We start from the raw sequence: 103835 nt of genomic DNA, 5'->3' as shown, positions 1-103835 counted from the left end.
TTAGTTAACCGCTTGATTCCTCCCCTTCCCTCTTCACTAATCAAGCCTCCTGTAATGCATTTGAGCATTTAGTTCCCATGCGGTTTTTAGCGATTTGTTATCTGCAAAGGTCAAAGCCACCGGAAGCTGAGCAAGTGGTTACATTTCATGGGGGAGTGATAATGAATGGTCAAAAAAGCTGTCTTCTGCATGTCGACAGCAAAGCCAAAAATCACAGCTCGCCGTACTGATGAACAACGTTCTGGCTGCCACTTAGAGCAATGCTTTGGTGGGGCCTGGCAGAGCATGGCGAGAAGTTTCACGCAGACATTAAATGTTTAAGGTTAACGAGGCCTAAGTGGTAATTGATGAAGAACGTCGCCATTTAAATGAATATTAGTGCAGGCATGGGCTCACAACTCGCTCCACCACATCGTAGGCTTGGTTAAGCTCGCTGTATAGAACGGCTCCTTTGGATTTCAAAAGTTTCCTCTGAAATTCGGGATCTTTTCAAGCTGCCGTATACAAAATCCCTTAGGCAAATCCACCCCTTCTGGCTTCACGTTGTCATTGAAGAACCTGGGTTATATGGGGTCTTAATAGCCAAGGAGTACCCAATTTTTTCATAAGATGCCGAATCTAATTAACCCTACTGTTTTAGTGTGCTATACATGCGCTTTAATTAATTTTTGAACAACTTTGCATATTTTCATTTTGTTTGCGTTTTTGGTGTTGCTTTGCAAGATTTTCCAAGATTTAATATAATCATGCAAAGTTGATTATAAGGAACATACTATGGGATTAATGGATACTCTTGATCAATGCATAGCAGCTGGCCATGAAATGACAAAAGCTATTGCTATTGCTCAATTTAATGATGATAGCCCTGAAGCAAGAAAAATAACTCGCCGCTGGCGTGTTGGTGAGGCAGCAGATTTGATTGGTGTTTCTTCCCAGGCAATCCGTGATGCTGAAAAAGCGGGCCGCCTCCCACACCCTGATATGGAGATGAGAGGTCGGGTTGAACAGCGAGTCGGTTATACAATCGAACAAATCAACCATATGCGAGATGTTTTCGGCACTCGCCTTCGCCGTCCTGGTGAAAGTGTTCCCCCAGTTATTGGTGTTGCGGCACATAAAGGTGGCGTTTATAAAACTTCCGTTTCAGTCCATCTGGCTCAAGACCTTGCTTTGAAAGGACTTCGCGTTCTGCTTGTAGAAGGTAATGATCCACAAGGTACAGCTTCTATGTACCATGGATGGGTTCCTGATTTACATATTCACGCCGAAGATACTTTGCTCCCCTTCTACCTGGGTGAGCGTGACGATGCTTCATACGCTATCAAGCCAACATGCTGGCCTGGCCTGGACATTATCCCTTCCTGTCTGGCATTGCATAGAATCGAAACTGAGCTTATGGGGCGTTACGATGAGGGTAAATTACCAACAGAACCTCATATGATGCTTCGTCTGGCAATAGAGACTGTTGCCCAGGATTACGATGTGATTGTAATTGATAGTGCACCTAACCTTGGTATCGGAACTATCAATGTTGTCTGCGCTGCGGATGTATTGATTGTTCCAACTCCGGCTGAGCTTTTTGACTATACATCTGCTTTGCAGTTTTTCGATATGCTGCGTGATTTATTGAAAAACGTTGACCTGCAAGGTTTCGAGCCAGACGTCAGAATTCTCCTGACAAAATATAGTAATAACAACGGTTCGCAGTCTCCATGGATGGAAGAGCAGATTCGTGATGCCTGGGGCAGTATGGTTCTTAAGAACGTTGTGCGTGAGACTGACGAGGTAGGTAAAGGTCAGATACGTATGCGTACTGTATTTGAACAAGCAATCGATCAGCGCTCTTCGACCGGAGCCTGGCGAAATGCCCTCGCGATTTGGGAGCCAGTTTGTAATGAAATATTTGACCGTCTGATCAAGCCTCGTTGGGAGATCCGTTAATGAAACGCGCGCCAATTATTGCCAAAACAACACCGGCGAGTGTAACACCATCTGCGTCCGTTGCACCTGCAGCTCCAATGGTCGATTCCCTTATTGCACGTGTTGGTGCTATGGCGAAGGGAAACTCAATCACGCTTCCAGTTTGCGGTCGTGACGTTAAGTTTGTCCTGGAAACAATTCCTGGAAACGCCGTTGAAAATGCAACGCAAGTTTGGTCCGGAAACGAACGTGATCAGGAGTTTTTAACAGAAGAATCGTTGGATGATCTAATCCCTTCTTTTCTACTGACTGGTCAGCAAAATCCGGCTTTCGGCAGGAAGCTTGCAGACATAATTGAAGTTGCTGACGGAAGTCGGAGACGTAAAACAGCCATACTTACTTCAAGTGAATATCGTATTTTGGTAGGCGATCTTGATGATGAGCAAATGGATGCTTTATGTAAGCTTGGAAATGATTACAGGCCAACCAGCGCCTATGAAAGAGGAAGACGCTATTCTTCCAGGCTGCAATCGGAGTTTAATGGAAATATATCTGCTTTAGCAGATGCGGAGAATATCTCTCGAAAAATCATAACGAGATGCATCAGCACGGCAAAGCTTCCACGTGAGGTAATCGCCCTCTTCTCTCATCCTGGTGATCTGTCAGCCAGGGCTGGAGACAATCTGCAAAAGTTATTTTCTTCGCAAGAAGATATTTTGCTTAAGGGTGCAAAAGAATTAGCTGAAAAGAAAAAAGCAGGCGTTCTGCTTGAATCTGAAGAAATAATTCAATCACTTACCGATCTTCTAAAAGACTCTCAGCGTAAGTCTATTCAGACTCCTGTAAAGCGTGAATTCATTCCTGGCGCAACGGCCCAATACAAAGGGAATAAAGTTATCATCAGTTTGGATCGCACAAAGATTTCTGAAGAAGAAATAGAGAAATTTGAGGAGATTCTCGAACTCTTGGCAAAGAAGAATAAAAGCTAGCTTCCTCCCACATGTTCTACGTGCTTACGTCTTAAGTTCGCTGTCCCAACCACTCAACTGGGACCGTGGTCCCAACCACTCAACTGGGACCGTGGTCCCAACCACTCAACTGGGACCGTGGTCCCAACCACTCAACTGGGACCGTGGTCCCAACCACTCAACTGGGACCGTGGTCCCAACCACTCAACTGGGACCGTGGTCCCAACCACTCAACTGGGACCGTGGTCCCAACCACTCAACTGGGACCGTGGTCCCAACCACTCAACTGGGACCGTGGTCCCAACCACTCAACTGGGACCGTGGTCCCAACCACTCAACTGGGACCGTGGTCCCAACCACTCAACTGGGACCGTGGTCCCAACCACTCAACTGGGACCGTGGTCCCAACCACTCAACTGGGACCGTGGTCCCAACCACTCAACTGGGACCGTGGTCCCAACCACTCAACTGGGACCGTGGTCCCAACCGCTCAACTGGGACCGTGGTCCCACCGCTCAACTGGGACCGTGGTCCCACCACTTAATTGGTGACCTGCTCCCCGTTGATTAATACACCGCGATGCTACTAATGTCTTCATAAGCCACAGGAGAAAATCCCTTTGAAGAAGCGTTATCCGACAAACAGATCATCATTATCCTCAGTGAGGCTAAAGTCGGGGTTTCGGACCGGGGACTCTGCCGCAAGAATACCATTTCAGACGCCACCTTCTACACCTGGCGTAAGAAGTTCGGCGGCATGGAAGTGTCCGAAGTGAAGCGGCTCAAGTCACTTGAAGAGGAGAACGCTCGTCTCAAGAAGCTGCTTGCTGATGCTATGCTGGATAAGAAGGCGCTTCAGGTAGCTCTGGGCCGATAGTTCTTAAAACAGACCAGAAACGGAAAGTCGTGGAAGTTATGTGAGAGACAATGGATCTGTCACAACCCCGTGCCTGCAGGCTGGCCGGTCTGTCACTTTCAACCTGCTGTTATTCGGCTCAGCGTCCGTCTGCTGACGCATAACTGACTCTACGCATCACAGAGCTGGAACTCGAACGCCGCCGATTTAGTTACCGGCGCATCTGGCAGTTATTGCGTCAGGAGGGCCTTCACGTCAGCCACAAGCGGATTTACCGAAACTATCACCTTAACGGACTGGGTGTAACATAGGGGGCGCCGTTAGGGTCTGGTGACTGAACTGATTCCGCTTCTTCGCCCGGATGCGCAGAACCTGACATGGTCGATGGATATTGTCATGGATGCACTTGCCAGCGGCCGGAGGATCAAGTGCCTGACCGGTGTGAATGATTTCACGAAAGAGTGTCTGACGATCACCGCTGCTTTCGGGATTTCAGGCGTTCAGGTCACGCGTATTCTGGACAGCATTGCGCTGTTTCGTGGATATCCTGCGACGATAAGAACCGTTCAGGGCCCGGAATTTAACTGTCGCACGCTGGATCAATGAGCCTCTGAACATAGTGTTGAGTTGCGCATAATCCAGCCGGATAAGCCAACTCAGAACGGATTTATTGAGAGTTTCAACGGTCGCTTTCGGGATGAATGCCTGAGTTAGCACTGGTTCAGCGATGTTCTTCATGCCCGGAAAATCATTAATGACTGTCGGCAGGACTATAACGAGTCCAGACTTCATTCATTGCTGAATTACCAGACGCCATCTGAATTTGCAGCAGGCTGGCGTAACGGGAAACATGAAGAAAAATCAACCGGCATTACTAACTGAAGGTTGTATCTAATACTGGGGGCAGGTCAGATGATCTGGAGATTCGAAGTATCACTAATGGCGCAGTGGTCAATTTCAGGCTTTACGCCGAAACGGGCGGATCCTATACCCAGTATTAAATGTCTATTTTCGATGGGAATGCCAAGCCTAAGTAGCCAATGGCTTCCAGCTGATGGTAATCCACGTAGGGCCGCTGATGTGACCAACTGCAGCTTCATTAATTCTGCTAAAGGGAAAATGCCGCGCACGAAATCAACACTGGAGAAGATACGTGCCGGGGGATTGGATTGAGGTCTTTCTAGAACGCTAGAAAGCACAAACCCCGCTTGGATGGCGGGGTTCATTTCTGGAACTTACTGATTGGAAGCCAGTAAGTAGCAGCGTGGAAAACTTATCTTCTTAGCAAGAACAAGTATATTACAGTATTTTTTTTGTATCAAACACATTGTCCACATTAAGATTTATCCATATAATTCCTGCGCTAAAGAATGATAAGCCATTAACCGACCGTTAAGTAGAGAAGCTAAAGTTCTTTTTTTTCTGAAGAGAAAACTGAAGATTTTGGCTCATAAAATTTGAATATATTCTCCTTAGTTTATTCAATTTTAGTAGCAATCAGCGTCCTATCGGTGGCTACGCCGTAAGTTGTTAGGATGTTAGTCCTTGTTCGGGCTGGAAACCCGAATTCCTCGGCCGGTAGCGTGGAAAACTTATCTTCTTAGCAAAAGAGAAGGGCAGACCTGTTGGACGCATCAAAAAGGTAGGGAATGCTTAGATCCACGCACCACAGAGAGATGGAGGTGCGGGCTATGTTTGAGCTTATTACAGCGATAATTAGTCTAGTTGCAGCAGTTATGCAACTTATCAACTGGTTCCTTTAACAGGGGTCTGGATCCGGGAAACCGGTAAAACTGCAAAGTTTCTAGCCGTCCTTAGGGGCGGCTTTTTTATGCATCACCCAAACAAAAAAACCACCGTAATGAAGTGAACCCCATATATTGGACACTTTCTTAACTGGCGGCTGACATAGCCTGAGTTCGGTATTGTACTGGACTCAGGCCGTTTAGTTTTAGCTTGATTCGTTCGTTGTTGTAATAATGGATGTACTCTTCCACTACTTTTCGTAGATGGTCCGTATTTTCATACTCTTCGTGGTACCAACATTCTGTCTTCAACAGACCAAAAAAGTTTTCTATCACTGCATTGTCCAGACAGTTTCCTTTGCGCGACATGCTTTGCTCTATACCTTTAACCTTAAGCTTTTCCTGATACCGTGCCATCTGATATTGCCAGCCCTGATCAGAGTGCAGTATCGGTCTTTCATCTGGCTTTAGCCGCTGTATGGCCTTGCTGAGCATGTTGTCGACCAGGTTCATTCCCGGATGCGTCGTCATATGCCAGGCTATTATCTCGCTGTTATACAGATCCAGCACTGGTGACAAATATAGCTTTGTCCCTTTTACGTTGAACTCGGTCACGTCTGTAACCCATTTCTGGTTTGGACTGCTGGCCTTAAAATTACGAGACAGGATGTTTGGTGCGATTTTACCGTAGGTACCTTTGTATGACTGATACTTCTTGCTTCTCAGGCATGAGGCCAGCCCCATCTTACGCATCAGTTTTCGTACTGTTTTATGATTTATGCCGTAGCCTTCATTGCGCAACGCCAGGGTAATGCGGCGGTAACCATATCGTCCTTTATGATAATGAAACAGTGCGGCTATTCTTTGCTGTTCGCCCTCATAGCGCTCTCCACTGTCCTCCGCCCTAACGTGCCAGTAGTAAGTGCTGCGAGGCAATCCTGCTATATGAAGCAGCATCCTCAGTTTATGGTTTTGCCTCAATTCGGTAATTATTTTTGCTTTGTCTTCTGCTTTTCCCGAATCAAGGCCTGAAGCTTTTTTAGGTAGGCATTTTCCGCCCTCAAGTATTCAAGCTCTTCTTCAACGCTCTGAAACGCTGGAGGGGAATTTTTAAGTTTTTTATCTGACGTTTCGTTCTTACCAGACTTCACCGGACGCCCCCTGGGTTTATCTTGTAAGGCAATAACACCGCCTTCACGGTAAAGGCGCTCCCACTTGCTGACAGTATAAGCGGTTGCGATGCAAAACTCCGCCGCAGCTTTCCGGGATGACTTGTTGTGTTGCTGCATCCAGAGCACAACAGACTCTTTGAACTCAGCAGAGTAAGCTCTGGTAGGAATGGAAAAACCGTTCACCCCGTTCACTTTCCAGTGTTCAGTCCAGCGTCTGACCGCTCCGTGATCGACGCCGAACAGCCTGGCCGTTTTCTTTGCACCGTCACCACTGTTCAGATAGTGGAGAACAACTTGTTGCTTGAATTCAGATGAATATTTTTTTCTGCCCATTGAAACGCAAAACCCCTAATCGTTGGATGTCCAACTTTCGGGGTTCACTTCACAAGGGCGGTTTTTTATGCTGATAAGAGCTACTTTTTGCTTCCTGCAGGATGCAGGTCCGCGAAGTAGTCACGAATAGTTTTGCCTACCTTACGCTCATGAGTCCTTCTTCTAAAGACAACCCGAGCACCAGCAGAACCAGAAGCATCATCTTCTACCGTACGAGTACGCGTTAACCCTGTTTCAGGGTCCTGATATTTAATCGCGATAGAAATCGAACGACTATCGACTCCCTCATCGAGCAACTTCTGAAGCTGATCAGCGGCTGAATCAACAGCTCTTTTAACTACAAGCCCACCCCTGGAATGAGTAGGGGTTATAGTCGGGCGTCGCTGCATTGAAGGGTCGTTGAGCATCTGAAAAATGACATGTTGTACGTTTTCTGACTGCTTTCGTGAAGCAGCAATGTCATATCCAATTTTTTTAAGCCTTGAACCCAAATCTGCTGTTGATTGTTTTTCTTCAAAGCATGCTAGTAAAGAGAGCATTTCAGACGTATCAAGAGCGAAACTCGATTTGGTTTCAAATTTGACTTTAGATGTCGTCTTCGAAGCTGAATCCTGGAGACCCATAACCTTAACCATATCATCCATAGAAAGCTCTGCAGCTCTATGGTTGATAGCTTTAACTTCCTCACTAACGTTCGGTCCGAATGCATCGAACAGCGTAATTGCGGGAGTTGGTTTAGTGGTTTCAGTTTTAGCAGACATATGCACTCCTCAAATCGGACATTTATTATACACCTATGTGCGCAAGATCGCTAATGTCTGCATATGGGCAATGATGGGATGTGGGCCAGTCTTTCAGAGACACGTTGTAAACCTCGTTCACCACATAGTGCCCTTCGTTTTCAGGGTCTACCTGGCGATGATATACATTGAGTGTGAAACGTCCTTCGTACTTCGCAAGCATATGTTCAATAGTAGCTCGGCTCTTAAAGAAATTTTCCTTTAGTATCTCTAACGGAACCTTGCGTGACCTGGCTTGAGCAAAAGTCCATGCGTGTTCCGGGTCAAAATAGACATAATTCAACATCACTTTGTATCCCATACTCAAGGCCAGATCAAAATTCTGCTCAGCGTTCCTTATGCTTGAAAACGTGGAGTCCATAACGATTTGATAACCTTTTTCAAGGGCTTCCTTATAAATATAATCTACCATCCTTGACGCCGGTCGCTGGTATTCAAAAGCGTTCGCTTCGTTGTAGTAAGGGAACCACCAGCGAAAATCATCGGCATCAATTCTAACCAGGTTGTCGAATTGGTTCTCTTCGATAAGCCTGTTTAAGAGTTCGGTTTTTCCTGCCGCAGGTGATCCAGCCATGAATAAGACATGCTTTGCATTTGCTACTTTTTTTGTTGTTACATGCTTGAAAACAAGAGGGCGTATTGCTTTACCAAAATCAGGTAAAAGTTTCTCTAAGCTTTTATCCATTAGTAATCCATACCATGATTTTTTGCTATGTCTGACAGTAACATACCTCATTTATCAATTTAATCTACAGTCCCTAAGTTGAATTTCACGAATTTTGCGACAGCCTTAACTTTAGTGCATCAATAGCGTCCTTCAACCGTCCGGTACGCGGTTCGTTGCTGAAGTCACTAATCCCCGGCAAATCGTTATCCCTCCTGTATTGCAGGTAGGCGTATTTACGCGCCTGGCTCCCGATGGCATCACGTTGCTGGTGGCGTTCCTGTATGGCCAGCTGCGAGCGCTTGTTAGCCGCGGCTGCTTTTGCTGTTGCGATTGTGTGCGCCAGCTGCTGAGCGCCAATAACCGGCGATTGCATTTCCGGCTTACCCGGAAGATCTCTTCTTGTTGTTCTTGAGGAAGTTCTCTTATTCTTAGCTACGTCATTTTGACCGGGGGAGGGCCTATTAATTTGACCGGGGGGAGACAGGGCGAAAACCTGATCCATCAGCTGCTTCAACTTTCGCACCGGCGACGTGATTTTAAGATCTGCACCAACCAGTTTCTCTTTTACCCGCGCCACGAACGCCAGATATCCAGGCGTAAACCGGTATAGGTTCGCCTTCCTAGCGTTGGTTCGCTCATCTGCAACGGCAGTGCAGCTTAACAGACCGCGAGCAACCGCCTCCTGAAATGCCCGGAACACCGTCGAAACGCTGTAGCCGGTTTCCTCGGCGATCGTACGGTGAGATTTGTGAATAAAGTATTCGCTGGTGGAAGCGGTCAGGTTCGCGCACTATGCGAGGATATGGCCAGCACTGCGCGACAGTCGAGAATGCCCGACGACAAACGCCAGCTCGTAGCCGTTAAAGGCTGCTGGTTTAGTAGCTTTGCTCATGTAAAACCCATTCTTCAAACGCACTGAAGCCCCCACCAAAGGGCAGGGGCACGTCTCTTACTGCACGGAGATAACGATCCAATCGCTGCTGCAGTAGTCGTCTGGAGCAGGTTCGAAGATGCAAATGGCCATGTCGCTGACAAGAAACAGCTCTACATAGTCATCTGCGTTGACTTCGCACCAGACAAAAAGGTTTTCTGGCCAAGCGGCGCGGCGAAGAACCGCGTCGATATCAACCACGATGACAAAAGCATTGAAGAGGGTATGTCCTGAAGAGACAACCTGGAGGCGGTTGAGATCAATCATGCGGAGGCCCCCTGGGTGATCCAGTAGTTGACTGGCGGGCGCTCAGTGGAGAAGCGAGACGAGAAGATACACGGAGAGTCAGGAAGCTGTGAACGGGCTTCAGATTCGGTCTGGGCAATGACAAGGTGATAACGGCGTTTCTGGCAAGAGTAGAAGCGCCAGATGAATTCTGGGTGAGTTTTGGTGGTGGTAGTAGCCATGGCGGCAGTCCCCTTTAACATTTAAGGAGTCACCGCCTGAGTTCTCACGCTCAAAATGGCGGTGACGCTGATGGGGGTGAGAAACCGGCTGTTAAAGGATAAAGACCGGCCCGACCGAAGTCGGCCCCACCAGCGCCACCATAGATTTTATACGGTTATTACCGATATGGGTGCGCGATGGCTTGACACAAGAAAAGACGCTATGGCGTCTGTGTCGCCTTTAACAGTTCATCCGGGTTCTCACGCCCGTCCGTAGATTTTGCTACGGCCAAAAAATCATAAACGCTACAAACAGTTAGATTCAAGTAGTTTTTTTCTTCCTTCTTTCGAGCTTCAGACAGGTTTGAGTCATTAGCCAGCGCTTTGCTTCATCGAGAGCACCGGTAAACGTCTTCTTGCCAAACTGTACCGACCAGTCGTAGCAACCGCCTGTGGTATTAGATATCTTGGTGTTTAGGTATTTAACGTCCATTCGTCACTCCGTTTATTGCTGGAGCCGCCTGGAAAAGATGGCGGCGGCACTAACAGAGCTGGAACTTCGGAAATAGTGAATCACCGATGGACTAAGTAGCCTCTCTGTTAGTGCCGCCATTATGATGTGACACTGCTGTACTGCTATTCACTTTGTCGGGGTTCCACGCCCGGTGGCATCATTGCCACGGAGCGAATATAAAACACACCAGACTTAAATGGGACTAAAAATGTTTAGTTTTTGAATCTATGGCTGCGCTTTTCTCTTATTCAATCACTCCTCACTCCCCGTCGTTCCTGCAATTGTGCAAGACCGAAAAATGATAGATAATCGGGACTTACAGCATGCACAAACCAGAAAAAAATAAAGCTATAAGGGGATTCCGTGGAGTTCAATTTCGATTCACTTGACCCAACTCAATTTGAAGAGTTTTGTTATGAAGTGCTTTTAAGCCTGGAGCCTGCACATCTTGACTGGAGGAAGGGTACACCACTGGGTTCAAGTCCTTCTGACCAAGGACGCGACCTGGAAGCTATTTTCCACAAGACGGATATTGATGGTTCAAAGTTTAACGAAAGGTGGAATATTGAATGCAAACACTATAACAAGGGCGTACCTCCAGAAAAGCTGCAGGGTGCGTTATCATGGGCTCATTCAACACGACCTGACGTATTGCTCATCATAGCTTCCGGATACCTTTCTAACGCATGTAAGAATTACCTTGAACAATATGTAGAGAATAACAAACCTCCATTCAGAATAGTTATCTGGGAAAGACAGAAGTTAGAAACTTTAACCTCAGGACATAAAGTTCTTAGAGCGAAATATGGTTTAGTTAAAGAACTATCTTTCATGAAGCTAATCAATAACTACCATGCTGAATATAGCCTAAAATCCACTTACAATACTCTGCCGTTCTTTATAGAAGCATTGGATGAGTTAGATCCTGAGTTAAGGGATGAAGTATTTTACGAAGCTTATTTCACAACGATAGGACCTCGTTTTCGAGAGCCTAAAAATGGTCAAGAAAGCCTTCGTGACTGTATGATTGATAACGTTGATTACTATACTTTTAAAAAAAAATTATCGTCGATGAGGTATGTCCCATCTGGCTTTGTAGTCGCAATTGTAACCCAGGCCCTTGCTTCGATGTTTACGGGAAGTGATATTACAAACATTAAAAAAATCCAAGATAATTGGGACGCATTTCTTAAGGATTTATCCTTGGTTAGGAAGGAAGAGAATCTCGAATACATGCGAGCTAAAAGGTATGCCGTAGAAGAAGAAGTGAAGGGCCGATATGAACGCTACAACCACTTCTGTAATACGTTTGTGAGAAAATTACTTTCTGAAACGCGTGCTATCTGATATTTAGAGCTCAATCCAAGCAACTGGCCTAAACTTCACGGCCAGTTCGCATTACTCAATTTGGCTTAGAGCAAGCTTCAAAAGTTCCTCCTGCGTCCCGTTCAACCGCTCAAACTCCGCCTTACCGCCTATCTTCCCATCGGCATGAACTGGCACAAGCCAGGGGTAAATCTTCCTGACTTCGGGCGGAGCCGCAAGCTGGTGGAGCCAGCAGCACAACGGGAGCTGTTTTTTATGTGCGTCTGGCGCCGAACGACCGTCGATGTGGTGGAGGCTGATCACCGGCTGAATCTTGCCATGCACCCAGCAAGCGATGCAGGTGAGTTTTCCGAGCGCGTCCATAACGCGTTTTTCGTCTGCAGTCGGCGTCCGCCCCTTTAATCCCCTGGTGCTCTTTTTTGGTTTTGCAGCTTGCCTCTCTTTCGCGCAGCTGAGCGCGATACTCTGGTGACGCTAACTTTTCCCGCTGCCGTTCCAGCTGGCGCTGGGCGCTCTGCTTTTTCTTCTCGTACTGTGCCGCTCTCCATGCCGGGTCTGCCTGCTTGCGTCGCTGGCGTTCTATAGCCTTCTCCTTGGCCAACTTCCTTGCATCTTCCATTTCACTAACCGTCCAAAACTTTGCATGGATCAATAATCTAACGATATTTTATTTTTGTTTGGCAGCACCTGTGCATGGGCAATCAGCCAGCTTGTCAAGCGTAGAACTCGGGTGATGAAAATTTTCTGAGAGTGCTACGGAGAACCTATGAACTGCCATCCAAACTGAAGTAAACGGAGCGTTTTCACCAACCTAGTGAGACGGAGTAGACCGCCATGACAAGCCTTAAAGCCAGTGACTTAAACCTGAATGCCCGAACAAAGTTTGTTGATGCGATTTTGACAGCTACAACTACCGCTACGTGATGGAGACCTTTGGTGTTGCCAATGCCTGTACAACCCGTGATATGGCCAAGCTTCGTAAAGAATTGCCGGGCATTGTTTACAACCATCACAGCAAAAGCTTTGAGACAAACGCTGACTATCAACCCATGCCAGAACTGGAAGCCGTTAAGTTTCTTCGCGCTGTAAGCGTCGTGTTTGATTCTACGGACTACTCCGTACCTGGTTCTGTCATGGCCATCAGCTCCGGAGGAAAAGAGTGAGCAAGGAAGATTTTGGATCGAAATTGTACGTCGCTGGGGGATGGGAAAATGAAAGCTGAGCCTGTAGCTAGAACTGACGAACAGGAGTTACGGAGCGTGCAGAAAGACGGGTGCGGCTATTTATTCAAAGCCAACCCTGTTTCTCCTCACGCCGATCCACGTCGTGTAATCTTGGTTTACACCACACCACCAGCCCAGGGGGTAACCGAATCAGCTGGAGGCGTTAAGGAACATTTCCTTGCCGGGTATGACGCTGGCCATTCACGAGGTCTCACCTGCGGACGCTTATATGGCTCAGACGGGCAAGTTAACGCTCATAGAGTAGCAGCAGCTGAAACCTACCTGACTGAAATTACGCTAAGTGAATAACGGATAGCCCCGTTTGGGGCTTTTCCTGATCCTGCGGTAATATCCCTACAGCTATCACTTTCCACACAGAAAAATCATGACCGAAGAACGAGACCCACGCGCCCTAAATTCAATGAAGGACGACGAACCGGCAACGGCGATGATCCGAATGCGTGTTACACCAAAGCGCAAAAACCAGTACGTCACTCAGGCGAACGCTGAAGGCTTGACTCTAAGTGAGTGGATTCAGAAGCACATGGATGCCGTATGCGAAGCAGCTGGCACTCCATCAGCAGCCAAATAATCGGTATTTACTTAATCTGGGGGCCCACTTGGTTGAGTCTGTTACTCAAGAGATTTTTGAAGTAGCCAGCAAGACCCGGCGTATTTTTTCGGAGATGCTGGCTGATTGCGATGCGGCTGGCGAAACGAAAGGCACCTGTGCCTATGCCACGTTTCTTGCAATGATGACGGTAAATCAATTTACGGATTACCGAGCGATACCTCGGGGCGGTGACGGCGAAACCGATGGCGGATATTTCGATCACGCTGGTGGGCATGGGCACTACTGGCTTGAAGTCCAAACCCCTGTGGGCGCATTTATTTTGGATATTACCGCCGATCAGTTTGGTGGCAACGAGGTTGTTGTTTTACCTGCAGCTGGTAACAAACAATACCTGCCGGGCGATCAAGAGCTGGTGGACGCACAATTCGTTGAATTCACTGCCAGTATCACTCAATGACTGACTGTTAAGGAGGCTGTATGTCAGATTGGAACATTGCAGCAAAGTCTCAGGAAGAGCGCGACAAAGTTAACGTCGATCTTGCCGCCTCAGGCGTTGCCTACAAAGAGCGTAGAATATACCCGTCATCGCGGAGCAGGTGGCCAGAGAACAACCTGAGCAGTACCGAGAGTATTTTATGGAGCGTCTACGGTATTATCGGGAACGTTCTGTAGCTTTACCTAAGGGTAACGATCCTGTTTATTCAAAGAATGAGGAGGCTAAGTAATGGACATACCATCTAATGAGATCCCTCGTGAGAATTTTAATGCGTTAAAGAATGCGTTAGTAAGTGCAGCGAATGCAAACAGTAAAGAAGCCGCTGCCAGCCATATCTCTATCGCTGAGTATCAACGCCACATAATACGCCGATTTATCACCGACTATGTCGATGAACAATTGACTGGTGCTATTGAATTCGCGCGAAAGGCTGCGGGTAGAGTAAAGAACAAAGACCAGTTAATGAGTAATGCTTCCTACTTCCGAATGAAGTTCGAAGGTATGGTCACCGTCGTAGATTGAAGAAAAGGCCCATTACACCGGGCCTTTTTCAAAACCAGGCTTAAGGGCGCTGGTTTACGTACTCGATGATCGCGTCAATGATCACGAACATCGGCGGTACGATTTTCAACAGCAATGCAACCATAATAGCCTCCTGGGCTTAGGGTTAGCGGTCTTTGAAGTATCCCAGCAGGGCCGTAATGATGGCCGTCACCGGGTGCGCGAGTTTTAAGAACAACAGAAGCAATGCCATGCATCTTCCTCTTTGTTCATCGCGCCTCGCCGCAAACACCCTTGGGCTTGCCTTTGCAGTTGCTGTATCTAGCCGCCAGATACATTCAGCACGATTTCTGGTTTGGGTGGGGCCTTCTAATCACCAAAAATACTGGGCTGAAATTTCGCTTTTAAATCATGCTTTAAAACTCTTCCAGGTGCTTCTAGGGCGTTCCAGGTGTTATTAGGATGCCTTAGCTTGCTTGAAGAATGCAGTGCATTTGTTTAAGCTAACTTCAGTCGCCAGATACATTTGGCACGGTAACCGGAGGTGCGAACTCCGTATACCGATTGAAAGACCCGGTCTAAACAGCCGGGTTTTTTCATTTCCGTCTGTTATTCACAACCTTTGTTTTTTGTCACATACTCAGTAGATAAGCACTATATGTAGGATCTTATGACTACTCCAAACGCCATATATCGCTTTAAAGATTATTCTAGTGATGAATATTTTTAGCACAAGGGTTGATTTTATAGTTAAATTGACTCCTGAAATGTTAAAAAAAGCTAAGTCCACGCACCGTAAGGCCTGGACGATATGTCAACAAATAAGAAAAAAAAATCAAAATTTGATCGAGTGCTGATTTCTTCAACGGGAGGTCAGAATTGCGCAACATGATGTCGCGCAATCTTGAAAAAAAGATTAGTACAGTCAGTCTTTTTTAGCGGTTGTGTGCAACATATAGCCAACGTCAATCCCTCTCTTTTAGTCCATTTCTTCTGCTATTTTATGATTACGTAATCATATGATTCTGTAATCTCAGCAGCTTCGCTTTCAACATCTGCATCATAACGTAGATCTAAATTGCTGTGTTTTTGTGCTGTGTATGCATACAGTATATTTGCGTGGGTCAGTATGATGACCATCATTAAGGGAGGCGGCTATGTTCGCTCTCGTTGACGTAAACTCCTTCTATGCCAGCTGCGAAACCGTGTTTAGACCAGACCTGCGCGGCAAGCCTGTTGTTGTACTCTCAAATAACGATGGCAGCGTAATAGCCAGGTCGGCAGAGGCCAAAAAGCTTGGCGTAAAGATGGGGGATCCGTACTTCAAGTGTAAGGACTACTTCCGCCAACAGGGGGGATGAATCGCCACGGGTTTAACAGACACCTCAGAGCTATTTATGGACTGACCCCGCCCCGGTAGACGATCCTGCCTTATAGTTTGAGCATAGGAGGAGCGTATGGGCACACCACGATTTACACCTGAATTTAAGGAAGAAGCCGTCCGTCAAATAACGGAACGCGGTTATTCCGTTGCCGAAGTATCTGACCGCCTGGGCGTGTCTGCACACAGCCTCTATCAGTGGCTACGGGCTATTAAACCCGATAACAGCGAACAGCATGCCCGGGATTTACTGGAAGCCAAAAGCGAGATCCTGAAACTACGGGCGCAGCTAAAACGCACCGAAGAAGAACGGGATATCCTGAAAAAGGCCGCGCGGTACTTTGCAAGGGAGCCCGACTGAAGTACGGCTTTATCAATGAGCACCGCACTGTATGGGGTGTGATGACAATGTGTCGGGTACTGAATGTCGCCCGGGCCGGGTTCTACGCGTGGCTGCATAACCCGCGTTCTCGGCACGCGATAAAGATAACCAGCGCCTGCTAACGCTTATCCGTGACTCATATTCACTGAGCGGAGGCGTATACGGTTACCGGCGGGTTCATGGCGACCTGAACGAAATCGGGGAGACCTGCGGCAAAAACCGGGTGGGTCGTATTATGCAACTGAACCGGATCAAAGCCGTGCGCGGCTATAAAGCGCCGCGTCGTATCGCCAGCCGACCTTCAGTGGTTGCCCCTAATCGCGTGCAGCGGCAGTTTACTGTTGTCCGGGCCAATCAGGTCTGGGTCACAGATATTACTTATATCCGCACCTGGCAGGGCTGGCTGTATCTGGCAGTGGTTATCGATCTCTTCGCCCGTAATGTGGTCGGCTGGTCGATGAAGCCCACTCTCTCACGCGAACTGGCACTCGACGCGCTGATGATGGCCGTCTGGCGGCGAAAACCGGACGGCGAGGTCATCGTACACTCAGACCAGGGCAGCCAGTACGGCAGCGACGACTGGCAGCGCTTCTGTCGGGCCACTAATCTGGCCCGAGTATGAGCCGGCGTGGTAACTGCTGGGATAATGCAGTGGCCGAATCGTTCTTCAGTTCACTGAAAAAAGAACGGATCAGAAGACGTATCTATAAAACCCGGGATCTGGCCCGGGCCGATATCGTCGATTACATTGAAGTGTTCTACAACCGGGCCCGGCGCCACAGCCACCTCGGCGGCGTCAGTCCGGAGGCCTTTGAACAGGCCTCGTCGTGAGGACAGAATTTGTCTAGCGGGGTGGGGTCAGTCCACACCGATACTCACCTCACGTTAAACCACCAGCTGAGCGACCTTGCGGAAACTTTCTAAGCCGCTATCTATACTCATTCCGTGTGGCGTACCGCCACCAGTAAAAACTACACAACAGCAATGCCGAACTTCTCTTGGTTCGGTACCAATAACTACAATTTCATTGTCGAGGCCAATATGGTTGGAATTGATGATTTATTGATAGCGTTTGCAACTGCCGCTGGTAAGTCAGCCGGTGAAACGATAGTTAAGGAGCTACTAAAAGGAATTACAGGCTCATTAGCAACAAAGGAAGATCTCGCTAATGCCGTAGCCCAAATTGAAAACTATGTGCATCAGGAGTTAATGGCAGTTGAGGCAAGAGCCATAGTTATCGATGTCGACACTGCCATAAGAAATCTTAAGCAATACAAAAACTCTGGTCGTTATGATGACCTACTGGAGCAGAATACTCAGCAGTTGCTTAACAGAACAGCTTCTGAAATACAGGCCGCCATTAACTCTGATGCCAGATATCTTTGGAATGAATTTGTCGTCATATCCCGTTTTGTCGCAGTCTATACAACATTCTGGTCTGTGAAGGCATTGGATCTAAAACAACCAAACCAAATCCCTAATTTGGTAGACGCTGTAGTTGAAGGTCTGCAATTACTCAACGGTTGCTTGTCAAAACTCCACGAGATGGAAGACGAGACCATAAGCGATCTTAAGGTCGAGAAAGTACGCGTGAGGGATGAGATAGGCCCTAAAGTCCATCTAGAGATCAACTTCGCTATCAATACCAGAGCTTCGTTCTCGGAATATCGTGGCCGTTATGGCGGAATGCGAGGATTTGATACTGGTTGGATAATCCGGCACGACGATGAGAATGAGGCCGAGAATAGAATGAGGCCTGTATATAACGCCCATGTGGCTCGTATTCAGAGCGAGAGCCAGTCTAGGCAGGAAAAAATCTATCAGCCTTTGGTTAATGCTATCAACGCATTAGAAGGGCTCCTGTATCGCTTGAAAGGCCCAATCGCATCCATCGAAGCTTCGTTCAAGTAAGAGTTATGCATTGGCCGCTGTTAAGGATGATGGTGGCTCCTGCCGGGTTCGAACCGGCGACCTATCAATTATGAGTCGACAGCTCTAACCACTGAGCTAAGGGGCCTTATAAGAAGATGGCAAAACTCCCTTTGTCTGGGGATCTACTTCATTTCTGTTTCGACAGGGCCGACGACAGAAGGCAAACCACGCTGACATGCTCCCCGTTGATTAACACACGCCGATGTTAGTAATGTCTTCATAAGCTACATGAGGACATCCCCATGAAGAATCGTTTTTCCGACGAACAGATCATCAGTATTCTCCGCGAAGCGGAAGCCGGGGTTTCTGCCCGGGAGCTCTGTCGTAAGCATGCCATTTCCGATGCCACTTTCTACACCTGGCGCAAGAAGTTTGGTGGCATGGAACTTCCTGAGGTAAAGCGACTTAAGTCGCTTGAAGAGGAGAACTCCCGCCTCAAGAAGCTGCTTGCCGAAGCCATGCTGGATAAGGAGGCGCTTTAGGTGGCTCTTGGGCGAAAATACTGACGACAGGCCAAAAGCGGGAAGCCGTGGTGTTGATGTGTGATGCGACCGGTCTGTCGCAACGTCGTGCCTGCAGACTTACAGGTTTGTCCCTGTCGACCTGCCGTTATGACGCTCAGCGTCCATCTGCTGATGCACATTTATCAGGGCGTATCACTGAACTGGCGCTTGAACGCAGACGTTTTGGTTACCGGCGCATCTGGCAGCTACTGCGTCGGGAGGGCCTTCACGTCAATCACAAGCGGGTATACCGCATTTACCACCTTAATGGACTGAGCGTAAAACGCAGACGACGCCGTAAAGGGCTGGCGACCGAACGGTTTCCGCTTCTACGTCCGGATGCGCCGAACCTGACATGGTCGATGGATTTCGTTATGGACGCACTGGCAAACGGTCTCAGGCTCAAGTGCCTTACCTGTGTGGATGATTTCACGAAGGAGTGTCTGACGATCACCGCTGCTTTCGGTATTTCAGGCGTTCAGGTCACGCGTATTCTGGACAGTATCGCGTTGTTTCGCGGTTATCCGGCTACGATATGAACCGATCAGGGCCCGGAATTTACCTGCCGCGCGCTCGATCAATGGGCTTTTGAGCATGGAGTGGAACTACGGCTTATCCAGCCGGGCAAGCCGACACAGAACGGATTTATTGAGAGCTTTAACGGCCGATTCAGAGATGAATGCCTGAACGAGCACTGGTTCAGCGATATCGTTCACGCCAGGAAAATCATTAACGACTGGCGGCAGGATTATCACGAGTGCCGTCCACATTCATCGCTGGATTGCCAGACGCCAGCTGAATTTGCAGCGGACTGGCGAAACGGGAAATATGAAGAAAAACCAACTGACATTACTAACAGAAGGTTGTATCTAATCTTGGGGGCAGGTCAGGGAGTATGTGATTTGAGGGGGTAGAAACAAAAATGGCCCCCATTGTGGGAGCCACTTATTCAAAGCCAGCGACGAGTTAAGCTGCTACCGCGTTGCTTTTATTGCGGGACTCAGCAACGAGCACTACGCCGTGCTTACTGATGTCTGGGTGTTCACTCCAGATCTCAGACTCTGGGATGCTCTTGCCATCATACTCAATACGGTCGCCGTCAAATGGCAGATATCGCGCAGAGTCAGTATCAAGGATGAAGACTACCAGGTCTTTAGATTGGCGAGCAATGTGTTGCCAAAGGGCTTTACCGCCAGCATATTGCTCATTATCGCTAAGCAGGGTCATATCTGCTTCAATGGCGACAGTCTCGTAAACGAACGTGGCCAAGCCGACGTCTCGCATTGCACCATCTACTACAACGCCTTCAATCTGGGCCACATCGCAATCTTCCCAGAACTTTTTAACCAGAACGCCTTCAAGCTGTGGACGGCGCTGAAGTTCTAAGGTAGCTACGACTTTGTGACGCAATTCATCGTTAACGATAGAAGGAGTTGCTTCGATAACTGCTGCGAATGGAGTTTTTCTGTCAAACAGTACCTGGTACAGGGTATCCTGTATGGTTACTTCTTTCAGAACTTCAAACCTACGTGCAACAGCGCTAGGAGAAAACGTCATAGGCATTACTGGCATATTTGAGTCCCCCCTTAACAGTACAGGCATGAATGCGTCCTTGTATAATAGTAGTAGTAAATTATGAATCTTTATCTATGTGCTAAAAATAGTACCATATTCTTCGAATAAACAATACTTAACTACATCAATAAGCATCATCAGACATCATCTAGCCTCAAGTTGCCACAACATTCGTGGATGCAGCTGACAGGAGGCCCCGGATGGGGCCTATCTTCAAAGCGCGAAACCACTATCCTCAATCCAGTTCTCGGATTGTTCCTTAACTTCATCCAAGGTAAGGAATTGCCCCACAAACTCCGACAAGTTTCGTAACGTCTCCAGGAACGCGGAATGTGACTGCTTGATAAAGGCTCCAGCCAAAAAGTCGGTGACGATTTGAGGAACAACAGCTGGTGAATCAGGTACCGGTTCTACTGCCGCTGCGCCATACCCTAATAGCTCCATCACCTGTTCTATTTCGTCGTTTAGATCAAGCAGAGCCAGGCCATTTGCGGACGTCGCGCTGACAATCAGCTCATCCAGCTTATCGGTAAGGTCAAGGCGTTCAAGTGCGCTTAATCTCACGCTACACCTCCGTTCCTCTGGATCGCTACCAGCAGATCAGATAGATGCCGTGCAGCGGAATTAACCAGACTTTCATTTTCTTCGAACCGACCAGCATTCTGCAGTGAAGAAACCGCGCTACGTACCTGGCAGCGGGCTTCGGGGAGTTGTCCCATATCACTGGACTCCAGAGCCAAGATGGATTTCAGTAACTGAATGGCCTGGTTAGCTTCATTGTCTGCCTCTGATGGTCCAGGTGCTGGCTCCGGCTCAGGTACAGGTTCGCTTACAGTTTTTTCTGCCAATGCATTTACGATTTTCTTCATCATCAACGCTTCGGCTGCGCCTTTAGGGAACGCTATCATCTCCATCTCTTTTCTGAACCTTGAGCGCGCCGTTTTTTCAAATGTACCCTTGTTTTCTTCCGACATCTGAAGGTATTCAGCGGCATATGTATATAAATCTTTGTCCACGAACTCCCAGGCTATATCAGGGTATTCGCTTTCAGCTGGAAGATACTTGAGCTCAAACTGACGTTTCTCCTCATCGTTAAGCTGGCAATTATAGGTAATGACACCGTGACGTGCGTAGTCATGATATGGAGTGCCTTCATCATGCCGTGGCAGTACAGCTGACCCTCTGGTACCGCACTAATGCCAGCTGGGCGATTAACAAGCGCATATTTATACCCACCTACTTCTACATCTGGGTCCGGTTCAGTAGGTTCAACCAGTTGCGGTTCAGATGAAGGTTTCCGCAACGAACTCACCGGGAGATGGAAACATCACCAGAAAAGGAGAAAACCAGAATGCACACACCAGACAATAAAACCGCCGCTGCTGAATCTGCCAAAAGATGCGATGAAAACACGGAAGCAATAACGCCGGTTCAGTTTGCCGATTTGGTTTGCTATATCCTCGCCTGTGCTGAAAATCAGACGCAGCCTGAATATTTCACGCTTCCTGAAAGTGCAGAGTCTTTTAGCATGAGCAGTGAAACTGATAATTCATCAGTAAAAGTCTGGACGGTAAAAGGCTTGCCGCTGGCAATTCAGGATAACACTGGCCAGTTTATCTGTGTGCTGTCAGGTGAGCCTGCCAGTAAAAAACCAGAACTGCGCCTTATCGTGCCGGATGAAAACCGGTTGCGTTATATCCCTGAACTGTTTTTTTCTCCGGTGGGTGAAAGTATGATCATGGACTGGCTGACCCGACACTCAGATTATGAGGGTGGTTACTGGAATTATTTTGTTATACCTGAAGGGAGTGAGGGTGAAACTTCACTTCATAAAGCCGTCAGGTTGAAAACGACCGGGTACATTGCGCCTGATTTTGACGACACATACAAGATTTGTGTGCTGGGTAATTATTTTGAAGGGGAGGTCAGTGCTGATGCTGCCGGAATAATAGCGACTCTGATGATACTGAATTCACTTTCATGGAAAGCCTCAGCGATGGGAGAGAAATATGCCAGAACATGCCAGTTACTGGTCGAACGTCAGGATGCGCTGAAGGATTATATCAGCATCATAAAACATCCTGAGGCTCTTCTGATTTTTCGCGCTATCGATTAAATACCATTACGCCACGTTGGTGGCGTTTTCACATTTCATGGAGGAGCATCACAATGATGATGAAACTGATTTTCTGTTCAACGGCACATCTAGAAAAACAGGATGCGTTCACCCTGAAAGATATTGCGTCAGGAGGGGAAAGTATTCCGTGGGTGTTCGATGCGACATACGGTTATATTCCGGATATCGGCAGTATGCATCATCCGCTTCTGAGAATGAAACAGGCCGGACTGTCGAAATCTCTGCGGAAATTTGTGTATCACATGCAGCGAAAATATAACGCGATGTATATTCATTTTGACTGTGATACAAATCCGGTGGAGGGAGAGGAAACCTTCGACTGGTGATCTGACTGGCACGACAATCTGGCTGATACGGTCAGCCAGATTGTTAAGATGATGCATTACTCCGCTTTATCCCGTCATACATCTGCCTGACTTCTTCAGCATATTCAAGCCGCTTAGCTTCCTGCGTCGGATCATCTTTAAACCCGGCATTGTATGCGCCAACGGCCCGCCATGAGTAACCCCAGCGTTTAAACGCGATCGCCAGATAGTACGCGCCCGTATAAATATTCATACATACATCATTTTTTAAATGCTCCGGCGTGATCCCGAACTGCGACAGGTGATTAAAGTTCTGAGAATGGATCTGCATTCTGCCTATTGCGTAACTGTCTGGCGAAACGTAGTTGAGGGCGTTATCCCGCCATGATGATTCCCGGAATGAAATCGCACGCAGCAGGTCCGGTTCAATTTTATAATCCCGTCCTGCCAGGTCGTAACAGTCAGCAACAGCCCAGAACGGCAACACCAAAACCAGCAGTAAAATAGCCCTGACAGTCATCCCTGATATTCTCCATTTTATCCAGAAACTCGCCTGTCGGCCATGTTACCCAAAAACAGGTCAGCCCGAAATACCCCTAGCCGAATGATGACCGCTATTACCACTAGCCTGCTCTTTAGCCCCCAAACCCCACACCCGTCGCAAGATTTCATCTTGCATGATACGCGTTTAACTTCATTTACTTATGTGAAATTTGTGCGTGTTTATATTTGAGTTCTAAGCGGGATAGATTCTCCAACGACTCCTGATGGAGTCCCGTTAGGGTCGCCATGGATTCGTAAACGACTCTTTATTTTCAGTCAGTTAGTTAGAAAGATTGGGGTCTGGAATAGAATCCTAAAATTGAAAAAAATGGATTCCTTTTGACCTGTGTCACGACTCCATCTTTAGAAACCTGGAATCTATAGTGACTCTCCAGGTTTTTATTTTCCTGAGATATTTATTTCGTTAATTTCGAACCGTCAATAAGGAATTTCATATGCCAAAAATTCAGGTTTACGTCAATAACGCCGCACTGGATAAGATAAATGACATTGTGGAAGAAAAGCGCCAGGGTGGGGCGAGCATACAGGATGCGAGTATATCCAGTACGGCCTCAATGCTGATTGAACTGGGAATTCGGGTGTACTGTATTCAGCTTGAACGGGGCAAGGGCGGATTCAATCAGGCTGAATTTAACCGAACCATGCTGGAATATATGGTTAAAACTAACAGTATATCAAACGAGTTACTGAAGCTGTCGGTGAAAGGGAATCTGACAGTGGAGGAACTTCAGCAGATGAAATTACGAATTCGTGACCATGCGGCAACGGAAGTAGAGCGGTTTTATCCGCGTCTGGAAGACGATGCTGAGTGACAGGGTGTTATTTGAAGCTGGAATATGTCACTTTTTGTGATTTGAAATATTTTAACTTAGAATTCCTTGATGCATTAAGTTTAAGAAATTAGTTCTTCATATCTTTTGATTGTTTAGGTGTTGTTGATGTTGGTGATGAGCGAAAATGAATGAGGTGATGAACATCAAGTTTTGGATGAGTGGTATTGTAAAGGCAGGTGATATTTCGTTTTGAAATATAGCAATCACGTACGTGTTTAGTATAATGCATTTGACTTTAGTGAAACCAAAAGGAGAGTAATATTAAAGGGAAACATAAAGTATGATATTTAATATCTAAGAAGACGCGGTAGTAAGGGCGGCAACCCTCACTACCGCTGACCACCAATAACCTATCGGATAAAATAGTGAGGTTAAGATGGCTATCATCGATCCTAGCGAGCTAGTAGTTTTAAGCAAGTACTTTCCTGGCTTAACTGACAACAAGTTAGCAATTTTCCTTTTGTTTGGTTATGGGTTAACCAAAAAGGAGATAGCAGCAGACCTTGAGATCAACGAGCGTACTGTGACCAGGGCGTTGAATGACATGGTTGAGCAGTACGGCATATCTAACCCTGATATGCTACGAGTCATCGCCGGGAACAAACTTAAACTTATCCTTCTGACGTATTTGATAAGGCGATAAAACGGAAGTTATAGCAAGCCCCATTCACAAGAATGGGGCTTTTTTGTATGTGACCTAGGTCACTAACTTTTCTTGATAAAAGTCAAATGACTGTCCAAAGGTTTTACTAATAATCTAGGGTTTATTTCTATATATCATCGAGTTACGGTCTTTACAATTTGTCCAAACATGGACAGGTCAGCTCCATTTTTTTAGTGCATAATATTCATAAAATCAATGAGATGAAGGAGCTACAGTGATAGATCTTGAAGCTTTAAAGAAAATCCCTAGAGGCAAACGTATTTCTGTCTATCTTGAGGGGTATGTATATAACGATCTGAAGTCAAGAGCGGCTAAATCCGGAAGGCGAATAGGAAAAGAATTAGCATTGCGTATTGAAGATCATTTAGATATGAAGGCAACTATGATTGATCCAAATGTATATGTTCGTAATGAAAGTGATTGATAAAATCTTTAATTAGCAATGAGGATAAAGGCAAATCTACAGCTTCAGAATTCTGTTTAGGTTTCTGAGTCGGTATGACTTTGTCTGCCGCTTTTGAAAATTTAAAATCCGTTAAAGAGGAATTATCATGAAATTGGCTTCAATGTCCAAAGGGATTCGTGCGTCTTCAAATAAGGCAATGGATTATCTGAAGGCAGCGTTTCGTCGTCATAAAGCATCCATTGCGATGATGGCAATCATGGCTGCTGCGCCGTCTGTTGCGAATGCCGCTGGTAGCGATTTACTGGCTGGAGGCAAAGATGATGTTGTTGCTACCTTCGGCGCCGATTCGCTTGTGCTGATGTGCGTTATTATTGCTGAGATTATTGTCAGTATCGGTATGTACATTAAGACCAAGAACCTGATGGTTCTGATGGGTCTCGCGGTTGTCATTATTTTCACCACCGTTGGCTTCTCTTATGTGAGTTAAACAATGGAGGGGAACCATTTAGATAAATACCGTTTCCCTAAAACACTGTCTGAGCAGACCCGTATTCTGGGTCTGCCTCTTGATGAATTTATTCCCGCAGCTGTCTTTGGCGGGATTTTAATGCTCAACAAGAGCTACATGTTCGGCATGGTTGTCGCCGTCGTGTTGTGGCAGTTAATTCGAACAGCGAAACGCGGAAAGAGCAGTAAATGGCTTTATAACTGGTGCTACTGGTATTTGCCCATCGAGCTGCTGCGCGTCGTTTACAAACTTATTCCTGATTCGAGTTACCGGAAATGGATTAAATAGCGGCAGGGACCCTTATGCATATTACGGCCCGTAATAACACCACCCGACTGGTGTCCTTCATTATCGGCGGTCTTATCCTCCTCATCTTTATTCTGGCTGTGGCCGTGGCGCGTCTGGCGTTCACCAATATCGATCTTGTTCACAAGCGTCCGGTGATTGTGACGCCGATGCAGTACAACGCGCCGTTCTCTGTCTCAGAAAATCAGGCTGATGCGGACTACCTTCGCATGATGACCCTGTCATTCCTGGCTCTGCGCCTTAACGTGTCCCCGGAAACCGTGGACATGAACCACGCGTTTCTTCTCTCCTACGTCAAAACGGAAACCCTTCAGAACTTCACCAGCGTTCTGGATGATGAGTCAAAGCGTATCAAGGACAACAGCGTTAACTCCGCGTTCTACCAGACCGACATTACCGTTTATCCGGCAAGTGGTCGCGTGGATATTCGCGGCGTGCTGAAAACATGGATTGGTACCGCGCGGCCTGACACAGAAATCAAGCAGTTCCGTCTTGACCTGGAATACCACAACGGGCTGACCCGCATTGCCCGCTTCGTGGAGGTCGACAATGAAAAATAACCTGATGGCGGTCTGTGTCGCCACCGCACTGAGCGTTGCCCTGCCTGTGCAGGCCAGCGCCAGCGCGGTACCGGCCGGCACGCTGACCCTACCTCAGAACGGACAGTTCACGCTGTCCGTCAGTTCCACCAACCCCAACATGATCCACATCCCGGGGGACGTCGTGTCGGCTATTTCTGGTCCGGCAGGTTCGCTATCTGATAAGCGTCTTACCTCATCCGGTGCCGTGGTCTTCACGGCAGTAGCCGATAAGCCCTTCACCTTCTACGTCGAGACCCGCAAGGGACAGACCTTCCCCGTTGCCGCCACGCCGGTGAAAGGGCAGGGGAAAGTCTATCGCCTGATTGGGGATATGCCTGTCAGTACGCCTGAGGCGAAAGTCTGGGAAACTGCCCAGCCATACGAATCGCTGCTGCTGTCGCTGAACAACCAGGCGATGAAGTCAGTCCTGCCTGACGGGTATACCCCCGTGAAGCCCGATGCTTCCGGTATCGCCGTACCGGCCCGCCTGCAGGCCGTTGCCGAACAGGCATGGACGGGCCACGCGCTGCGTATTGACCGCATTCGCATCACCAATCCCCACAGCTACGGCGTGAAGCTGCGTGAGCAGGACTTCTGGAAGCCGGGCGTACGCTCCGTGATGTTTGACAGCCAGGCCAGCACGCTGATGGCGGGAGCCACGTTGCGCGTCTTCATCATTCGTGACGCGGGGGGACAGTCCTGATGGCCAACGTGAATAAGGCTGTGCGCAAAAAGCAGGTGGCGCTCCTGGTGGCGATTGCGCTGGGGATGGGCGCCAGCGGTGCCGGGGCCTGGTACCTGTCCACGATGAGTGCGAAAAAAACGAAGGCGGTACAGGCTCCGCGCGAGCCTGCGCCGGACATGACCGGCGTGGTGAACCACACCTTTGACGGTAAGGTGCAGAAGTCTGCCATCGCTGAGGCGCAGAACCTCAACAAGCAAACGCAGAAGGAGCTGAAAAGTCTGCGCGCGGAGATGCAGACCCTGTCGAAGGACCTCAAAAGCAGCCAGGCACGCATCGGGGAACTGGAGGGCGACAACAAGCTGCTGCAGACCCAACTTGAGGAGTACGGCAAAACGTCGGAACAGGGCATTAACGGCGAGCCGTTCCCTGGCGGCACGCGCGCCGGCATGCAGTCCGGCAGTGGTGCAGTTCCACCACCTACAACGTTCTGGCCAGCCGGTAATCACTCAACGGGACAGCCCGGCGCACCTGTCTATACGCCTGTTATACGCGAGGGCGCGATGGACATCACTGCATTTGACAGCCCCGAAGACCTGATCGCTAAGCCTAAGTTTCCTTGGATACATTCCGGCAGCTTCGCGGAAGCCATCGTCATTGAAGGAGCAGATGCCAACGCGTCCGTGACCGGTAACAAAAACACCGTCCCGATGCAAATCCGCCTGACCGGCAAGGTGCAGATGCCGAACGACGGGGAGTACGACCTGCGAGGGTGCTTTGTCACGCTCGAAGCCTACGGCGACGTCTCCAGCGAGCGTGCTGAAGTGCGCACCCGCTCCATCAGCTGCCAGATGGGTGAGGACACCATTGACCAGAAGATTGCTGGACACGTCGGCTTTATGGGCAAGAACGGCATCAAGGGGGAGGTGGTGATGCGTAACGGCCAGATCCTGCTTTATGCCGGTGGGGCGGGCTTTATCGACGGTATCGGGAAGGGGATCGAAAGCGCCTCGTCCACCTCCGTGGGCATCGGGGCGACCGCCAGTCCGGGCGTGGGCGACATTATCGGGGCCGGGGTCGGTGGGGGAACCGGCTCCGCCGCCAAAACCCTGTCTGACTACTACATCAAACGCGCCGAGCAGTATCACCCGGTCATTCCTATTGGCGCAGGTAATGAAGTGACGCTCGTGTTCCAGGACGGTTTCCAGCTGGAGAGCGTACAGGAACTGGCGGCGAAGAAGGCTAAACGCTCTTCTTCTCAGCAGACCGCGCAACCGGCTGCACCACGTCAGCCGGCTCTGCAGTCATCCACCACTGAAATGCTGAAAAGCCTCGGCGACTTCCGCCTGGGGGACGCCGTTGCGCCCGTTCCCGGCGCTGAAGAGCAGTAAACCCTCACCCGGCTGCGGGTTGCAGCCACCACAATCCGGAGCGGTCGGTGCCCTGAAAGACGTGAAAGGGATGGGCGGTAGCGTGTCCGGACGCATCAGAAGGAAGAGAGTATGTCGGATGTACTGGACAAGATGCAGGAGCGCATGGCGCTCCTCGACGAAATACAGGCGCAGGCGTTACTGGCATCTGCGCAGAAGCGTACCGGCGAGAGCGCCCGCGAATGCGGGTGCGGTAATGCCATCCCGGAAAAGCGCCGCCTGGCGCTGCCGGGCGTGACCACCTGTGTGGACTGTCAGGCCGCGCGGGAGAAGGGGCTGAAATGCATGGGGTTCAGCCTGACCCGGCGACTGGCTGGTTTTACCGGAGGGCAGTGATGAAAGCCTCTCTGGTTCGTCATATTGAGTCTTATGGGCACGAAGATTTGCTTAACCTGCGCCGTAATCTTGAACAACTTCGGGCTGAACTGCTGTATCGCATCAGCCATCGACATATGCCGCTGCCGCGTCAGCAGCTGGCGCTGCAGTGCGGTGCGTTCGCCGGGATTGTCACCGTTGCCGTCAGTGCGCCATTGCTGGTTTGCGTGGGCGCCACTCTGGCGGCTGTCGGGCTGGTACTGCGTTACTCCTCCCGTCCGGCAAACCGCCTGGACTGGATGCTGGCGCTGATAACCTCTATGGATATCCCCGTTGGCGGCTATATGGAAATCTATCGCGACCCGGCCATGCTGGCTCACCCTTATCCCGAAGAAGCCCTGGCGCACTGTATCGTCCAGGAGCTGATGCTCATTCAGGACCTGCTTGAGAAAAAGAGCGCTCCGACTGCCTTTACGGCATAAGCGCACCCTTATCTTTCCGGCTTCACATTATGACTGATCAGAGCAAACCACCATTTAACCGACAGGAGGAAAATCAGAGTGTCACGTGAAAGCGAGCTGAGGCTCATCGAAAGGGATCTGGTGCGATGGCAGGCCGGTAAAAAACCATTCCGGCGTGGACTGGTGTACTTCTTGATTGTCAGCTTCATCTGTTTATTTGCAGTGACGTTATATCTGTCAGATGTCTTTTCCTCAGAGGAGGCGTTGATCATTTCGGCTGTCTGTAGCGTTGCCGGCAGTGTGGTAGCCCGGTGCGTAATGTCAGGGATACCAGCGACATGGGCGGGACGAATCAACGCCAGGCTTAAGGGGTATCAGCCACATGACAAGGGTGCATTCGAAACGCTTTGCAGGACAGTGAACGGAAAGAAAGTTATAGAGCCGGTTGACGTTGCGGTATGGCTTGACGCTGAAAAGGAAGCGCTGGCCATTTTCCGGTGCCAACAGGCTGAACGTGAACGTTACAGCTTTACAAGACGGCTGGACGACCCTGAAAAATCCCGTGAAAACTGACGTTCCGGTTTATCCCTCGTCAGTTCTTTACTCGCCATGACCACCCCTCATTCAGGATTTAAAACATGATTAAACCTTACTTAATACTGGCAGGCTGCATCCTGCTTCTGAGCGGCTGCGCGGGCGTTAAAAGTGACTTTGACTGCGATGCCACCACCTCCGACCGCTGTATGACCATGAGCAAGGCCAACCAGCTGGCACGGGATAAAACCGGCAGCGACGCGCCGGGAAAGCCGGCTGCGGGCGCAACGCTTTCCCTGGCTGAACTGCCGCGCACCTTGCCGGTAGTGTCATCCCATAATGTTCCCGCGCAGTCGGTACCCACGACCACGCCACCCGCCATCAAACCGGCGTCATCCGCACCTGTGTATTCCGTGTTACCCGCCTCATCTGCCGGAACGGTTCGCGCGCAGCGGGCCGGTGAGCATATCGCCACCGTCTGGGTGGCACCCTGGGTCGACAGCAGCGATGCCTTTCATCAGCCCGGGCGTATCTCGTTCGTGACCAGTGGTCCGGCGTGGGTCATGCCCGTGCGCATTAACTGAGGTTTACGATGAAAGAGATATTCAACATTCTGAGCAGGCTGGCCTCGGCGGCAAAGGAGAAAGACGGCGCGGCGCAGATGCAGCAGAGCCTGGCCAACATGGACTTCCCGCAGCTGACCAGCGTGCTGCCGTACCGCGACTATGACAAAGAGTCCGGCCTGTTTATTAACCGTAAGACGATCGGGTTCCTGCTGGAGGCCACGCCGCTTATCGGGGCGAACGAGCAGATTGTGCAGGTGCTGGAAGACATGGTGAAAAGCAAGCTCCCGCGCAAAACGCCGATTGCGTTTCACCTTGTATCGTCCAAGGTAATTGGCGAGCAGATGGATGAGGGCCTCTCGCAGTTCCGCTGGGAGGGGGAGCACGCGGAGAAGTTTAACCATATCACCCGCGCCTACTATCAGCGGGCCGCGCAGAAGTCCTTTAACAACCCGCCACGTCTGCCGCTGACGCTGCGCGACTATCGCTTGTATATCTCATACGCGGTTAAGGCGAAGAAAAACAGCGCGTCGGCGATGACCGAAATCACCCACACCATGAAAGTGCTGCGCGCCTCCCTCGATGCGGCGAAAATCTCCACCCAGCCCGCCGACCCGCAGGGCCTGGTTAATCTCGTCAGCTCGATGATCAACCACCGTCACGATCAGCTGTACGCGAAGCCGGTGAAGGTGGGTGAATACGATGAGTTTCACCAGCGCTGTGTTGAGCAGTCGATAGACCTGCAGGTGAAACCAGATCACGTGCTGATTAACCTGAGCAAGCCGGGCGAGAAAGCGCAGACGTCCACCCGGGCCATGAACTTCATGATGGAGCATAACCCGGACATCTTCCTGCTGTGGATGGGCGGGGACAATCTGGCCAACCTGCTGCATCCGGACCTGAGTATCTCCAGCCCGTTTGTAATCACCTTCGTGATGGAGGCGGAAGAGCAGACCGCCTCGCAGGGGGAAGCGACCCGCAAGTATATGGACCGGGACAAGAAGGCGAACTCCGCCTACGCGAAGATGTTCCCGGCCGTAACCAAGCAGGCGCAGGAGTGGAAGGAAATCCGCGAGCGTCTGAACGGAAATGAAACCTGCCTGGTACGTTACTACTTCAACGTGACGGCGTTCTGTCCGGATGAAGATGAAGCTGCGCTGGTCTGCGAGCAGCAGGTCATCAACACCTTCAAGAAGAACGGCATCGAGCTGATTTCACCGGACTATATGCAGTTCCGCAACTGGATAGCCATGCTTCCCTTTATCCATGCCGAAGACCTGTGGGACGACATCAAGATGGGCGGGGCGACCTGTCGCGCTGAAAGTCGTCAGGTCGTCAATCTTGCACCTGTGGTGGCGGATAACCGTCTGTGTCCGGGCGGATTGCTGACACCGTCGTATCGTAACCAGCTGTCGTTTCTGGACATCTACGGCGACGGAATGGGAAATACCAACTACAACATGGCGGTGAGCGGAACCTCCGGGGCAGGGAAGACTAACCTGGTGCAGCCGATTTTACGCAGCGTGCTCGAGTCCGGCGGGATTGGCTGGGTGTTCGATATGGGGGACGGCTACAAGTCCTTCTGTGAGAACGTCGGCGGGGTGTACCTCAAGGGCTCCAACCTCAAGTTCAACCCGTTTGCCAATATCAGCAATATCAACACCTCAGCCGAGCGTATCCGCGACCAGCTGGCCGTGCTGGCCAGCCCCAACGGCAATCTTGATGAGGTGCATCTGGAGCTTCTGCTGGGCGCGGTGAAGCGCGCTTACGACCAGAAGCAGAACAAAGCCCGCATTGACGACGTGGTGGTGCAGATGCGTGCGGCGCGTGAAGAGGCCATGCAGCAGAATGCTGCGACAATCGCCAGCCGCCTGGATGAGGTCATCACACTGCTGGGCAAATACTGCCAGGGCGGGGTCTACGGCGACTACTTTAACAGCGATGAACCGTCACTCAGCGACGATGCGCGTTTTGTGGTGCTGGAGCTGGGCGACCTGGACGATAAGCCTGATTTGCTTATCGCGGTGATGTTCTCCCTCATCATATACATAGAAGACAAGATGTACCGCACGCCGCGCAGCATGAAGAAGTGCTGCACCATCGATGAGGGCTGGAAGCTCCTCAACTTCAAAAACGACAAGGTCGGGCAGTTTATCGAGACCGGCTACCGCACGGTGCGCCGCCATATGGGGGCGTTTATCACCATCAGCCAGAACATCAAGGACTTCGATGCGGATGAAGCTTCTGCGGCGGCAAAAGCTGCCTGGGGTAACTCCTCGTTCAAGGTGATCCTCAAGCAGGACGCGTCCGAGTTCAAGGCCTATAACCAGATGCGCCCCAACCAGTTCAGCGAGATGGAGCGCGACATCATCAGCAAGTTCGGAGATGCGAAACGCCAGTGGTTCAGCTCCTTCATGCTGCGCATTAACGACACCTGCAGCTTTCACCGTCTGTTCGTGGACCCGCTCAGCCGCGCGATGTTCAGCTCGCAGGGTAAGGATTTTGAGTTTATACAGCAGCGTCGGGCAGAGGGCGTCAGCATTCATGACGCGGTGTACGAACTCGCCTGGCGAAACTTCCCGGACGAGATGCGGGAGCTTGAGGAGTGGGAGATGGCGGCATGAGTTACACAGTGAACGAAAAGGACAGGAAAATGGGTAATACAGCATTAACGACCGGACAGTCAGCAGACGATGTGACGTCAGGTAAACCGCCGCTGACCCGCCGTCAAAAGGCAAAGCGCCAGTGTCTGCGCAATCTGGGCCTGGTGGTGCTGGCCGTGACCGCGCTGAATGCGGCAGTGACGTCAGCGATGATTTCGTGGCGGGCGCCGGTCATTGTGTCTTTTGACATGAAGGCGACCATCGACCGGTTTACCGAGCAGGCCACCGGGCGTGAACTGAAAGAGGGCGAGCTGGAAGCTCTGACCAGCCGCTTCACCTTCTCGCTGAATAACGCATTGACGGACTATCAGCAACGTCATTCGGCGCTGATTCTGGTTAAACCTGCCGTGGTATCCGGCGTACCGGATATCACCACTGAAATTCAGGGTGATATCAGTCAGCGTATGACTGAATGGACACGTTAGATGCCCGTTATTAGCAGGTCGATGGCACTAACAATCTCAGTATGCAAATGGCTGGCTGTCGCTACCGGAGCCGTTTCCAGGCGTTTGCTCTCAATACTGGTCATCAGATCTGTCAGGATGACGAAGTTATTGCCAGCGATATTCACAACCGGGTGGATTCGTCCTACAGGGATCAAATTTTCTTTAGCTGTCAGCGGTACGACAATTCTGGTGCTCAGCCCCTCAAAGAGGTCATGCTGAAGAGCCATAAAATAGGGATAGTGCTCCCGGCCTTTTCCTTTGTTGCGATAGATATCGAACTGAGCCATCAAATAACACCTTCATCATCAGAAAACAGCCCGGCTTTTTCGATAAAAGCATTATGAGAGGCAAATGCAGCCTGATTTTCCTGAAGGAAGCGCTCTCTTCTGGATGCTCTGAGCTTTTCCTGCAGTGCATCTTCAAGTAATGCAGAAAGATTAATGCCGCTTGCTTTTGCCTCACTTAGCAGGCTGGCCGTAATTGTGACATTTGTTCTTTTCTTGACTGTTTGCTGAAGCGTTTGATGTGACATAGAACCCTCTTCAAATATGATTTTTTACACGTATGCAGTTACACACTAATGGTGTGCAACTTAGTGGCGTAATGCAAATCAAAATTTATGGAGCCCATGTGCAACATACTGGAACGATACTTTTCCTGACGGTAATTGCTTTTTCGCCTGTAGTAGCAAAAGACCTCGGAACCTGGGGCGAACTTTACCCCATTGCTGAACAGGACATGCTCACCACCATCAATACCCGCCTGCAGGCGATGCAGGACAGCGGTGAACTGGACATGCAGCAGGAAGCCTATAAAAAGCAGATCATCGAAAAATCCCTGCGCCCCGATCCGGTTGAAGGGCTGACCATTGCCCGCGAGAACCGCACCCACTACATCAATCCGTCGATGACCGTGGCGGAAGATATGGCCGATCATCAGGGGCGCTTGTTTGCACGCAAGGGGGATGTAATCAACCCGCTGGATACCGTGCCGTTCAACCAGACGCTTTACTTTATCGACGGTGACAATCCTGCCCATCTGGCCTGGATGAAGGCGCAGAAGCCTGACACGATGGTGTACCGCGTCATTCTCGTTAACGGGGATATCCGGGAAGCGACAAAAGCGCTGGGCGAGCGGATCTTCTTCGATCAGAAGGGCTCGATGTCACGCCGCTTTGAGCTCACTGCGGTACCGGCGCGCGTAACCCTGGGGGAAGATAAAAGGTCGCTGCGCGTTGATACCTTTGCGCTGGAGCCGGCGGGAGGGCATCAATGAGAAGGCTGTTCTCCGTTCTTTGTCTGACAGTGTCCGGCCTGCTCTGGTCGTCTGCCACATCCGCCAGCGCTGTGGAGTGCGAGGGTAATTTCGTTAACCCGATCACCGATATCTGCTGGGAGTGCATTTTCCCGGTCACGATTGGTAATGTGGCGGTTGCCTCCGGCTCGCAGCCGGATACGGCGAACCCGTCAAGTCCGATACAGATTTGCCCGATGGGAATCCTGTACCGCGTGGGTATGGCGATGGGGTACTGGGAGCCAATGGCACTGGCGGATGTGACCCGCTCGCCGTACTGCATGGTGAATCTCGGCGGCTTTAACTTGGGCGTGGGCAATGTTGGTACCGGGACGGGGTCGCAGGAGGATGGTGAATCCCCGGGGGCGTTCTATCACGTCCACTGGTACAAATACCCGCTGACATACTGGCTGAATATCATTACCTCTGCGGGCTGTCTGCAGGGCGGCGATCTGGATATCGCGTATCTTTCCGAACTTGATCCGATGTGGAACGACAGCAGCCTCAGCATTATTATCAACCCCGAGGCGGTGCTCTTCAGCAATACGATAGCCCAGGCCGCCTGCGCCGCTGATGCAGCGGCGAGCCTGGTCGGTAAACCGCTGGACGTGCTGTTCTGGTGTGCAGGCTCCCAGGGCTCGATGTACCCGTTTACCGGCTATACCTCCAACGAGTACAGCCCGCTGCAGTCGTCGCTGCTGGTCGCCGAGCGCATGGCCTTCAAGCTGCACCGTGAAGGTCTCATCATGAATTCCATTGGGCAGAACACAGCGGTCTGCTTTGAGTATCCGTCCCCGATTATCCCGAAAGAGCGCTGGCGCTATCAGATGGTGAACAAACACCCTGACGCCGGACAATGCCACCCGGTGGGCCGCAGCGTGATGCGCTGGGAGACCGGACGTAACTTACCTAACGATCGCCGTAACTTCGGCTACCTGTTCTGGCGTAAACGGAACTGCGTTTTTCTCTGAAGGACCACCTATGAAGCGACTCTCCCTGCTTCCGGCCATTGTGCTGGCCGGTTCGGTGTCCGCGTTTGCTGACACAAATTCCGACAACAAGGCCTTTTTTAGCGACATGCTGCAGATGGACCGCGCCCGCCATAGCGCGCTCAGCGCGCCTGATTTTGCCCGTGGCTCGGCATTGACCGGGCAGAGCGCTGATTTTGTCGCAGCGCTCAGACAACAGCAGCAACAGCAGACGAAGCCGGACAACAACGCGCCTGCGGTCATGATGTTTGTGTCGTTCTCGATGCCGGAAGATGACCTGCGCGAGCGTATCAAAGATGCCGCTGACCTGGGTGTGACCGTCTCCCTTCGTGGGATGGTCAACGGCGATATGCGCCAGACTGGCACACGGGTGGCACAGCTGGTCAAAGAGACTAACAGGGGCGGGATGCAGATCGATCCGGTTTCTTTTCGCCGCTACGGCGTGATGTCGGTACCGACACTTATCGTGAAGTGTGGCAACGCCTCCGATCGGGTGCTGGGTGATATCACCCTGCGTGATGCGCTGAAGAAGGTGGCGGAAGATGGTGAGTGTGCAGAATTTGCCGCTAGCGTGCTTCGTCGGGAGGTGAGCAATGGTTAAGCCCGTTTTAGCTGCACTCGCTGGCGCGCTTATGGTCCTCAACGGGTACGTCTGTGCGGATGCGTTCGGTGACGGCATGTCATTCGGGAAAGGCCAGCAGGGCACCGGGACAAATGCGATTAAAAATTTTAAACCGGAAGAGGTCATTCCTGACTACACGGCCCGGCCTCCCGAGAGCGGCTATTACGGCGGCGTGACCTCATCGGGCGTGGATATGACCACGCCGGGATCGAATGCACTCAATACGTCAGATGTCGGGCAGAGCATCACCGAGTCGATCCTGAACACACCTGCGGATAACAAGCCTTCACTCGATGCGCCTTTTATCAGTACGGGTACCGCAATGCAGGATAACGCGGAGAATGTGGTCGACCCGGGGTTCGATGAGTGTCAGGAGCAGAATGCGACCTTCACCGAAATCACCACGCACCAGTGTAACCGCACCCCTGCGGTTGAGCTTTCCTGTACCCGAAAGGCACATATCGGCGGAAAAGAAACCGAGGTGTGGGTGACGCGCGCCTACCACGTTAGTGCGGGGCTCTTCCGGTACAGCGCGCAAAATGGGGGATTTTTCTATGAATTCAGGGCGCCTGCCTCAGGCCAGATAATCAGTGCCACCCTGAATGTGACCGCAGGGCAGTACATGATGAATGCCAAAACCACATTCATGAATACGACCTTCAACCTGACCTGGGGGGCAAGCTTTACGCTAAACCCTGCCGGTATGGCGGTGAATGAAGGTGATTATTATGGTGCACTGGCGCTACCCATGAACGGACAGTCAAACGCCTCACTGTCAGCCCCCATTCTGGCAGCCTTCAACAGCGGCAAAAATAGCATGACCATCGACATGGTGATGAAGGTGAAAGACAAGGGCTATGAGCCGTCCGTTGAATGGACAGAGTACTGCCCCTTCAACAAGGCAGAGGAAGTGCTGATGACATCTGTCTGCACAGAGGCTGGTGGGACAAAGACGATCAATGTTGGTGGCGTGAATTATCCTGTCTACAGCGACTGCTGGGCTTTTAAGGATGTTTATGTAACTCAGGAGGCTGATAACGGGACCTGCAGCGAATACATGAACAACAAAGCCTGCACGGTAAACGGTACGACCTGCCTTGAATCCCTGGCGGGTGTTTGCCTGTCGGAGATGGCCACGTTCTCCTGCGAGAACAAAGTCTCCGGTACCGGGATGGTGTGCGGCGGGGAGTTTTTCTGTACTGACGGCAGCTGCGCGCAGGGAGAAACCGGAACCAACAACATGTTCGCCAAAGCGGTGTCCACGCTGGCCGCGGTGGCAGCGGCAGGTGAGGACATTGCGGAGTTCAACGAAGCGAACGTGCGTGCCTTTACCGGCACAGCCCAGCGCTGCCGCAAGGCCATGGCAGGGTTCAGCAACTGCTGCAAGGACTCCGGCTGGGGTAACGATGTGGGGCTTGCCAGCTGCAGCTCTGAAGAGAAAGCGCTGGGCAAGGCCAAGTCGAAACTGCTGACGGTTAAAATCGGGACATTCTGTGCCCACAAGGTTCTTGGCGTGTGCGTGGAGAAGAAAGAGAGTTACTGTCAGTTTGACAGCAAGCTCGCTCAGATAGTGCAGAGCCAGGGACGCAAGGGGCAGCTCGGTATCAGCTTTGGCAGCGCCTCTTCCCCGAACTGTCGCGGTATCACCATCGATGAACTGCAGTCCATCAACTTTGATACGCTGAACTTCGCGAACTTCTACAGCGATCTGGAAGACGGTTCGACCATTCCGGAAGACAGCGAGCTGCTGGAAAAAGCGAAGCAGATCATTTCAGACAAAATGGCGGAGGCGGGCAAATGATGCGAACACGCCTCCAGCTGATTGCTGTCTGTATGACGATGACCACCGGCGCTTCGGCATCCCCAGATGTAGCCATTCAACCCCGCTACGCGCAGGAAGAGGGCTGGCACTGGTACAAAGACCCGGCTGATATCGACGATGAGGATGACCTGCCACCTGTGGTGGCAGAGGTCATGCCGCCAGCTCCGATGACCGCCTCTGAGCAAAAGGCCCTCCTGCAGAAAGCAACCCAGGAGGCGCTGGATAACGCCATTCTTTACCCTTCACCTGAGAACTACCGGCGCTACGCGGTAATGAAGGAGTACTGGGTTAACCTGGCTACAGGATTTACGCAGAGCGGCAAGAAGGCGCTGCTGCAGTTCCCGGAACTCAACTACAACCTGGTGCGCAGCCACTATAACGGCACGTCAGCGGCCCAACAGTCGATGACGAAAGAGAAAGAGATCCTGGCGGTCAGTCACGTGGCTGCACGCTACGGCGTGATGTTCTTCTACCGAGGTGAAAATCCGGTAGACAGCCTGATGGCGGGAGTCATCAAAACATACTGTGAGGAGCGCGGTATCTCCGTTACGGGGGTCTCGGTTGACGGCAAACTCAGCGATCATCTTCCCGACAGCCGGATTGACACCGGTCAGGCTGAAACCATGAACGTGAAGTTTTTCCCTGCCACCTTCCTCGTCGACCCTAAAAACCGCCAGTGGCAGCCGCTGGCCTGGGGCTTTATGGCCCACGATGACCTTGACCGACAGGTCGTGAACGTTCTGACCGATTTCAAACCTGATTACTGAGTATCCTTTTATGAAAAGAACTCTCCTTATTTCCGGCAGCCTGCTGGCTGCTTCGGCATGCGCCTTTGCAGGCAGCACAATCGATGAAATTCGTGCGCTCGATGAAGCCAAAGCGGCCGCCAGAACCACTTCACCTGAAGCACAGCAGGCGACAAAAGCACAGCCGAAGGCCATTTCGCATCGTCTGAGTGACGGGAGGACGGTGAATCTGGCGGACTGGACAGTTGTGCTGTTTATGCAGTCCAGCTGCGAATACAGTCAGAAATTCGATCCGGTGCTGAAAGCGTTCTCAATGCGTTCCGGACTGCCGGTATTCGCCTTCAGTATGGACGGCAAAGGTGATCTGACTTTTCCGAACGTCCTGCCCGCTACCCCGGATGTGCTGGTGGAGTATTTTCAACTGGGGCTTCCTCTGGCCACACCGACTACCTTTCTGACCAACGTTCATACCATGGAAACCTGGCCACTGCTTCAGCAGTACGCGGACGAGATGACCTTTGCAACTCGCTTCGATGAAGTGCTCCGTATCGCGCTCGACAAGAAGAACCAGTCGGCAAAAACCGGGGGTAATAGGCGATGAAAAGACGGTATATCCTCAGCGCGCTGCCCGGGATGCTGCTCAGCGCCACAGTGGCGCAGGCAAGCGTAGAAAACGACATGAAGAAATTCTTCAACGACATGACCTACTCCTCTAACGCAACGTCAGCGAAGTCCTGGCAGGGGCAGGCCGCGCGCTACATGACGGGCGGCTCGTTCTACAGCCGCACCGGGGTGAAGAATATCCAGATGATGTCCATCAGCCTGCCGAGCATCTCATCCGGCTGCGGCGGCATCGACGTGTATCTGGGGGCGCTGTCATTCATCAATGCCGACCAGTTCATCGCCTTTATGAAGCAAATCATGGCCAACTCGCCAGGTTACATGTTCGAGATTGCTCTCAAGACTACGGTACCCGAGCTTGCGGCCGCTAAAGACTACGTGCAGAAGCTGGCCTCAGACATGAACCAGTTCAATATGTCCAGCTGTCAGGCAGCGCAGGGCATTGTCGGGGGCATGGCGGCTATGTGGAGCGAGTCGCAGCAGGCGGTGTGCCAGTCCGTCGCTGGTCAGAACAACATCTTCTCGGACTGGGCAGCATCGCGCCAGGGCTGCACGACGGGTGGTGGTTATGACAAGGTCACGGATAAAGCAAAAGGCAGCGATGCCGATCATGTACTGAAAAACATCAACCTGATGTGGACTGCAATGGAAAACAGTGCGCTCAGCAACAGCCAGGAATTACGCCAGTTTGCCATGAGCGTCAGCGGTACTGTGACATTTGATAATAACGGGACCATGCGCGTGTTGCCGAGTCTGATTTCAAACGATAAGGCGGTGCTTAATGCCATGATGAACGGTGGAACTGCCAGTGTGTACGTCTGTGATAACGCGAATAAATGCCTGGCACCGTCCATCAATAAGCTCACGATAGGTGAATCCAGTTCGCTTATCAGCATGACCCGTAAGACCCTGGAGGACATCCAGGATAAGGCCATCACTGACACGGCTCTGACGGATGCGGAGAGGAAGTTCATCAACAGTACATCTATCCCGATCCTGACCTGGATTATTGACCAGTCTTCTCTCTCTGTGACGCGTAGCCTTTTCGATCAGCTAGCTGACTACATCGCCTGCGATATCTACCTGCAGTACATGGACGGCATTCTCAAGCAGGTTAACGCGCAGCTGGCCGGGAAAGACTACCCTGGCGAAAGCATGAAGCTGCTGCGTAATAGTCTGCATGAAGCCAACAACGCATTGAACACGCTGCGTATGGATGTGCAGGTGAAAGAGAGCGCGCTTATCAGCGCCCAGAACCAAATCCAGTTCCTGCGCCAGCAGGTGTCTTCCCAGATGACCGACCGGTATATGGGCAACTATCAGTTTGGGAGAGTTAACTGATGGCTAATGTTATTGAGGTGTACACCATCGCTGGCGGCGGCTGGTTCCAGGACGTTTTTAACGGCGTGGCCATGTTCTTCAACAGTTCCGCGTCAGACTATCTGGTGGGGATGGCGACGGCCATTTCCGTTCTGGTGGCGGCGCTGGCCTACGTCAAAAGCAAGGATCTGATGGAGCTGGCTAAGTGGGCGGCGGTCTACGTTGCGGTCTTGTCGGTTCTGGTCGGGATCAAGAAGGATGTGCAGGTCATCGACCTGTCAGAGCCTGCCGCGATTTACCAGATTGATAATGTTCCCGCGGGCATTGCCGTACCGGCAAGTCTGCTGACCCGCGTCGGGGCCGGAATGGCGCAGGTGTATGACACCATCTTTGCGCGCCCGGACTCCCTGACCTACTCAAAAACCGGAATGATGTTCGGCGCCGCATTGGCCGTGGGCAGCACTAACTTCATGTTCACCGAGCCGGAGGCACAGCGCATCTTCACGGACTATGTGAAAAACTGCGTGGTGTCCGATATCCAGCTTAACCGCAAGTACACGATGGGCGACCTGATGCGTGCAAATGACCCGTACGCGCTTATCTTCAGTCAGCCGAGCCCGCTGCGCGGTCTTTATGATAACGATCGTAACTTCATGACCTGCGAAACCGCAGCGGCCTGGCTGAAGAATAGCAGCGGCGATCTGAACGGCAGGGATACTGGCTCGTTTATGAAGCAGGCCTCATCCTGGCTGCACGGGTTTACCCGACAGGTGTTCGGTGGAAATACTGGCAACACCGCGATTTTTACCGAAATGCTGAGTGACAGCTACAACTGGTTCCATAACACCTCAACTAGCGCGACGGAGATTATCCGCCGGAACGTGGTGATGAACGGCATCCGCCACGGGCTGAACAGCTACGCGGTGGACAGCGGCAACACGGCGGGGATGCTCAATATCTCCAGCGAGATGTCGCTCGCCAAAATGCGCATGTCGCAGTCAACGAGCGCCAGTATCGCCACCCACACGCTGCCCATCATGCACACGGTGCTGCTGGGGATGACCATTGCGCTGTTTCCGGTACTGGTTGTGCTGATGGTGGTCAGCTCTCTTTCCTGGCAGGTGCTCCGGGGTTATATCTACACCATTGCCTACCTGCAGATGTGGCCCATTCTGTTTGCCATTCTCAACCACGCCATGAACTTCTACCTGAAGGACAAGCTGGGCGGTACGCCGGTGGTGCTCTCGACCATGGACCAGGTGCAGAATACCTACTCCGATATCGGCACCACGGCGGGGTGGCTGGCTATCTCCATCCCGTTCATTGCCTGGGGGATGGTGAAAGGGCTTGGGCAGGTGATGTCGCAGGCGGGCAACTACCTGGGCCAGACGCTGCAGGGTGCCGCCACACAGTCGTCCTCGCAGACGGTTGACGGCACTTACGCGTTCAACAATATGCAGACCGACAACGTGCAGGGACACAAGTGGGATACCAACTACAGCCGCCGCGATGGCCACATCAGTGAGCAGCTGGATAACGGTGCGGTACTCACCAGAACTAGGGATGGCGGTACCGTGATGAATACCAGCGAGGGGATGTCAAAACTGGCGGTGCATATCGCCGGGGCCGAGTCGACCGTAGCGGGCTGGAATGCCAGCGCTCGCGAGCAGTATGCGCAGTCGGCACAGCATCAGGCAGGCTACCAGAAGGGCAAAGAAACCAGCTGGAGCCAGCTGCAGCAGTTTGTGTCGCAGCATGGTCACACGGACTCCATGGTGAGCAGTGGCGATTCAGGACAGACGGCCAATATTACCCGCGGTGCGAGCAAGATGATGTCGATCGTCGATCGCTATGCTGAAGCCAACAACCTCAGCAAGTCGGCGGCCTACAACGAGCTGATGGACAAATCCAGTCGCGGTGCAGTTAATGCCGGGGCAAAAGCGTCCTTTGGCGCACCAAAACTGCTTAAATCTGTTACCGGCCTTGGCGGTGAAGTGCATGCCGGAACAGAATTCACCGGCGCATCGCAGTCTTCACACGGCACCAATCAGTCTAACTCTCAACGTAATGACAACAGTCATGACAAGAACGCGCAGATGGTTGAAGATTTCCGCCAGTCCCGCGACCTGGTGGAATCTAGTGCATCCAAACTATCAGCTTCGCATAACGACACAGGAATAAATAACCTCAGCGAACAGTTTGGCGCGACCCTCAACGATACCAGCAAGGAGTTTGAGTCCTGGCAAATCAGCGAAACGCGCGCCCATGAATACAGCGAAATGGCGACCTATGCGCATGATAACCGTGCTCAGTTCGATCAGAACTATGATCAGATGTTTGCGAGCTATGTCGGCCAGAAAGCACCGGGCAGGGCGCAGGCCGTGCTCAGCGATACCGGTTCACCGGAGATTGCCGCAGAGCGTGAACAACTTGTCCATGAGTTCATGAAAGAGCGTGTATTACCGAAACTGGAACAGCAGTATCGCTCAAATAAAGCATCGATAGGCCAAAATATGCCTGGCGTTACATCCGGTAATAATCCGACCGTTCAGGAAACTTTCGACAATAATAGCGATGTTATTTACGACAAGGCTGATGCGGCCAGTATCAGAAAAGACTCTCAGGAGCGTGTAAATAATCAGTTGAATGACGTTGAGAAAAAAATATCTCAAAGCGGTTCAATTATTGATGCGGGTAAAGGAAATATTGAAGAAAATCGTGCTAGCCTGAAAGCTAATCATGAGAGCGCGAAGGAAACGCAGGAGCAAGGAATGAAGAATGAAATCGAAAATCAAAAGTTAATTAATACTGACTCTTTGATATCCGATACTTCTGTGAGGGATTCTGCAACGTTATTAAAAAAGGATGATAGATAATGGTTGTGACCAATCATAGTTTATTAAAGTTTCGCACTGTTAGTCTTTTGGTTTCATTCGTTTTTGCAACAACTGTATATGTGAATGTGCGCGACTTCTTTATGTTTCCTCTGTTTCTACTCCAGGTCGCATCACTTATACTTGCCATAAAATTAAAATGCTGGAGCAAAGAAAAAAGCCTCCGGGTAATTAGTCGTAGCGGCTTATTTTTGCTTATTACTGTATATTGTCTGGCAATAGCTGTCGGGGTTGTAGTTTCAACTACAACTTCAGGTGTGTCTAACTCTATTACTCTTCTTCTTTTTTATGTTACATGCCTAGATGCACTAATGGCGATACCGTTTGTCATGTCGTTTACAGACAAAACAAAATGGCAGAGTGCAGGATCGGTGACAGGTCTTGCTGCGAGCTCAGTTATGAACGGTGAGAACGGTCAGATAACTGCAGCCTATGCAGATTCTGACTATGACCTGATGAATAATGAGATTTACTGGCCTCAAAGTGATTACCATACAACCAGTGCTTTAGACAGCTCTCCAGGTGTAAACCCTGCATCAGGTCTTCCAATGGCTAACGATGCAATTGATGTCGGCGGAAATGTATACGGTTTTGGTGAGCCAGTGTTCAATGATGACTCTTTTCACACAAATCAGTTCAGTGATTTTGATTACCACAACAATCCGTAAGGTTGGTTGATTCGATTTAAACAGGGCTATGCAATATAGCCCTGTTCCTCTGCTTGTTAATTCTTAATCTTATTTTACTCAGGTCTATTATGAGCTTTAATCCACGCGATTTAACGCAGGGTGGACAGGTGTCGTTTATGCGCCTGAAAATGTTCCTGCAGATAAATAATATCATCTCGTATTACGTCATTGTATTCAGCGTCCTACTGATGATGGCTATACTCTTTATCCGTATTTCGCTGCAAAACCTGATGAACGGCATTATCTATTATGCCGCGAAGATGATTGCGCCGTTTATGAAAAACTCCGCCACGAAAGAAGTCTTCACCATCCGTTATTACGAGGACTCGTTTCGCTATACCCCTGACCAGGTGCTGTCAGATGCTTACACCACATATTGCGGCCAGTTGCTCAGGCAGGAACTGGCGATTGCCGGCTGCGCCACGCTGTTCGTCGCTTTTTTCATGACCTTTGCGACTTACTGGTATCTGGGCCAGACCGGGCGCAAACAAAGCGAGGACGAAGTTATCGGTGGACGTATTCTGAATGACGACCCGAAAGAAGTGACCCGGTTGATGAAAAAACGCGGTGAAGCCTCCGATATTCGGATCGATGCGCTGGCGCTGAAGAAGGATGCGGAGATCCAGAACTTCGCCATGCACGGGACGGTCGGCTCCGGTAAGTCGACGCTGATGCGTAAAATCCTGCGCAGGCTACGTGAACGCGGCGATCTGGTTATCATCTATGACAAAGGTTGCACCTTTATCGAAGATTTCTACGACGAGAGCCGCGATAAGGTACTTAATGCGCTCGATGAGCGCTGCCCCAACTGGGATATGTGGGAAGAATGCCGCACTCTGCCTGAACTAGAGAACGTCAGCTCAACGCTTATTCCCTCCAGCTCAGGTGAAGACCCGTTCTGGCAGGGTAGTGCCCGCACTATCTTCGCGGAAGGTGCCGAGCGTATGCGGCATGATAAAGACCGCTCCTACAATTCCTTCCTGCGAACAATGCTGGCCATCAAGCTCGATCAGTTGCGATCGTTTCTCGCCGGAACGCCAGCTTCCACGCTGGTTGACGGCAAAATCGAGAAGACCGCCATCTCGATCCGAAGCGTGCTGACCAACTACGTGAAGTCCCTGCGCTATCTCCAGGGCATCGATAAGCCGGGTCGTGAAAAGTTTACCATCCGCGACTGGATGAAAGGGCAGGCGGATAGGACCCAGAACGGCTGGTTGTTTATTACCTCCGACGAAGAGCACCACGAATCCCTGAAGCCGCTTATCTCCATGTGGCTCAGCATCGCGGCAACCAGCCTGCTGGCGATGGGGGAAAACCGTGAGCGTCGCGTCTGGTTCTTCTACGACGAACTCCCGTCACTGCACAAACTCCCGACGCTACCGCGCATCATCGCGGAAGCCCGTAAGTTCGGCGGCTGTTTCGTGCTGGGCTTTCAGTCCTACGCGCTGCTGGAAGAAACCTACGGTCCAAAAGCGGCCGAAGGGATGTTTGATCTGCTGAACACCAAGTTCTTCTTCCGTTCGCCGTCTGCGAAGGTGGCGAAGTTTGTTGAAGAGGATATCGGTGAAACCCGCCGCAAGACCTTCAGCGAGCAGACCAGTTTTGGCCATGAGCAGGTGCGTGACGGTATCTCTTTCGGCAAGGACGAAGAGCGTATCAATATCGTCAGTTATTCCGACGTCCAGTCCCTGAATGATCTGGAGTGTTTTGTCACCCTCCCGGGGGACTATCCGGTAGTGCGCCTGAATATGAAATATCAGGGGATGCCGAAGAGGGCCGAACCGCTGCTGATGCGCGACCTCAGGACCAGCCTCGACCAGGACATCGAGAGTGAGCTGGAGGCCCGTGATGATGCATATCGCCGTCAGATGGATGCCCTGTTCAGTCCGGATGCGCAGTCTCGGACCGTCGTAAGTGAAACCTCTCAGCCCGCCTCATCCGTACAGGCACCAGTCTCTCCGCCCGCCGCTGCACCGGTGAATCAGTCTGACGCATCGTCTGTTACCGCTTCCGCTGTTGCGGGCAGTGCCGGGGGCGGTATGCAGCCGGAGCTGCAGCATGAACACGAGCTGCCTGCCGGCATGACTGAGGACGGAGAAATCATCGACTTTGCTGCATACGAGGCGTGGACGCAGCAGACCGGACACACGCAGGAACAGGTCCGCCGTGAGGAGGTGAATATCAATCACCCTCGTGAGCACGGCGATATGGAATGGGAGAATATCTGATGCTGTCAGTTTCACCGATTAAGGGGGATGCTGGTTATTACAGTAAGGAAGATAACTACTACGTTAGTGGTTCTCTTGACGATCGCTGGGTGGGTAAAGGGGTTGAGAAGCTTGGCCTGAATGGCAGGGTTGATTCCCCGACGCTGGATGCCGTTATGGCCGGCAAGCTGCCCGATGGTTCAGATCTGTCCCGGATGTCCGGCGACAGGAATATGCACCGTGCTGGCTACGATCTGACGTTCTCGGCTCCGAAGGGAGTTTCAATGGCCATTCTTATTGGTGGGGATAAGAGACTGCTGGAAGCGCACAACCGCGCAGTGGAAATTACCATGCGTGAAGTGGAAAGCCTGGTGACGGCACGTATAACGGATAACGGTAAAACAGAAACGGTATCGACAGGAACGATGGTAGCCGCGCTGTTTAATCATGATACGTCGCGCGATCTCGAGCCTCAGATCCACACGCACGCACTGGTGTTCAACGCCACCTTTGCGGAGGGTAAGTGGCGTTCACTGGCCAGTGACCCGAAGATGAAAACCGGCTTCAGTGAGGCAGTCTATGGCAATAAAATTGCCATCGGAAATATCTACCGTACCGTACTGCGCGGTGAAGTGTCCGGTATTGGCTATAAGACAGAAGACGTTGGTCCCCATGGCTTATGGGACTTAAGAGATGTTCCCACCGATGAATTCTCCTCCAGAAGTACCGCCATCCGTGAAGCTGCGGGGCCGGATGCCTCCGCAAAATCCCTGGATATGGCGGCCCTCGATACGCGCAAACCGAAAAGCTGGGCAGACGCAGACCTGCTGGTCAGAAGCTGGGAAAACCGGCTCGCTAAGCGGGATTTCGACATGAAGGATTATGTGGCGAAAGCCACTCAGCGGGAGACTATGGGGGGAGTCGCTGTGAATGCCCTTTCACGCGGTTCCGATGTGGCGCTGGCTGTGAGTGAGGCCGTTTCGGCGCTATCGGACAAAAAGGTCCAGTTCACGATGTCCGAGCTTCTGTCCGCGACCGTAAACCGCCTGCCTGCAGTATCCGGTGTCTTTGAACAGGCACGAGCTGGTATAGACCAGGCCATTGAACAGCAGCGGCTAATTCCGCTCGACCGTGAGAAAGGCATCTTCACCTCCGATATCCATCTCCTCAACGAACTCAGCGTGCAGCAGCTGGCGAAGACGATGGTGCGCGAGCAGCGCACTGAAGTCTTTGCGGACCGTTCGGTGTCGCGCACTGATGTTGCCGGTGATGCGGTGTCCGTTTTGGCCCAGGATCGCAGCGCGCTTGCGGTGATGTCCGGCAAGGGTGGGGCGCAGGTCCAGCGCGAGCGTATCCTTGATGTAACGCAGATGGCCCGGGAGCAGGGGCGCGAAGCGGTGGTGCTGGTTTCCGATCGCCGAAGCGCGGCATTTCTGGAGCAGGATGCTCTGCTTGAGGGGTGCATGATGCACCGCACCGGCCTCAGCGCCGAAACGGTATTTCCGGCGCACAGCACGCTGATTGTGGACCAGGCGGAGAAGCTGACCCTGAAGGAAACCCTCCTCGTGCTGGAGAAGGGGCAGGCTGCGAACGCGCAGGTGGTGTTTATGGACACCCAGAACCGGGCGGGAACAGGTAATGCGCTCTCGGTGCTGAAAGAGGCGGACGTAGCGCAGTACCGTTTCTACGGCGGCAGGCAGCCGGAGGTGACGCTGGTCAGCGAGCCCGACAAGCGCACCCGCTTTGCTGACGTGGCGAAGCAGTATGTCAGCGCCGTGGCATCAGGTCAGGACGTGGTCGCCCAGGTGGACGGGCCGCGCGAGCAACTGGCGCTGACGGAGGCAATCCGTGAAACCCGCCGCGAAGCCGGGGAGATTGGTGCGCGTGATACGACGATTAACGTTATTGAGCCAGTGTGGCTGGACACCAGGTCGCGTAAGCAGCGTGATAACTATCGCCCGGGCATGGTGATGGAGCAGTGGAACAGCGAGAAGCGAGAAATGGTGCGCTACAGCATTGACCGCGTGGCGGACAAAACTAACTCTCTGGTGCTGGTCAACGAGGCCGGTGAACGTCTGGTGCAAAAAGTCACCAAACTGGACGGCAGCTGGAGCCTGTTCCGCGCGAAAACCCTCGACGTGGCGCTGGGGGACGAACTGCGTGCGCTGGGGCGCGATGCCAGAGGCGATATTAAAGCGGGTGAACGCTACACCGTGCAGTCCACCGGGGACGGTAAGCTCATCCTGCAGGCCGGAGAGCGCAGCGTGGCGCTGGATACTTCCCGCGCGCTTAAGCTCTCACACAATTATGTCGAAAGCGTGGGCAGCAGCGTCAGCGCAGACCGTCAGGTGCTGGCCCTGCTGCCCGGGAAGGGGCTGACGGCGGACGCACTGACCCGCCTGTCGCGCAGCGGGAGTGATATTCGCGTCTTCACTCCGCTTGAGCAGGTTCAGGCGGAAAAGCGTGTGCTGGCAAGCCCCGTCGTGCGTCTGGCCAGCGAGCGGGTGATGGATTCTACCGATGCCGCGGATTTGTCCGGGGCGATAGGGGCGCGCCGCGAGCAGCTGATGTCACCTGCAGAGCAGGCTGTAAGCCTGGCCGTGCCACTGTCGCAGAACGGCAAAATCCAACTGTCGCGCGTCAGCCTGCTGTCCCATGCACTCGCCTCCGGCGTACCCTTTGCTGATGTCAGCGCGGAAATAGAGCGCCAGACGGACAACGGCACGCTCGTGCATCTGCCGGTGGTGTCCGGGGCTGGGACTGACTTGCTGGTTCCTCGCGCCGCGTATGAGATGGAGAAAACCATCATCCGCACCATTGCGGAAGGCAAAGAGGCCGTTGCACCGCTGATGGCTGAAGTACCTGAAGCTGTACTTAACGGCCTGACGCAGGGGCAGACGGCGGCCACGAAGCTGATACTGGAAAGCACCGACCGCTTCCTGGGTGTGCAGGGCTATGCGGGCGTCGGGAAAACCACTCAGTACTGCGCCGTCATGAGGGCCATCAGGATGCTGCCGGAAGATGAACGCCCGCGGGTTATTGGCCTGGGACCAACCCACCGCGCCGTCAATGAGATGAAGGGAGCCGGGGTGCCGGCACAAACGCTGGCCAGCTTCCTCAGCGAAAACCGCCAGGCGCTGCTCAATGACGAAAAGCCCGACTTCAGCAACACCCTCTTCCTCACCGATGAAAGCTCCATGATTGGCAACCGCGATATGGCCGAACTGCACCAGATTGTGGCCGCAGGGCGCGGACGCATGGTATCAAGCGGCGATGAAGCCCAGCTGCAGCCGATTGCTGCGGGTACCCCGTTCCGCCTGATGCAGCAGCGCAGCGCCGCCGACGTGGCCATCATGCAGGAGATTGTGCGTCAGACCCCAGAGCTGCGACCGGCGGTCGAGAGCGTGATTGCGGGCAGGGTGGCGGAATCACTGGAGCGTGTGGAGGCCTTAGCGCCGGCACTGGTGCCGCGTAAGGCCGATGCCTGGGTGCCTGAATCATCGGTGATGGAGTTTAAAACCGGGAAGCCCGGTAGCGGTGACGGTAAGAATGACTCTGCCGTGGCTGTGGTTGCTGATGCCGGCCGACCCGCTACGGTGATTGACGCCATTGTTCAGGACTGGCGAGGGCGCACCCGCGAGGCGCAGGAGCAGACGCTGGTCGTGGCCCAGTTGAACGCTGACCGTCGGGCCATCAATGAAGGCATTCACCAGGCGCGACTGGAAGACGGTGATGTGGGTAAAGAGGAACGCCGTCTGTCCGTTCTGTCACCGGTGCGCGTGCCCGATAATACCCTGCGCTCGGCTGGCGGATTCGCGCGCTATACGGGCAAAACCGCGATGATGAACAACCAGTACTACACCATTGCAGGTGTCGATAAGGAGAACGGGGTGGTGCATTTCCTTGGTCGTGAGGGGCAGGAAGTCATGATCTCCCCCCAGCAAAACACCGCTCAGGATATCTCTGTTTATGAAACCCGGGAGATTGCTGTTAGTGAGGGAGATAAGGTGCTGTTTAACCGCACGGATACTGAACGCGGCTATGTGGCCAACGATGTCTGGCAGGTGATCGGTTTCACTGAGAACGGCGGGGTAAAATTCGGACGCAATGAAGAGGAAAAGGTGCTTTTCCCGGATGCGGAAGATGCCGACCGCCACGTTGACCTTGCCTATGCGGTGACGGTCAACGGTGCTCAGGGGGCGAGCGCGAAGCTGGTTATTGGTCTGGCGGGTACGGAAGGGGGGCGCAAAATGCTGGCTTCGCAAGAGTCCTGGTACGTGACATTGTCTCGCGCCGTACAACATATGCAGACCTATACGGACGATACGGCTGCCTGGGTGAAGCAGATTGAACGGGCGGAACAGCGCCTGTCTGCCCATGACATGCTGCATCAGCAGGGCGATACGCAGGCAAAAACTGCCAGCTGGCTGCTCGATATGGCGGTCGGGCTTGAGAAAACCGGCCTGGGTCGTCAGGTACTCAACACCGTGCAGCTGGCCGGTAACACCATGGCCAGCTTTATCGGTCCCGGGAAAAAGTATCCGGCCCCGTACATGGCGCTCCCGGTCTGGAACCAATACGGGAAAGAACGCGGTGTACTGATGACAGAGATCCGGCTGGGTGAAGAGGGGCGGCATCTGACGCTCGGTGACGAACAGCGTCTGCTGGGTGCGGAAGATGCGAGGTTTGCCGGGCTGCAGTCCAGCCAGAACGGTGAAACGCTGATGGCGGATGATTTTGCTCAGGCGCTGCAGCTGGCGCGCAATAATCCGGAGAGCGGGGTGGTTATCCGCCTCAGCAGTGATGACATGCTGCTGAATCCGGGGCGTCTGACGGGCGGTAATTTCCCGGAAAGTGAACTGGATGGTGATACTGCGGCCGCAGCTGTTAAAGAAGACGAACCGTTACCGCTACTTCCTGAAAAAGAAACGACGGCTAATACCGATCCGGAACTGTCAGCCCTTCAGGCTGCAGCAGAACCTCAACCGGAAGAAATCTTCGGACCCATACAGGAGTCAGACCCGGTATATATCCTCCCCGAAGAAAAGCAGACGCCTGATGTTCGTGTGGATATTATCGACCAGAAAGCGCAAATGGCCATTGAGCAGGTGGCCACTGAACTGGACGGTAAAGAGATGCGTGACGTGACACATCGGCTGCTACAGCAGGAGCGGGAGTGGGTTCCTGAACGAGAGCACAGTCTCGAGAAAACGTTCGAAGAGTAGATTCTCCTGTCGCCATCAATTTCCCAGTTCAGTTCATCCTGGTACTTAGCGTTAAGACCGTAACTTTTTACAGTCTTTCTTTATGTTTCACCCCAAACAATATCGAGATTGATCGCATGAGCTTATTGCAAAAGCTATTGATGCATGGACTACTGTGCCTGAGTATGCAAGTTCATCCCGTCATTGCTGCACCTACAATTCAGGCCGGTTTTTCACCTGAAGGCAGCGCTTTAATCCTCGTAATACAGACTATCGAGCGTGCACAGCACAGTATCTCCCTGATGGGATACAGCTATACGTCTCCTGAAATAACGAAAGCACTTGTAAGGGCGCATAAACGCGGCGTTACGGTCAGGATTATCCTTGATGAAAAAGCTAACAGAAATCAGCCCAGTCGGTCAGCGATAAACCTGCTTGTAAATGCAGGCATACCGCTTCGAACGAACAATAATTTCGCCATCATGCATGACAAGGTGATGGTTGTAGACGCAAGTACGTTGCAAACAGGCTCGTTTAATTACACAAGGGCAGGTGCCCGCAAAAACTCAGAAAACGTGCTGGTCATTCATGGCATTCCGGAGCTGGCCCAAACCTACCTTAAACACTGGCAGTCACGCTGGGATACCGGTACAGACTGGAAATCATCTTATTAAAAGAGGTTATCTGAAATAGTTCAGCATGTGCAGACATGCCCCAGTATTACTCCCCGGTAAGCATTATTTCGCCAACCTTTAGTCTCGTTTCAAACAAAAGGAAAACCCCGTTTATCACTATCCTGTCCGGGAAGAAAAACGGGGTTTAGGCGCATGCGTTCAATAAACACACAACATGGAAATGTTAGCGTTATGCCTTATACTTCACAAGGTTTTTATGCTTCTATCGATCGCACCTGCTTGAATCCGGAGGTCAAATGACACTCCGGAGTACGACAACATCCCAATATGTCCAGGTAAAAAATCCTTTCCCGGTTTTCACCATCCCTTGTCAGAAAGGAACTGAGCGACCAAAGAGAACATTACCTTTCAATAAAATGCTCATGCAAAAAGCCACAGATTTTACCCAATCCTGGAACTTCACACTTCTGGTCACGTTGTCACGCGCGAAAGGAGCAAGGCAGCGTCGGCCACCTGTACTTCGGTGTCGGGCAATAGATGCACTCATTCAGGGAATTTGCTTCCATTACGATCCTCTTGCCAACAGGGTGAATGCAACGATGACCACGCTGGCAAGCGAATGTGGCCTTGCGACGGAAACAAAGAGCGGAAAACTATCTATTAGCAGGGCAACGAGGGCGCTTCAGTATCTTGCTGAGGAGCTGGGCATCATTACATACCAGACAGAGTTTGATCCGGAACTGGGATGTTATTTACCAACTAACATCACTTTTACAGGACTATTTTTTGAGTCAATAGACGTCTCTGAAGAGGCTGTGTCAGCCGCCAGGAAAAGTCGGGCTGAATATAAAAACCTGGAGCGAGCGAAAAAAGGTAAGCAACGCCTATCATTGGATAAGCTGGTTTCTCTGGCCTGGAACGCATTCAGGGAACGCTTTAAAGCCTACAGACTCATGCGTAAAGCACATGGGGAGAAACGGGCCAGAGCGAGAAGAGAAGCTGGCTTGAGCTATCACGAAATCTCCGCGCTTGTCAGAAAAGAACTGACTCGGGAGATTGCCACCGGGAAGTATCCAGGCAACTTACTGGCGGTTGGTAATGAGATAAAAAGGCGGGTAAAGGAGAGAATGATCCTTTCGCGGACAGGGGGAACTGGCCTGCTTTGCTAAGATGAGTGTGGTGGATTGTAATGTTCAGATGTCAACATTTGGCCAAATCATGCCGTTAATTCGACATCAAAGAGTGCCAGCGAGGGCGATGACGCTTGATAGCTTTCATCCCACTTCTTTTCAGACCATCTAATCTTCACTCAATGATATTCCATTTTTTCCCACCAGTAGCTTTTAGGCTCTCGATAGAATTCATCAGGCGTTTGGCATTCGCTGGTGAGCGCATCAGGTATGCGGTTTCCTCGAGAGCACTGTTGTCATCCAAAGACTTCAGAATGCAAGATTCACCATCCTGGAGTGTGATGATCACCGGCGCACGATCCTCTGTCGTTTGAAGGATAGTTGCTGATAAATTTTTTCGGGTTCGCTGTAACTTATTACACGCAAGGGTAACTCCCGATACGTTGTACTCATTATTGAACAATCCATGAGGTGTAATGCTAAGCCCGACAGCAAAGCGTACAAGGAAATCCTTGCTGTCTAAAGCAGCACCTCAAGCTTACTGAGGATGAATATGCTGTTTATGATGCGTTGCGCAGATAGACAGGAGTGAGACAAAAAGAAACCGCCGTAGGTTGGCGGTTTCCTCCCCGAGCTGTTAGGAGCAGCGCGGTCAAGCCATAAAGACTCGTAAGTTGACACCCTCATTGTGTACGAACAATCGCCATTTATCAATATAACTGTGGTTGTATGCAGATTATTCTCATCTATGCCTTGTTACACATACCCTTTTTTTATATTCTCGGTTCGTCAATTTCCGAGTTTGGGCGGACGTATTGAGGAGCAACTTTGAGACCGTTTTGGTCTCGATAGATAGGTTGAAGATACCAGCTGGCTGCGACAACTATCTATAGCTTGTGGAAAAGATTCTTGTTAGAAGGAGTCTTTTACCCCTGCTGAAAGCGAGACGTTATCGCTTAGATGTGCTCTCTATACACGGTCAATGGTCAGGGATTAGGAACCCCTGGTTGGGCTTGCCGGCGATCCCGTAAAACCCGCTATGAAGACTCGTGAGTTGACGCTACTTGTCGTTGGCAAAGCGGGAAACTCAAATTAAGCAGCGCCACATAGCTCCAACAAAGGAGCGAAGAAATGAAGCATTCCATCTCAATGGTGGTGTTGCTCGTTGTTCTGAAGTCGTTCGTTGTTTCTGAGGGCCCCGGGATTAACATCTCCGGTAATACCTTTCAGATCAGCGTAATTACTCAGACCAAGTAACCCAGAGCCGTCCCTTCGGGGCGGCTTTTTTATCACATCAATTTTGTCATAAACAATAATATCCTGCGTTATGCAGGACTGGACTGCCCCCGCAACAGTTCAGAAGTCTCTAGATCATCTGTGGCGATTCAAGGTGCATCTGAGTGTATCCAAAATGATTTTCCCTCAGGATAAGATACGCTATTAACTTATTAATTTAGTTTGTTTTCTTCCTGTTTTGCTTCGCCATTCCGTTGCAAATTTAGCCGGAGTCTGGTAATCCATCGATGAAGGTGAATGTTTGTAGTATAATTCCAGTATAATGTGTCTTAAGTTGAATAATGAGAGATAAAACACAATATGTTGGATTTATCTTTGACCAAGCCAGATGAAATAGCCTCGCTTCTGTGTGACCGGTTGCGTAAAGAAAGGATCAACCAGCAGATGACTCAGTCCGAGCTGGCAAAGCGGGCTGGTATTGGTGTGAATACACTATCCAACCTGGAATCAGGTAAAAATACCAGTTTTGAGAATATTATCCGTGTAGCAATGATCCTTGGCCGGACTGATGAGCTGGAATCACTGTTCAAACCAAAGCTTGAAAGTCTGGACGATCTCCGCCGATATGAGTCCACGTTGACCCGGAAGCGCATCAGAAATAAGAGTATAAAAAATGATTAGTGTTGATGTTTTTTATGATGGCTGGGGAGAGCATTGGCGTTGGGGAACGTTAGCTACGACGACGGCGTTGACAGGGCGACCGGTAATCGTTTTCGAATATAGTCCAGAAGCACAAAAAAAAGGGCTGGAACTTGCAAGCTATACGCTACCGCTGGCTGGCCCGAAACTCCGAAGTAATTTCCCTCTTCATCAGTTAGGGCTTCCTGGGCCGGTTTACGACTCCCTGCCAGATGGGTGGGGGATGCTGCTCATGGACAGATTGTTTCGTAAACGCGGACTTAACATTGCAAGAATCGGCCCCCTTGAACGACTCACCTATATCGGCAGTAATGCTATGGGGGCTATGTCTTATAGGCCGGTATCACCAGATGTTACATCTGTTCAGGAAGATATCCCGGTTAGCCAGTTAGCTGCGGAGGTTCAGGAAGTACTGAAAGGTGAGGGAGGGGAGTTTCTCAACCGGCTCTTACTTATGGGGGGCTCACCACAGGGAGCGCGCCCAAAAGCTCTGCTGTATCGCAACTCTGTGACGGATGAGTTTACAACGATACCTTCACAGAAACTTGAGCCATGGCTGATTAAGTTTCCTGCCAGGCAGGAGCATCCCGAAGTTTGCGCTGTGGAAATGGTCTACTCTCAGTGCCTGCGAGAATGTGGGATTGAAACGCCAGAAACCAGGTATTTTGAATTACCAGGTGGACAAGCGGCTTTTGCAAGCCGGCGATTCGACAGAGAAAGAGAAATGAAAGTACCGATGCAAAGCCTCGCAGCCTTTACCGGTGCAAATTATCAGATCCCGGGCTCCATGGACTATGCAAACTTCATTAGAGCGACTCAGCTATGCACGAATGATATCAGGGAAAAAAAACGAGCATTCGAGCGTGTAGTGTTTAATGTCATCTTTAATAACCGGGATGATCATCCCAAAAACTTTGCCTATCTGATGTCTCAGGAGGGGAACTGGTCGCTTGCACCGGCCTTTGACATTACTTTCTGCGATGGTCCTGGCGGGTATCATCAGATGGATGTTATGGGGGAAGCGCTAGACATAGAACGCAAGCATCTGATTGCCCTTGGAACCCACGAGGCTGAGCTGGAGGTTACTCAGATAGCCGAGCTAATTGAGCGGATTTCATCTGTGGCCACCACATTTTCCGCGAAATGCCGTGATTTACTTCCCGAAAAAGTCACTGAAGATACAATCAGTTATATTCAAAATCGCATCAACGAAAATATTGTAGGTATGCAATCCAAATGAGTTATCACGGCCTCAAAAAAGAGGTCGTTTTCATGCAAACCACATCGAGAATTTCTTCTCCACACTTAACTGCAAGAGACCTTACAAATTAGCTGCTAACCGCAGCTCACCCAGGCTGCAAGTATTCTTTTAAACTACCTGTAACTGCATTCTTTTAAAAAGATTACCTGTTCATAGGTAGTTCCGGGAGTAAATGTAGTTACAACATCCTAAAGCACTATCTACGTTCACCACCTGAAGCCTCTCAGCAGTAACTGAAACTCAAAGCCCCTCTCAAACCACAATTTAGTCCTGCGCACAGCTGTAACACCTGAACCGGCACCCACCACTGAAAAGCCGCGCCGCCCGGGCCGTAGGCCCGGAACAACACCGCTTTTAATAATGGATGTTGTAACTATAAATCGGCGTCGCTGTGAGTTGTGCCGCTGCAGCATCAGATTACACGCTCGTAAGCGCCCTGAAGGGACGCTAACGCGGAGATACACCCCGACTGCGGCTGTGCCTTGTCGTGGCCACTCCGACCGCGCAAATCAAATTCGGTGACGCCTGACTGCGGGTTATAGCTTAGCAGGGCGAAGGGGTGGATAGGTGTTACCTATCAGGTACAGTAAACCGCAGATGTAACGGAGTACAGTGCTTCACCGGTAACCACGTCTGGCCAGGATGAACCCGCAGACTCAGGTATCCGTTCCGATGGCATCCCTATTCTCTGCGCCATCACGTAAAGGCGGCAGCAACAGATGCAATGAACACGCTATGGGCAACGGTAGCCAGAACGCGGCGAACTCCCGCAGCGGCATGGCACATGGCTTCGGTGATAATCGGCCTTTGATGTTTTAGCGCCTACAACCCAACAAATACCACATTGACACCAAAGCTACCATGATGGTAAGTTTTACTCCTCACGGTAAAAGGAGGTGTATATGTTATTTCAGATAGATGCTCCAAGGCCACTTTACAATGCACGTATGGTGCTTGGGTTATCAACGACTGAAGCAGGTCAATACGTTCATGTTACAAGAAAGACCTGGGAGCAATGGGAAAAGCTTGAGATGGAGAACATGCCGGTCCCAAAAGCAAAAGTCGAACTTTTCTTTGAAAAAATTTCAAAATTAGGAAAGCACAAAGACTACGGTAGGTTGGTAGTAATATTTCGCACTGAAAGTTCTGGTTGCCAGGTACCGTTGGATGTCGTTGCGGAAAGTAACTATTTAGGATTGGATGACGATAATGGCGAAAGTGCTGTTATCAAATCGATGGCATTAGACCGTCGAACCGGTCGCCCGTATGTCCATCGGACCAAGTTTTACTGGAGTGGGAATGAGCACGTTCGCAGTTTCTGCGAAACTGCAGAACCTCTGGCATAAGATAAAGTGTTGCGCAAGGGTCAGTTTGGATATAGAGAATTATTCTACAGCAAGCCTGATTTCCATATGACAACAGGGTATGCCGAAATGATGCTACAGAACAGGGTAGGGCGTAAAAAAACCCGACTGGTGAGATCGGGTTTTAATACATTTCCGGTTTTGAGTTGGTGACTCTGACCGGAGGAAGTCACTCTTCACCTAACATCCTGATGATATAACCTGAGTTGTATTTATGCAATACGATGTTCAAAGATGCAATTTGGTTTTTATAGGTGATAACCTTATAATCAGTAAGTTAGTCATGATTTGTGGCATTCCTGCCTTTAAAACCCAGCGTCAGCGGGTATGGACACATTAAAGTCCTGGTCAAGCAACAGGTGGTGCTGTCTTGATGCTCTGGCAGGAGGAAGTCACTCTTCACCTAACAGTGAGATACCCGTTGTGACAGGCAATGTAAGAGTAAGCCGCGGGGATTTCCTCCATTTTATGGGGAAACGGATGGGCGCTTTTATTGATAAAGCAATCATCGTTCTGAAGGCGCTAGTCGTCTTTCTGGAACTGATCCGAGCATTCTTCTGAGTGTGATGGAAACGTAAGTAAGGCCCGGGGGTTAACCGCTCTCGGGCCTTTAACATTTAAAAAATAGCTCTACGCCTGTTTCTACATACAACAGGCGTGGAATTGAGCCAGGCAGCCTCAGCTTGTCCTTAACCGGTACTGAGAAAGTGACTCCGTCGGCCGCTGCGGCTTCCACGGCTTTGCTGAGCCAATGCGTACGGTACGATCGGTAATATTCCAGATGCGGACCTTTTCCATTCTGCCTGTTATCTTGTTTTTTCGTTCCAGTGGTATCTTCAGCGTGGCCACCATCATCTCCAGCTGGCTGACATACCGCGGATCAGAAAGCGGTACGAGACGGTGAACCTGACTTCCGGAAGGCGCACGCCCCGCCGTTCTGGCGGCTTTTTCAGACCGTTGTTTGAGCGTGGTCAGCTTCTCGAACGGGTAGGACGGCTGCAGCAAAAAATCTGTCCGGCCCAGAGCCACTGCTTCGTTGACACGTGAGCCGGAATTCCACAGGGTGGCGGCCAGGGTCTTGCGGTACAGGTCGGGAATATAGTTGGGGAGCCCGCAGAATTCGGAAAAAATCGTACGCTAACAGTTCAAGCGTCCCGGCCACGCCTGACTGTAGCTTGTTGACTGGTCAATCTGTCTCGCGGGTAAAGCGATAGAACAAGTTCGGCTCGCTGACCACGTACAAATACCCTTCATCGTCGATGGTTACGCCTTCGGCTTGGGGTATACCTTTCAGCAAACCAGCAAACCCCCTCGCCAAGGAGCGGAAACTCACCACCTTGCCCTCGTCGGTCATTTCAATCAGCAGTTTCGACTCGTCGCTGAGCAGGATCAGATGGCCGCTCTGTTGATCGAATACAACCGAAGACAAGTCAGTGGCAAACACCTTGTCTTTTACTAGGTTGGACATGTCGCGGACGTGCAGGGAAACGCCTCCTTCCAGGCTGGCACGAAGGCCGCTCACTTCCAGTAATTGCCGGGGGTCACGCTCCTTGGTCACAAACAAACGATCACCTTTTAGGTCGTAGGCGAGCCCTTCAAGGCCTTTGTTGTCCTCCTTGCCAAGCGCCAAGGTTAGCGCTGAATACTGGTCTAGGCTCAATGGTCGATCAGGAGAAAGCTTACCGTATTCGTCGATGGGGATATCCACGATAACCAGGCTCTGCCGCCGCTCTTCGGCAATGACCAGTTGACCGTTGCCGGCATAGGACACCGCTTCCACGTCGTGGAAGCCATCCAGGCTGTAACGTCGCTCCACGTCACCGTCACGACTGAGGGCCAGCAGCTCGTTCGGGCCATTGGTAACCGCCCACAGCAGATTTAGGTCAGGATCGAAGGTCAGGCCCGAAAGGTTGTTGTCCACACCGGGAACCGCCTTAGCATCCAGCTCAACCCGATAGCCAGGCAGCCACACAGAGCGCTCCTGCCAATCGTCTGTGTGCCAGTGGGTCTTGATCCAAAAGTACAGACGATCATCAAGGTGATGAGTACGTACTTGGAATACGGTGAGCAACACAAGGCATACAAGCGCCCACATCCAAACACTTACTTTCCGTGTTCGGCCCAGCCAGTTTTTAGCCATCAAATACATTAGAAGCCTCGTTAAATCAGACTGACGCCACGAGCCGTGATGGTTTCAACCCGACTCGGCGCGGCTGGCACAGGTGATACACAACGGCGTGGCCGGATCGAACTCCAGACGGCCCGAGGCGATCAACTCGCCGCATTGGTTACACCAGCCATAGTCGCCCTCGTGCCAGCGCTTGAGGGCCAGTTGGAGACGGACACGTTCATGCCGTGCACGACTGCGGATCGCATCGTTCATCGCTTGTTGCTGGAGTGCGTCCATTCTCGATAGACGCCCCACCTTGCTTTGATCCAGCTCTACCGATTGCGAGCGAGACTCAGCGTCTCCCAGCAATCGATCCAGCTCGGCAGCCCGCTGTTCCAGTAGGGTCTTGAAATGGGCAAGATCGAGGGCGTCGTCCAGGCTCATTAGCGCAGCAGTAACAGCGGACTGGTGGTGGTACGGAGCATGCTGGTAGTGGTGCTGCCGACCAGGAACTGCCGGATACGTGAGTGTCCATAAGCCCCCATCACTAGCAGATCGATGCCATGCTCTTTCTGATAGGCGTGCAGGGTACGTTCTATTTCACCGCTCCGAGTCTCAGCGCGAACGGTAAATCCGGCGTTGATCAGCACTTTCTGCGCCCAGTCCAGCTGCGCGGACGCTTCGTCGTTCACGGGCCCAACCATGACCAGATGGATCGGCAGCCCCTTCAGCAGCGGGCTGGCTGCCAGCATCTCCACACCCTTGCGGGTTGTAGCGCCGCCATCGAATGCCAGCATCGCGCTCTTGGGCTTTTGGAAGTTGGCCGGGGTGACCAGGATTGGCCGGTGCATGATACGAATAACGCTTTCCAGCTGGCTTCCGACATGCTGACTCAGACCGCCACTAGACTCGCCCTGGCGACCGATAACCAGCAAGCGCGTTTCACTTTGCAGCTCTTGCAAGCTCTCCAGTAAATCGCCATGTCGCTGCTTGGACTCCGGTGCGCGCACACCATCATTCACGGCCCGTTCTTTCGCGGCTGCAAGCATGATTCGCCCTTGTTCAAGGGCCAACTTGCCGCGCTGTTCATCCAGGGAAGCAAGCTCATCAAGCAGGTGCTCGCGGCTGCCAAGGCCAATGTTGCCACTCAAATCTGCTGCAACCGGATACTGGCGCTGATCCAGCACATGCAGGAAGGTCAGCGGCGCTTCCAGGCTCAGACTGGCCCAGGCCGCGTAGTCGCAAACAGCTGGAGCCGAGGTGGAACCGTCGATACAGGCAATTACGTGGGTCATTGTTGTTCTCCTTCTCAGTGGCCCATGAGTTGATCAATGGCGTCAGGTTTATCGTGAACACCAAAGCGATCCACGATAGTGGCGCTGGCCGGCACTGTTGCAAAGTTAGCGATGAGGCAGCCTTTTGTCTTATTCAAAGGCCTTACATTTCAAAAACTCTGCTTACCAGGCGCATTTCGCCCAGGGGATCACCATAATAAAATGCTGAGGCCTGGCCTTTGCGTAGTGCACGCATCACCTCAATACCTTTGATGGTGGCGTAAGCCGTCTTCATGGATTTAAATCCCAGCGTGGCGCCGATTATCCGTTTCAGTTTGCCATGATCGCATTCAATCACGTTGTTCCGGTACTTAATCTGTCGGTGTTCAACGTCAGACGGGCACCGGCCTTCGCGTTTGAGCAGAGCAAGCGCGCGACCATAGGCGGGCGCTTTATCCGTGTTGATGAATCGCGGGATCTGCCACTTCTTCACGTTGTTGAGGATTTTACCCAGAAACCGGTATGCAGCTTTGCTGTTACGACGGGAGGAGAGATAAAAATCGACAGTGCGGCCCCGGCTGTCGACGGCCCGGTACAGATACGCCCAGCGGCCATTGACCTTCACGTAGGTTTCATCCATGTGCCACGGGCAAAGATCGGAAGGGTTACGCCAGTACCAGCGCAGCCGTTTTTCCATTTCAGGCGCATAACGCTGAACCCAGCGGTAAATCGTGGAGTGATCGACATTCACTCCGCGTTCAGCCAGCATCTCCTGCAGCTCACGGTAACTGATGCCGTATTTGCAGTACCAGCGTACGGCCCACAGAATGATGTCACGCTGAAAATGCCGGCCTTTGAATGGGTTCATGTGCAGCTCCATCAGCAAAAGGGGATGATAAGTTTATCACCACCGACTATTTGCAACAGTGCCCCGTAGAACAAGCAGGCATCACGAAGCCCGCCACACCGCACACCCTCCGCCACTCGTTCGCGACGGCCTTGCTCCGCAGCGGTTACGACATTCGAACCGTGCAGGATCTGCTCGGCCATTCCGACGTCTCTACGACGATGATTTACACGCATGTGCTGAAAGTTGGCGGTGCCGGAGTGCGCTCACCGCTTGATGCGCTGCCGCCCCTCACTAGTGAGAGGTAGGGCAGCGCAAGTCAATCCTGGCGGATTCACTACCCCTGCGCGAAGGCCATCGGTGCCGCATCGAACGGCCGGTTGCGGAAAGTCCTCCCTGCGTCCGCTGATGGCCGGCAGCAGCCCGTCGTTGCCTGATGGATCCAACCCCTCCGCTGCTATAGTGCAGTCGGCTTCTGACGTTCAGTGCAGCCGTCTTCTGAAAACGACAAACTGGATGTCAGGCAAGGCGCATCACGCCGTCAGAATAGAGTCCGCTTTCACATTCTTTGACACATGCTTGCCAAGGTCATAGATTTCAGCCTGACAAATTCAAGGCTTCGGGCGCAATGGAACCAAAAACCAACGCAAGCCCTGCCGCCCATCCAGCCCATGGAGGCATCTTGCAGGGACAACGCATCGGTTACGTCCGGGTCAGCAGCTTCGACCAGAACCCGGAACGCCAACTTGAACAGGTCGAGGTCGGCAAGCTGTTCACCGACAAAGCCTCGGGCAAGGACACCCAGCGTCCCCAGCTGGAGGCCATGCTCGGTTTCGTTCGCGAAGGCGACACCGTGGTGGTGCACAGCATGGATCGCCTGGCACGAAACCTCGATGATTTGCGCCGCCTGGTGCAGAAGCTGACCCAGCGCGGTGTGCGCATCGAGTTCTTGAAGGAAGGCCTGGTGTTCACCGGCGAGGACTCGCCGATGGCCAACCTGATGCTGTCGGTCATGGGGGCCTTTGCCGAGTTTGAGCGCGCCCTGATTCGCGAGCGGCAGCGCGAGGGCATCGCCCTGGCCAAGCAGCGCGGTGCCTACCGGGGCCGCAAGAAAGCCCTCTCCGACGAGCAAGCCATCACGCTGCGGCAGCGGGCCGCTGCGGGCGAGCCGAAGGCGCAGCTCGCCCGCGAGTTCGGCATCAGCCGAGAAACCCTCTATCAGTACCTTCGCAAGGACGACTGAACCATGCCGCGTCGCTCGATTCTCTCGGCTACGGAGCGCGACACCTTGCTTGCGTTGCCGGAAAGCCAGGATGACCTGATCCGCTACTACACCTTCAACGACTCCGACCTGTCGCTGATCCGCCAGCGGCGCGGCGACGCCAACCGCCTGGGCTTCGCGGTGCAGCTCAGCCTGCTGCGCTACCCCGGCTATGCGTTGGGCACCGACAGCGAGCCGCCCGAGCCGGTCATCCAGTGGGTGGCCAAGCAAGTTCAGGCCGACCCGGCGAGTTGGTTGAAGTACGGCGAACGCGACGTGACTCGCCGCGAGCACGCCCAGGAACTGCGCACCTACCTACAACTGGCCCCGTTCGGCCTGTCCGACTTCCGCGCCCTGGTGCGCGAGCTGACCGAGTTGGCCCAGCAGACCGACAAGGGCTTACTGCTGGCCGGTCAGGCCCTGGAGAGCCTGCGACAGAAGCGGCGCATTCTGCCGGCGTTGAGCGTAATTGATCGAGCTTGTTCGGAGGCCATTGCGCGGGCCAATCGCCGAGTCTACCGCGCCCTGGTCGAACCACTCACGGACTCGCATCGGGCCAAGCTGGACGAGCTGTTGAAGCTCAAGGCCGGCAGCAGCATCACCTGGTTGACCTGGCTGCGACAGGCACCGCTGAAACCGAACTCCCGCCACATGCTCGAACACATCGAGCGGCTGAAGACATTTCAGCTGGTGGACTTGCCCGAAGGCCTGGGCCGACACATCCACCAGAACCGCCTGCTCAAGCTGGCCCGCGAGGGTGGGCAGATGACGCCCAAAGACCTCGGCAAGTTCGAGCCGCAGCGACGCTACGCGACCCTGGCCGCCGTGGTGCTGGAGAGCACCGCGACGGTGATTGATGAGTTGGTCGATCTGCACGACCGTATCCTGGTCAAGCTGTTCAGCAGCGCGAAGCACAAGCATCAGCAGCAGTTCCAGAAGCAGGGCAAGGCGATCAACGACAAGGTGCGCCTGTACTCGAAGATCGGCCAGGCTCTGCTGGAAGCCAAGGAAAGCGGTAGCGATCCCTATGCCGCCATTGAGGCGGTGATTCCCTGGGACGAGTTCACCGAGAGCGTCAGCGAGGCCGAGCTGCTGGCCCGGCCGGAAGGCTTCGACCATCTGCACCTGGTCGGCGAGAACTTCGCCACTCTGCGCCGTTACACGCCGGCCTTGCTGGAGGTGCTGGAACTGCGCGCTGCCCCGGCTGCGCAAGGCGTGCTGGCAGCCGTGCAGACCCTGAGCGAGATGAACGCCTACAACCTGCGCAAGGTGCCGGCCGATGCGCCCACCGCCTTCATCAAGCCGCGCTGGAAGCCGCTAGTGATAACCCCGGAAGGCCTCGACCGGCGCTTCTACGAAATCTGCGCCCTGTCCGAGCTGAAGAACGCGCTGCGCTCCGGTGACATCTGGGTCAAGGGCTCGCGGCAGTTCCGCGACTTCGACGACTACCTGCTGCCGGCAGAGAGGTTCGCCGCGCTCAAGCATGCGCAGGCTCTGCCCCTGGCGATCAACCCGAACAGCAACCAGTACCTGGAAGAGCGCTTGCAGCTGCTGGACGAGCAGCTGGCCACCGTCACCCGCCTGGCCAAGGACAACGAGCTGCCCGATGCCATCCTCACCGAGTCCGGGCTGAAGATCACCCCGCTGGATTCCGCGGTGCCCAATACCGCGCAGGCGCTGATCGACCAGACCAGCCATTTGCTGCCGCGCATCAAGATCACCGAACTGCTGATGGACGTGGACGACTGGACGGGCTTCAGCCGCCACTTCACACACCTGAAGGACGGTGCCGAGGCCAAAGACCGGACATTGCTGCTGTCAGCGATCCTGGGCGATGCAATCAACCTCGGGCTGACCAAGATGGCCGAGTCGAGCCCCGGCCTGACCTACGCCAAGCTGTCCTGGCTGCAAGCCTGGCACATCCGAGACGAAACCTACTCGGCGGCCCTGGCCGAGCTGGTCAACCACCAGTACCGTCATACCTTCGCCGCTCACTGGGGCGACGGCACGACCTCTTCTTCCGATGGCCAGCGCTTCCGGGCGGGTGGTCGAGGCGAAAGCACCGGCCACGTCAACCCGAAGTACGGCAGCGAGCCGGGGCGGCTGTTCTACACCCACATCTCCGACCAGTACGCACCGTTCAGCACCCGCGTGGTGAATGTCGGCGTGCGCGACTCTACCTATGTGCTCGACGGTCTGCTGTACCACGAGTCCGACTTGCGGATCGAGGAGCACTACACTGACACGGCTGGCTTCACCGATCATGTCTTCGCCCTGATGCACCTGCTGGGCTTCCGCTTCGCACCGCGCATCCGCGACCTCGGAGAAACCAAGCTGTATGTTCCGAATAGCGTCCAGGACTACCCGACATTGCGCCCAATGGTTGGCGGCACCCTGAACATCAAGCACGTCCGCGCCCATTGGGACGACATCCTGCGCCTGGCCAGCTCGATCAAGCAGGGCACGGTCACCGCCTCGCTGATGCTGCGCAAGCTCGGCAGCTATCCGCGCCAGAACGGCCTGGCCGTGGCCCTGCGCGAGCTGGGCCGGATCGAGCGCACGCTTTTCATCCTCGATTGGTTGCAAAGCGTCGAGCTGCGCCGGCGCGTGCATGCTGGACTGAACAAGGGCGAAGCCCGCAACTCCCTGGCCAGGGCGGTGTTCTTCAACCGCCTCGGCGAGATCAGGGATCGGAGCTTCGAGCAGCAGCGCTACCGGGCCAGTGGCCTCAACCTGGTGACGGCCGCCATCGTGTTGTGGAACACGGTGTACTTGGAGCGCGCCACCCAGGCGATGGGCGATGCGGGGAAGTCGGTGGATGGTGAGCTGCTGCAATACCTGTCGCCGCTGGGGTGGGAGCACATCAATCTGACCGGCGATTATGTCTGGCGGCAGAGCCGCAGGCTGGAGGACGGGAAGTTTCGGCCGCTAAGGCTGCCCGGAAAACCTTAGCGTACGATTTTTTCCGTTTTCTCTATTCGCCCCTAGTTGATCAGGGCACTCACCTCCGGCGCCAGCAGGTATTTTGGCAGATCATCATGCGCGAGGGCCAGCTGGCGAAGTGCCAGCGCAGCCGGGTAGTTAGTCGATGGCCATCGGCAACTGAGCAGAGGAAAAGGCTCCGATCTGGGCTGGCAGTGCTGGCATCAAGTTATGTCACTATTGTCAGGCAAATACTTTGCGAGCAGATACTCCATTTTGGTGCCGATGGCACTCAGCTCATACCGGGTCTGCGAGCACAGACCGATATCCTGTTCTGCTGCGGTGGTGATAAGCGTTCCCTTATCAAACTCAAATGAATTTTTCATTCCTGATGTTACTTTGTTGCCGGAGAAATAACGTTGCAGTAGCGTAATGCAGTAATTGTAGGTATCAAGATCGTATTCCCAGTCTCCCAGTTCTCCGGCCACGTTCAGTTCTTTGCGGAACTGGTCATACTTACGCTCCAGAATACCCAGACCGAGGTTTATGGCTGCATAACCATTATTTTACCGGGTGTAGAAATCGCGTTGCGGATTTTTTCAAAGGCATAACTGAAATCATTTCTGTTGTTAAATGCAGTAAACATGTAATTTCCTCAACTGAAAAATTAGCAAGACAATTTTACCAAGCATACATCATTACCTAGTCACGTACCTGACAGTCATTTCGCGGTATTTTAACCGGGCATCATTATTTTATGCTTATAATAAGCAGACATATAGACACGCTGGTAAATTACCGGGAGCCTCTTTTGTGGTGATCCGACTTTCCGCTATATCACTATTTCCGGAAGTGTAACACGGTCAGAGAATAAGCAAATCGGCGTTTTTAGGTGCTGAGCGGACGGTCGCGGGGGAGGGGGCGAAACACAACATATAGAAAAAATGGCAGCTGACGAAGTGGCACATGTTGTGTTTTTGCGCCGCAGCGCGCCGGTGGGGCTGAAGAAGATCCGGAACTGGTATTTTTCGGATCTCCGCGGAAAAAGTGAGAAGCCCGTATAGGCTGAACATATCCATATGCCCGGCATCTGCATAGGCAATGCATACGCATATCCTGACCATCTGCATATATAGCCCCTATACATATGCATGACATCTGCCTATACTCAACATATGCACACACCCGGTGCAATGCACCCCATTCCGGATATGCACCACAGATCCACTTTTACCCGGGAGAGAATCATGAGAACCGTATCCATTTTTAAAAACGGCAACAACCGCGCCATCCGCCTGCCCCGCGATATGGATTTTGAGGGGGTGAGCGAGCTGGAAATCATCCGGGAAGGGGACAGCATCATCCTGCGTCCCGTCCGGCCGACCTGGGGTTCGTTCGCGCAGCTCGAAAAAGCCGACCCGGACTTTATGGCAGAGCGCGAGGATGTTGTCAGCGACGAAGGACGGGTTAACCTGTGAACAGGATCTATATGCTCGACACCAACATTTGCTCGTTCATCATGCGCGAGCAGCCGGAAGCCGTGCTGAAACGCCTGGAGCAGGCGGTGCTGCGCGGTCACCGCATCGTGGTCTCGGCCATCACCTACTCCGAGATGCGCTTCGGCGCCACCGGACCGAAGGCCTCCCCCCGACACGTGCAGCTGGTTGACGCCTTCTGCACCCGCCTCGATGCCATCCTGCCCTGGGACCGCGCCGCGGTGGATGCGACCACGGAGATTAAGGTCGCGCTGCGCATGGCCGGGACGTCGATCGGCCCGAACGACACGGCGATTGCCGGGCACGCCATCGCCGCCGGCGCCGTGCTGGTGACGAATAATGTGCGGGAGTTTGAGCGGGTGCCGGGCCTGGAGCTGGAAGACTGGGTGAAGTAAGCCGCTCTCTTCAGGATAATTTCCTGAACCACCCGGCAGGTTATTTCAGCGTGCCGGGTATTCTGTCTCTGAGGGTGTAGAGTCTGTCAAACTCAGCATAAGGTTCCCCCGTTTCAGCCGCATGCCTGAGCTTGGCTTCAAGCAGGTCGGGCAGAGCGATACCGTGACTGAGGGAATGGTACAGATCATAACCACTGATACAGATCACCCGTTTTCCTTTCCCGAAGGCTGTCAGACCTTCATCAGTAAACCCCATCCAGCTGATGAACACGCCCCTGGCCCATTTTGCCTTGGTACTGAGTTTTCCTTCAAATACGTGCAAATCTGCCGCCGGCGTTCTGTTCTGATGCCACTTCGCTTCCATCAGGTAAAAGTCATCATTCAGCCGGAAGCTGCCGTCTATCTGCTCGCCCGTGTTCCGGAATGACGAGCGGGGAGCAAGCTTAAAGGTACTGAAAAGTTCTGCAAGCCATGCTTCAAAGCGGAAACCCCGCGGGTGTGGCGGCAGGGATTTCATCGCGTTCATTTCGGCTACCAGTGATGGCCAGTCAACATCGTGCCATACCTGGGCAGGCCTGTCGCCTCTTGCTGTATCAGCGTCTGCATTTTCCAGCCGTGAAATCAGTGCGAGCCAGTCATTGCGGCTTTTTTCGGCCTGCTCAGGCATGCTCTCCATTTTGTACCGCCAGAGTGCATCAAGAACCCGCAGGGCTGTCTCGCGATCCACCTGTTTCAGCAGGCATCTGACCCGTTTGGCTTTTGAGGTTCCGTCTTCCTGATAACGTTCATCATCAATATCAATGTTCAGCTCTTCATCAAAAAAAGCCGACAGCGTGCGGTTGGAAAAATCGAGTATCCAGCCCGGATCGCTTTCAAAAACGAGATTAAACAGTCTCAGATCCTGCATTTTCAGTTTCACGTCAGCCTCCTTTTTTACAGAGTATAACGGCCTGTAAGAGCAGGTGGTACAGCATAAAGGTTCTGATACCAGCCTTATATTTTCCTCAGTCAGCAAAGAAAGGGGAGTTGATGTCGCGGCTTTATCTGAAAGGGCTTTTCAGGACTGTAAATCGCTGAGGTTATTTTCGACGGGATCCCACCCGGACTGGTACTATCTTTTGCCTTCAAATGTTGATGTCACTCCCGCCACAATCCCGCCCAGTAAAAGCACCATGGCGCTGGCCAGAAAAGCCCCCTCGTAACCTGCTGTGTCATAAAGTATGCCTCCGACAGTCGACCCGAGACCAATTGACGCCTGCACAATGGCCACCATCAGTCCTCCGCCAGCCTCGGCGTTATGAGGAATTCTGGCAAGCCATGTCCACCATCCCACCGGAGCCGCTGTCGCGATGAGTCCCCAGAACGCAAGTAAACCAACGACCAGAACGGTCCTGTCACCGAAAAGGATCAGCATCACCGCAATGGCAGCCATCATCAAGGGTATTGTTGTCAGTATCCTGTACAGTCCTGTCGTCAGGAACCGGCCTATCAGACTGGTCCCCAGCAGGCCAGTCAACCCCATCATCAGCAGGATCAGTGAAAGGGAGCTATCATGAACCTCTGTAATGGCTTCAAGAAAAGGGCGAATATAAGTGAAAAGGGCAAACTGCCCCATGAAGAACGCGCCGCAGCCGGCCATTCCCCAGGCTACCCGTTTGTTTTTCAGGACATCAAAAACATTCCCGGACTGATGGCTTTCTGACGAAGCTTTCATTACTGGCAATGAAAACCATTGCCAGAGGAACGCACCGACGGCAATCGGAACCAGACAAAAAAATGCGCCCCGCCATCCAATAGTGGATCCAAGCCATGCTCCCACCGGCGCGGCAACCACAGTAGCCAGTGCACTACCGCTGTTAAAAATAGCCATTGCCCGCGGGATCTGAGATGCTTTTACCAGTCGCATTGCTGTTGCGACTGACAGAGACCAGAACCCCCCTACGGCAATGCCAATTAGCGCTCTCCCCAGCATGTAGACAACATAGCTGGAGGCCGTACCGATAACGAGGCCCGAAATACCCATCAGGACAGTTAGACCCAGCAGGATAGATTTTCGATCCCGCCGTCCTGCGAATGCAGGCATGCTTAAACTGGTGAGTACAGCCAGCACACCAGATACTGCAATTCCCTGTCCAATCATACCTTCAGTGACGGACAGGGCACTGGCCATAGGCGTAAGCAGGCTCACTGGCATAAATTCTGATGCAACAAGTACAAAGGCGCAGAGCGTGATGGCGAACACGCCACTCCAGTTCGCCCGGGCGACAGAATCTGAATGATGCCTGGCAACTGACAGGCTTTTGTCCGTATTGTCTCTGTTTGTCATTTTTTCTTACGCAGGTGAAGGTCCGGTCATCAGATGTGACGGGACTGGTTTAAATTTCCAGGGAGGTGCAATGTGGTGTATTAACGGTCAGTCTGTTCCGTAGCGGCCCAGGGATAAGCCCTGCCTTAAGGGACAATCTCCGGACCAATACTGTTGCTGATTATTCCCGTGATCAGGCCCTGTTGTGGGCTGAGTCAGCCTTGTACGGCATGGGTTACCGCAGACAGAACTCAAGAGAGTTAATGATAAGGCAGTTTTTATAATTAAATTAGTATCTGAATAGTGGATGCTGTTATGTGAAATTTGCATAAATAAACACAGTGCTCTGACCGGAGCATCCTAAGCTGAGCAGGCGTCAGCTGATATCCGGACTGTGTGAATGAACCTTTCTGTAAATGCGGGTCACTCCACGCACAGGTCATACCGCCCCAGGGAAAGTAAGATTACCGGGCGGTGGTTTTCAGGAAGAGCCGGCTCAACTGGCCGGCAATAATTTACTTTGCGCTGTACTCCTGATCAGATACGGGTTCAAGCCAGTCTGCACCTTTCCCGTCCTGCAGATATGTAACCGCGATGTGGCTCATTCCGGTAGTATCAGTGGCGCCATGCCAGTGTTTTACTCCTGCCGGGATCCAGACGACATCACCGGGGTTAATAATCCTTTTTGCCTGACCTTCTTTCTGAATCCAGCCTTTACCCGACCTGACAATAAGCATCTGACCTGCCGGATGAATATGCCATGCTGTTCTGGCTCCCGGCGCGAATGTCACCAGACCCGATGACGCAGGAGTTTTTAACGACGAAGGCGTCAGTAGATCGATAATCACATGCCCTGTGAAATAATCAGGAGAACCCTGCTCTGAAGACACAGTGCCAGCCGGAGTTACTGTAATATCCTGACCATCATCGGCATTAACGCTGTCTGATATAACTACTGATGCAAACAGAGCGACCATTAATATATTTCTCATGTCTGACACTCCAGGTATGAAAAGGGGTTGTGAAGAATCTTTTCTCAGCTGTTCCGGTTATTGAGAACGTCCTGAACAACCGGAACTGCGGAAAACGCGTTGGGCCAGCCTGCATAAAACGCAACCTGAGCAATCAATTCAGCAACCTGTGCACGGGTCAGGCCGTTATCCATTGCTTTATTGAGATGGAATCCGATCTGGTTCACCTGACCATTCGCGATAAGGCCAGATACTGTCACCAGGCTTCTGTCACGGGGTGTGAGATCAGGGCGTAGCCAGAGGCCTCTGAACAGGATGTCAGTGGTGTATTGCACCAGTGCAGGCGAAACGGAGCCTGCAATCTTCTCCGCAGTTTCAGCCCGCTTTGTCTCTGCGGCTACATCCAGGGGTAACAGTACAGGCTCAGTTGAGGGGAGTTGCTCGACACCAATGCCCCGGGCAGCAAAGACATCTGCCGTTGCAGTGGCAGCACCTGTGGCATTGGCAAGTCCGGAGTAGAATGCGAGATGCGTAATGATTTCAGATATTTCACGGGATTTAACACCGTTATCAAGGGCCCTGTTCAGCTCACCCGAAAGCTCCGATATCTGGTTCCGGGCTATCAGTACGGCTACAGTAATGACACTTCGATCACGTGGTGAAAGCTGTGGTCGTTTCCACAGATCACCCTCAACAGCGTTCTGAATATAACTTTGCAATGCCGGGGAAACGACGGCAACAGAAGGGGGGGTATCTGAAGACATGCGGTGCTCTCCTTGAGTAACTTGCGCGAAACCTGGCGCTGACAGGATGATTCCCAGAAAAACAGCTGGTATTGATTTCATAACGATCCTCGTTCAAGAATGTATGTGGGAAAATATTCTGAGATTGTGAATCAGCTCGTTGTCCTTTGAAAAAAACAGTCGACTCCGACACACCTCAGTAATAAGCAGCTGACTTCCATCCCCCAAAATGATAGCTTTATTAATTACAGCCATTAACAAAAGTATCATTTTAAAACTCGCTCACTTACCCAACAATTATGTCCCGATTTCAGATGTAGTTACTGCCTTTCTGTTTTAACAAGAAGTAACTGATTTTCAGAAATGACAAATCCAATTACGGGAGCGGGCGGTTTTTTATTTTATCATTTCACTATAGCCTGTTGATTACTGATTAACTATAAACGTGAACCTATTGAACCAATGAATAATACTCATGAATGAATGTATATGCCTTCCGGGCAAGACGATATAGTGTGTGTTCGAAAACAGAAAGAAAGGAGTTCCCCGAGATTCGTGACGGATAAATCGTTGAACAATACTCAACTGAAACTGTGCACCCTCTGCCTGGTTTAGTTAAATTATCCGTGCTATGTCAGGAACTGCTGCTTCATGACCTGATCTGCGCATAATCATATTTTCATTCTTTAAATTCGTAATGTATCAATTACCGCTCTCAGTGCAGGTGACACATTGCGGTGCGGGTAATAGAGAAATGAACCGTCAAGACGCCGGCTGAAACGCTGGAGTACCCGGATAAGTGTGCCTTGTGCTAAATCCTCGGTTATCAGCTCTTCCGGGACATAGGCCAGGCCAAGACCCAGCCTGGCCGCTCTGGCTTCCATGTAGCTGTCGGCGAAAACCCACTGTCCCTGAGGTGGATGGGTGATTTTTTTCCCATCCAGATCGAGTTCCCAGGCGTACAGGTTGCCGTCGCCAAACTGATAAGCGATGCAGGGATGTACGGCTAAATCGGCGGGAGTTCGGGGAAAGCCGTAGCGACGAAAGTGTTCCGGCGTACCGACAATGGCCATCTCCATATCAGGGGAAATACGTACTGCAATCATACCATTTCGCACTTCCGCGCCCAGACGAACGCCTGCATCAAATCGCTCTGCAATAATATCGACAAACCGGCTTTCGCTGATGAGCTCGAGTCTGATATCGGGATAGCTTTGTTTAAATGCTGCCAGCTTCGGTAGCAGGACTTTATCAATGGCGTGCTGGCTGGCATTGATGCGTACCGTACCGGAGGGTGTCTGGCGATAATGCGCCAGTCTGGTTAGCCCCAGGTCCAGGGCGTCAAAACCGGATGCAACATTGTGATAAAGTTGTTCGCCGGCCTGAGTGAGTGATAACCGACGGGTGGTTCGAACCAGAAGCTGAACGCCAAGGCGCTCTTCAAGTTCGCGGACAGCGCGGCTGATCCCCGACTGAGCCAGGCCAAGCCGTTGCGCGGCAGCAGTAAAACTACCTTCCCTCACGACCTGCATGAACAGGTAAAGGTCATTATAGTTTTCCCGTTTCGCCATTCTTCCTCACTGCCAGTTCGCTATTCAGAACAATAAGCTATTAATCTTAGCACTTTTTACCCACTAATAAGCTCTTTTACTGCTAGCTAGAATAGGAAAATGTCAACCAGGCACAGCAGCATTGTCCATTCAAGTCCTGCTTCTGTCGCGTTTATTTCAGGGGGTTTTTGATGACGCTTTTCTCCAGAAGACTGAAATCCGGGATACCCGTCATGCTGCTATGCGCTTTATTAAGTGGAGTTACAACGATGAGTTATGCTGATACAACTAACCCGAATGCGCCTGTTTCATTGACTGAAAAATGGGATAAAACTTTCTCCGAAAGCGCGAAAGTGGATCACCGTAAGGTGACCTTTCAGAACCGCTACGGGATCACCTTAGTTGGAGATCTCTACCTGCCGAAAGACCGCGGTAACCGTAAACTGGCTGCTATTGCCGTCAGCGGCCCCTTCGGTGCGGTGAAAGAGCAGTCCAGCGGCCTGTATGCACAGACGCTGGCCGAACTGGGGTTTGTCACACTGGCGTTTGACCCTTCCTATACGGGCGAAAGCGGTGGCTATCCCCGTAATGTTGCCTCACCGGATATCAATACCGAGGATTTCAGCGCGGCCGTGGACTTTCTGGGCCTGCAACACGAGGTGGATCGTAACCGTATCGGCCTGCTCGGCATTTGCGGATGGGGGGGGATGGCGTTAAATGATGCAGCGATGGATACTCGCGTCAGAGCTGTGGCGACCAGCGTAATGTATGACATGAGTCGGGCGATGGGGCATGGGGTGGGCGATGGTAAAGACCGCTACACCACTGCCGATCGCCGTGCGGTACTGCAGTTTCTGAACGCTCAGCGCTGGAAGGATGCGGCAAACGGTACTTCCACGCCGGGCGGGCATGACATTTATGTTGATGAGAAGGGTAACGCCACCGCTGCCGCGCGTATTCTGCCGGAAACCTTACCCGCCAACCCCCATCCGGTACTGAAAGAATTCTTCGATTACTACCGTGTGCCGCGTGGTTTCCATGCGCGTTCGGTCAATTCCACCGGGGCATGGAATGCAACCATGCCATTGTCGTTTATGAATATGCCATTGCTGAGTTACGCCAGCGAAGTCACCATTCCGGCGCTTATCGTGACTGGTGAAAAAGCCCACTCACGCTATTTTGCTGAAGATGCTTTCAAGGCAATCGGCAGCAAAGAGAAAAAACTGGTGATTGTCCCTGGGGCAAACCATGTCGATCTCTACGATAACGCTGCGGGTAAAATCCCGTTTGCTGAAATTGAACATTTCTTCACGGCAAACTTAAGATAACCAGATGGGATACCAGGCCACCCGCCTTAAAAACGGGTGGCTTAAACCTGACTGTTATGACTTAGTGTATGCCACTTTTCCGCTTATTTTCATTCCCGCCGTGTCGTTATACCTGGAATGGCGATCCCCCATTCCAGCTTTGGCATGAGCCTGATGATGAGGAAGCCTGGTCCGGGCTGATAATCAAAAAAATACCTCACCCGGAACCTGACAGGACTCGCATATGATCTTCGTTGCAAAGTTAACTGTGGCATGAAATTCATGAGAAGGAATACACTACAGACCGGATGGTGTCAGAGCTTAGCCGCGGTGACGGAGGGCCTCAGTAAGCGCTCTGAAGGCTGGGGAGGCATGATGCCTGTGAGGATAATAGAGATAAAACCCCTCCCACCAGGGAGAGCAATTTTCAAGAACCCGGAGGAGATCGCCCTTTTTTATATATGCCAGGGCAATTTCTTCAGGTACGTAGGCGAGTCCGTACCCGGCCAGTGCTGCGTCGAGAACATAAAAAATATTATTAAAGGTCAGCTGCCCGTCAACGCGTACCTTGACTTCTTTACCTTCCACCTCAAATTCCCACGCATACAGCGCACCGGATGACGGAAACCGGTAGTTTATACAGGTATGAGTGATGAGTTCATTAGGAGAACGGGGGACAGGATGGTTGCTGAAATAGGCGGGAGAACCCACCACTGCAAAACGAAAATCAGGGCTGATGCGTGCAGAAATCATATCTTTTGCCAGCTGCTCGCCCATACGTACTCCGGCGTCATAGCGTTCAGTCACAATATCGGAGAGACCGTTGTCGAGCATCAGCTCAATTTTGATATCAGGATAAGCCAGCAGGAAATCATTCAGTTTTGGCCAGATCACGTTGCTGATGGCGTAATCCGGTGCATTCAGACGAATGGTGCCTGAGGGCGATTCTTTCAGCGCGTTAAGCGCCTCAAGCTGCATTTCAATGCCATCAAAATGTGGACCTATGCCCTGTATCAGTTTTTCACCGGCATCTGTCGGTGAAACGGCGCGGGTGGTTCTGGTCAGCAAACGTACACCCAGTCTTTTCTCCAGGTTCCTTATGGTGTGACTCAGAGCTGACTGAGAGATCCCTATCTTCGCAGCCGCCCGGGTAAAGCTTCGCTCTCTTGCAACAGCAAGGAAAGCGACAAGGTCGTTAATATTATTGCGGATCATCAAAGAAATCTCAGGACGTTGTTTTTTTACAAAAAAGAAAAAGCTTACTGGTCACTTTTTCCTAGTATCTCAGCCCTGTTAACTCAGACTGCCACAATGGAGCCCAGTACAGGTACCTTACCGTTCAATTAATGAATTTTATACATTATAGCATCCACTATTCAGATACTAATTTAATCACAAAAACCAATCTATCATTACATTCTTAGAGATGTGACTGATATGAGATCGAATATGAAACGAAATGGTAAACTCAAAAAATCAGTATCGGCACTGATTACCACCGCCTGCCTGATGATGGCTCTGCCAGCCATGGCGCAGGATACACTGGAGGTATCCACCTCTTCAGGTCCGGTCACAGGAACGGTAATTAATGGTATCAGTTCCTGGCTTGGCCTGCCTTACGCCGCCCCACCTGTCGGTAAATTACGCTGGCAACCCCCGCAGCCAGTCGCTCCCTGGACAACGGCCTTAAAGGCAAATGCACTGGCAGCAAGCTGTGCGCAGAACGCTGATCTTGGTGAGTTCGCCAGGGCCGGGGGAAATGAAGATTGCCTGTACCTGAACGTCTATCGCCCAGCTGAAATGCACAATAGTGATCAAAAGCTGCCAGTTTTCGTCTGGATCCACGGAGGAGGGCTTCAGGTAGGGCAGGGGGGGGATTACGACCCATCCAGACTCGTCAGGGAAGGTAATTCTGTTGTTGTCACCTTAAATTACCGACTGGGAATGTTTGGTTTTCTGTCCACTCCAGGGCTGGATTCAGAAGGGCATGAAGCAGGCAATTACGGACTTATGGATCAGCAGGCGGCACTGCGCTGGGTGCAGAAGAATATATCTGCCTTTGGCGGGGATCCATCTAATGTCACCATTTCCGGAGAATCCTCCGGCGGTAACAGCGTTATGGCACATATTGCCGCTCCGGGATCAGCTGGTCTGTTCAAGCATGTTGTGGCAATGAGTGGTTCCGGAATCATGTCGCGTCATCCAGCTTTTGGCGCTCCGCGTCCACTGAATGTTGCGCGTGAAACGGGGATAAAATTTGCCCGAGCCCTGGGCTGTGATGCCGGGGATGCAGAATGCCTGCGCGCCGTACCGACCAAGCGGATCCTGGATGTTCAGCCATCGTTCGCACTTAACGAATTTATCATCGACGGTAAAACCTTGCCTGTTCATCCGGCTGATGCTTACAAAAGTGGTAAGATCAACCCGGTTACGCTTATCAACGGGACAACGCGTGACGAAGGGCGCTTTTTCGTCGCACTGCCGGAAATACTGACAGGGAAAACCCTGCAGGAAAGAGACTACCCCGAATGGATTGAACAGCAGTACGGTAAAACGCTCAAGCCTAAGGTGCTGGCAGAATACCCACTTAAAAACTATGACAATCCTAGTGAGGCTTTTGCAGCCGCTGCAACGGACAGCATGTTCTCCTGCCCTGCGCGCGCATTAAACCGGAGTCTGGCTGATAAAATCCCCGTGTATGCGTATGAGTTTAGCGATCGCACTGCACCCTCTTATATCAGCGCAACAACATTCCCTCTGCAGGCAGCTCATACATTTGAACTGGCTTACGTGTTTCCGGGTTTTCACGGAGGAAGCGATATACATATCAGCCTTAACCCAGCCCAGGAAAAACTGTCACAGGAAATGGTCGGCTACTTCTCCGGTATGGCAAAAATGTCCAGCCGTGAACAGAGCTGGCCCCGCTATAGTGCGAAGTCAGATAATTTCATGACCTTCGCCCTTCCGAAAGCCAGAATGGTATCAGGGCATTTCGCTGATACTCATCACTGTGAATTCTGGGATAAGCAGGGGCTTTACTGATTTATTCTGACGCTGAGGTTTGTTGCCGCAGCTAATGCTGCGGCTTATCAACTACCGTTGAGTAGCTAATTTGTCACCCCGGAGCTTATTAAATGAAGTATGTCTCACCCAGAAACTGAACGGTTAATAACGAATCTGAAAATCACAATATAAAATACTTCGTCTTTTTTTGTCTACGCACAGAAATGTTTAATATTTACCGGTGATTTTTACTGGGTGAGACAAGTGTTCTGCTTAAAGATAAACATATTGCATATTGCCTAGTTGTATATTTTGCGATCACCCCTTTTTAGGTGAAATAGCGACGACGGCTGAGGAAGTATAAAAAAATGAATAAATCACATTAGTTAATAATCATATATATCTGCCTTGATAAGGGCTACTGGAAAAAACTAACACCTGACCGTCATAAGGAAGAAAAATTGACTGATAAGAGCATGATCCCTGAAACAAACCTCACGAAAGCGATGGTGCTCCTCTTCGCCGTCACTGGCGGCCTTGCTGTCGGAAATCTGTACTGGGCCCAGCCATTATTGCATGTTATTGCTATTGATATGCATATTCCGGCAGGCAACGCCAGTCTACTTATTACGATTACGCAACTGGGCTATGCACTCGGGATTTTCTTGATTGTACCACTGGGTGATACGATAAACAGGAAATACTTGATCCCTGCTGTTCTCTTTACCTCTGCACTAGCCCTTCTCGGATGTGCTCTTTCCTCGCAGTTCATTATATTGTGTATATTTATGGGGATTCTGGGAGTGACTACAGTGGGAGGAGGTATTTTGACTCCTTTTATCAGCGATATATCTCCTGCTGCTAAACGTGGAAAAATTATTGGCACTATTGTATCCGGAATGCTGACCGGGATCCTGCTCTCACGTACACTGAGCGGTTTTTCCAGTGAATATCTGGGATGGCGGTCTATCTACTTTTTTGCCGCCGGATGCACATTTTTGTTAGCGATGCTTTTATTGTTCATACTCCCCGAAGAAAAAGATAAAGCTCGTATACCCTATGTTCCTTTGATCCTCTCTGTTTTTAAAATTGCAGGGAGCCACAAGGCTATCCGTACCACCCTGATGCTGGGATTTGGTGTCTTCGCCGTCTTTAGCGCATTCTGGACAGGTTTAACATTTCTTCTGAGCAGTTCGCCCTTTTTCTATACGACCGACCAAATTGGTCTGGTCGGCATTGCCGGTCTTGCTGGAGCGCTCGCAGCGCGAAGAGCGGGCTCACTTCACGATAAAGGATACTCGGTTGCAGCAACGGGTTATGCACTCATTCTGGCCATTGTTTCCCTTGCTGTGACGCTGATTGCCGTACACACCATCTGGCTGGTCATTATCGCCGTTATTACCTTTGATATGGCAATCCAGACGCTGAACGTGGTGAATCAGTCCAGAATACTGGCGCTGGATCCAGTCAACCGCAGCCGGATTAATACCGCATTTATTACTTTAAACTTCATCGGTGGGGCAACGGGTTCAGCCCTGACAGGTCTGCTCTGGAATGCCGGTAACTGGTACGCCGTTGCAGGTGCAGGCATGGCAGTGCTGGGCATAACCTTCCTTATCTGGTTTTTCTTTCGTGGAAATCTGGCCACTCACCGGTGAATCAGCACCCGTGGCTATTGTTCTTACTGAGGATAATTTATGACAACTGACTTTACTGCAACGTCCACCGCAAACGATGTTCTCAACAATGTTGACCTGACAGGTAAAAATGTTCTGATAACCGGTGTCTCTGCCGGTCTTGGCGTGGAAACGGCCCGGGCTCTGGTTGCACGGGGAGCTTCAGTGACAGGAACTGCGCGTAACCTGAAAAAGGCGGAAGCTGCTGTCTCTGATATCAGATTACTGGCTGCAGAATCGGCCGGTTCCTTTCACTTAATTGAGATGGATCTCGCCGCGTTGAACAGTGTCTGTGCAGCAACGGACAGCCTGCTCAACAGTAACCAACATTTTGATATCGTCATTGCCAACGCAGGCGTCATGGCGACACCGGAAGGGAAAACGGCGGACGGGTTTGAAACCCAGATGGGTACAAATTTCATCGGTCACTTTGTGTTCATTAAACGTCTGATACCAGCCCTTAATCCGGGAGCACGAATTATCCTGCTCTCTTCGCTTGCCCATGCCATTGCTGACGTGAATATTGAGGATCTGAATTTTGAGCTCACTCCCTATGATCCCTGGATAGCCTATGGCCGCTCAAAAACGGCAGTTGCACTGCTTGCAGTCGAACTGGAACGCCGGTACGGAAGCCAGAATATTCACGCAGCATCCGTTCATCCAGGTGCGATCCAGACCGAACTGCAACGCCATTACAGTAAGGAAGTCGATGAAGCTTTCATCGCTGAGATTAATAAGGCGAATGCCAGAAGAGGTCTCCCACCATTTCAGTGGAAAACAGTACAACAGGGAGCTGCGACGACAGTCTGGGCTGCCGCCGCAGCCAGTGTGTCTGATATCGCCGGTAAATACTGTGAAAACTGCCATGTCGCCTACATCAATAACAGTGAGGGGGTCAGCGACGGGGTTCGTTCTTATGCTCAGGATCCAGCACATGCAAGTGCTCTCTGGGACGCCGCAGAACGTCTGGTGAAAGAGAAGTTCGGTGATATATAAATTCGGGAGAATTAATCGCCCACCGGCTGAAGCTGTATCCACTTTCATCCCCTGACGAAATTCTTTTAGTCAGCAGCGCCTATCGCTGAAACTTTGGCCAGTTACATAAAACTGGCCTTTCAGTTATGTATTGTTGATTTTTTTTCATAAGTCCATCTCAAACATGAGTATTAATTTTTGATGAAACAGGTTCTATAACAAACTTTGGATGATCAGAAGGAGAAAGAATGAAACAACGTAAACTGGGTCAGGAACTCCGGGTATCTGCCATAGGTTTTGGCTGTATGGGACTCTCTTTCGGATATGGACCAGCTGTGAAGCAGGATGAAGCAGTGCAACTCATCCGGTCAGCTTATCAGAACGGCGTTACTTTTTTTGATACTGCAGAAGCTTATGGCGCTGAAAATGAAACGCTACTGGGAGAAGCGGTTGCTCCATTTCGCCATGACGTCGTACTTGCCACAAAATTTGGCTGGAAGGACGGTAATGCCAGAACGGGATTGCTCGACAGCCGTCCGCAGCGGATACGGCAGGTGGCTGAAAAATCCCTGAAGCTGATGAAAACAGATTATATCGACCTGTTTTACCAGCATCGCGTGGATCCCGATGTTCCTATTGAAGATGTGGCGGGTACGGTTGCGGATCTGGTGAAAGAAGGGAAGGTCAAACATTTTGGCCTTTCTGAAGCGGGGCCTGAGACCATCCGCCGCGCCCATGCCGTTTTCCCGGTTACGGCTGTGCAGAGTGATTACTCATTGTTTACCCGGGATCCTGAAAAATACATTCTGCCGCTTCTGAATGAACTTGGTGTGGGATTTGTTCCATTTAGTCCCCTTGGCAAGGGGATCCTGACGGGAGCAATCACATCAGATACTGTTTTTGATGAAAATGATGTACGTAACCGTCTTCCCAGATTCAGTACAGAATCCCGTGATAACAATGTGAAAATTGCGACAGAGATAGGTCGTCTGGCATCAGGGATTAAGTGTACCAGTGCCCAGCTGGCACTGGCGTGGCTACTGGCGCAAAAGGAATGGATTGTGCCTATCCCGGGGACCACAAAGATACACCGTATGCAGGAAAATACAGCGGCAGCTTCAGTGGTGCTGACGCCGGAAATCCTTCAGGAACTGGATGCTCTCTTGCTTAAAATGCCGGTGAAAGGAACCCGGTATAACGAAAAGGACCTAAAACTGGTAGGCCGCTGAACGAGGAAAATGGGGGAGGTTTCAGACACAACCCCCTCCCTTAGTCATACATATACCAGGAGTGAAAATGAAAAACGAGTTTAATGCGGAGTCGACGACAGAAGATGTTCTGAAAGGTCATGATCTTTCTGGTTTGCGGATTCTTGTCACCGGGGCATCTGCCGGGCTTGGCGTAGAGACAGCCCGGGCACTGGTTGCGCATGGCGCTGAAGTGATCGGAGCGGTCAGGGATATTGATAAAGGTAAGCTGGCTACACAAATTGTTCATGAAGCGGCAATACAGGGCGGCGGTAAATTTTCGTTGATCCAGCTCGATCTTGCCGACCTGGACAGTGTCCGTTCTTGTGCCGGTAAACTTCGGGACAGCGTTTCAGCGCTGGATATTATTATTGCCAATGCCGGGGTTATGGCCACACCATTCGGTCTGACTAAAGAGGGATTTGAAATCCAGATTGGCACAAACTTTATCGGCCATTTTGTTCTTGTTAACCGCCTTTTTCCACTGCTTAAGAAAGGCGGAAGGGTCGTTATTTTATCCTCAGGGGCACACTCACGGGCAAATATTGATTTGAACGACTTTAATTTTACCCACAGCCGCTACGATCCGTGGATAGCTTATGGTCGTTCTAAAACGGCTGATGCCTTGTTTGCCCTGGAGCTGGACCGACGAGCACAACGATATGGCATTCGTGCCATTGCCGTTCATCCAGGCTCCATCCGGACAGAACTTCAGCGGCATTACAGTCCAGAAGATGAAGAAGCCCTTGTCGCTTCTATAAATGAAGCCAACCAAAAAGCCGGACGCCCCCCGTTTCGCTATAAGGATATTTCACAGGGAGCGGCAACAACGGTATGGGCTGCAGTGGCGGCACCTGTGGAGGAGGCCGGGGGGCGGTATTGCGAAGACTGTCACGTTGCGAAAGTGATGGATGGAGAGGGGCTGCGCGAAGGCGTTCGTTCTTATGCTGCGGATCCTGAACAGGCGAAGGCTCTGTGGGACAAAGCGGAAGAGCTGACCGGAGAAAAGGGACTTTGTTTCGCTGAATCGGAGTAGCGCCCGTTACAGAAAAACCTTTCATCTGCCCGGTTTTACTCCTCAGAAGAATGACCGGCTGTAAATACTGAACCATACCGGGTACAGACCCGGTATCCATCTTCATGATCAGCGAGCCTGCAGCCAGGGTCTGCACGGACAGCCAGAAAACGACCTGCGCCAGAGAACACGCTTATTTCAGGAACTGTTTTCTGACCATAATCATGTACGCTTTAAAAAAGGAGCCTGGTTTTGATCGTCATGTGTCACAAAAAAGCACTGCAACATTAATTGCGGACTGAATATATTTTTCAGTAATAAGCACCTTTTACTGAATAACAGAGCAATGGCGACCGGGATGTCGCTATGCGGCAATCATTCACGAAATCTAAGCGCCTCTACAAACGCGGTAAAAGCTGATGAAGTAAGATGCCGGTTGGGGTAATACAGGTGCAGACCTTCCCAGAGCGGCGACCAGTCAGCCAGAAGTTCCTGTAGCATGCCATTGCGGAGATACTCATCGGCATACTCTTCATGCACATAAGCCAGTCCAATTCCCTCCACAGCCGCCTGCAGTGCATGCTCAACGTCATTAAATATCAGGGGGCCCTCAACTCGGACTTTTACGATTTTTCCGTCACGGGCAAACTCCCAGGGGACAATCTGACCTGCCAGCGAAAAACGGTAATTAATGCATTTATACTGAATCAGCTCCCGGGGATGCGCGGGAAGGTGAATGGTGTCCAGATAGGCCGGCGCGCCCACTACCAGATAGCGCGTATCCGGACTTATCCTTACTGATATCATATCCTTAGCCAGGTTTTCCCCCATTCGAATCCCTGCATCAAAGTTCTCGGACACGATATCAAGCAGGCTGTTACTGACGTTCATTTCAACCGTCACATCCGGATAGTCTGAAATGAACCGTCTGATCTTTGGCCACAGATAAAACCGGGCGGCGAATTCAGGGGCAGATAAACGTATGGTACCGGCAGGCTTATCCCGGAGAGTGTTGAGCGCATCGAGTTGTTCGTCAATGGCATCCATCAGGGGTGAAATTCCTGACTGTAAACGAATGCCGGCTTCAGTCAGGGCCACAGCCCGGGTTGTTCGGGTAAACAGTCGCATACTCAGCCGCCTTTCCAGATTCCGGATGGTATGGCTTAACGCAGAGGGAGATACGTTCATTCTGGCGGCCGCCCGGGTAAAACTGAGTTCGGAGGCAACCGCCATGAACGCTGCGAGGTCGTTGTAATTATCTTTAGCCATAACAATCCACAGGAAGTCGTAATAAATTATTAATCAGTCCGGAATGGTGCTGAAAAGAACGGAACCGTAAGCCGCCCGTCCGACATGCGGCTGGTTCAGTCATCAATATTAGTGAAATTATCTCATCAGTTCATTCTCATCTTTGCATTAAATGTCATAAAACATTTGCAGTATAGTGTAGACGGGTGATGTCCTGATGCAGTTTTGCACAAGTGCTGTCTCCCGCCGTTCAGGAAATACAACGGCGACAGATACGCAACAGGCTGCCGAAACGGCATTCTTGTGCCGTCCGTTCTGCCTGTCGAGTCAATGGACGGGATACATCATCTGGTAACTGTCATGTCTACCGGTATGACCGCTACATATGAGAATTGTCAGGCAATATTAATTTCATGGCCTCATAGGTGCAGGGATTTCAGCTCCCTAATATTGCGATTTATGGTCATGGTGCCCCGGGCAAGTCTGCAAATAAATAAACCTCTCACACACTCAATCAGAGCGACTCATCAAATGAATAAAAAATTAACCTCCCTTAATATGGGAATATTACTGGGTGCAAGCCTGTTTCTGACCAGCGTACAGGCAAAAGATAACCAGATAACTGCGCCGGAAACTCATCTGTCTTATACATCCTCGGTAATTTCAGCAACCGGTGTAAAAACGGTCAGAAACGATACGCTGGATCCATCAGATGTACTGTTTATCTTTGCCGACCTGCATCCTGATCTAATCGCATCCAGCAATACAATGTCACCGTCTGCGCTGGCAGCCAACGCAGGGGGACTGGCAAAAGTTGCTCATGCCATCAAGGCCCCGTCCCTTTTTCTGACCGTGCCACGGAATGGGAAACCGGGTGAACTCCTTCCGGAACTCCAGCCTTACGCGACGGCAGAAAACACTATTTACCGGGAAAATGCGGATCCATTCAGGGTTAAGCAAATCGTTAATGCAATTAAAAAATCTGGAAAACACACCCTCATCGTTTCGGGCTATACCTCAGAGGTTGCCGTCATGCTTACCGCGCTGGGCGCTCTGGATAACGGGTATCGGGTATTGATCCCTGTGGATTGTATCGGTAATCGCTCAGCTCGCACCGAAGATGCAGCACTGGCCCGGACTGCACAGGCAGGCGCACAAATCACGTCCCTCGCCAGTGTGGCAGCTCAGCTGGCACCTGATTTTTCTAAAGAGCCCGGAACGACCATTCTCTCCGTTATCCTGGACGCCAAACTTTAATAAAAACGAAGCTGTATAAACTGACGATATGTCCGTTTCACCTGTTTAAACCTACGAAAAGAGCACGCTATGCAAGATATAAAACTCTCAACATTTGGTTCCTTTATTGCCGGTGGCGAAGTGGTCAGGCGGCAGAATACCGACGGCACAGAAGAGGTTACCCTGCGCCATCAGGCATACGTGGAATACTATATTCCTTCAGACCTGTCGGCAGATCGCTCGGCTATCATTCTGACCCATAATTATTTCGCGGCTTCAGCCTGGTTAAGTAACGTTGACGGGAAAGAAGGCTGGGCGCAATTCTTCCTGCGTAACGGCCACCCGGTGTATGTTATCGATCCGCCCGGGTCAGGACGTGCCGGCTTTAATCCGGATGATATCGACCATGCACAGATGGTGATTGATGGCGCGATGTCTGTTGATAAAGGGTTCTGGCCAGGCCAGGACAGCAGTGCCTGGGCTGCATGGAATATGGGACCTGAATGGGGGGTACCGGGTGATGGTATCCTTCAGGGCAATCAGATGCCCGGTGATGAGGCTTCCAGACGTCGCCTGCTCGGGACGCTTATCCCGAATAAACCGGTTCCTGATGCCATTCTGGACGACACCTTCATCAGCGTGCTTGAAAAGGTCAATAATCTGTCCGGCCCGGCAGTTTTTGTGGCGTGGTCAATGGCCGGTGGTCTGGGGCAACGTCTGCTGCTGAGGCGCCCGGACCTGTTCAGAGCCCTGATCCTGCTGGACGGCTACAGCGGCGAAAATCGTTTCCCACAGCCCGGAAAATGGTTCGATAACGGGCCTATCAGTGAATATAAAACGGTAGCTGCCACGATGGCCAGACACAATATTCCGCTTCTCAACGTCAACAGCGCAGGCGGACACTATTCCAACACCGGGCATTCAGGCGAGCTGAACCAGACGCTGGTCGATGAAATCCATGCCGTAAACGGCAAAGCTGACAGCGTCTTCCTGCCTGATCATGGTATTCCGGGTAACAGCCATATGATGTTCTTTGAACAGAACAGCGATGATGTTGCTGCACTACTGAAAAACTGGATCGCAGATATTGCCTGAATAATATAAACGGACCAGGCCTGGCGATCGGCCATTTCCTTAAGCTTTTTAGCCGTGCCTTCTGGCAGTGCCTCAGACGCAGGGACAACGTCTCGCCACCTGCAGTTGTCCTGAAGGATAACTGCAGGACTCCACGGGCAACGGCTGGCTTTTCAGTGAACCGGCTGAAGCAATTTCCGGAGGAGTTTAAACTCGCCGTTATCCAGATTTTGCTGAATCGGATAGACCGCGATACGGCAGAGAATACTGACCTGTATGACTATAATCGTCAGGTTAACCGAGGCTGGCGTGACTTTATCCTGCGCCTGATGGGTATCCATTTGCCTGACAACGGCCGTGTTCATCTTCAGGGCATTAATGCCAGAAAAGAATCCATCTATCCCGCCTGAAACCGCGCCGGCAGTTGTGGTAACCGCAGACTGTCTGCAATCGTAAATGCCTGGTCGGTCTCTTTTTCATTGGATTTGCGGCCAGGCTCGCCAGCACCACCTCCTGATCTCCCCTGCTAGCTGCATACAGACCGCCTTCCCTGCGGTTTTTTTATGCCTTTTCTGCGGTGATAAGACGGGGCGGAAGCCTGCCGGCTCGTGGCCCGGAGTGGCTACTATCAGTCTGGCGGTGCATTTGGTTTTCGCGATCAGCTGCAGGATACGCTGGCTCTGAGCCACGCTGCTCCGGACCGGATGCGTGAACAGATAATACTCTGTGCATCACGGCAGTTTATCGAGGGGGATGTGCAGCACTGGTGGCACCCACCACACGGCAACGGTGTGCGTAAAGCCGCACTACTGGAAGAGGGGCGCGACGTCCTGATCATCGCCTCAGGCCTGATGACCATGCGAGCCCTGGAGGCGGCGAAGCAGCTGCGTAAGGATAACGTCAGCGTGGCGGTGCTGCACTCGCCCACGATTAAGCCGCTGGATGAAGAGACAATACTTGCCCAGACGGCGAAGCCGGGACGGCTGGTGATTGTGGCGGAAAACCACAGCAGCGTTGGTGGACTGTGTGAGGCTGTTGCGTCGCTATTAATGCGCAACCGCGTGAACGTGGACTTTGATACCGTCGCACTGCCGGACGCTTTCCTTGATGCGGGCGCGCTGCCCACTTTGCACGAACGATACGGTATTTCGACTGCCGCCCTGGTGGAGAAGATTCGACGCAGGATCTGAATTTAAGGGGCGGTATCCATCGCCCTTTACGAGTTAAGTAAACGGTCTGACAAATTCGCTAAATTTGTCCACTTCCCCGGTGCGACTATTGGCAAGTACAATTGTCGCAACCGGGATACCTGTTCACGGTATCGTTCAGGCACAGCATGTCCTTCGGGGGGATGGAGTGTTCGGCGATGCCTTACCAATTCGGGATAACGGTCAGATGACCTCATCTTGAAAGATAGCAACGTCTTAGATTTAAATTATTGAGGTATAAATTAATTATATTTAACATAAGATAGATTACAGGCACCTCCCATTAGCTTTGTGTAGCTTTTGCTATACGCTTTACATGTGTTATGCTTGTAAAGCAATTGCTATACAAGGAGCGCCCCCCATGAAATCAGATGTTCAGCTCAACCTAAGAGCTAAGGAATCTCAAAGAGCACTCATTGATGCTGCAGCAGAGATTCTCCATAAATCACGCACAGACTTCATCCTGGAAATGGCATGCCAGGCTGCTGAGAATGTGATCCTCGATCGTCGAGTATTTAATTTCAATGATGAGCAGTATGCAGAGTTCATCGATATGCTCGATGCGCCAGTTTCGGATGACGCTGTCATTGATAAACTCCTGGCAAGGAAACCTCAGTGGGACGTGTAACAGCACCAGAACCGTTATCCAGTTCGCATCAACTAGCAGAGTTTATCAGTGGTGAGGCTGTACTTGATGGCTGGCTTAAACAGAGAGGATTAAAAAACCAGGCTCTCGGTGCAGCCCGAACGTTCGTTGTTTGTAAAGCAGACACGAAACAGGTTGTCGGTTTTTACTCTCTGTCCACCGGCAGCGTCAACCACGTGGAGGCAACGGGAAGCCTTAGGCGCAATATGCCAGATCCCATCCCCGTCATCATACTTGCTCGCCTGGCTGTCGAAGTTTCATTTCGTGGAAACGGGCTGGGGGCTGATTTATTGCATGATGCAGTTTTGCGCTGTTATCGTGTAGCTGAGAATATTGGAGTCCGTGCAATTATGGTTCATGCACTGACTGAAGAAGCCAAAAGCTTTTACCTTCACTTTGGTTTTAAGGCATCGCAAACCCAGGAACGCACATTGTTTCTCAAACTACCACAGTAGGTTTAGAAATCGAAGTAGGGCAACACTTCTATGTAACCTTATGATTAATATCTTTAATTTTACCACATTTAACATAATCTTTGTTATGCGCACCAAAATTGTAACTGCAATATTCTAATGTCACTTTAAACCCATTTAGTGATGTCACTTTTTCTAGCATAAAGGATCAAATCCTCAGACAATGGAGACATCAGAATGCTTGTGACCATGTAAGATAAATAACTCAGCCGGATCAACATTATTAAGTCAGTTGTTGAAAAGCGAATAGTTTAGGTCGGCTCTTTGATAATGTCGTGGATCGCAGCGAAACTTTCCCACCTAGCCACTAGTTCCTCAGTACCGAGGACAACCTGAGTCTTTCCGATGACCTTGCCATGATACTCATTAAAACCACCATCCAGCGCCGCACGGCTGAAATAAACGCGCAGGGTGGCCGGATGGATAGCCATATCGCCCGCGTCAAACACATCATGCAGAGACGTTTCCAGCAGCAGGCCGTTGCAGACCTGCATTTTCCCGTACTGAGCGTGAGGCTGAATATGGCACGCTTGAAGCGCCCGCTGGTAGCTCTTGCCGGATACCAAGCAGCGTCCGAAACAGTTTGCCATTACTGCATCGCGGAAGGCCTTTTGTGCCGCTGTATTTCGCTGAGACTGGACAAACACACCCTCATTAGTCGCAAATGAGGTGTAATCGGTCATATCGACGTGCTGAGCAATGGGGTTAACCATTGTAGAATTTCTCGGGTCAAGATTAACATCCGTCACCGTTGCTGGTTTGACGTCTGTCACGCTAAGTGAGGACTGTTCAGTAACTGACGGTATCAATTCATTTTCCGTCAGGAAACGGTCGGCCAGCTGGTTCGCGGTCAATCCTGAATGACGCTGTTCAAATACGAATCTGCGGAAATCAGGTATCAGTCCTGCCGGGATTAGTTCGCGGATAACATCGGCTAATCCTTCAACAGGAGTTGTTGGCTTAACTTTTATTTTACTTGCTACCAACAGCCCGGACGGCATAGCTGCGGTCCTCATAGATGCATCACGGTTCGCAGGTATATAAATTTTTTTTCGTGTTGCAGTCCTTGCAAGAACGACATCTGGATCCACAACCTCAAGTACTGGAACTGAGGCGAGTTGCCTTCCCAGAGGTTTATCTTTTGGGCATTGAAAATTTATGCCAAAAGTCAGACCTTTTGAAGACGAATCTGTGATGCCTTGACGTAAAGCATCCCAGCCCGCCTTGTTTTTTGAGCGCACAAGGGCCGCACTTTCGTTGACAATGAAATCCTCTTTACGGTGAACGAGTTCCGGTGGCGGTCGATTTTCTTCACGAGCTTGAGCTAATCGCGGGTGTGATTGAAGTATGGCGATCATTATCCCAATACTCTTATTGTCGGCCATTTTGAATGCAATTTGATAGATTTCGAAACCAGATTTTGAGTAGGAATTTATCCCCAGTTGCTCGCATACAAATTTGGCTTTATCTATAAGCTCACGGCGCTTTCCTCTACGAGCCTTTGCAGCCTCTTCTACCCGCGTCTTTTGATCGTCTCGTAAAGCCAATTTTTTAGCCTTTTTTTGCTCTTTACACTCAGCTTTTAGTGCCGCTTTATCACCTGCATCATACATTTCAGCGACCTCAAAAAAAACGCACCGGCCGGGGTCAGATGATTAAATGAACCATGCCAATGCCTACAGTTATAAAACATTTCGATGTAATCAAAAACATCGCTGCGGCCTGCTTCCAGCGTTCCGTTGATCTTTTTCTTAATCCGTTCGCGTTTCAGTAGCTGGAAATAACTTTTCGCAACCGTATTGTCGTGGCAGTTACCGCGACGACTCATGCTGCCTTCCAGACCGTGTGATATCAGGAAGGGCTGCCACTCATGGCTTATGTATTGACTGCCCTAGTCGGGATGAACCAGTACCTCTTTTTGAGGATTACGCCGTATAGCGCCATCAGTAACGCGGTCAGGACTATATCTTTTGTCATACGAATTTGCATTGACCAGCCAAAAAATTTTCATGAGAACAGATCAGCCAGGACGGCCAGACCCATCGAACCTTCATGGGGCCGGATATAGGATATGTCCATCACCCAAAGTTCATTCGGTGCGTCCGGAATGAACTGCCGGTGGAGCCTGTTAGGTACCACGATGCAGCCCTCACCTTTGCGTGCTAATGGGCTCCGGTCCCCTACCCGAGCCTTTATTTCAACACACCTAATCAGCCGCATGACCCGGTTCATTCCGCACTGTAGTCCGGTATCACGCAGAACAAGATGGATCGTGCGTTGAAATAGACACAGCCTGAATCAAGCGAGAACTGTTTGATTTGGCCATCAACCTTAGGTCTGCCTGGTTACGTTGTAAATGTGGCTCCTGAAACTAGAGATAAAATCAACTCGGATGAACATCCATAACCCAGCAGAGCAGACTAATAATTCAGCAATGGCCGTAGGCGTAACTCAGTAGGACAGTTTTGCTTAGTACGCCGCGGCTTTTTTTTGTATGTGCCTCTCGTCAGTAATCCGATTCAGTTCTTTCTGAAGTCCTCGGAACTCAGACTGAGTATCGGACTGAATTTAGTAGTTGATGAATTAGGGTAATATTTTTTCCCGGGCATAGAGGCTGTGCATAGTGATATCAAGACGGATGGCGACGCTTACGATGGAATTAACGCGATCAACAACCTGGTTAACCGCTTCTATTTTGAATTCTTCGGGATATAGTTTACCGCCAATGGGCACCTCTCTGTTAAGTCATCATAAATAACTCTAAGATGTCTTTTTAACCAGCGGCGGTTCAATTCTTTATAATTATCGTGATAATATAGATATAAACCAAGGTGCAAAAACAAGTATGAAAGATGAGTAACCAACTATTACAAAAGTACATCTAAAACACCGTCCGTATGTCCACACTGACAGGATGCCATTTTTTAATGCTGTGTTGTTATTGTCTTTGTCAAATAAGTGCAGAGCAGGTTCAGAAATATTCCTTTCTATGATAGACAATGTTTTTTCAGCCTCTTTAATAAGCAATGACACTCGCTGGTCAAGCTTCCAAAAAATAAAAGACACGAACATCAAAAACAAACATAAAAAAGAGGAAATATAATTAAATGCGCCACCTTGCTGTAAGCACACCCCTATCCCAGTAGATACCAACCCTGAAATAGCGAGGTAAAAATTAAAAACAGTAATACGTTGTTGTGCATGAAGCTCAAAATATTTCCACGCGTGCTCTAACATCAATTCATTATCATACATAAAAAATATCAACCTATAATTTAGAATGGTAAAAATTCATTGCTTAATAATCGGTCAAAAAATTGAGCAGATGTATAAGACGCATATTCCTGCCAAGAATCGGTTTTACTTGAGTCCGCATAATCTGATACTGATTTTATAACTAAACATATGGGGGCTGTTTTCCTGGCGTAATCTGAGGCTGCCATGACTGCATAAGCTTCCATGTCAACACCTATCAAATCTCGGTTTTGAGTAGTAATTGAAGCGAGCGAAGAGTCGGAAGCTAGTACCATTGCACCAGAGGCTAGTGGCCCTATGTGTACTCTTAATTTACCTTCTGGAACATCATTTTTCCATCCGCTAACGATGGATGCTAATATATTTCTATCATTCCCAATTTCTTGCGCAATTTGAGATAAATGTGATTCTAGCGGTACCTGATGAGGTGCGGCAATAAAAACACTAGAACCACTATCATCTTGTGTCATTTTACCACTTCCCCAATCCCACGTAGGATCAGCAATAATGATGTCCCCTAAACAAACCTTTCCTTTAACTCCAGCACAAATGCCAAGCATTACAATAATTTTTGGTTTAAATCTTTCAACCATCTTCATTGCTAGAGCTGATGCAGAAGGCATTCCTTTACGATTAGTTGAGGCAACGACAACTTTTCGAACTGAGTTTTCTATCTTTTTCTCACCAAAATGATAACCAGTTGGGTCATCATGGAAACGGGTTTGCCTCCATTCATATGGAAGCTGTAAAACGGCTTCCATTTCAGGATCTCTCAAAGCAGTTACGATAGCTACATCTACCGTAGGCGAATTTAATAGATTTCTTTTAGACCGTACTAACATTAGTTTTAATTTACCGGCTAAAACAACTTTCCATGAATCATTTAAAGAATCAAATCGGCATAAGGTAATTCCACGCTTGGATGCTTCATTTTGGTACTCTTCTATAGAATCTTCTTTTTCTGTAATGAAAGCTATATCCATAGGAATCTTAGAGTGCGGATCAATTATTAACATATCAAATAATTCAATCCCTCCTAATGAGTTAGGTGCTGAACCAACTAATGTAGGCAAGTTTATGTCAATTAACATGAAATCAAAACTCATCTCTCGAGTTTTTCGTCTAGCAGCTTGTGATGTTGTTACATGCTCGATGTAGACATTTTCATCTATTGTGCGAAGCAAATCAGATATCAATTTAGTTTTATTATATTCATCATCAACAACGAGTATATTAATCATTTTTAAAAAGTTCTTTTTCAATTTGATTTTTTAAAGAGTTTCGCCATCCACTTTCCGATAAACTATAGTATGTAAGACCTCTAAAAATTGGACTGTACATCTTAGTTAATTGGTCTTTAAGTTGATCTATAGAAAGTCTATTCGGTTCTTCTCCATGCATGTCAAACATAGTAACGACTATTGTAGGTATATGTATTTTTCGTAGTTTCATTTGTGCCAGTAAATCAGATCCCGCGAAGTGTTCAGGCTTCCCTCCACCGGGCTCAGTTGAAGATGAATCATAGTTCGGCATGCTCATATCCAATAGTATTCCAGTGTAAATCTTCGAACCTAACATTAGCTTCCGAAGCCCACTACTAAAAGATCTAGCTGTATCAACCTGGAACAAAGGAAACTCTGAATGTATGAAGTTTATCAAGGTTTCAAGTTTATCCTCATCATCTTCAATTATAAGTATATTGTTCATCCAATACCTCAATTTTGTATTGTACAGTAACTTCAAACTGCGATCTTCCTTTGTACGTAAATGTAAGTTTAGGATCCTTATAATGTGGAGAATTTATTGTTGACCAAATTTTATGAAAACCACTACCTTTTTCCTTTTGAGCTTTTACTCTTGTGTCTTTCTTGCTGATCTCTGTCCTAATTTGAGTTATTCTTTCTTCAAGTTCAAGAGTGTAGTTATCAATATTATTTCTGATAGCCAATTCAAAAATACCATTTTGATAGTTAAGTTCAACGTCAATTTTGATATCTGAGATTGCTAACCCTGAATGCTCTATAGCATTTTCGAAACATGCACAATATAAATCAACCATGCCATCTAGAGTACGACCAGGCATCTGGCTAGCGTTGCTTATAAGATTTATATTTACGCCCCCCCAATTTTCAGCACCTGATATCAAATTTGTAACCATGGTTTGAGCAATCAAAACAGGAAAGTCTATTGAATAATCTGGTCTATCGTAAACTTCATTTCTTGTAAACCATGTTGAGACAATACTAATTTGATGTTGTATGTTGGTTTTTGCTCTGGCTATATGGTTTGGCAATTCACCCAAACGCTCGGAATAACCTAATGTACCCAGTGATTCATTTAATTTCTCAAAAGCCGTAAGGATACTGGATTTTACTATTGTCTGCATGCTATTTTTAACTTTAACTAAGTTATCATCTGTTTTTTCCCAAAGTATATCGATACATATGTCTATGAATTCGTCTATGTTATCGAGCTCTTGTAGCTTAGACTTGACATAAATCCTCTCAACATTCGTCGTTCTATATGAAAATAATGCAACACCTCCCCCTCTAACACTTATATCATCAACTACCTGTACCTGTATCAGTTCATCCCTAACATATGAAATTATATCATCAATCTTTTTACCAAAAACTTCGAGTAATTGTAATACATTGTTTTTTTCACCCTCATCTAGCTCTAATAAATTTTCGTACCAGTAGACATTTTTATTATATTTACCAGTGCCTTCTGATTTTTCAGTTATCAGAATTTCATCAACTAACGGTTTACGTATAGCATTACTAAATTTTCCGTGCCTGACCCTTGTGCTAAGATATGTATTTAAACCATGATCTCCTAATAAAAATTCAGTCGTAATTTCTGAAAATAATGCTGCAAACTGTGTATCCTCCTCCCCTAATATATGTACAGTGGACATTAATTTTGTAAGCGATGTTCCTGTACTTTCAAAATTACCAAAAACATCAGTAAGAACGTTAACAATCCCTATATTATCACTTTCGTCATATTGCATTGTTGTTATATATTTTGAATATACATCACCTAAACGTGATTTTAGCGATTTTTTTATGGCTCCAACATCCACATATACTCTACTCTGGTCAACTAGCTTAGTTGCTTTAGCTAGTTCTAATTGTTTAACTCTCTCTCTAATCTCCATTTGGTAATCGCTTGAATTATTAGGGTCTATTTCTATCAATGCCTTGCAAACTTGAATTCTAGCTTCCTCAATTTCTTTGGTGCCATTATATATTAAGGTCTGCCCCATAACTTCAGGCCGCCATACTAATTGTAAATATAGTTTAATATATTCTTTATTAACATTACCACTACCACTTATCAAATCAAACGGAGTATTGACAGAATTCTCTATATTATATTTCTCAAATGAATATCGAAGATGTGCTAGTTTAGAATTTCCGAAGAAATTTGTGTAAAGTGCTAAAATTAAAGGTAGTGAAATAGATGCTGGCCATTGATCTGGATCATCTAACAAATCAATTAATTCATCAAATGGTAATTTCGTAGGGACCGCATGCCATACTAGATATGTATCTATTAATTTGGTGATCGCTAATTCAATATTACCTGAACGCGCCAGGGAAATGATGATTGCTGCATGAATTTTTAACGATTCTGATGATTCTGAATATTTTAGTGCCTCCTCCAGTGTAACTAAAGCCTTGTCATGGAAATTATTATGTTGATAGTATCTTCCAAGATATTTCAAGTATCTATCACGACTTATCTGTTCAATTTGATAGTTTGATTTTACTTTACCGAGGGTGGCTAGACGTAACACTTCTTTTGTATTTTCATAATGATTTTTAAATAGGGCATTAATACATTCATTTGTATAACTAGGATTTGTCGATAACAACAAAGTAAAAGGACTAATTCTATTGTCAATCAAAAACAAATCTCGCAGATAATCTATAGTCATGCTATAGTTTTGCACAGATAGTTCATTCATAACGGCAAATCTAATATGTGTAGACCATGAGTGATTCATGAAGCGATCATTATAAACATTTAAAGTCAGTGCAGAAGCATACGAGTTTTCATTAAATTTCAAAACTTCTTTGATGTCGTCCGATATTTCAGATAGTAAAAATGGATATTCGATCTCTAAGTTAACCTTAGATTCTGATTTAATTCCTATAAATAGAATAGAAATATCAGTGATATTTTTTGAATCTTTGAAATAGTTTTCTACTAAATTAATGGTTTCTAAATATCTACCAGCCGTATATTTTTCTAGAATGCTTTCCCTTTCATAATTTATAGGTGTATCGAAATATTCACCAAGACAAATTAGAATAGGTATAAGCCTCGGATCTTGTAGGGCGTTGTATAATACCTTAATTGGTTTCCTTATACTTTTTTCTAGCTGTCTGAATACCTGTTCGTTACTTACTGACCAGCGTAATACGTTAATAAGAGATTCATAATAATCAATTAAGTTTGCATTATAGTCCAAACACAACAATATACTTATTTGTTCAAAGTTTAGACTGTGCCTATCAAATATTTTTGCTCTTGCATATTCATGAATAAGCTTGGAATCAGAGTTTTTAAATGATTTGGCTAATTCAGTTTGTAAATAACCAGGTATAGATGAATCTTCTACTCTTTTACCAATAAAGTTAATGATTAAATCTAATAATATGTTTTCTTTAACATGTTCTCTCATTTCCTTTACTATTTCTTTCTTCGCCTCTGGGCCGTGCCAGTGTTGTGTCGCAGCAATCCTATTTTCAAGTAGCCAAACTGACCACCCAAATTTCATTTCTATTTCCTGTAGAGATTCACTAAATTTTATTGGGTTATTTGAAACGACATAGGATTCGATATCTTCACTTAACTTCAAGTAATCTTTTAATTCTGACTTATAAACTAGACATGTAGAAATACACCATATTATTTCATTGGCAGCAGATGAAAGTCTTAGAATACCATCCCCAGAGTATAAATCATTTATATTCTTTTTGTAATTGATTGATATGGTTTTCTCAAGGATTTCTTTGTTAACCAGTTCTCTGTATTTATCAAACAAGTCAGTAGTTAATGTGTCATTTTTTAACATATTTAGACCAGCTAGTGTTTCAGTTGTGCTGGACTTCAACATAGACCTAAAGACGAATTTATCTATAGTTACTGATTTTTTTCTTTTGGCTTTTATTTTTTTCATTCTTTTCTCTTTTTATGAATGTCATAGGGACATGATCATGAAAGTATGTCTGAAACATAAATGCTTGTACCACGCTACCGCCCTCAGAATGAAACATCTGATAGTAGCGATATGTCCTTTTCCATTTGAGCTGGATACTAACAAGAGATCAAGAAGTTATATCAATTATTGTTCTACTAATTAAAATGTATCTTTGAAAAAGTAGACTCTCTGCGGTACGCTTTGGCGTATACTTTTCCCCAATTTTTCACGCAGCGCGCCGGAGGCTTTCCGGCCTGGACGGAGCACTGGATGACACTGATGCCTGACGATGAACCAGAGCTGAACCCGTCGCCGGTGGTTATTACCTCAGATATGGATTTCCTGCCAGCGCTGGTCGGTGCTGAAAGTCCGGTCGGTCCTGCCCGGGCCTACCTGCTTTCCCTCAATTCTCCCCGCAGCCGGCAGACCATGGCCTCGTTCCTGAACATTGTAGCCGGCATGCTCGGCGCCACGTCCCTGGAGTCCTGCAGCTGGGGCAGCCTGCGGCGCCATCATGTGATGGCCGTGACCGAGCTGCTGCGCGACACCGGCCGGGCTACGGCCACCGTCAATACCTATATTTCGGCGCTGAAGGGCGTGGCGAAGGAAGCCTGGATGCTCAGGCTGATGGACGTCGAGAGTTTCCAGCACATCCGGGCGGTACGTAACCTGAGGGGCAGCCGCCTGCCGCGCGGCCGGGCCCTGCCGCCGGAGGAGATACGGGCGCTGTTTGGTGCGTGCGAGGCCGATGACTCCAGTATTGGGGTACGCGATGCGGCAATGCTGGCCGTCATTCTCGGCTGCGGCCTGCGCAGGTCGGAGGCCGTAGGGCTGGATTTGCGTGACGTTGTCACAGATGAACAGGCACTCAGGGTGCTGGGCAAAGGAAACAAGGAACGGCTGGCCTTCATGCCGGCTGGTACCTGGCATCGGCTCAGGACGTGGATCGATGACGTGCGGGGAGAAAAAGACGGACCGCTGTTCACCCGGATTCGCCGCTTTGACACTCTTACGTACGACCGGCTGACCGATCAGGCGGTGTACTATGTCCTGCAGGTGCGTCAGCGTCAGGCAGGAATAGCGAAATGCGCCCCGCACGACCTGCGTCGCACCTTTGCCACCGCCATGCTGGATAACGGTGAAGACCTGATTACCGTGAAGGATGCAATGGGTCACGCCAGCGTCACCACCACCCAGCAGTACGATCGCCGCGGGGAAGCCAGATTGCGTAAAGCAAGAGACCGCCTGAATCTGACGTGAATCTAACATTATGATAGATGAATTTGATCTGTTTAATGCATTAAGTTGCGAGCACTAAAATACCTAATAATTCATCTACTTAGCGTATGTACAATATGTTTGGTATCAGTCGGGTCCTGGTAAGAGACTCGGCTCTTACCAGGACAATTAGCGATTAAAACCCAAACCGGATACCCAGAACGCCCTGCACCGGCGCCTCGACATGGCTGCCCTGACGGTAGTTAGCCTCTCCGTACAAGGTTACGTCTTTGCCAACGTTAACCGAAGCGCCCAGACCGTACTTGCCTGATGTGCCTTTGACGTTGTTGTCAAAGCGGTTACGCCCGTTGATGGTGACCTCATTCGAGTCAGCAAACTCCTGTACCACCGCCGCGGACAGGTAAGGTTTGAACTCCGTTGCTCCCAGGCTGAACTTGCCGGCAAGCTTCGCGCCCGCTTCACCCGTGACGGAGCGCGGGGTGCCGGTGCTGCCCTTCATGCCGTTGCTGAGCTTCACGTCCTCACCGGTCATCTGCACGAACGACATCCGGGCATAAGGAGTGAGGCTCAGGTCGTCACTGATGCTGAACTGGTATCCCCCTTCCACGGCGGTACTGAGCGCATACTGCGTCCAGTCGCCACCGGTAATGCCCCCGTTGGTCATGACCGCCCTGAGCTTGTTGTTCAGGCGGTTACCCTTCACCACCCCGTCAGCGTAGAAGCCGCTGGCATCAAACCAGGTCGCATACAGGCCGAGGCCGTAGCTGTCGATTTTGCTTTTACCGCCGCGGGCATGCTTCACCGTGTTGTCGCTGTAAGACATGAACGCACCCGTGACAAGGCTGCCGCGCTCAAAGTCAGTCCGGATGTCGGCACCGATTTCCAGTCCGTTCTGGTTCAGGGTGTAGGCTGCGCCGTTGCTGGTATCCGTGTGGTTCTTGCTGCCGAGATAATGACCCCAGACGCTGCTTTCCGGTCCGGTTTTGTCCAGGCTCGCGCGATACGTGCGAAGACCATCCAGCTCGCCATGGATCACGTTCAGACCGGCATTGGACATGGCCAGAACAGCGTCGGTTGCTGGGGTGGTCATCGGCTTCTTGCCGCCGCTGCCGTTACCGCCCGCGTTGCCGTTGTCGCCACCGCCAGGATTTTCACCTCCGCCAGGGTTTTCACCACCGCCAGGGTTCTCGCCACCGCCAGGGTTCTCGCCGCCGCCCGGGTTCTCACCGCCGCCAGGGTTCTCACCGCCGCCAGGATTTTCACCACCGCCAGGATTTTCACCGCCGCCCGGGTTCTCACCGCCGCCAGGGTTCTCACCGCCGCCAGGGTTTTCGCCGCCGCCCGGGTTCTCACCACCGCCAGGGTTCTCACCGCCGCCAGGGTTCTCGCCACCGCCAGGGTTTTCACCGCCGCCAGGGTTTTCACCGCCGCCAGGGTTCTCACCTCCGCCAGGGTTTTCACCTCCGCCAGGGTTTTCACCACCGCCAGGGTTCTCACCACCGCCAGGGTTCTCACCACCGCCAGGGTTCTCGCCACCGCCAGGGTTCTCGCCGCCGCCCGGGTTTTCGCCGCTGCCGTCATCCATGGCACCGAGATACCAGACGTTACCGCCGGTATGGCCGTCCTTATCCTGCTGGCTGTACAGGGTGTACATGTAGGTACCGCCATCCACGAATCGGGTGCTTCGGCCGGACGCCGTGACCAGTTCAAAGTCAATGTCACCACCCTTCTCATGAATCAGATTCAGCGTCAGGTCATCGTGGCTCGATATCTCTTTACCGGAGTCAGCCACGGCAAGACCAAACTGGCCTGAGCCCTGCTCAATCGTGACGAAGTTGCCGTCTTTATCAGCCAGTGAGGTGTTCAGGAGGAAGTTCCCGGTGCCGTTCAGCTCCATAATCGTCAGCTTTGCAAATTTGCCGTCGCTGTTGCGCAGGAAGTTGACGTTGCCGCCGTCCATGGTGAGGTTACCGACCTGAGCCGTGTCCAGGCTGGCTGTGGCATCAGTAAGGTCGCTGACTGAGAGGGTGCCCCCCGAGATGTTGACGTCCGTTGCGAGAGCGCCGGCGTCCATCAGCAGTACGCCACCGGCGTTCACGCGGGTTTCGCCGTCGGCCACTGCTCCAGTCATCAGCCAGGACTGCCCGCCGTGGATGGTGGTGTCAGTAGTTTTACCGCCAATTTGGACGACCTGACCACCACCACTGATGGTTGTGCCAGTGGCCGAGCCGCCACTTGAGACGTACTGAGAACCACTATTGATTGTGGTGGAGGTGGCCGAGCCGCCATCATAGACGTGCTGTTCACCAGCACTGTTGATAGTGGTGTCAGTGGCCGAACCTCCATTGAAGACGTCCTGATACCCCCAACCGTTGATAGTGGTAGAGGTGGCCGAGCCGCCGCTGGAGACACGCTGAACACCACCGCTATTAATTGTGGTTAAAGTGGCAGCTCCGCCATTGAAGACGTGCTGATTCCCCCAACCGTTGATAGTGGTAGAGGTGGCCGAGCCGCCGCTGGAGACGTACTGTTGCCCCCAACCGTTGATAGTGGTAGAGGTGGCCGAGCCGCCGCTGGAGACGTACTGTTGCCCCCAACCGTTGATAGTGGTAGAGGTGGCCGAGCCGCCGCTGGAGACGAACTGTTGCCCAGCACCACTGATAGTGGTATCAGTGACTGAGCCGCCAGCGTAGACATACTGATACCCCAAACCGTTGATAGTGGTAGAGGTGGCCGAGCCACCACTTGATACATTCTGAACACCACCGCTATTAATTGTGGTTAAAGTGGCCGAGCCACCACTGGAGACGCGCTGTAGCCCACCACTGTTGATAGTGGTAGAGGTGACCGAGCCATAGACGTTCTGATAACTATCGCTGCTGATAGTGGTGTCAGTGGCCGAGCCGCCACTTGATACATTCTGAACACCACCGCTATTAATTGTGGTTAAAGTGGCAGCTCCACCACTGAAGACGTACTGATAACCACCACCACTGATGGTTGTGTCAGTGACCGAGCCGCCGCTGGAGACACGCTGAAAACCACCGCGGTTGATAGTGGTGTCAGTGGCCGAGCCGCCGCTGGAGACGTGCTGTTCACCAGCGCGGTTGATAGTGGTGTCAGTGGCCGAGCCGCCATTGTAGACGTGCTGAGAACCACTAATGATTGTGGTAGTGGTGGCCGAGCCGCCCCTGAAGATGTGCTGTTCACCAGCACTGTTGATAGTGGTGTCAGTGGCCGAGCCGCCGCTGTAGACACGCTGAAAACCCCAGTCGTTTATGGTAGTAGTATTTACAATGCCCCCATTGCTGACAATCTGTTCACCACCGCTGTTGATTGTGGTAAAGGTGGCCGAGCCGCCACTGGAGACGTACTGAGCACCAGCACTGTTGATAGTGGTGTCAGTGGCCAAGCCGCCACTGTTGACGCGCTGTTCACCATCATTGATAGTGGTAGAAGTAGCCGAACCTCCACTCAAGACGACCTGATAACTACCACCATTGATAGTGGTAGAAGTAGCCGAGCCGCCGCTGGAGACGTACTGATAACCACCACTGATGGTTGTGTCAGTGGCCGAGCCGCCACTTGAGACGTACTGACCACCACTATTGATTGTGGTAGAGGTGGCAGAGCCGCCGTTGTAGACGTACTGACCACCACCATTGATAGTGGTAGAGGTGGCCGAGCCGCCACTGAAGATGTGCTGATTACCAGCATTGATTGTGGTAGAGGTGGCAGAGCCGCCGCTGGAGACGTACTGATAACCACCACGGATGGTTGTGTCAGTGGCCGAGCCGCCGTTGTAGACGTACTGACCACCACTATTGATTGTGGTAGAGGTGGCAGAGCCGCCGCTGGAGACGTACTGCTTCCCGCCACTGATGGTTGTGTCAGTGGCCGAGCCTCCACTGAAGATGTGCTGTTCACCAGCACTGTTGATAGTGGTGTCAGTGGCCGAGCCGCCACTTGATACATTCTGAATACCACCGCTATTAATTGTGGTTAAAGTGGCAGCTCCGCCATTGAAGACACGCTGGGTGCCACCACTATTGATGGTTGTGGTGCTCACTTTGGCACCATTGACTTGTTGGGTGCCTCCGTTGTTGATAGTCGTGGAGGTGGCCGTATCGCCTGACCACAGAAACTGGTTGCCCGTTAACGTCACGCCCACATAATCTGTAGCCATGGCTGGCCCGGAAGGCAGCAGCATTGCACCCAGCAGCAAAGCCAGTGCGCTTTTCTTCGGCGCCAGCTTCGGCCGACCGGATCCGGTTGCCAGTTCAGAGGTGACCACCCATTGCTGGCGCGACTCGCACCAGACCGTGGTATATATTTTGTTCATATTTACGTACCTTATTTATCAATAAAATCGCAATGCAGGCAGCCTGATATTTAATTAATCTCCAGCCGGTTATCTGACACACAGGTAGCCGCCGCCATTTCTGACGAAAAATATTTACGCATCTGGCCTATATCGCGCAGGTTTAGCTTGATAGCCATTATTCGCACGCGTGAATACAGCGTTTTATGGTTTAACTTCATCGCACGCGCCATGCTTGGCACATCCCTGTACTTTAAAATTTCATTAGCAATTAGCTTCTCTTTGTGTGTCATCATGCTCAGCTTCGTATAAGATCGTATGTACTTCACTGCAAACGCATAATTTGGCACCCTGGCTGTCCGTATCACCTTTTTAAGGCGTAACAGAGAATCAAGGACATGAAAGGCGGTGATCGAAATCAGCATTTTTGAAAGAATGCCTGTGCCTTT

87 protein-coding genes, 1 tRNA gene and 14 pseudogenes (1 of these 102 only partly in view) are annotated in these 103835 nt (G+C 50.8%); 64 read left to right on the top strand and 38 right to left on the bottom strand.

Annotated elements, in window-relative coordinates:
- Positions 1–774: 774 nt before the first annotated feature.
- The 3 genes and pseudogenes from sopA to ACMGGE_RS23010 all read left to right on the top strand — a co-directional run bounded on the left by sopA (position 775) and on the right by ACMGGE_RS23010 (position 4625).
- A complete protein-coding gene (gene sopA, locus ACMGGE_RS23020) occupies positions 775–1941 on the top strand; it encodes a plasmid-partitioning protein SopA (protein WP_196351355.1) in 1167 nt (388 codons plus the stop codon).
- On the top strand, positions 1941–2909 hold the full coding sequence (locus tag ACMGGE_RS23015) for a ParB/RepB/Spo0J family plasmid partition protein (RefSeq protein ID WP_420290631.1): 969 nt from the start codon (positions 1941–1943) through the stop codon (positions 2907–2909). The genes sopA and ACMGGE_RS23015 overlap by 1 nt, the downstream gene beginning before the upstream one ends.
- Before the next feature lie 624 nt (positions 2910–3533).
- Positions 3534–4625, top strand: a pseudogene (locus ACMGGE_RS23010) (IS3 family transposase).
- A gap of 1010 nt (positions 4626–5635) precedes the next feature.
- Here ACMGGE_RS23010 and ACMGGE_RS23005 read toward each other — a convergent pair.
- From ACMGGE_RS23005 to ACMGGE_RS22980, 6 genes are all read right to left on the bottom strand, one after another.
- Positions 5636–6993, bottom strand: a protein-coding gene (locus ACMGGE_RS23005) for an IS3 family transposase (RefSeq protein ID WP_420294212.1) whose coding sequence is annotated in 2 segments (ribosomal slippage) — positions 5636–6531 and positions 6531–6993 — 1359 coding nt in all. Because the reading frame shifts where the segments join, the coding sequence is not laid out codon by codon here.
- 80 nt (positions 6994–7073) lie between these two features.
- Entirely contained in the window at positions 7074–7754 is a 681-nt protein-coding gene (locus ACMGGE_RS23000; RefSeq protein ID WP_420290624.1) for a hypothetical protein, read from the bottom strand.
- 25 nt (positions 7755–7779) lie between these two features.
- Entirely contained in the window at positions 7780–8478 is a 699-nt protein-coding gene (locus tag ACMGGE_RS22995; protein ID WP_420290623.1) for a zeta toxin family protein, read from the bottom strand.
- An 85-nt stretch (positions 8479–8563) separates the two neighbouring features.
- The gene (locus tag ACMGGE_RS22990; protein ID WP_420290622.1) at positions 8564–9037 is read right to left on the bottom strand and encodes a hypothetical protein; all 474 of its coding nucleotides are present in this window, start codon (positions 9035–9037) and stop codon (positions 8564–8566) included.
- A 372-nt stretch (positions 9038–9409) separates the two neighbouring features.
- On the bottom strand, positions 9410–9658 hold the full coding sequence (locus tag ACMGGE_RS22985) for a hypothetical protein (protein ID WP_420290621.1): 249 nt from the start codon (positions 9656–9658) through the stop codon (positions 9410–9412).
- A complete protein-coding gene (locus ACMGGE_RS22980; RefSeq protein ID WP_420290620.1) occupies positions 9655–9858 on the bottom strand; it encodes a host cell division inhibitor Icd-like protein in 204 nt (67 codons plus the stop codon). Before ACMGGE_RS22980 ends, ACMGGE_RS22985 begins: the two co-directional genes overlap by 4 nt.
- Before the next feature lie 856 nt (positions 9859–10714).
- Here ACMGGE_RS22980 and ACMGGE_RS22975 point away from each other — a divergent pair.
- On the top strand, positions 10715–11698 hold the full coding sequence (locus ACMGGE_RS22975; protein WP_420290619.1) for a restriction endonuclease: 984 nt from the start codon (positions 10715–10717) through the stop codon (positions 11696–11698).
- Positions 11699–11749: 51 nt separating this feature from the next.
- On the opposite strand, the pseudogene ACMGGE_RS22970 reads toward ACMGGE_RS22975, so the two are convergent.
- Positions 11750–12296, bottom strand: a pseudogene (locus ACMGGE_RS22970) (Ref family recombination enhancement nuclease).
- A gap of 304 nt (positions 12297–12600) precedes the next feature.
- On the opposite strand from ACMGGE_RS22970, the gene ACMGGE_RS22965 reads away from it, so the two are divergent.
- The 8 genes and pseudogenes from ACMGGE_RS22965 to ACMGGE_RS22930 all read left to right on the top strand — a co-directional run bounded on the left by ACMGGE_RS22965 (position 12601) and on the right by ACMGGE_RS22930 (position 18145).
- A complete protein-coding gene (locus ACMGGE_RS22965; RefSeq protein ID WP_420290618.1) occupies positions 12601–12840 on the top strand; it encodes a hypothetical protein in 240 nt (79 codons plus the stop codon).
- A gap of 445 nt (positions 12841–13285) precedes the next feature.
- Positions 13286–13492, top strand: a complete 207-nt coding sequence (locus tag ACMGGE_RS22960; protein WP_420290617.1) for a hypothetical protein — start codon at positions 13286–13288, stop codon at positions 13490–13492.
- A 28-nt stretch (positions 13493–13520) separates the two neighbouring features.
- On the top strand, positions 13521–13931 hold the full coding sequence (locus ACMGGE_RS22955) for a hypothetical protein (RefSeq protein ID WP_420290616.1): 411 nt from the start codon (positions 13521–13523) through the stop codon (positions 13929–13931).
- A 20-nt stretch (positions 13932–13951) separates the two neighbouring features.
- Positions 13952–14199 (top strand): annotated as a pseudogene (locus tag ACMGGE_RS22950) (DNA polymerase III subunit theta).
- Positions 14199–14492: a hypothetical protein gene (locus ACMGGE_RS22945; RefSeq protein ID WP_420290615.1), complete on the top strand. Its 294-nt coding sequence runs from the start codon at positions 14199–14201 to the stop codon at positions 14490–14492. The pseudogene ACMGGE_RS22950 and the gene ACMGGE_RS22945 overlap by 1 nt, the downstream one beginning before the upstream one ends.
- Positions 14493–15628: 1136 nt before the next feature.
- Positions 15629–15826, top strand: a pseudogene (locus ACMGGE_RS22940) (DNA polymerase V subunit UmuC); the annotation flags it as partial.
- A 102-nt stretch (positions 15827–15928) separates the two neighbouring features.
- Positions 15929–17065: pseudogene (locus ACMGGE_RS22935) on the top strand (IS3 family transposase).
- A 210-nt stretch (positions 17066–17275) separates the two neighbouring features.
- Positions 17276–18145 (top strand): hypothetical protein, encoded by an 870-nt coding sequence (locus tag ACMGGE_RS22930; protein ID WP_420290614.1) that lies wholly within the window; start codon positions 17276–17278, stop codon positions 18143–18145.
- 30 nt (positions 18146–18175) lie between these two features.
- On the opposite strand, the gene ACMGGE_RS22925 is transcribed toward ACMGGE_RS22930, so the two are convergent.
- Positions 18176–18251 (bottom strand) — tRNA-Ile (locus ACMGGE_RS22925).
- A 157-nt stretch (positions 18252–18408) separates the two neighbouring features.
- Between ACMGGE_RS22925 and ACMGGE_RS22920 the strand changes: the two are divergent.
- A pseudogene (locus ACMGGE_RS22920) lies at positions 18409–19583 on the top strand (IS3 family transposase).
- 52 nt (positions 19584–19635) lie between these two features.
- Here the strand turns inward: ACMGGE_RS22920 and ACMGGE_RS22915 are convergent.
- The 3 genes from ACMGGE_RS22915 to ACMGGE_RS22905 form a co-directional block, all read right to left on the bottom strand.
- Complete coding sequence (locus tag ACMGGE_RS22915; RefSeq protein WP_420290686.1) at positions 19636–20241, bottom strand: hypothetical protein; 606 nt, start codon at positions 20239–20241, stop codon at positions 19636–19638.
- Positions 20242–20457: 216 nt separating this feature from the next.
- Positions 20458–20808 carry a ddrA gene (locus tag ACMGGE_RS22910; protein WP_420290613.1) on the bottom strand — a complete coding sequence of 117 codons (351 nt, stop codon included), beginning with the start codon at positions 20806–20808 and terminating at the stop codon, positions 20458–20460.
- Positions 20805–21260 (bottom strand): hypothetical protein, encoded by a 456-nt coding sequence (locus tag ACMGGE_RS22905; RefSeq protein ID WP_420290612.1) that lies wholly within the window; start codon positions 21258–21260, stop codon positions 20805–20807. The genes ACMGGE_RS22910 and ACMGGE_RS22905 overlap by 4 nt, the downstream gene beginning before the upstream one ends.
- Positions 21261–21562: 302 nt before the next feature.
- On the opposite strand from ACMGGE_RS22905, the gene ACMGGE_RS22900 reads away from it, so the two are divergent.
- Together ACMGGE_RS22900 and ACMGGE_RS22895 are read left to right on the top strand one after the other, a co-directional pair.
- Entirely contained in the window at positions 21563–22360 is a 798-nt protein-coding gene (locus tag ACMGGE_RS22900) for an antirestriction protein (protein WP_420294211.1), read from the top strand.
- A 53-nt stretch (positions 22361–22413) separates the two neighbouring features.
- Positions 22414–22707 carry a DUF5983 family protein gene (locus tag ACMGGE_RS22895; protein ID WP_248223462.1) on the top strand — a complete coding sequence of 98 codons (294 nt, stop codon included), beginning with the start codon at positions 22414–22416 and terminating at the stop codon, positions 22705–22707.
- Positions 22708–22750: 43 nt separating this feature from the next.
- On the opposite strand, the gene ACMGGE_RS22890 is transcribed toward ACMGGE_RS22895, so the two are convergent.
- Complete coding sequence (locus ACMGGE_RS22890) at positions 22751–23206, bottom strand: transglycosylase SLT domain-containing protein (protein ID WP_248223464.1); 456 nt, start codon at positions 23204–23206, stop codon at positions 22751–22753.
- A gap of 478 nt (positions 23207–23684) precedes the next feature.
- Here ACMGGE_RS22890 and traM point away from each other — a divergent pair, with 478 nt between their 5' ends.
- The 14 genes from traM to trbI all read left to right on the top strand — a co-directional run bounded on the left by traM (position 23685) and on the right by trbI (position 33621).
- Positions 23685–24062: a conjugal transfer relaxosome DNA-binding protein TraM gene (gene traM / locus ACMGGE_RS22885; RefSeq protein WP_420290610.1), complete on the top strand. Its 378-nt coding sequence runs from the start codon at positions 23685–23687 to the stop codon at positions 24060–24062.
- Positions 24063–24459: 397 nt separating this feature from the next.
- The gene (locus ACMGGE_RS22880) at positions 24460–24726 is read left to right on the top strand and encodes a helix-turn-helix transcriptional regulator (RefSeq protein WP_420290609.1); all 267 of its coding nucleotides are present in this window, start codon (positions 24460–24462) and stop codon (positions 24724–24726) included.
- Positions 24727–24961: 235 nt separating this feature from the next.
- Entirely contained in the window at positions 24962–25171 is a 210-nt protein-coding gene (locus tag ACMGGE_RS22875; RefSeq protein ID WP_420290608.1) for a hypothetical protein, read from the top strand.
- Between the two features lie 127 nt (positions 25172–25298).
- The gene (gene traA, locus ACMGGE_RS22870) at positions 25299–25640 is read left to right on the top strand and encodes a type IV conjugative transfer system pilin TraA (protein WP_420290607.1); all 342 of its coding nucleotides are present in this window, start codon (positions 25299–25301) and stop codon (positions 25638–25640) included.
- A gap of 3 nt (positions 25641–25643) precedes the next feature.
- Positions 25644–25949: a type IV conjugative transfer system protein TraL gene (traL, locus tag ACMGGE_RS22865; protein WP_129036198.1), complete on the top strand. Its 306-nt coding sequence runs from the start codon at positions 25644–25646 to the stop codon at positions 25947–25949.
- 14 nt (positions 25950–25963) lie between these two features.
- Complete coding sequence (gene traE / locus ACMGGE_RS22860) at positions 25964–26527, top strand: type IV conjugative transfer system protein TraE (RefSeq protein ID WP_420290606.1); 564 nt, start codon at positions 25964–25966, stop codon at positions 26525–26527.
- Complete coding sequence (traK, locus tag ACMGGE_RS22855) at positions 26517–27251, top strand: type-F conjugative transfer system secretin TraK (protein WP_420290605.1); 735 nt, start codon at positions 26517–26519, stop codon at positions 27249–27251. Before traE ends, traK begins: the two co-directional genes overlap by 11 nt.
- Positions 27251–28621, top strand: coding sequence for an F-type conjugal transfer pilus assembly protein TraB (gene traB / locus ACMGGE_RS22850; RefSeq protein ID WP_420290604.1), 1371 nt, complete (start codon positions 27251–27253; stop codon positions 28619–28621). Before traK ends, traB begins: the two co-directional genes overlap by 1 nt.
- 111 nt (positions 28622–28732) lie before the next feature.
- Positions 28733–28996, top strand: a complete 264-nt coding sequence (locus ACMGGE_RS22845; protein WP_420290603.1) for a TraR/DksA family transcriptional regulator — start codon at positions 28733–28735, stop codon at positions 28994–28996.
- Positions 28996–29457, top strand: a complete 462-nt coding sequence (locus ACMGGE_RS22840; protein ID WP_248223495.1) for a hypothetical protein — start codon at positions 28996–28998, stop codon at positions 29455–29457. The genes ACMGGE_RS22845 and ACMGGE_RS22840 overlap by 1 nt, the downstream gene beginning before the upstream one ends.
- Before the next feature lie 78 nt (positions 29458–29535).
- Complete coding sequence (locus ACMGGE_RS22835) at positions 29536–30009, top strand: hypothetical protein (protein ID WP_420290602.1); 474 nt, start codon at positions 29536–29538, stop codon at positions 30007–30009.
- A gap of 65 nt (positions 30010–30074) precedes the next feature.
- Positions 30075–30554, top strand: a complete 480-nt coding sequence (traV, locus tag ACMGGE_RS22830; protein WP_420290601.1) for a type IV conjugative transfer system lipoprotein TraV — start codon at positions 30075–30077, stop codon at positions 30552–30554.
- Between the two features lie 8 nt (positions 30555–30562).
- Complete coding sequence (gene traC / locus ACMGGE_RS22825; RefSeq protein ID WP_420294210.1) at positions 30563–33157, top strand: type IV secretion system protein TraC; 2595 nt, start codon at positions 30563–30565, stop codon at positions 33155–33157.
- A 29-nt stretch (positions 33158–33186) separates the two neighbouring features.
- Entirely contained in the window at positions 33187–33621 is a 435-nt protein-coding gene (gene trbI, locus ACMGGE_RS22820) for a type-F conjugative transfer system protein TrbI (RefSeq protein ID WP_420290595.1), read from the top strand.
- Here the strand turns inward: trbI and ACMGGE_RS22815 are convergent.
- Together ACMGGE_RS22815 and ACMGGE_RS22810 are read right to left on the bottom strand one after the other, a co-directional pair.
- On the bottom strand, positions 33618–33929 hold the full coding sequence (locus ACMGGE_RS22815; RefSeq protein ID WP_196351418.1) for a CcdB family protein: 312 nt from the start codon (positions 33927–33929) through the stop codon (positions 33618–33620). The two genes, trbI and ACMGGE_RS22815, sit on opposite strands and share 4 nt — an antisense overlap.
- Positions 33929–34174, bottom strand: coding sequence for a type II toxin-antitoxin system CcdA family antitoxin (locus tag ACMGGE_RS22810; RefSeq protein WP_196351417.1), 246 nt, complete (start codon positions 34172–34174; stop codon positions 33929–33931). The genes ACMGGE_RS22815 and ACMGGE_RS22810 overlap by 1 nt, the downstream gene beginning before the upstream one ends.
- Before the next feature lie 98 nt (positions 34175–34272).
- Here ACMGGE_RS22810 and traW point away from each other — a divergent pair, with 98 nt between their 5' ends.
- From traW to repA, 13 genes are all read left to right on the top strand, one after another.
- Positions 34273–34917 (top strand): type-F conjugative transfer system protein TraW, encoded by a 645-nt coding sequence (traW, locus tag ACMGGE_RS22805; RefSeq protein WP_420290594.1) that lies wholly within the window; start codon positions 34273–34275, stop codon positions 34915–34917.
- Positions 34914–35906 carry a conjugal transfer pilus assembly protein TraU gene (gene traU, locus ACMGGE_RS22800; RefSeq protein ID WP_420290593.1) on the top strand — a complete coding sequence of 331 codons (993 nt, stop codon included), beginning with the start codon at positions 34914–34916 and terminating at the stop codon, positions 35904–35906. Before traW ends, traU begins: the two co-directional genes overlap by 4 nt.
- Before the next feature lie 10 nt (positions 35907–35916).
- The gene (gene trbC / locus ACMGGE_RS22795) at positions 35917–36525 is read left to right on the top strand and encodes a type-F conjugative transfer system pilin assembly protein TrbC (protein WP_420290592.1); all 609 of its coding nucleotides are present in this window, start codon (positions 35917–35919) and stop codon (positions 36523–36525) included.
- On the top strand, positions 36518–38347 hold the full coding sequence (gene traN, locus ACMGGE_RS22790) for a type-F conjugative transfer system mating-pair stabilization protein TraN (protein ID WP_420290591.1): 1830 nt from the start codon (positions 36518–36520) through the stop codon (positions 38345–38347). Before trbC ends, traN begins: the two co-directional genes overlap by 8 nt.
- Complete coding sequence (traF, locus tag ACMGGE_RS22785) at positions 38344–39135, top strand: type-F conjugative transfer system pilin assembly protein TraF (protein ID WP_420290590.1); 792 nt, start codon at positions 38344–38346, stop codon at positions 39133–39135. Before traN ends, traF begins: the two co-directional genes overlap by 4 nt.
- A 10-nt stretch (positions 39136–39145) precedes the next feature.
- A complete protein-coding gene (gene trbB / locus ACMGGE_RS22780; RefSeq protein WP_420294209.1) occupies positions 39146–39715 on the top strand; it encodes a type-F conjugative transfer system pilin assembly thiol-disulfide isomerase TrbB in 570 nt (189 codons plus the stop codon).
- Entirely contained in the window at positions 39712–41076 is a 1365-nt protein-coding gene (gene traH / locus ACMGGE_RS22775; RefSeq protein ID WP_420290685.1) for a conjugal transfer pilus assembly protein TraH, read from the top strand. The genes trbB and traH overlap by 4 nt, the downstream gene beginning before the upstream one ends.
- A complete protein-coding gene (gene traG / locus ACMGGE_RS22770; protein WP_420290684.1) occupies positions 41076–43931 on the top strand; it encodes a conjugal transfer mating-pair stabilization protein TraG in 2856 nt (951 codons plus the stop codon). Before traH ends, traG begins: the two co-directional genes overlap by 1 nt.
- Positions 43931–44617, top strand: coding sequence for a hypothetical protein (locus ACMGGE_RS22765; protein WP_420290683.1), 687 nt, complete (start codon positions 43931–43933; stop codon positions 44615–44617). Before traG ends, ACMGGE_RS22765 begins: the two co-directional genes overlap by 1 nt.
- An 89-nt stretch (positions 44618–44706) precedes the next feature.
- Positions 44707–46866: a type IV conjugative transfer system coupling protein TraD gene (traD, locus tag ACMGGE_RS22760; RefSeq protein ID WP_420290682.1), complete on the top strand. Its 2160-nt coding sequence runs from the start codon at positions 44707–44709 to the stop codon at positions 46864–46866.
- Positions 46866–52070, top strand: a complete 5205-nt coding sequence (gene traI / locus ACMGGE_RS22755) for a conjugative transfer relaxase/helicase TraI (protein WP_420294208.1) — start codon at positions 46866–46868, stop codon at positions 52068–52070. Before traD ends, traI begins: the two co-directional genes overlap by 1 nt.
- 116 nt (positions 52071–52186) lie before the next feature.
- Positions 52187–52723, top strand: coding sequence for a phospholipase D family protein (locus ACMGGE_RS22750; protein ID WP_420290680.1), 537 nt, complete (start codon positions 52187–52189; stop codon positions 52721–52723).
- Between the two features lie 257 nt (positions 52724–52980).
- Positions 52981–53853: a plasmid replication initiator RepA gene (gene repA, locus ACMGGE_RS22745; RefSeq protein WP_420290679.1), complete on the top strand. Its 873-nt coding sequence runs from the start codon at positions 52981–52983 to the stop codon at positions 53851–53853.
- Positions 53854–53989: 136 nt separating this feature from the next.
- Here repA and yefM read toward each other — a convergent pair.
- Positions 53990–54240: pseudogene (gene yefM, locus ACMGGE_RS22740) on the bottom strand (YoeB-YefM toxin-antitoxin system antitoxin YefM).
- Between the two features lie 1173 nt (positions 54241–55413).
- Between yefM and ACMGGE_RS22735 the strand changes: the two are divergent.
- The 4 genes from ACMGGE_RS22735 (at position 55414) to dinQ (ending at position 58935) form a co-directional block, all read left to right on the top strand.
- Complete coding sequence (locus tag ACMGGE_RS22735) at positions 55414–55731, top strand: helix-turn-helix domain-containing protein (protein WP_420290689.1); 318 nt, start codon at positions 55414–55416, stop codon at positions 55729–55731.
- A complete protein-coding gene (locus ACMGGE_RS22730; RefSeq protein WP_420290678.1) occupies positions 55724–56989 on the top strand; it encodes a type II toxin-antitoxin system HipA family toxin in 1266 nt (421 codons plus the stop codon). Before ACMGGE_RS22735 ends, ACMGGE_RS22730 begins: the two co-directional genes overlap by 8 nt.
- A gap of 923 nt (positions 56990–57912) precedes the next feature.
- Positions 57913–58356, top strand: coding sequence for a hypothetical protein (locus tag ACMGGE_RS22725; RefSeq protein WP_420290677.1), 444 nt, complete (start codon positions 57913–57915; stop codon positions 58354–58356).
- Positions 58357–58701: 345 nt separating this feature from the next.
- Positions 58702–58935, top strand: a complete 234-nt coding sequence (gene dinQ, locus ACMGGE_RS22720; RefSeq protein ID WP_420290676.1) for a damage-inducible type I toxin DinQ — start codon at positions 58702–58704, stop codon at positions 58933–58935.
- Positions 58936–59065: 130 nt separating this feature from the next.
- Here dinQ and ACMGGE_RS22715 read toward each other — a convergent pair.
- The 6 genes and pseudogenes from ACMGGE_RS22715 to ACMGGE_RS22690 form a co-directional block, all read right to left on the bottom strand.
- Positions 59066–59478: pseudogene (locus ACMGGE_RS22715) on the bottom strand (phage integrase family protein); the annotation flags it as partial.
- 82 nt (positions 59479–59560) lie between these two features.
- On the bottom strand, positions 59561–60514 hold the full coding sequence (locus tag ACMGGE_RS22710; RefSeq protein ID WP_420294207.1) for an SdiA-regulated domain-containing protein: 954 nt from the start codon (positions 60512–60514) through the stop codon (positions 59561–59563).
- Positions 60515–60568: 54 nt separating this feature from the next.
- Complete coding sequence (locus ACMGGE_RS22705; RefSeq protein ID WP_003090764.1) at positions 60569–60928, bottom strand: TraR/DksA family transcriptional regulator; 360 nt, start codon at positions 60926–60928, stop codon at positions 60569–60571.
- Positions 60928–61779: a universal stress protein gene (locus ACMGGE_RS22700; protein WP_003090760.1), complete on the bottom strand. Its 852-nt coding sequence runs from the start codon at positions 61777–61779 to the stop codon at positions 60928–60930. Before ACMGGE_RS22700 ends, ACMGGE_RS22705 begins: the two co-directional genes overlap by 1 nt.
- A gap of 14 nt (positions 61780–61793) precedes the next feature.
- Positions 61794–61868, bottom strand: a pseudogene (locus tag ACMGGE_RS22695) (sodium-independent anion transporter); the annotation flags it as partial.
- 53 nt (positions 61869–61921) lie between these two features.
- Positions 61922–62626, bottom strand: coding sequence for an IS6-like element IS26 family transposase (locus ACMGGE_RS22690; RefSeq protein ID WP_001067855.1), 705 nt, complete (start codon positions 62624–62626; stop codon positions 61922–61924).
- 65 nt (positions 62627–62691) lie between these two features.
- On the opposite strand from ACMGGE_RS22690, the pseudogene ACMGGE_RS22685 reads away from it, so the two are divergent.
- The 3 genes and pseudogenes from ACMGGE_RS22685 to ACMGGE_RS22675 form a co-directional block, all read left to right on the top strand.
- Positions 62692–62913: pseudogene (locus ACMGGE_RS22685) on the top strand (tyrosine-type recombinase/integrase); the annotation flags it as partial.
- Between the two features lie 374 nt (positions 62914–63287).
- Positions 63288–63848 carry a recombinase family protein gene (locus ACMGGE_RS22680; RefSeq protein WP_003090771.1) on the top strand — a complete coding sequence of 187 codons (561 nt, stop codon included), beginning with the start codon at positions 63288–63290 and terminating at the stop codon, positions 63846–63848.
- 3 nt (positions 63849–63851) lie between these two features.
- Entirely contained in the window at positions 63852–66818 is a 2967-nt protein-coding gene (locus ACMGGE_RS22675; RefSeq protein WP_003090772.1) for a Tn3 family transposase, read from the top strand.
- A gap of 371 nt (positions 66819–67189) precedes the next feature.
- On the opposite strand, the pseudogene ACMGGE_RS22670 reads toward ACMGGE_RS22675, so the two are convergent.
- Positions 67190–67434, bottom strand: a pseudogene (locus ACMGGE_RS22670) (hypothetical protein); the annotation flags it as partial.
- Between the two features lie 601 nt (positions 67435–68035).
- Here ACMGGE_RS22670 and vapB point away from each other — a divergent pair.
- Both vapB and ACMGGE_RS22660 read left to right on the top strand, forming a co-directional pair.
- Complete coding sequence (vapB, locus tag ACMGGE_RS22665; protein WP_047732352.1) at positions 68036–68266, top strand: type II toxin-antitoxin system VapB family antitoxin; 231 nt, start codon at positions 68036–68038, stop codon at positions 68264–68266.
- Positions 68263–68679: a type II toxin-antitoxin system VapC family toxin gene (locus ACMGGE_RS22660; RefSeq protein WP_410029382.1), complete on the top strand. Its 417-nt coding sequence runs from the start codon at positions 68263–68265 to the stop codon at positions 68677–68679. Before vapB ends, ACMGGE_RS22660 begins: the two co-directional genes overlap by 4 nt.
- 40 nt (positions 68680–68719) lie before the next feature.
- On the opposite strand, the gene ACMGGE_RS22655 is transcribed toward ACMGGE_RS22660, so the two are convergent.
- The 5 genes from ACMGGE_RS22655 to ACMGGE_RS22635 form a co-directional block, all read right to left on the bottom strand.
- Complete coding sequence (locus ACMGGE_RS22655) at positions 68720–69598, bottom strand: restriction endonuclease (RefSeq protein ID WP_420290675.1); 879 nt, start codon at positions 69596–69598, stop codon at positions 68720–68722.
- Between the two features lie 192 nt (positions 69599–69790).
- Positions 69791–71005, bottom strand: a complete 1215-nt coding sequence (locus ACMGGE_RS22650; RefSeq protein WP_410029380.1) for an MFS transporter — start codon at positions 71003–71005, stop codon at positions 69791–69793.
- A 494-nt stretch (positions 71006–71499) separates the two neighbouring features.
- A complete protein-coding gene (locus ACMGGE_RS22645) occupies positions 71500–71976 on the bottom strand; it encodes a cupin domain-containing protein (protein ID WP_410029379.1) in 477 nt (158 codons plus the stop codon).
- Positions 71977–72020: 44 nt separating this feature from the next.
- Complete coding sequence (locus ACMGGE_RS22640) at positions 72021–72800, bottom strand: carboxymuconolactone decarboxylase family protein (protein ID WP_420294206.1); 780 nt, start codon at positions 72798–72800, stop codon at positions 72021–72023.
- 584 nt (positions 72801–73384) lie between these two features.
- A complete protein-coding gene (locus tag ACMGGE_RS22635; protein WP_282982949.1) occupies positions 73385–74269 on the bottom strand; it encodes a LysR family transcriptional regulator in 885 nt (294 codons plus the stop codon).
- Positions 74270–74439: 170 nt separating this feature from the next.
- Here ACMGGE_RS22635 and ACMGGE_RS22630 point away from each other — a divergent pair, with 170 nt between their 5' ends.
- On the top strand, positions 74440–75576 hold the full coding sequence (locus ACMGGE_RS22630) for an alpha/beta hydrolase (RefSeq protein ID WP_420290673.1): 1137 nt from the start codon (positions 74440–74442) through the stop codon (positions 75574–75576).
- Positions 75577–75876: 300 nt separating this feature from the next.
- On the opposite strand, the gene ACMGGE_RS22625 is transcribed toward ACMGGE_RS22630, so the two are convergent.
- Complete coding sequence (locus ACMGGE_RS22625) at positions 75877–76770, bottom strand: LysR family transcriptional regulator (RefSeq protein WP_282982951.1); 894 nt, start codon at positions 76768–76770, stop codon at positions 75877–75879.
- Between the two features lie 234 nt (positions 76771–77004).
- Between ACMGGE_RS22625 and ACMGGE_RS22620 the strand changes: the two genes are divergently transcribed.
- From ACMGGE_RS22620 to ACMGGE_RS22600, 5 genes are all read left to right on the top strand, one after another.
- Complete coding sequence (locus ACMGGE_RS22620; RefSeq protein ID WP_410029377.1) at positions 77005–78597, top strand: carboxylesterase/lipase family protein; 1593 nt, start codon at positions 77005–77007, stop codon at positions 78595–78597.
- Positions 78598–79019: 422 nt separating this feature from the next.
- The gene (locus ACMGGE_RS22615; RefSeq protein ID WP_274578677.1) at positions 79020–80216 is read left to right on the top strand and encodes an MFS transporter; all 1197 of its coding nucleotides are present in this window, start codon (positions 79020–79022) and stop codon (positions 80214–80216) included.
- A 39-nt stretch (positions 80217–80255) separates the two neighbouring features.
- Positions 80256–81230: an SDR family NAD(P)-dependent oxidoreductase gene (locus ACMGGE_RS22610; RefSeq protein WP_274578678.1), complete on the top strand. Its 975-nt coding sequence runs from the start codon at positions 80256–80258 to the stop codon at positions 81228–81230.
- Positions 81231–81457: 227 nt separating this feature from the next.
- Positions 81458–82438: an aldo/keto reductase gene (locus ACMGGE_RS22605; protein WP_274578679.1), complete on the top strand. Its 981-nt coding sequence runs from the start codon at positions 81458–81460 to the stop codon at positions 82436–82438.
- A gap of 67 nt (positions 82439–82505) precedes the next feature.
- Positions 82506–83492: an SDR family NAD(P)-dependent oxidoreductase gene (locus ACMGGE_RS22600; RefSeq protein ID WP_274578680.1), complete on the top strand. Its 987-nt coding sequence runs from the start codon at positions 82506–82508 to the stop codon at positions 83490–83492.
- Between the two features lie 354 nt (positions 83493–83846).
- On the opposite strand, the gene ACMGGE_RS22595 is transcribed toward ACMGGE_RS22600, so the two are convergent.
- Entirely contained in the window at positions 83847–84740 is an 894-nt protein-coding gene (locus tag ACMGGE_RS22595; protein ID WP_274578681.1) for a LysR family transcriptional regulator, read from the bottom strand.
- A 510-nt stretch (positions 84741–85250) separates the two neighbouring features.
- Between ACMGGE_RS22595 and ACMGGE_RS22590 the strand changes: the two genes are divergently transcribed.
- Both ACMGGE_RS22590 and ACMGGE_RS22585 read left to right on the top strand, forming a co-directional pair.
- On the top strand, positions 85251–85976 hold the full coding sequence (locus ACMGGE_RS22590) for an isochorismatase family protein (protein ID WP_274578682.1): 726 nt from the start codon (positions 85251–85253) through the stop codon (positions 85974–85976).
- 69 nt (positions 85977–86045) lie between these two features.
- Positions 86046–87050 (top strand): hypothetical protein, encoded by a 1005-nt coding sequence (locus tag ACMGGE_RS22585; RefSeq protein ID WP_410029376.1) that lies wholly within the window; start codon positions 86046–86048, stop codon positions 87048–87050.
- Positions 87051–87202: 152 nt separating this feature from the next.
- Here ACMGGE_RS22585 and ACMGGE_RS22580 read toward each other — a convergent pair whose 3' ends face one another.
- The gene (locus ACMGGE_RS22580; RefSeq protein ID WP_420290690.1) at positions 87203–87394 is read right to left on the bottom strand and encodes a hypothetical protein; all 192 of its coding nucleotides are present in this window, start codon (positions 87392–87394) and stop codon (positions 87203–87205) included.
- Between the two features lie 231 nt (positions 87395–87625).
- Between ACMGGE_RS22580 and ACMGGE_RS22575 the strand changes: the two are divergent.
- From ACMGGE_RS22575 to ACMGGE_RS22560, 4 genes and pseudogenes are all read left to right on the top strand, one after another.
- Positions 87626–87826 (top strand): annotated as a pseudogene (locus ACMGGE_RS22575) (GH36-type glycosyl hydrolase domain-containing protein); the annotation flags it as partial.
- A pseudogene (locus ACMGGE_RS22570) lies at positions 87827–88219 on the top strand (transketolase C-terminal domain-containing protein); the annotation flags it as partial.
- A 379-nt stretch (positions 88220–88598) separates the two neighbouring features.
- A complete protein-coding gene (locus tag ACMGGE_RS22565; protein WP_248223252.1) occupies positions 88599–88865 on the top strand; it encodes a DUF1778 domain-containing protein in 267 nt (88 codons plus the stop codon).
- The gene (locus tag ACMGGE_RS22560; RefSeq protein ID WP_420290672.1) at positions 88853–89338 is read left to right on the top strand and encodes a GNAT family N-acetyltransferase; all 486 of its coding nucleotides are present in this window, start codon (positions 88853–88855) and stop codon (positions 89336–89338) included. Before ACMGGE_RS22565 ends, ACMGGE_RS22560 begins: the two co-directional genes overlap by 13 nt.
- Positions 89339–89607: 269 nt before the next feature.
- On the opposite strand, the gene ACMGGE_RS22555 is transcribed toward ACMGGE_RS22560, so the two are convergent.
- The 6 genes and pseudogenes from ACMGGE_RS22555 to ACMGGE_RS22530 all read right to left on the bottom strand — a co-directional run bounded on the left by ACMGGE_RS22555 (position 89608) and on the right by ACMGGE_RS22530 (position 97805).
- Positions 89608–90969, bottom strand: a complete 1362-nt coding sequence (locus ACMGGE_RS22555) for an HNH endonuclease (protein WP_420290671.1) — start codon at positions 90967–90969, stop codon at positions 89608–89610.
- Positions 90939–92083: pseudogene (locus ACMGGE_RS22550) on the bottom strand (IS3 family transposase). Before ACMGGE_RS22550 ends, ACMGGE_RS22555 begins: the two are co-directional and overlap by 31 nt.
- A 75-nt stretch (positions 92084–92158) precedes the next feature.
- Positions 92159–92611: a hypothetical protein gene (locus tag ACMGGE_RS22545; protein WP_420290670.1), complete on the bottom strand. Its 453-nt coding sequence runs from the start codon at positions 92609–92611 to the stop codon at positions 92159–92161.
- A 20-nt stretch (positions 92612–92631) separates the two neighbouring features.
- Positions 92632–93852, bottom strand: a complete 1221-nt coding sequence (locus tag ACMGGE_RS22540) for a response regulator (protein ID WP_420290669.1) — start codon at positions 93850–93852, stop codon at positions 92632–92634.
- Positions 93845–94318: a hypothetical protein gene (locus ACMGGE_RS22535; RefSeq protein WP_420290668.1), complete on the bottom strand. Its 474-nt coding sequence runs from the start codon at positions 94316–94318 to the stop codon at positions 93845–93847. The genes ACMGGE_RS22540 and ACMGGE_RS22535 overlap by 8 nt, the downstream gene beginning before the upstream one ends.
- Positions 94296–97805, bottom strand: a complete 3510-nt coding sequence (locus tag ACMGGE_RS22530; protein ID WP_420290667.1) for a hypothetical protein — start codon at positions 97803–97805, stop codon at positions 94296–94298. The genes ACMGGE_RS22535 and ACMGGE_RS22530 overlap by 23 nt, the downstream gene beginning before the upstream one ends.
- A gap of 291 nt (positions 97806–98096) precedes the next feature.
- On the opposite strand from ACMGGE_RS22530, the gene ACMGGE_RS22525 reads away from it, so the two are divergent.
- Entirely contained in the window at positions 98097–99086 is a 990-nt protein-coding gene (locus tag ACMGGE_RS22525; RefSeq protein ID WP_420290666.1) for a tyrosine-type recombinase/integrase, read from the top strand.
- A 154-nt stretch (positions 99087–99240) separates the two neighbouring features.
- Here the strand turns inward: ACMGGE_RS22525 and ACMGGE_RS22520 are convergent, their stop codons facing one another.
- Together ACMGGE_RS22520 and ACMGGE_RS22515 are read right to left on the bottom strand one after the other, a co-directional pair.
- A complete protein-coding gene (locus ACMGGE_RS22520; RefSeq protein ID WP_420294205.1) occupies positions 99241–103407 on the bottom strand; it encodes an AIDA repeat-containing protein in 4167 nt (1388 codons plus the stop codon).
- A 50-nt stretch (positions 103408–103457) separates the two neighbouring features.
- Positions 103458–103835, bottom strand: the 3' portion of a protein-coding gene (locus tag ACMGGE_RS22515) for a hypothetical protein (protein WP_420290664.1). The gene runs 180 nt beyond the window's last position; 378 of the gene's 558 nt are visible here — the last part of the coding sequence; the start codon falls outside the window, past its right edge — the gene reads right to left on this strand; its stop codon occupies positions 103458–103460.

Source organism: Enterobacter sp. BNK-22 (assembly GCF_048684805.1).
Classification (GTDB): domain Bacteria; phylum Pseudomonadota; class Gammaproteobacteria; order Enterobacterales; family Enterobacteriaceae; genus Enterobacter; species Enterobacter quasiroggenkampii.
This window is presented reverse-complemented; position numbering and strand designations above follow the sequence as displayed.

Bases quoted from the DNA above. Each gene is read 5' to 3' on its own strand.
- sopA (WP_196351355.1), top strand. From the start codon at position 775: ATGGGATTAATGGATACTCTTGATCAATGCATAGCAGCTGGCCATGAA.
- ACMGGE_RS23015 (WP_420290631.1), top strand. From the start codon at position 1,941: ATGAAACGCGCGCCAATTATTGCCAAAACAACACCGGCGAGTGTAACA.
- ACMGGE_RS23000 (WP_420290624.1), bottom strand. From the start codon at position 7,754: ATGTCTGCTAAAACTGAAACCACTAAACCAACTCCCGCAATTACGCTG.
- ACMGGE_RS22995 (WP_420290623.1), bottom strand. From the start codon at position 8,478: ATGGATAAAAGCTTAGAGAAACTTTTACCTGATTTTGGTAAAGCAATA.
- ACMGGE_RS22985 (WP_420290621.1), bottom strand. From the start codon at position 9,658: ATGATTGATCTCAACCGCCTCCAGGTTGTCTCTTCAGGACATACCCTC.
- ACMGGE_RS22980 (WP_420290620.1), bottom strand. From the start codon at position 9,858: ATGGCTACTACCACCACCAAAACTCACCCAGAATTCATCTGGCGCTTC.
- ACMGGE_RS22965 (WP_420290618.1), top strand. From the start codon at position 12,601: ATGGAGACCTTTGGTGTTGCCAATGCCTGTACAACCCGTGATATGGCC.
- ACMGGE_RS22960 (WP_420290617.1), top strand. From the start codon at position 13,286: ATGACCGAAGAACGAGACCCACGCGCCCTAAATTCAATGAAGGACGAC.
- ACMGGE_RS22945 (WP_420290615.1), top strand. From the start codon at position 14,199: ATGGACATACCATCTAATGAGATCCCTCGTGAGAATTTTAATGCGTTA.
- ACMGGE_RS22930 (WP_420290614.1), top strand. From the start codon at position 17,276: ATGGTTGGAATTGATGATTTATTGATAGCGTTTGCAACTGCCGCTGGT.
- ACMGGE_RS22915 (WP_420290686.1), bottom strand. From the start codon at position 20,241: ATGCCAGTAATGCCTATGACGTTTTCTCCTAGCGCTGTTGCACGTAGG.
- ACMGGE_RS22900 (WP_420294211.1), top strand. From the start codon at position 21,563: ATGGAAACATCACCAGAAAAGGAGAAAACCAGAATGCACACACCAGAC.
- ACMGGE_RS22895 (WP_248223462.1), top strand. From the start codon at position 22,414: ATGATGATGAAACTGATTTTCTGTTCAACGGCACATCTAGAAAAACAG.
- ACMGGE_RS22890 (WP_248223464.1), bottom strand. From the start codon at position 23,206: ATGACTGTCAGGGCTATTTTACTGCTGGTTTTGGTGTTGCCGTTCTGG.
- traM (WP_420290610.1), top strand. From the start codon at position 23,685: ATGCCAAAAATTCAGGTTTACGTCAATAACGCCGCACTGGATAAGATA.
- ACMGGE_RS22880 (WP_420290609.1), top strand. From the start codon at position 24,460: ATGGCTATCATCGATCCTAGCGAGCTAGTAGTTTTAAGCAAGTACTTT.
- traA (WP_420290607.1), top strand. From the start codon at position 25,299: ATGAAATTGGCTTCAATGTCCAAAGGGATTCGTGCGTCTTCAAATAAG.
- traL (WP_129036198.1), top strand. From the start codon at position 25,644: ATGGAGGGGAACCATTTAGATAAATACCGTTTCCCTAAAACACTGTCT.
- traE (WP_420290606.1), top strand. From the start codon at position 25,964: ATGCATATTACGGCCCGTAATAACACCACCCGACTGGTGTCCTTCATT.
- traK (WP_420290605.1), top strand. From the start codon at position 26,517: ATGAAAAATAACCTGATGGCGGTCTGTGTCGCCACCGCACTGAGCGTT.
- traB (WP_420290604.1), top strand. From the start codon at position 27,251: ATGGCCAACGTGAATAAGGCTGTGCGCAAAAAGCAGGTGGCGCTCCTG.
- ACMGGE_RS22845 (WP_420290603.1), top strand. From the start codon at position 28,733: ATGTCGGATGTACTGGACAAGATGCAGGAGCGCATGGCGCTCCTCGAC.
- ACMGGE_RS22840 (WP_248223495.1), top strand. From the start codon at position 28,996: ATGAAAGCCTCTCTGGTTCGTCATATTGAGTCTTATGGGCACGAAGAT.
- traV (WP_420290601.1), top strand. From the start codon at position 30,075: ATGATTAAACCTTACTTAATACTGGCAGGCTGCATCCTGCTTCTGAGC.
- traC (WP_420294210.1), top strand. From the start codon at position 30,563: ATGAAAGAGATATTCAACATTCTGAGCAGGCTGGCCTCGGCGGCAAAG.
- trbI (WP_420290595.1), top strand. From the start codon at position 33,187: ATGGGTAATACAGCATTAACGACCGGACAGTCAGCAGACGATGTGACG.
- ACMGGE_RS22815 (WP_196351418.1), bottom strand. From the start codon at position 33,929: ATGGCTCAGTTCGATATCTATCGCAACAAAGGAAAAGGCCGGGAGCAC.
- ACMGGE_RS22810 (WP_196351417.1), bottom strand. From the start codon at position 34,174: ATGTCACATCAAACGCTTCAGCAAACAGTCAAGAAAAGAACAAATGTC.
- traU (WP_420290593.1), top strand. From the start codon at position 34,914: ATGAGAAGGCTGTTCTCCGTTCTTTGTCTGACAGTGTCCGGCCTGCTC.
- trbC (WP_420290592.1), top strand. From the start codon at position 35,917: ATGAAGCGACTCTCCCTGCTTCCGGCCATTGTGCTGGCCGGTTCGGTG.
- traN (WP_420290591.1), top strand. From the start codon at position 36,518: ATGGTTAAGCCCGTTTTAGCTGCACTCGCTGGCGCGCTTATGGTCCTC.
- traF (WP_420290590.1), top strand. From the start codon at position 38,344: ATGATGCGAACACGCCTCCAGCTGATTGCTGTCTGTATGACGATGACC.
- trbB (WP_420294209.1), top strand. From the start codon at position 39,146: ATGAAAAGAACTCTCCTTATTTCCGGCAGCCTGCTGGCTGCTTCGGCA.
- traH (WP_420290685.1), top strand. From the start codon at position 39,712: ATGAAAAGACGGTATATCCTCAGCGCGCTGCCCGGGATGCTGCTCAGC.
- traG (WP_420290684.1), top strand. From the start codon at position 41,076: ATGGCTAATGTTATTGAGGTGTACACCATCGCTGGCGGCGGCTGGTTC.
- ACMGGE_RS22765 (WP_420290683.1), top strand. From the start codon at position 43,931: ATGGTTGTGACCAATCATAGTTTATTAAAGTTTCGCACTGTTAGTCTT.
- traD (WP_420290682.1), top strand. From the start codon at position 44,707: ATGAGCTTTAATCCACGCGATTTAACGCAGGGTGGACAGGTGTCGTTT.
- traI (WP_420294208.1), top strand. From the start codon at position 46,866: ATGCTGTCAGTTTCACCGATTAAGGGGGATGCTGGTTATTACAGTAAG.
- ACMGGE_RS22750 (WP_420290680.1), top strand. From the start codon at position 52,187: ATGAGCTTATTGCAAAAGCTATTGATGCATGGACTACTGTGCCTGAGT.
- repA (WP_420290679.1), top strand. From the start codon at position 52,981: ATGACACTCCGGAGTACGACAACATCCCAATATGTCCAGGTAAAAAAT.
- ACMGGE_RS22730 (WP_420290678.1), top strand. From the start codon at position 55,724: ATGATTAGTGTTGATGTTTTTTATGATGGCTGGGGAGAGCATTGGCGT.
- ACMGGE_RS22725 (WP_420290677.1), top strand. From the start codon at position 57,913: ATGTTATTTCAGATAGATGCTCCAAGGCCACTTTACAATGCACGTATG.
- dinQ (WP_420290676.1), top strand. From the start codon at position 58,702: ATGGACACATTAAAGTCCTGGTCAAGCAACAGGTGGTGCTGTCTTGAT.
- ACMGGE_RS22710 (WP_420294207.1), bottom strand. From the start codon at position 60,514: ATGGCTAAAAACTGGCTGGGCCGAACACGGAAAGTAAGTGTTTGGATG.
- ACMGGE_RS22705 (WP_003090764.1), bottom strand. From the start codon at position 60,928: ATGAGCCTGGACGACGCCCTCGATCTTGCCCATTTCAAGACCCTACTG.
- ACMGGE_RS22700 (WP_003090760.1), bottom strand. From the start codon at position 61,779: ATGACCCACGTAATTGCCTGTATCGACGGTTCCACCTCGGCTCCAGCT.
- ACMGGE_RS22690 (WP_001067855.1), bottom strand. From the start codon at position 62,626: ATGAACCCATTCAAAGGCCGGCATTTTCAGCGTGACATCATTCTGTGG.
- ACMGGE_RS22675 (WP_003090772.1), top strand. From the start codon at position 63,852: ATGCCGCGTCGCTCGATTCTCTCGGCTACGGAGCGCGACACCTTGCTT.
- vapB (WP_047732352.1), top strand. From the start codon at position 68,036: ATGAGAACCGTATCCATTTTTAAAAACGGCAACAACCGCGCCATCCGC.
- ACMGGE_RS22650 (WP_410029380.1), bottom strand. From the start codon at position 71,005: ATGACAAACAGAGACAATACGGACAAAAGCCTGTCAGTTGCCAGGCAT.
- ACMGGE_RS22645 (WP_410029379.1), bottom strand. From the start codon at position 71,976: ATGAGAAATATATTAATGGTCGCTCTGTTTGCATCAGTAGTTATATCA.
- ACMGGE_RS22640 (WP_420294206.1), bottom strand. From the start codon at position 72,800: ATGAAATCAATACCAGCTGTTTTTCTGGGAATCATCCTGTCAGCGCCA.
- ACMGGE_RS22635 (WP_282982949.1), bottom strand. From the start codon at position 74,269: ATGGCGAAACGGGAAAACTATAATGACCTTTACCTGTTCATGCAGGTC.
- ACMGGE_RS22630 (WP_420290673.1), top strand. From the start codon at position 74,440: ATGACGCTTTTCTCCAGAAGACTGAAATCCGGGATACCCGTCATGCTG.
- ACMGGE_RS22625 (WP_282982951.1), bottom strand. From the start codon at position 76,770: ATGATCCGCAATAATATTAACGACCTTGTCGCTTTCCTTGCTGTTGCA.
- ACMGGE_RS22620 (WP_410029377.1), top strand. From the start codon at position 77,005: ATGAAACGAAATGGTAAACTCAAAAAATCAGTATCGGCACTGATTACC.
- ACMGGE_RS22610 (WP_274578678.1), top strand. From the start codon at position 80,256: ATGACAACTGACTTTACTGCAACGTCCACCGCAAACGATGTTCTCAAC.
- ACMGGE_RS22605 (WP_274578679.1), top strand. From the start codon at position 81,458: ATGAAACAACGTAAACTGGGTCAGGAACTCCGGGTATCTGCCATAGGT.
- ACMGGE_RS22600 (WP_274578680.1), top strand. From the start codon at position 82,506: ATGAAAAACGAGTTTAATGCGGAGTCGACGACAGAAGATGTTCTGAAA.
- ACMGGE_RS22595 (WP_274578681.1), bottom strand. From the start codon at position 84,740: ATGGCTAAAGATAATTACAACGACCTCGCAGCGTTCATGGCGGTTGCC.
- ACMGGE_RS22590 (WP_274578682.1), top strand. From the start codon at position 85,251: ATGAATAAAAAATTAACCTCCCTTAATATGGGAATATTACTGGGTGCA.
- ACMGGE_RS22585 (WP_410029376.1), top strand. From the start codon at position 86,046: ATGCAAGATATAAAACTCTCAACATTTGGTTCCTTTATTGCCGGTGGC.
- ACMGGE_RS22580 (WP_420290690.1), bottom strand. From the start codon at position 87,394: ATGAACACGGCCGTTGTCAGGCAAATGGATACCCATCAGGCGCAGGAT.
- ACMGGE_RS22565 (WP_248223252.1), top strand. From the start codon at position 88,599: ATGAAATCAGATGTTCAGCTCAACCTAAGAGCTAAGGAATCTCAAAGA.
- ACMGGE_RS22555 (WP_420290671.1), bottom strand. From the start codon at position 90,969: ATGTATGATGCAGGTGATAAAGCGGCACTAAAAGCTGAGTGTAAAGAG.
- ACMGGE_RS22545 (WP_420290670.1), bottom strand. From the start codon at position 92,611: ATGTATGATAATGAATTGATGTTAGAGCACGCGTGGAAATATTTTGAG.
- ACMGGE_RS22540 (WP_420290669.1), bottom strand. From the start codon at position 93,852: ATGATTAATATACTCGTTGTTGATGATGAATATAATAAAACTAAATTG.
- ACMGGE_RS22535 (WP_420290668.1), bottom strand. From the start codon at position 94,318: ATGAACAATATACTTATAATTGAAGATGATGAGGATAAACTTGAAACC.
- ACMGGE_RS22530 (WP_420290667.1), bottom strand. From the start codon at position 97,805: ATGAAAAAAATAAAAGCCAAAAGAAAAAAATCAGTAACTATAGATAAA.
- ACMGGE_RS22525 (WP_420290666.1), top strand. From the start codon at position 98,097: ATGACACTGATGCCTGACGATGAACCAGAGCTGAACCCGTCGCCGGTG.
- ACMGGE_RS22520 (WP_420294205.1), bottom strand. From the start codon at position 103,407: ATGAACAAAATATATACCACGGTCTGGTGCGAGTCGCGCCAGCAATGG.